The sequence below is a fragment of the Pseudomonas sp. NFIX10 genome, from assembly GCF_900111955.1.
GTDB lineage: Bacteria > Pseudomonadota > Gammaproteobacteria > Pseudomonadales > Pseudomonadaceae > Aquipseudomonas > Aquipseudomonas fluorescens_AA.
This window is the reverse complement of sequence record NZ_FOKH01000021.1, coordinates 1-112,389: the sequence shown is the minus strand read 5'-3', so window position 1 is coordinate 112,389 and position 112,389 is coordinate 1. Positions and strand designations below refer to the sequence as shown.

General features: G+C 62.3%; 106 protein-coding genes and 1 pseudogene (1 of these 107 only partly in view). 56 read left to right on the top strand and 51 right to left on the bottom strand.

Going from position 1 to position 112,389, the window contains the following annotated elements:
- Positions 1-494, bottom strand: a pseudogene (locus BM321_RS19415) (DNA/RNA helicase domain-containing protein); its annotated part reaches 724 nt to the left of the window's first position; the annotation flags it as partial.
- Between the two features lie 256 nt (positions 495-750).
- On the opposite strand from BM321_RS19415, the gene BM321_RS30705 reads away from it, so the two are divergent.
- Genes BM321_RS30705 through BM321_RS19405 form a run of 3 tightly spaced genes read left to right on the top strand, consistent with a single transcriptional unit; the run spans position 751 to position 3,167 of the window.
- Positions 751-1,689, top strand: coding sequence for a hypothetical protein (locus BM321_RS30705; RefSeq protein WP_218190458.1), 939 nt, complete (start codon positions 751-753; stop codon positions 1,687-1,689).
- A 35-nt stretch (positions 1,690-1,724) separates the two neighbouring features.
- Positions 1,725-2,312 carry an AAA family ATPase gene (locus BM321_RS30700; RefSeq protein ID WP_218190457.1) on the top strand — a complete coding sequence of 196 codons (588 nt, stop codon included), beginning with the start codon at positions 1,725-1,727 and terminating at the stop codon, positions 2,310-2,312.
- Positions 2,313-2,315: 3 nt separating this feature from the next.
- Positions 2,316-3,167 (top strand): HNH endonuclease, encoded by an 852-nt coding sequence (locus BM321_RS19405; RefSeq protein ID WP_092444078.1) that lies wholly within the window; start codon positions 2,316-2,318, stop codon positions 3,165-3,167.
- Positions 3,168-3,809: 642 nt separating this feature from the next.
- Here BM321_RS19405 and BM321_RS19400 read toward each other — a convergent pair.
- The 9 genes from BM321_RS19400 to BM321_RS19360 all read right to left on the bottom strand — a co-directional run bounded on the left by BM321_RS19400 (position 3,810) and on the right by BM321_RS19360 (position 13,358).
- On the bottom strand, positions 3,810-4,541 hold the full coding sequence (locus tag BM321_RS19400; protein WP_092444076.1) for a LexA family transcriptional regulator: 732 nt from the start codon (positions 4,539-4,541) through the stop codon (positions 3,810-3,812).
- A gap of 194 nt (positions 4,542-4,735) precedes the next feature.
- On the bottom strand, positions 4,736-5,263 hold the full coding sequence (gene ppa, locus BM321_RS19395; RefSeq protein ID WP_053151827.1) for an inorganic diphosphatase: 528 nt from the start codon (positions 5,261-5,263) through the stop codon (positions 4,736-4,738).
- Positions 5,264-5,375: 112 nt separating this feature from the next.
- Positions 5,376-6,188 (bottom strand): M90 family metallopeptidase, encoded by an 813-nt coding sequence (locus BM321_RS19390; RefSeq protein ID WP_092444074.1) that lies wholly within the window; start codon positions 6,186-6,188, stop codon positions 5,376-5,378.
- Between the two features lie 6 nt (positions 6,189-6,194).
- Positions 6,195-6,842, bottom strand: a complete 648-nt coding sequence (locus tag BM321_RS19385; protein WP_092444072.1) for a DedA family protein — start codon at positions 6,840-6,842, stop codon at positions 6,195-6,197.
- Between the two features lie 362 nt (positions 6,843-7,204).
- Positions 7,205-7,666, bottom strand: coding sequence for a GNAT family N-acetyltransferase (locus BM321_RS19380; RefSeq protein ID WP_092333802.1), 462 nt, complete (start codon positions 7,664-7,666; stop codon positions 7,205-7,207).
- A gap of 108 nt (positions 7,667-7,774) precedes the next feature.
- Positions 7,775-8,599, bottom strand: coding sequence for an ethanolamine ammonia-lyase subunit EutC (gene eutC, locus BM321_RS19375; RefSeq protein WP_092444070.1), 825 nt, complete (start codon positions 8,597-8,599; stop codon positions 7,775-7,777).
- Positions 8,600-8,610: 11 nt separating this feature from the next.
- Entirely contained in the window at positions 8,611-10,005 is a 1,395-nt protein-coding gene (locus tag BM321_RS19370; protein ID WP_092444068.1) for an ethanolamine ammonia-lyase subunit EutB, read from the bottom strand.
- Positions 10,006-10,208: 203 nt separating this feature from the next.
- Positions 10,209-11,579 (bottom strand): ethanolamine permease, encoded by a 1,371-nt coding sequence (gene eat, locus BM321_RS19365; RefSeq protein ID WP_092333794.1) that lies wholly within the window; start codon positions 11,577-11,579, stop codon positions 10,209-10,211.
- A gap of 258 nt (positions 11,580-11,837) precedes the next feature.
- The gene (locus BM321_RS19360) at positions 11,838-13,358 is read right to left on the bottom strand and encodes an acetaldehyde dehydrogenase ExaC (RefSeq protein WP_092333792.1); all 1,521 of its coding nucleotides are present in this window, start codon (positions 13,356-13,358) and stop codon (positions 11,838-11,840) included.
- 290 nt (positions 13,359-13,648) lie between these two features.
- Here BM321_RS19360 and BM321_RS19355 point away from each other — a divergent pair, with 290 nt between their 5' ends.
- The 4 genes from BM321_RS19355 (at position 13,649) to BM321_RS19340 (ending at position 18,035) form a co-directional block, all read left to right on the top strand.
- Complete coding sequence (locus BM321_RS19355; protein ID WP_092444066.1) at positions 13,649-15,556, top strand: sigma-54-dependent Fis family transcriptional regulator; 1,908 nt, start codon at positions 13,649-13,651, stop codon at positions 15,554-15,556.
- A gap of 223 nt (positions 15,557-15,779) precedes the next feature.
- A complete protein-coding gene (mpl, locus tag BM321_RS19350) occupies positions 15,780-17,129 on the top strand; it encodes a UDP-N-acetylmuramate:L-alanyl-gamma-D-glutamyl-meso-diaminopimelate ligase (protein WP_092333788.1) in 1,350 nt (449 codons plus the stop codon).
- Positions 17,126-17,758: a flavin prenyltransferase UbiX gene (gene ubiX, locus BM321_RS19345; RefSeq protein ID WP_092205237.1), complete on the top strand. Its 633-nt coding sequence runs from the start codon at positions 17,126-17,128 to the stop codon at positions 17,756-17,758. Before mpl ends, ubiX begins: the two co-directional genes overlap by 4 nt.
- On the top strand, positions 17,751-18,035 hold the full coding sequence (locus tag BM321_RS19340; protein WP_072411944.1) for a YceK/YidQ family lipoprotein: 285 nt from the start codon (positions 17,751-17,753) through the stop codon (positions 18,033-18,035). The genes ubiX and BM321_RS19340 overlap by 8 nt, the downstream gene beginning before the upstream one ends.
- A 151-nt stretch (positions 18,036-18,186) precedes the next feature.
- Here BM321_RS19340 and BM321_RS19335 read toward each other — a convergent pair whose 3' ends face one another.
- The 3 genes from BM321_RS19335 to BM321_RS19325 all read right to left on the bottom strand — a co-directional run bounded on the left by BM321_RS19335 (position 18,187) and on the right by BM321_RS19325 (position 21,132).
- Entirely contained in the window at positions 18,187-18,828 is a 642-nt protein-coding gene (locus tag BM321_RS19335) for an oxidoreductase (protein WP_092444064.1), read from the bottom strand.
- Positions 18,829-18,855: 27 nt separating this feature from the next.
- Positions 18,856-20,574 (bottom strand): C13 family peptidase, encoded by a 1,719-nt coding sequence (locus tag BM321_RS19330; protein WP_092444062.1) that lies wholly within the window; start codon positions 20,572-20,574, stop codon positions 18,856-18,858.
- Between the two features lie 102 nt (positions 20,575-20,676).
- The gene (locus BM321_RS19325) at positions 20,677-21,132 is read right to left on the bottom strand and encodes a MaoC family dehydratase (RefSeq protein ID WP_092333782.1); all 456 of its coding nucleotides are present in this window, start codon (positions 21,130-21,132) and stop codon (positions 20,677-20,679) included.
- A gap of 360 nt (positions 21,133-21,492) precedes the next feature.
- Here BM321_RS19325 and BM321_RS19320 point away from each other — a divergent pair, with 360 nt between their 5' ends.
- The 3 genes from BM321_RS19320 to BM321_RS19310 are packed head-to-tail and all read left to right on the top strand — an operon-like array spanning position 21,493 to position 23,172.
- The gene (locus tag BM321_RS19320; RefSeq protein WP_060740472.1) at positions 21,493-21,858 is read left to right on the top strand and encodes a CidA/LrgA family protein; all 366 of its coding nucleotides are present in this window, start codon (positions 21,493-21,495) and stop codon (positions 21,856-21,858) included.
- The gene (locus tag BM321_RS19315; protein WP_092444060.1) at positions 21,855-22,571 is read left to right on the top strand and encodes an LrgB family protein; all 717 of its coding nucleotides are present in this window, start codon (positions 21,855-21,857) and stop codon (positions 22,569-22,571) included. The genes BM321_RS19320 and BM321_RS19315 overlap by 4 nt, the downstream gene beginning before the upstream one ends.
- Before the next feature lie 10 nt (positions 22,572-22,581).
- Entirely contained in the window at positions 22,582-23,172 is a 591-nt protein-coding gene (locus BM321_RS19310; protein WP_092444058.1) for an LON peptidase substrate-binding domain-containing protein, read from the top strand.
- Between the two features lie 169 nt (positions 23,173-23,341).
- On the opposite strand, the gene BM321_RS19305 is transcribed toward BM321_RS19310, so the two are convergent.
- Together BM321_RS19305 and BM321_RS19300 are read right to left on the bottom strand one after the other, a co-directional pair.
- Entirely contained in the window at positions 23,342-24,658 is a 1,317-nt protein-coding gene (locus tag BM321_RS19305; protein WP_092333779.1) for a bifunctional DedA family/phosphatase PAP2 family protein, read from the bottom strand.
- A 185-nt stretch (positions 24,659-24,843) separates the two neighbouring features.
- The gene (locus BM321_RS19300) at positions 24,844-25,521 is read right to left on the bottom strand and encodes a DNA-3-methyladenine glycosylase (protein ID WP_092333777.1); all 678 of its coding nucleotides are present in this window, start codon (positions 25,519-25,521) and stop codon (positions 24,844-24,846) included.
- A gap of 196 nt (positions 25,522-25,717) precedes the next feature.
- Between BM321_RS19300 and BM321_RS19295 the strand changes: the two genes are divergently transcribed.
- The 12 genes from BM321_RS19295 to lipA all read left to right on the top strand — a co-directional run bounded on the left by BM321_RS19295 (position 25,718) and on the right by lipA (position 37,152).
- Positions 25,718-26,989: a glutamate-5-semialdehyde dehydrogenase gene (locus BM321_RS19295; protein WP_092444056.1), complete on the top strand. Its 1,272-nt coding sequence runs from the start codon at positions 25,718-25,720 to the stop codon at positions 26,987-26,989.
- A 1-nt stretch (position 26,990) separates the two neighbouring features.
- On the top strand, positions 26,991-27,677 hold the full coding sequence (nadD, locus tag BM321_RS19290) for a nicotinate-nucleotide adenylyltransferase (protein WP_092205230.1): 687 nt from the start codon (positions 26,991-26,993) through the stop codon (positions 27,675-27,677).
- Positions 27,678-27,748: 71 nt separating this feature from the next.
- Positions 27,749-28,243: a ribosome silencing factor gene (gene rsfS / locus BM321_RS19285; protein WP_092333771.1), complete on the top strand. Its 495-nt coding sequence runs from the start codon at positions 27,749-27,751 to the stop codon at positions 28,241-28,243.
- Positions 28,244-28,252: 9 nt separating this feature from the next.
- A complete protein-coding gene (rlmH, locus tag BM321_RS19280) occupies positions 28,253-28,720 on the top strand; it encodes a 23S rRNA (pseudouridine(1915)-N(3))-methyltransferase RlmH (RefSeq protein ID WP_047229490.1) in 468 nt (155 codons plus the stop codon).
- A gap of 9 nt (positions 28,721-28,729) precedes the next feature.
- Positions 28,730-30,625 carry a penicillin-binding protein 2 gene (gene mrdA, locus BM321_RS19275; protein WP_092444054.1) on the top strand — a complete coding sequence of 632 codons (1,896 nt, stop codon included), beginning with the start codon at positions 28,730-28,732 and terminating at the stop codon, positions 30,623-30,625.
- A gap of 31 nt (positions 30,626-30,656) precedes the next feature.
- Positions 30,657-31,760: a rod shape-determining protein RodA gene (gene rodA / locus BM321_RS19270; RefSeq protein ID WP_170847670.1), complete on the top strand. Its 1,104-nt coding sequence runs from the start codon at positions 30,657-30,659 to the stop codon at positions 31,758-31,760.
- A 17-nt stretch (positions 31,761-31,777) separates the two neighbouring features.
- Positions 31,778-32,788 (top strand): lytic murein transglycosylase B, encoded by a 1,011-nt coding sequence (gene mltB, locus BM321_RS19265; protein ID WP_092205227.1) that lies wholly within the window; start codon positions 31,778-31,780, stop codon positions 32,786-32,788.
- The gene (locus BM321_RS19260; protein ID WP_092333767.1) at positions 32,788-33,798 is read left to right on the top strand and encodes a septal ring lytic transglycosylase RlpA family protein; all 1,011 of its coding nucleotides are present in this window, start codon (positions 32,788-32,790) and stop codon (positions 33,796-33,798) included. Before mltB ends, BM321_RS19260 begins: the two co-directional genes overlap by 1 nt.
- Before the next feature lie 168 nt (positions 33,799-33,966).
- Entirely contained in the window at positions 33,967-35,124 is a 1,158-nt protein-coding gene (locus tag BM321_RS19255) for a D-alanyl-D-alanine carboxypeptidase family protein (protein WP_092444052.1), read from the top strand.
- Between the two features lie 81 nt (positions 35,125-35,205).
- Positions 35,206-35,481, top strand: coding sequence for a DUF493 domain-containing protein (locus BM321_RS19250; protein ID WP_053125656.1), 276 nt, complete (start codon positions 35,206-35,208; stop codon positions 35,479-35,481).
- The gene (gene lipB, locus BM321_RS19245) at positions 35,481-36,128 is read left to right on the top strand and encodes a lipoyl(octanoyl) transferase LipB (protein WP_072411918.1); all 648 of its coding nucleotides are present in this window, start codon (positions 35,481-35,483) and stop codon (positions 36,126-36,128) included. Before BM321_RS19250 ends, lipB begins: the two co-directional genes overlap by 1 nt.
- A gap of 1 nt (position 36,129) precedes the next feature.
- Positions 36,130-37,152, top strand: a complete 1,023-nt coding sequence (lipA, locus tag BM321_RS19240; protein ID WP_014340371.1) for a lipoyl synthase — start codon at positions 36,130-36,132, stop codon at positions 37,150-37,152.
- A 637-nt stretch (positions 37,153-37,789) separates the two neighbouring features.
- Here the strand turns inward: lipA and BM321_RS31025 are convergent.
- The gene (locus BM321_RS31025; protein ID WP_256572709.1) at positions 37,790-37,915 is read right to left on the bottom strand and encodes a hypothetical protein; all 126 of its coding nucleotides are present in this window, start codon (positions 37,913-37,915) and stop codon (positions 37,790-37,792) included.
- A gap of 150 nt (positions 37,916-38,065) precedes the next feature.
- Between BM321_RS31025 and BM321_RS19235 the strand changes: the two genes are divergently transcribed.
- Positions 38,066-38,998 carry a S66 peptidase family protein gene (locus tag BM321_RS19235; protein ID WP_092444050.1) on the top strand — a complete coding sequence of 311 codons (933 nt, stop codon included), beginning with the start codon at positions 38,066-38,068 and terminating at the stop codon, positions 38,996-38,998.
- Between the two features lie 112 nt (positions 38,999-39,110).
- Here the strand turns inward: BM321_RS19235 and BM321_RS19230 are convergent, their stop codons facing one another.
- The 5 genes from BM321_RS19230 to leuS all read right to left on the bottom strand — a co-directional run bounded on the left by BM321_RS19230 (position 39,111) and on the right by leuS (position 45,170).
- Positions 39,111-40,433, bottom strand: a complete 1,323-nt coding sequence (locus tag BM321_RS19230) for a lytic murein transglycosylase (RefSeq protein ID WP_092444048.1) — start codon at positions 40,431-40,433, stop codon at positions 39,111-39,113.
- A 72-nt stretch (positions 40,434-40,505) separates the two neighbouring features.
- Positions 40,506-40,670, bottom strand: a complete 165-nt coding sequence (gene arfA, locus BM321_RS19225) for an alternative ribosome rescue factor ArfA (RefSeq protein ID WP_030140368.1) — start codon at positions 40,668-40,670, stop codon at positions 40,506-40,508.
- 120 nt (positions 40,671-40,790) lie between these two features.
- Positions 40,791-41,828 carry a DNA polymerase III subunit delta gene (gene holA, locus BM321_RS19220; protein ID WP_092444046.1) on the bottom strand — a complete coding sequence of 346 codons (1,038 nt, stop codon included), beginning with the start codon at positions 41,826-41,828 and terminating at the stop codon, positions 40,791-40,793.
- A 39-nt stretch (positions 41,829-41,867) separates the two neighbouring features.
- Positions 41,868-42,473, bottom strand: a complete 606-nt coding sequence (gene lptE, locus BM321_RS19215; protein WP_092444044.1) for an LPS-assembly lipoprotein LptE — start codon at positions 42,471-42,473, stop codon at positions 41,868-41,870.
- Positions 42,474-42,563: 90 nt separating this feature from the next.
- Entirely contained in the window at positions 42,564-45,170 is a 2,607-nt protein-coding gene (leuS, locus tag BM321_RS19210; RefSeq protein WP_092444042.1) for a leucine--tRNA ligase, read from the bottom strand.
- 292 nt (positions 45,171-45,462) lie between these two features.
- On the opposite strand from leuS, the gene BM321_RS19205 reads away from it, so the two are divergent.
- Both BM321_RS19205 and BM321_RS19200 read left to right on the top strand, forming a co-directional pair.
- Entirely contained in the window at positions 45,463-45,783 is a 321-nt protein-coding gene (locus BM321_RS19205) for a hypothetical protein (RefSeq protein ID WP_092444040.1), read from the top strand.
- A 102-nt stretch (positions 45,784-45,885) separates the two neighbouring features.
- The gene (locus BM321_RS19200; RefSeq protein WP_092444038.1) at positions 45,886-46,647 is read left to right on the top strand and encodes a YdcF family protein; all 762 of its coding nucleotides are present in this window, start codon (positions 45,886-45,888) and stop codon (positions 46,645-46,647) included.
- Positions 46,648-46,820: 173 nt separating this feature from the next.
- Here BM321_RS19200 and lnt read toward each other — a convergent pair whose 3' ends face one another.
- From lnt to miaB, 5 genes are all read right to left on the bottom strand, one after another.
- On the bottom strand, positions 46,821-48,344 hold the full coding sequence (lnt, locus tag BM321_RS19195) for an apolipoprotein N-acyltransferase (protein ID WP_092444036.1): 1,524 nt from the start codon (positions 48,342-48,344) through the stop codon (positions 46,821-46,823).
- Between the two features lie 27 nt (positions 48,345-48,371).
- Positions 48,372-49,211, bottom strand: a complete 840-nt coding sequence (locus BM321_RS19190) for an HlyC/CorC family transporter (protein WP_003205870.1) — start codon at positions 49,209-49,211, stop codon at positions 48,372-48,374.
- Between the two features lie 39 nt (positions 49,212-49,250).
- Positions 49,251-49,709: an rRNA maturation RNase YbeY gene (gene ybeY / locus BM321_RS19185; RefSeq protein ID WP_092444034.1), complete on the bottom strand. Its 459-nt coding sequence runs from the start codon at positions 49,707-49,709 to the stop codon at positions 49,251-49,253.
- A complete protein-coding gene (locus tag BM321_RS19180; protein ID WP_092332904.1) occupies positions 49,702-50,712 on the bottom strand; it encodes a PhoH family protein in 1,011 nt (336 codons plus the stop codon). The genes ybeY and BM321_RS19180 overlap by 8 nt, the downstream gene beginning before the upstream one ends.
- A gap of 216 nt (positions 50,713-50,928) precedes the next feature.
- The gene (gene miaB, locus BM321_RS19175) at positions 50,929-52,257 is read right to left on the bottom strand and encodes a tRNA (N6-isopentenyl adenosine(37)-C2)-methylthiotransferase MiaB (RefSeq protein ID WP_060740492.1); all 1,329 of its coding nucleotides are present in this window, start codon (positions 52,255-52,257) and stop codon (positions 50,929-50,931) included.
- A 133-nt stretch (positions 52,258-52,390) separates the two neighbouring features.
- On the opposite strand from miaB, the gene BM321_RS19170 reads away from it, so the two are divergent.
- On the top strand, positions 52,391-52,720 hold the full coding sequence (locus BM321_RS19170) for a DUF1820 family protein (RefSeq protein ID WP_003185742.1): 330 nt from the start codon (positions 52,391-52,393) through the stop codon (positions 52,718-52,720).
- A gap of 139 nt (positions 52,721-52,859) precedes the next feature.
- Here the strand turns inward: BM321_RS19170 and BM321_RS19165 are convergent, their stop codons facing one another.
- The 4 genes from BM321_RS19165 to BM321_RS19150 all read right to left on the bottom strand — a co-directional run bounded on the left by BM321_RS19165 (position 52,860) and on the right by BM321_RS19150 (position 56,386).
- Complete coding sequence (locus tag BM321_RS19165) at positions 52,860-53,414, bottom strand: tetratricopeptide repeat protein (protein ID WP_092444032.1); 555 nt, start codon at positions 53,412-53,414, stop codon at positions 52,860-52,862.
- A gap of 217 nt (positions 53,415-53,631) precedes the next feature.
- Positions 53,632-54,915, bottom strand: coding sequence for a glutamate-1-semialdehyde 2,1-aminomutase (hemL, locus tag BM321_RS19160; RefSeq protein ID WP_092444030.1), 1,284 nt, complete (start codon positions 54,913-54,915; stop codon positions 53,632-53,634).
- Between the two features lie 29 nt (positions 54,916-54,944).
- On the bottom strand, positions 54,945-55,571 hold the full coding sequence (gene thiE, locus BM321_RS19155) for a thiamine phosphate synthase (RefSeq protein WP_092444028.1): 627 nt from the start codon (positions 55,569-55,571) through the stop codon (positions 54,945-54,947).
- Between the two features lie 17 nt (positions 55,572-55,588).
- Complete coding sequence (locus BM321_RS19150; RefSeq protein ID WP_092205544.1) at positions 55,589-56,386, bottom strand: hydroxymethylpyrimidine/phosphomethylpyrimidine kinase; 798 nt, start codon at positions 56,384-56,386, stop codon at positions 55,589-55,591.
- Between the two features lie 403 nt (positions 56,387-56,789).
- Between BM321_RS19150 and BM321_RS19145 the strand changes: the two genes are divergently transcribed.
- The 4 genes from BM321_RS19145 (at position 56,790) to BM321_RS19130 (ending at position 63,433) form a co-directional block, all read left to right on the top strand.
- Positions 56,790-59,174: a hybrid sensor histidine kinase/response regulator gene (locus BM321_RS19145; RefSeq protein WP_092444026.1), complete on the top strand. Its 2,385-nt coding sequence runs from the start codon at positions 56,790-56,792 to the stop codon at positions 59,172-59,174.
- Between the two features lie 71 nt (positions 59,175-59,245).
- Positions 59,246-60,895, top strand: coding sequence for an acyl-CoA dehydrogenase family protein (locus BM321_RS19140; RefSeq protein WP_092444024.1), 1,650 nt, complete (start codon positions 59,246-59,248; stop codon positions 60,893-60,895).
- 331 nt (positions 60,896-61,226) lie between these two features.
- Positions 61,227-62,726 (top strand): AMP nucleosidase, encoded by a 1,500-nt coding sequence (amn, locus tag BM321_RS19135; RefSeq protein WP_175534966.1) that lies wholly within the window; start codon positions 61,227-61,229, stop codon positions 62,724-62,726.
- Positions 62,727-62,866: 140 nt separating this feature from the next.
- Positions 62,867-63,433 carry a pseudouridine synthase gene (locus tag BM321_RS19130; RefSeq protein WP_175534965.1) on the top strand — a complete coding sequence of 189 codons (567 nt, stop codon included), beginning with the start codon at positions 62,867-62,869 and terminating at the stop codon, positions 63,431-63,433.
- Here the strand turns inward: BM321_RS19130 and BM321_RS19125 are convergent.
- Together BM321_RS19125 and BM321_RS19120 are read right to left on the bottom strand one after the other, a co-directional pair.
- Positions 63,428-63,637: a DUF2788 domain-containing protein gene (locus BM321_RS19125; RefSeq protein ID WP_003185724.1), complete on the bottom strand. Its 210-nt coding sequence runs from the start codon at positions 63,635-63,637 to the stop codon at positions 63,428-63,430. The two genes, BM321_RS19130 and BM321_RS19125, sit on opposite strands and share 6 nt — an antisense overlap.
- Before the next feature lie 241 nt (positions 63,638-63,878).
- Complete coding sequence (locus BM321_RS19120) at positions 63,879-64,358, bottom strand: Lrp/AsnC family transcriptional regulator (protein WP_003185723.1); 480 nt, start codon at positions 64,356-64,358, stop codon at positions 63,879-63,881.
- A 414-nt stretch (positions 64,359-64,772) separates the two neighbouring features.
- Here BM321_RS19120 and BM321_RS19110 point away from each other — a divergent pair, with 414 nt between their 5' ends.
- Complete coding sequence (locus BM321_RS19110; RefSeq protein ID WP_092444021.1) at positions 64,773-65,786, top strand: DUF6515 family protein; 1,014 nt, start codon at positions 64,773-64,775, stop codon at positions 65,784-65,786.
- Positions 65,787-65,866: 80 nt separating this feature from the next.
- Here BM321_RS19110 and BM321_RS19105 read toward each other — a convergent pair whose 3' ends face one another.
- Both BM321_RS19105 and BM321_RS19100 read right to left on the bottom strand, forming a co-directional pair.
- Positions 65,867-66,760 carry a cation diffusion facilitator family transporter gene (locus BM321_RS19105; RefSeq protein ID WP_092205257.1) on the bottom strand — a complete coding sequence of 298 codons (894 nt, stop codon included), beginning with the start codon at positions 66,758-66,760 and terminating at the stop codon, positions 65,867-65,869.
- A gap of 28 nt (positions 66,761-66,788) precedes the next feature.
- Positions 66,789-67,208 carry a hypothetical protein gene (locus BM321_RS19100; RefSeq protein WP_060740501.1) on the bottom strand — a complete coding sequence of 140 codons (420 nt, stop codon included), beginning with the start codon at positions 67,206-67,208 and terminating at the stop codon, positions 66,789-66,791.
- Positions 67,209-67,306: 98 nt separating this feature from the next.
- On the opposite strand from BM321_RS19100, the gene hrpB reads away from it, so the two are divergent.
- The gene (hrpB, locus tag BM321_RS19095; RefSeq protein ID WP_092444019.1) at positions 67,307-69,823 is read left to right on the top strand and encodes an ATP-dependent helicase HrpB; all 2,517 of its coding nucleotides are present in this window, start codon (positions 67,307-67,309) and stop codon (positions 69,821-69,823) included.
- Between the two features lie 135 nt (positions 69,824-69,958).
- On the opposite strand, the gene BM321_RS19090 is transcribed toward hrpB, so the two are convergent.
- Together BM321_RS19090 and BM321_RS19085 are read right to left on the bottom strand one after the other, a co-directional pair.
- Positions 69,959-71,038, bottom strand: coding sequence for an endonuclease/exonuclease/phosphatase family protein (locus BM321_RS19090; protein ID WP_092444017.1), 1,080 nt, complete (start codon positions 71,036-71,038; stop codon positions 69,959-69,961).
- Positions 71,039-71,128: 90 nt separating this feature from the next.
- A complete protein-coding gene (locus BM321_RS19085; protein ID WP_092173946.1) occupies positions 71,129-71,791 on the bottom strand; it encodes a YciC family protein in 663 nt (220 codons plus the stop codon).
- A 175-nt stretch (positions 71,792-71,966) separates the two neighbouring features.
- Here BM321_RS19085 and BM321_RS19080 point away from each other — a divergent pair, with 175 nt between their 5' ends.
- From BM321_RS19080 to BM321_RS19070, 3 genes are all read left to right on the top strand, one after another.
- Complete coding sequence (locus BM321_RS19080) at positions 71,967-72,716, top strand: DUF2076 domain-containing protein (RefSeq protein WP_092444015.1); 750 nt, start codon at positions 71,967-71,969, stop codon at positions 72,714-72,716.
- A 128-nt stretch (positions 72,717-72,844) separates the two neighbouring features.
- Positions 72,845-73,324: a LabA-like NYN domain-containing protein gene (locus BM321_RS19075; RefSeq protein ID WP_092173954.1), complete on the top strand. Its 480-nt coding sequence runs from the start codon at positions 72,845-72,847 to the stop codon at positions 73,322-73,324.
- Positions 73,325-73,345: 21 nt separating this feature from the next.
- Positions 73,346-73,957, top strand: coding sequence for a 3'-5' exonuclease (locus BM321_RS19070; protein WP_057451857.1), 612 nt, complete (start codon positions 73,346-73,348; stop codon positions 73,955-73,957).
- 117 nt (positions 73,958-74,074) lie between these two features.
- Here the strand turns inward: BM321_RS19070 and BM321_RS19065 are convergent, their stop codons facing one another.
- A complete protein-coding gene (locus tag BM321_RS19065; RefSeq protein ID WP_092444013.1) occupies positions 74,075-74,527 on the bottom strand; it encodes an Lrp/AsnC family transcriptional regulator in 453 nt (150 codons plus the stop codon).
- Between the two features lie 161 nt (positions 74,528-74,688).
- On the opposite strand from BM321_RS19065, the gene yedA reads away from it, so the two are divergent.
- Together yedA and BM321_RS19055 are read left to right on the top strand one after the other, a co-directional pair.
- On the top strand, positions 74,689-75,591 hold the full coding sequence (gene yedA, locus BM321_RS19060) for a drug/metabolite exporter YedA (protein ID WP_092444011.1): 903 nt from the start codon (positions 74,689-74,691) through the stop codon (positions 75,589-75,591).
- Positions 75,592-75,649: 58 nt separating this feature from the next.
- Complete coding sequence (locus BM321_RS19055) at positions 75,650-76,987, top strand: RNA helicase RhlE1 (protein ID WP_092258415.1); 1,338 nt, start codon at positions 75,650-75,652, stop codon at positions 76,985-76,987.
- Between the two features lie 124 nt (positions 76,988-77,111).
- On the opposite strand, the gene BM321_RS19050 is transcribed toward BM321_RS19055, so the two are convergent.
- Positions 77,112-78,353 carry a TIGR03862 family flavoprotein gene (locus BM321_RS19050; protein WP_092444009.1) on the bottom strand — a complete coding sequence of 414 codons (1,242 nt, stop codon included), beginning with the start codon at positions 78,351-78,353 and terminating at the stop codon, positions 77,112-77,114.
- 281 nt (positions 78,354-78,634) lie between these two features.
- Positions 78,635-79,555, bottom strand: coding sequence for a histone deacetylase family protein (locus BM321_RS19045; RefSeq protein WP_092444007.1), 921 nt, complete (start codon positions 79,553-79,555; stop codon positions 78,635-78,637).
- 73 nt (positions 79,556-79,628) lie between these two features.
- On the opposite strand from BM321_RS19045, the gene BM321_RS19040 reads away from it, so the two are divergent.
- The 3 genes from BM321_RS19040 (at position 79,629) to BM321_RS19030 (ending at position 81,763) form a co-directional block, all read left to right on the top strand.
- Positions 79,629-80,198, top strand: a complete 570-nt coding sequence (locus BM321_RS19040) for a GNAT family N-acetyltransferase (protein ID WP_092332940.1) — start codon at positions 79,629-79,631, stop codon at positions 80,196-80,198.
- A 105-nt stretch (positions 80,199-80,303) separates the two neighbouring features.
- The gene (tesB, locus tag BM321_RS19035) at positions 80,304-81,173 is read left to right on the top strand and encodes an acyl-CoA thioesterase II (protein ID WP_092444005.1); all 870 of its coding nucleotides are present in this window, start codon (positions 80,304-80,306) and stop codon (positions 81,171-81,173) included.
- A complete protein-coding gene (locus tag BM321_RS19030) occupies positions 81,170-81,763 on the top strand; it encodes an HAD family hydrolase (protein WP_092444003.1) in 594 nt (197 codons plus the stop codon). Before tesB ends, BM321_RS19030 begins: the two co-directional genes overlap by 4 nt.
- A 125-nt stretch (positions 81,764-81,888) precedes the next feature.
- On the opposite strand, the gene BM321_RS19025 is transcribed toward BM321_RS19030, so the two are convergent.
- Complete coding sequence (locus BM321_RS19025) at positions 81,889-82,836, bottom strand: alpha/beta hydrolase (RefSeq protein ID WP_092332944.1); 948 nt, start codon at positions 82,834-82,836, stop codon at positions 81,889-81,891.
- On the bottom strand, positions 82,837-83,721 hold the full coding sequence (locus BM321_RS19020) for a KPN_02809 family neutral zinc metallopeptidase (protein ID WP_092332946.1): 885 nt from the start codon (positions 83,719-83,721) through the stop codon (positions 82,837-82,839).
- A gap of 252 nt (positions 83,722-83,973) precedes the next feature.
- On the opposite strand from BM321_RS19020, the gene BM321_RS19015 reads away from it, so the two are divergent.
- A complete protein-coding gene (locus tag BM321_RS19015) occupies positions 83,974-84,852 on the top strand; it encodes a DMT family transporter (protein ID WP_092444001.1) in 879 nt (292 codons plus the stop codon).
- A 178-nt stretch (positions 84,853-85,030) separates the two neighbouring features.
- On the opposite strand, the gene BM321_RS19010 is transcribed toward BM321_RS19015, so the two are convergent.
- A complete protein-coding gene (locus BM321_RS19010; protein ID WP_092443999.1) occupies positions 85,031-86,368 on the bottom strand; it encodes an MFS transporter in 1,338 nt (445 codons plus the stop codon).
- A gap of 271 nt (positions 86,369-86,639) precedes the next feature.
- On the opposite strand from BM321_RS19010, the gene quiC reads away from it, so the two are divergent.
- Together quiC and BM321_RS19000 are read left to right on the top strand one after the other, a co-directional pair.
- A complete protein-coding gene (gene quiC, locus BM321_RS19005) occupies positions 86,640-88,541 on the top strand; it encodes a 3-dehydroshikimate dehydratase QuiC (protein ID WP_092443997.1) in 1,902 nt (633 codons plus the stop codon).
- Between the two features lie 103 nt (positions 88,542-88,644).
- A complete protein-coding gene (locus BM321_RS19000) occupies positions 88,645-89,322 on the top strand; it encodes a TetR/AcrR family transcriptional regulator (protein ID WP_092332952.1) in 678 nt (225 codons plus the stop codon).
- A 146-nt stretch (positions 89,323-89,468) separates the two neighbouring features.
- Here the strand turns inward: BM321_RS19000 and BM321_RS18995 are convergent, their stop codons facing one another.
- From BM321_RS18995 to BM321_RS18980, 4 genes are all read right to left on the bottom strand, one after another.
- On the bottom strand, positions 89,469-90,320 hold the full coding sequence (locus BM321_RS18995) for a shikimate dehydrogenase (protein WP_371856638.1): 852 nt from the start codon (positions 90,318-90,320) through the stop codon (positions 89,469-89,471).
- A 5-nt stretch (positions 90,321-90,325) separates the two neighbouring features.
- Positions 90,326-90,766 (bottom strand): type II 3-dehydroquinate dehydratase, encoded by a 441-nt coding sequence (aroQ, locus tag BM321_RS18990; RefSeq protein ID WP_092332956.1) that lies wholly within the window; start codon positions 90,764-90,766, stop codon positions 90,326-90,328.
- Positions 90,767-91,062: 296 nt separating this feature from the next.
- Positions 91,063-92,142: a tRNA (uridine(54)-C5)-methyltransferase TrmA gene (gene trmA, locus BM321_RS18985; protein WP_092443993.1), complete on the bottom strand. Its 1,080-nt coding sequence runs from the start codon at positions 92,140-92,142 to the stop codon at positions 91,063-91,065.
- The gene (locus BM321_RS18980; RefSeq protein ID WP_092443991.1) at positions 92,139-93,434 is read right to left on the bottom strand and encodes an NCS2 family permease; all 1,296 of its coding nucleotides are present in this window, start codon (positions 93,432-93,434) and stop codon (positions 92,139-92,141) included. The genes trmA and BM321_RS18980 overlap by 4 nt, the downstream gene beginning before the upstream one ends.
- Before the next feature lie 204 nt (positions 93,435-93,638).
- On the opposite strand from BM321_RS18980, the gene BM321_RS18975 reads away from it, so the two are divergent.
- The 5 genes from BM321_RS18975 (at position 93,639) to BM321_RS18955 (ending at position 98,695) form a co-directional block, all read left to right on the top strand.
- Positions 93,639-94,091, top strand: a complete 453-nt coding sequence (locus BM321_RS18975) for a DUF4879 domain-containing protein (protein ID WP_092443989.1) — start codon at positions 93,639-93,641, stop codon at positions 94,089-94,091.
- A 138-nt stretch (positions 94,092-94,229) separates the two neighbouring features.
- The gene (locus BM321_RS18970; protein WP_092443987.1) at positions 94,230-94,796 is read left to right on the top strand and encodes a DJ-1 family glyoxalase III; all 567 of its coding nucleotides are present in this window, start codon (positions 94,230-94,232) and stop codon (positions 94,794-94,796) included.
- Positions 94,797-94,974: 178 nt separating this feature from the next.
- On the top strand, positions 94,975-95,496 hold the full coding sequence (locus tag BM321_RS18965; protein WP_092443985.1) for a (2Fe-2S)-binding protein: 522 nt from the start codon (positions 94,975-94,977) through the stop codon (positions 95,494-95,496).
- A complete protein-coding gene (locus BM321_RS18960; RefSeq protein ID WP_092443983.1) occupies positions 95,493-96,494 on the top strand; it encodes an FAD binding domain-containing protein in 1,002 nt (333 codons plus the stop codon). The genes BM321_RS18965 and BM321_RS18960 overlap by 4 nt, the downstream gene beginning before the upstream one ends.
- A complete protein-coding gene (locus tag BM321_RS18955; RefSeq protein ID WP_092443982.1) occupies positions 96,494-98,695 on the top strand; it encodes a xanthine dehydrogenase family protein molybdopterin-binding subunit in 2,202 nt (733 codons plus the stop codon). The genes BM321_RS18960 and BM321_RS18955 overlap by 1 nt, the downstream gene beginning before the upstream one ends.
- 137 nt (positions 98,696-98,832) lie before the next feature.
- On the opposite strand, the gene BM321_RS18950 is transcribed toward BM321_RS18955, so the two are convergent.
- Positions 98,833-100,071, bottom strand: a complete 1,239-nt coding sequence (locus tag BM321_RS18950) for an MFS transporter (RefSeq protein ID WP_092443980.1) — start codon at positions 100,069-100,071, stop codon at positions 98,833-98,835.
- Positions 100,072-100,576: 505 nt separating this feature from the next.
- On the opposite strand from BM321_RS18950, the gene BM321_RS18945 reads away from it, so the two are divergent.
- The 3 genes from BM321_RS18945 to BM321_RS18935 are packed head-to-tail and all read left to right on the top strand — an operon-like array spanning position 100,577 to position 103,206.
- Positions 100,577-102,019 carry a cytochrome ubiquinol oxidase subunit I gene (locus tag BM321_RS18945; protein WP_092443978.1) on the top strand — a complete coding sequence of 481 codons (1,443 nt, stop codon included), beginning with the start codon at positions 100,577-100,579 and terminating at the stop codon, positions 102,017-102,019.
- A 3-nt stretch (positions 102,020-102,022) separates the two neighbouring features.
- A complete protein-coding gene (cydB, locus tag BM321_RS18940) occupies positions 102,023-103,030 on the top strand; it encodes a cytochrome d ubiquinol oxidase subunit II (RefSeq protein ID WP_053125566.1) in 1,008 nt (335 codons plus the stop codon).
- A gap of 11 nt (positions 103,031-103,041) precedes the next feature.
- Positions 103,042-103,206, top strand: a complete 165-nt coding sequence (locus BM321_RS18935) for a DUF2474 domain-containing protein (RefSeq protein ID WP_003205785.1) — start codon at positions 103,042-103,044, stop codon at positions 103,204-103,206.
- 41 nt (positions 103,207-103,247) lie between these two features.
- Here the strand turns inward: BM321_RS18935 and BM321_RS18930 are convergent, their stop codons facing one another.
- Entirely contained in the window at positions 103,248-104,387 is a 1,140-nt protein-coding gene (locus BM321_RS18930; protein WP_092443976.1) for a methyltransferase, read from the bottom strand.
- A gap of 181 nt (positions 104,388-104,568) precedes the next feature.
- Positions 104,569-105,282 carry an autoinducer binding domain-containing protein gene (locus tag BM321_RS18925; RefSeq protein ID WP_092443974.1) on the bottom strand — a complete coding sequence of 238 codons (714 nt, stop codon included), beginning with the start codon at positions 105,280-105,282 and terminating at the stop codon, positions 104,569-104,571.
- 289 nt (positions 105,283-105,571) lie between these two features.
- Between BM321_RS18925 and BM321_RS18920 the strand changes: the two genes are divergently transcribed.
- Positions 105,572-106,348: a ferredoxin--NADP reductase gene (locus BM321_RS18920; RefSeq protein WP_092443972.1), complete on the top strand. Its 777-nt coding sequence runs from the start codon at positions 105,572-105,574 to the stop codon at positions 106,346-106,348.
- A gap of 2 nt (positions 106,349-106,350) precedes the next feature.
- Here BM321_RS18920 and mscL read toward each other — a convergent pair whose 3' ends face one another.
- A complete protein-coding gene (mscL, locus tag BM321_RS18915; RefSeq protein WP_092443970.1) occupies positions 106,351-106,764 on the bottom strand; it encodes a large-conductance mechanosensitive channel protein MscL in 414 nt (137 codons plus the stop codon).
- Positions 106,765-107,047: 283 nt separating this feature from the next.
- Here mscL and katB point away from each other — a divergent pair, with 283 nt between their 5' ends.
- From katB to radA, 3 genes are all read left to right on the top strand, one after another.
- Positions 107,048-108,589 (top strand): catalase KatB, encoded by a 1,542-nt coding sequence (gene katB, locus BM321_RS18910; protein ID WP_092443968.1) that lies wholly within the window; start codon positions 107,048-107,050, stop codon positions 108,587-108,589.
- 118 nt (positions 108,590-108,707) lie between these two features.
- Positions 108,708-109,256, top strand: coding sequence for an ankyrin repeat domain-containing protein (locus BM321_RS18905; RefSeq protein ID WP_092444090.1), 549 nt, complete (start codon positions 108,708-108,710; stop codon positions 109,254-109,256).
- A gap of 43 nt (positions 109,257-109,299) precedes the next feature.
- The gene (radA, locus tag BM321_RS18900) at positions 109,300-110,667 is read left to right on the top strand and encodes a DNA repair protein RadA (RefSeq protein ID WP_060740535.1); all 1,368 of its coding nucleotides are present in this window, start codon (positions 109,300-109,302) and stop codon (positions 110,665-110,667) included.
- 255 nt (positions 110,668-110,922) lie between these two features.
- Here radA and BM321_RS18895 read toward each other — a convergent pair whose 3' ends face one another.
- Positions 110,923-111,279 (bottom strand): PilZ domain-containing protein, encoded by a 357-nt coding sequence (locus BM321_RS18895; RefSeq protein ID WP_092443966.1) that lies wholly within the window; start codon positions 111,277-111,279, stop codon positions 110,923-110,925.
- A gap of 157 nt (positions 111,280-111,436) precedes the next feature.
- Here BM321_RS18895 and BM321_RS18890 point away from each other — a divergent pair.
- Positions 111,437-112,389: carbon starvation CstA family protein (locus tag BM321_RS18890; protein WP_305882077.1), on the top strand; the 953-nt coding region annotated here is incomplete at its 3' end.

Sequence of the window (112,389 nt, the reverse complement as noted above, 5' to 3'; positions counted from 1 at the left end):
CGCTGATCTTCGTCGATGAAGAAAATCGAGCATTTCGCAGAGTTGATCAGTTCCTTGATCTGGTTCTCACCTAGGTTCCCATAAAGGCCGCTTTTCTCGTTGAGCCTGTGAGCCTCGTCAACGATGAGTGCGTCGAACGTGTTGGGCTCGGTTTCGATAAACGCACCCGAGCCAGAAAAGAAATTAGAAAAATGACTACGTTTGATCGTACCGACCAGTTTGCTTTCGTAGACCTTGCGTGGTGCGGCGTTTTTCGAGACGTATTTGCTCAGCAACTTTAACCCGGTGAGTCTTACCAGCAAGTTAATTGCCAAAACGGTTTTTCCGGTCCCCGGGCCGCCCTCAATGATTAGCACCTTTGGCGATGCTATGGACGCCTCACTCGCCGCAACAAGCGCTGACTCGAAGATTTCTTTTTGGTCGTCAATCAATACGAACTCAGGTTTGCCTTTCATGAGCCCGCCAAGCGCCTCGGCGTGCCCTCGCCACGGTCTGCGCCTATACTTCTCCTCCGGTAGCGCTTAATTTCTGGAGTATGAGAGCCAAGCTTAAGTTTTAAAAATGGCCGGTCACGTGGTCGGCTATTGGTGTGCTACAGCGAGTCTCAGATTCAGAATTTTCTGGATGTGAGCGGCGGAATGGAGGTTATTTTTCACTCGCAGCAAGCGCTCGATGGCGAAAATGAGGCTCAAGCATCACGTCATCAGGCAATCCGGAAGAGAAGTGCTTACATTCAAGGAAGCGGTTGCCATGAGGTTCGTCGTAAAATTTAGGTCTGGCGATTCGCCAAAAACCAATCACTACCCGCACGCAGTGCTAGCCCAAGATAACTGGGACGACTATGGCTATAAGACCACGTTCCACGTCACGCTGAATTTATCGGCGGATGAAAGCTTTGATCTTGGCAACATCAAAATAATTGAGGCCGGTCGAACAAGCGGCTACGCCGAGATGCCCCGAAAATCCTTTGAGGTATTGCCTGATGGTTACGCATCGCTAGGTGCAGATCTCGATTACTACGAGACGATTTTCAAGCTTGGACGGGACATCTTCGAGCCATATTTCAGAGGCCTTCGAGATGTCGCGTTCGATGACACAATTAAGGCCAGTGTCGAAGACAGCGAAGCCTATCGAGTCTCGCTTTTGCGTTTTGGCGGTGCTGAAAGGACCCTTGGCGACGCCACACGATTACTGCGTGGGCCAAACGTACCTACGAAACGGAGGAATGCTGGTTTTAAGGTCAAGTTTAAGACTCGGGTGGCTAATAGTGCGAACGCTTTTACAATCGACTTTGATTTTCGGCGGCGAAGCCGTCTGCCAAATCGTATCAACGCACTAATTGGCTACAACGGCACGGGTAAAACTCGGCTTCTATCGAACCTTGCAATTGTGGCGAGCGGATACGGCTACGTTAGCAAAGAGGACGTGCTGGATAATGCGGCTGGGCGATTTGTCGGAAACGCGCCGCCATTCAAGACGGTGGTTGTAGTGTCCTACAGTGCGTTCGACACCTTCGTCATTCCGGGGCGCACAGAGGTGGAAAAGGAAGGCTTCAAGAGCGCGGAGGCATCTTTGGATACGTTTATTGTGGTCTTCGCGAACGATCGGACGATGGCGCGCCGAACGGTGAGCAGGCATATCGGCTGCGCACACCAACGGAAATCGAATTGGAGTTTTTGGCGGCAATAGACCGCGTACGCGAAGCTGATCGGATGGAAAGTCTGTTGGAAGTACTTAAACCGCTTCTGCGTGATCCGTCGTTTCAGCGTATCGGACTTACCCAAATCTACGCTAACCGAGATAAGGTCGAACTTGGCGAGCTTTTTCGCAGTCTGAGCAGTGGTCACAAGGTTGTTCTTAAAATTGTTACTGAACTGACCGCTCACATCTCAGGTTCGGAACCGACGCTAGTACTCATCGACGAGCCCGAAACCCACCTCCATCCGCCGTTGCTCGCCGCGTTTCTGAAGAGTGTGCGAGCGTGTCTTGAAGCCTTTGATGGCTACGCGATCATCGCCACGCACTCGCCGGTGGTACTTCAGGAGACCCCTGCGAAATACGTTCAGGTACTGCGGCGAGTTGCCGACCAGAATCGGGTCGAGGCTCCAAGAGTAGAGACGTTTGCGGAGAGCATTGGTGTAATAACTCAGGATGTATTTAACCTTGGCGACGGCTCGACCGATTGGCACGAGACACTAAACTTGCTGGCGCGTCGAAACACGCTTGAGGAGATCGAGGAAACTTTTGGCCGCAAGCTGGGGTTTGGAGCAAGATCTTATGTTCTGAGCATACGTGACGAGATGGAGGGTTAGCAGATGCGCTCGATTCCATTGCTCGCCGTTGACGCGACGGACATATACGATGAGATTGCCTTAGCCAAGCATGAGCCACGGCGCGGAAGGATGCAGAGGGCTCGGGCAAAGGTCGTTGCTGCCTATCAGAGCTATGACGATGTTGCACCAGAAGTTGGCGACCTGGTCAACGCCCCGCTAACCCGGCAGGCAAAGGAGGCGATGCGGCACGCGTACGACGTGGATACTCAGCCTATGACCGCGCTCCGCGCTGATCTCTTGAAGAGAATATCCGTCGCTCGTTGCCCGTTCTGCGGGATTGGCGAGTCCTCGACGCTTGATCACTATCTACCCAAGGAACAATATCCTGAGTACTCGATATTTCCGAGGAATCTCGTTCCAAGCTGCGCGACCTGCAACACGCGGAAACGTGACCGCATCTTAGACGAAGAAACCCGCGTACGAATGTTCCTGCACCCCGGTTACGATTTAATCCCTAACCTAGAATTTCTCGCTGTACAAACTCGCATGGAAGCGGACGCACTGATCTTGTCCTATCGACTGATACGGCCGGTCGGGATGGCGCTTCGCACCTTCAGGCATTTACAGTCGCATTTTAGGGAGCTCAATCTTGCGGATCGTTACAGGCGCATGGGCCTTGAACATTTGGGTGGACAATATCCTGCCTTTCGCCGGGCCTACGGCTTGGGTGAAGACGCGGAGCGCGTCTCGGAGAAGCTGAATCAAGAAGCGCAGGACTATGAAGAAGCATCAGGTCCAAATTACTGGCTCGCCAAGCTTTATCGAGCACTGGCTAGTGATATCGATTTTTGCGACGGCGGATTCGATGCAGTTCGAGCTCAAGCTCTGCTGTAGTCTCATATGCGAACGAAAAGATTCTTGCTGTCGACGTGCTGGTGGGTGGCATCTCCAGGGCTCAATCTGACGAATTAATCGCTCGGTTTCCGTCGACCTGTTTCGGATTCAGCTTACCCATGTTCCTCTCCAGTTGACGCCCGTTGTTCCCCCACCTAATCATCGGATGCAGTATCGAATCTGATCGAGCAGCATCGGACAAAGGAATAGCGGAAACCCCCGACGTAGCTTAGCTATCAGAAGATTAAGAAGACAAGGTAGGATTTTTCGGACAATTAAAAAGCCGGCTTATGGCCGGCTTCTCGTTGACTAACTCAGTTCGTTTTTGACAAACCTCACCAGCCTTCAAAACGTACATCCGGCTCTTGCGGCCGGCTGTGGGACTTGGTCAGAAAGTGATCTGCCTTGTCGGTGCGAGGCGTGGGCTCGCAAATGTGGGGCGGAGGATACGCGGGTTTTCGGCAGAATCCCAGTGGTAAGTGGTGTGGAATCATTGGGTTAGAGTGATTCGGGTAAAAGCAGGGGCTGCTTCGCAGCCCAGCGGGAGCAAGCTCCCTCGCCACAAAAGCTCCTCATCACAAGCTCCTCAGTACAGAAGCTCCTCGCCACGAGGAGCTTTGCCTGTCTGCCCGTTCGGGTGGGTCAATCGCACACCGGCGGTCTCTGTTTGTTGAGAGTGGACCACCAGAACACCCAGCCGATCACCCGTATGTTCTGCGCGTCGATCTGTTCGGCGCTGAAGACTTCGTCCGGGTAGGCCGCGCTGTTGTGGCTGCGCAGGCGCAGTCGGTTGCCGGGGATGCGGTGCAGGTATTTGATGCGGAGCATGCCGTCGTGTTCGAGGGCGTAGATTTGGCCGTCGACGATTTGGGTCAGGCCGCGGTCGATGGCGAGGGTGGAGCCGTCTTCGATGCGTTCGGCCATGCTGTCGCCGACCATGGTGAGGCAGATGGCGTCGTTGGGGTTTATTTCCAGGGTTTCGAGGTGGCTGCGGGGCAGGCGGATGGATTGGTCGGGGATTTCGACGATGTGGGTTTTGGTTTCGCCTGGGGCGATGGGGACTTCCTTATAGAAAGGCAGTTCGATGTCCGTGGGTTCCAGCACGCTGTAGACGCCATCGTTTTCGGCCGCCTCGTAGGTGGTGCCGGGGCCGAGGCCCAATGGGGTTTGCGGGCCTTCGCCGTGGGCGAGCCATTCCGGGCTGACGGTCAGCAGGCTGGCGATGGAGTGGATGCGCCCTGGCGGGATGCCACGGTTGAACCAGTTGTTCACGTGTTGGGATTTCACGCCGTATAACTTCGCGAAGTCGGCGGATCGGATGTTCGCTTCTTTTAGAAGGGCTCGGAAGCGGTCGCCACTGGAAAGTATTTTCATAAACGGAAAGTTTAGGGGCGACTGTGTTTTCGGCAATAAACATGTCGTGCAAATATATAAGACGATCTTTCCGTTTTTGGGATTTGAAAGGCGCGGGCTAAACGTGGGTAAACGGTGTTAATACAGCCTCGTATTAGAAACCATTAGGGCATAAAAAAACCCCGGGGCAAACCGGGGTTCTTTTCAAGTTTGTTTCAGCCTTTGTAGGCGGCAACCGACTTGGTGATCGCTTCGCGGGCGGCGTCTGCGCCGGCCCAGCCTTCGATCTTGACCCACTTGCCTTTTTCGAGGTCTTTGTAGTTCTCGAAGAAGTGCTCGATCTGCTGGATCAGCAGTGGCGGCAGGTCAGTGTATTCCTTCACGTCGACGTACAGTTGCGACAGTTTGTCGTGTGGTACTGCGATGACTTTGGCATCGCCGCCGCCGTCGTCGGTCATGTTCAGGATGCCGACTGGACGGGCGCGGATGACCGAGCCTGGGGCCACTGGGTATGGGGTCACGACCAGCACGTCGAGGGGGTCGCCGTCGTCGGCCAGGGTGTTGGGGATGTAACCGTAGTTGGCCGGGTAGAACATGGGAGTGGCCATGAAACGGTCAACGAACAGGCAGTCGCTGTCTTTGTCGATTTCGTATTTGATCGGGGCGTGGTTGGCCGGGATTTCGATCGCGACGTAGATGTCGTTCGGCAGGTCTTTGCCAGCCGGAATCTTGCTGTAGCTCATTGGGCGGTGCCCCCGTTAGTTGACCAAATGACTTGGTCGGATTGACCAAAAAGTGGCGGCGATTATAGGCATATTCGGCCGCTGATGCCACGTTACCAGGGTCTTAGAGACCTTAGTATGACGCCTGATAGACCGGATCTTCGGCTTGAAGTTGCCGTAGCCGGGCCAACGGATCCTGGCGGTAGAAGGCCTTGAGCTGCTCATAGACCCGTGGATAGGCCTGGTGCAGCAGGTCCGGGGCGCTGAAGAAATATTCGCTGGTGACGGCGAAGAACTCGGCGGGGTTTTCGGCGGCGTAGGGATCGATGAGGGTTTCTGCGTCGGGGTTCTGGTCCAGTTGGCGGTCGAGGTCGTCGAAGGCTTGTTGCATGGCTTCGGCCCAGTCGCTGACGCGCATGTCGGCGTGCAGTGGTGGCAGGCCGTTGGCGTCGCCGTTGAGCATGTCGAGTTTGTGCGCCAGTTCGTGGATCACCAGGTTGTAGCCGTCCCAGCCGCCGCTGGCCATTACGCCGTCCCAGGCCAGGATGATCGGGCCCTGGGGCCAGGCTTCGCCGCTGTGTTCGCCGTCCCATTCGTGCTCGATGCCGCTGGCGTCGCGGTAGCGCTGGGGGCTGAGGAAGTCGTCGGGGTAGAGGACGATTTCGTGGAAGCCCTGATACCAGTTCAGTTCGCCGAGGTGCATCAACGGCAATTGGGCCTGGGCGGCGAGCAGCAGGCGTTGCTCCTGGTGCAGTTCGACGCCGGGCAGGGCGGTGAGGTGTTTGTCATGCAGGAACAGCACGCTGGCTTCCCGCAGCCACTGGTCCTCGGCGGCGCTGATGCCGTCGAGGAAGCTCAGTTGATGGCGCACGCGTTGCCAGGTTTCGTCGGGGACGGGGTGTTTGGCGAGGGTGCGTTGGCGGCGCCAGTTGCTCAGGGACCACATGGGCGATCAGGCTTTCGAGGCGCGTTGGCCCATTTTGCTGCGCACCAGGCTGATGATCATCGGCAGCAGCGACACCAGGATGATGCCCACCACCAGCAGCGACAGGTTTTGCTTGATGAACGGCACGTTGCCGAAGAAGTAGCCGAGGGTGACCAGGCCGCCGACCCAGAGGACGGTGCCGAGGACGCTGAAGCCGAAGAAGCGCAGGTAGTTCATTTTGCCCACGCCGGCGACGAAGGGGGCGAAGGTGCGGATGATCGGCAGGAAGCGCGCCAGGGTCACGGTTTTGCCGCCATGTTTGTCGTAGAAGTCGTGGGTTTGCTGCAGGTAGTCGCGGCGGAAGATTTTCGAGTTGGGGTTGCTGAACAGTTTTTCGCCGGCGGTGCGGCCGATGAGGTAGTTGGTGCTGTCGCCGAGGATGGCCGCAAGCATCAGCAGGCCGGCCAGCAGCACGGGGTCCATGGCGCCACCGGCGGCGACGGCGCCGGCGATGAACAGCAGGGAGTCGCCGGGCAGGAACGGCATGACCACCAGGCCGGTTTCACAGAAGATCACCAGGAACAGGATGGCGTAGACCCAGGTGCCGTAGTTGGTCACCAGCAGGTCGAGGTACACATCGAGGTGCAGTATGAGGTCGAGGGGATTGAAATCCATGCATAACACCTGTGGTGGTGGCCTGGCTCGGCAGGCTTTGGGTCGGGCTTGGAGTATGGCTACAGAGTGTGTAGCTTTTTCTTACAAGCCGGGAAGAGCGGCATTATACGGGGTGGAGGGTAGGGAGCGGGGTGAGTTTGTAGCTAGGGGTTTCGGTGGTGTTGTGGTTGGGGGCAGGGTGGGTGAAGGCTCTTGTGGCGAGGGAGCTTGCTCCCGCTGGGGCGCGAAGCGGCCCTGAAGCAGCCGACTCGGTCAATCTGATGCACCGCGTGCTCAGGTTTTGGGGCTGCTGCGCAGCCCAGCGGGAGCAAGCTCCCTCGCCACGGGGTTGGTGGTGTGTCAGGGGGACTCAGCCACAGGGATCAGATGCCTTCGCTGATCGGCAACACGTAGTTCTTGAACTCGGTGTCTTCCTTGAAGCCGATCGATTCGTAGGTTTTCTGCGCCACTTCGTTGTTGCTGCTGGTGGAGACGCGCATGCGCACGGCGTTGGTTTCCTTGGCCATTTTTTTCGCGGTGCGGATCAGGTTGTCGGCCACCAGTTGGCGGCGGGCGTCTTCGGCGACGTAGATGTCGTTGAGGATCCATACGCGCTTGAGGGACAGGGATGAGTAGCTCGGGTAGAGCTGGCAGAACCCCAGCAACCGGCTGTTATCGTCATCGGGCAGGGCCAGGTAGATCACCGATTCCTTGCGGCGCAGGCGCTTTTCGAGGAAGGCTCGGGACGAATCCGGGTAAGGCAATGAGCCGTAGAATTCCCGGTACTTGACGAACAATGGGGTCAGCAGGTCCAGGTGTTCCAGCGAGGCTTGGATAATCCGCATGGTAGGTCTCGTCTGCAAAGGTCGACAGATACTCTGACAACAACGTCGCGCTGCCGTGTTTTTTGATGCTGCCTGAAAGCGGATCAAAAACGCAATCGGATAAACGGATCAGTTTCGGGGCGGCGCCAGTAGGAAATTACCTTTCATATCGGCTCCGTTTTCCGCTTCTAGAGTATTCACCTGGGCTTCGTCCTTCAGATTGACTCCTGAAAGCTGCCGGCGGCAGGCCTCGCGCATCAGGTAGATCAAGCGATGGGCCGCCATGCCGTAGCTCAGGCCTTCGAGGCGGACATTGGAGATGCAGTTGCGATAGGCGTCGGTCAGGCCGACCTTGGGCGCGTAGGTGAAATACAGCCCCAGGCTGTCGGGGGAGCTGAGGCCGGGGCGTTCGCCGATCAGGATCACTGACATTTTCGCGCCGAGCCGCTGCGCCACTTCATCGGCCACGGCGACGCGGCCCTGTTCCACCAGGATCACCGGCGAGGTCGACCAGCCTTCAGCGCTGATCTGTTCTTCCAGCCGTGCCAGGAACGGCAAGGTATGGCGATGCACCGCCAGTGCCGACAGGCCGTCAGCCACGACGATGGCCAGGTCCACGCCGCCGGGATGGGCCGCGGCGTAGTCCTGCAGGACTTGCGCGGAGGCGTCGTCGAGCCGTCGGCCCAGGTCCGGGCGCTGTAGGTAACTGTGTCGGTCAGCCGCCGCGCTGTGGAGCAACAGGCTTTCACGGCCGCGCTCGGTCAACTGTGCGCGAATGCCCTGGTGATCGAAGGCCAGGTGCACGGCATCGCGGGCCTGGGCGTGGGCGTACTGGAAATCCAGTTGCGCCTGGGTCGGCAGGCTGGTGCCGGTGCGGCCCAGGGCGATGCGCGCCGGGGTGAGGTTGCGCAGATTCAGCCAAGGGTTTTGTGGGTCAACAGGTTTTTTATCCATGGGCAGTTCTCTCATCCCAAATGCGCGAGGGCGTGACGGAACGCCGGTGGCAGGTTGTCGCCGAACCGCACCCGGCCATCGGCCTGGGTGAAGATGCCCATGTTCGCCAGCCAGGTTTCGAACTCCGGCGCCGGCTTCAGGCCCAGGGTCTGGCGGGCGTAGAGGGCGTCGTGGAACGAGGTGGTCTGGTAGTTGAGCATGATGTCGTCGGAGCCGGGGATGCCCATGATGAAGTTGATCCCGGCCACGCCCAGCAGGGTCAGCAGGGTGTCCATGTCGTCCTGGTCGGCTTCGGCATGGTTGGTGTAGCAGATGTCACAGCCCATCGGCACGCCCAGCAACTTGCCGCAGAAGTGGTCTTCGAGGCCGGCGCGGATGATCTGTTTGCCGTTGTACAGGTATTCCGGGCCGATGAAGCCTACAACCGTGTTCACCAAAAACGGGTTGAAATGCCGTGCGACGGCGTAGGCCCGGGTCTCGCAGGTCTGTTGATCGACGCCGTGGTGGGCGTTGGCCGACAGCGCGCTGCCCTGGCCGGTTTCGAAATACATCAGGTTGTTGCCCAGGGTGCCGCGATTCAGGCTGAGCCCGGCGTCGTAGCCTTCCTTCAATATGCTCAGGCTGATGCCGAAACTGGCGTTGGCCGCTTCGGTGCCGGCGATGGACTGGAACACCAGGTCCAAGGGCACGCCGCGGTTCGCCGCTTCGATGGAGGTGGTGACGTGGGTCAGCACGCAGCCTTGAGTGGGAATGTCGTAGCGCTGGATGATGGCGTCGAGCATTTCCAGCATGGCGCAGATCGAGGCGGTGCTGTCGGTGGCCGGGTTGATGCCGATCATGGCGTCGCCGTTGCCGAAGAGCAGGCCGTCGAGGATGCTCGCGGCGATCCCGGCGGGTTCGTCGGTGGGGTGGTTGGGTTGCAGGCGGGTGGACAGGCGCCCGCGCAGGCCGAGGGTGCCGCGGAATTTGGTGACCACGCGGATTTTCTGCGCCACCAGCACCAAATCCTGTACGCGCATGATTTTCGACACGGCCGCGACCATCTCCGGCGTCAGGCCGGGGGCCAGTGCCCGCAGGCTGTCTTCATCGGCGGCGTCGCTGAGCAGCCAGTCCCGAAAACCGCCGACCGTGAGGTGGCTGACGGTGGCGAAAGCTTGTTTGTCGTGGGTGTCGACGATCAACCGGGTGACTTCGTCGGCCTCGTAAGGAATCAGCATTTCCTGCAGGAAATGGCTGAGGGGCAGGTCGGCCAAGGCCATTTGCGCGGCCACCCGCTCGCCATCGTTGAGCGCGGCGATTTCGGCGAGGAAATCCCCCGAGCGCGCCGGGCTGGCCTTGGCCATCAGGTCCTTGAGGCTGTCGAAACGATAGGTCTGGGCGCCGACGGAATGGGCGAATGCGGCCATGGGCGGTGTCCTCCTGATTCTCTAAAAAACTTTAATACACCCCATAACCCTGTGGGAGCGAGCTTGCTCGCGATAGCGGTGTGTCATTCAACACATGTGCCGGATGTTAGACCGCTATCGCGAGCAAGCTCGCTCCCACAGAGGGTTGGTGTGCACTTTTAAATGGCAGGCGCCAGGCCCTCGGCCCGGCGCCGGTGCAACGTTCAGATACCTGTGAGCATAGCGTCCGCCGGTGCATCGGAGCGTTGCTTGGCGGTCAGTTGGAAATACAGGTAGCCGACAATCATGAAGCCGAGGAACACCAAGCCAATCACCGTGTTGAACCACGCCATCGCCACCAGGCACACCACCGCCAGGAACAACGCAATGCCCGGCACGATCGGGTAGCCCGGGGCGCGGAAGGTGCGTTCCAGGTTCGGTTCGGTCTTACGCAGCCTGAACAGGCTGAGCATGCTGATGATGTACATCACGATGGCGCCGAATACCGACATGGTGATCATCGCCGCCGTCAGGCTCATGCCTTGCAGGTTCACCAGGCCATCGCTGTAGATCGCCGCGATGCCGATCACGCCGCCGGCCAGGATCGCCCGGTGCGGGGTCTGGAAGCGCGACAGTTTCGCCAAGCCTCGGGGCAGGTAGCCTGCCCGGGCCAGGGCGAAGAACTGCCGCGAGTAGCCGAGGATGATCCCGTGGAAGCTTGCCACCAGGCCGAACAGGCCGATCCACACCAGCATGTGCATCCACGTTGAATTGTTGCCGACCACCGCCTTCATGGCCTGGGGCAGCGGGTCGTTGATGTTCGACAGGGTGCGCCAGTCACCCACGCCGCCGGCCATGATCATCACGCCGATGGCGAGGAACACCAGGGTCAGGATGCCGCTGACATAGGCGCGAGGAATGGTGCGTTTCGGGTCCTTGGCTTCTTCGGCGGCCATGGCCGCGCCTTCGATGGCGAGGAAGAACCAAATGGCGAAGGGGATCGCCGCGAAAATGCCCGGGATCGAGGCGAGGCTGAACTCGTTGGAGCCGGCCCAGCCATTGAGCACGAAGTTACTGAAGCTGAAGCCCGGCGCGACCACGCCCATGAACACCAGCAACTCGGCGACCGCCAGCACGGTGACCACCAGTTCGAACGCGGCGGCGATGCTGACGCCGAGGATGTTCAGGGTCATGAACACGATGTACGCGCCGACCGCCGCGAGCTTGGGGTCCAGTTCCGGGAATTGCACGTTGAGGTAGGCGCCAATCGCCATGGCGATGGCCGGGGGCGCGAAGACGAATTCGATCAGGGTGGCGATCCCGGCGATCAGCCCGCCTTTCTCGCCAAAGGCCCGTCGGCTGTAGGCAAACGGCCCGCCGGCGTGAGGAATTGCGGTGGTCAGTTCGGTGAAACTGAAGATGAAGCAGGTGTACATCAGCGCCACCATGAGGGCGGTGACGAGAAAGCCCAGGGTCCCGGCGGTGCCCCAGCCGTAGCTCCAGCCGAAGTATTCGCCGGAAATCACCAGGCCGACGGCGATGCCCCATAAATGCAGGGTGCCGAGTGTGGGTTTGAGTTGGGTGGTAGAAGTCATAAGTCCTCTCTGTCTTTTTTATTGTTTGATCTGTTGGACTTTCGGGTTTGCTGTGGAGCGGGCACGCAAGGCTCGTGCCAGAGCGGTGGGGTGGTGTTTTGATGTTGTCAGTGAGGGCGTCATCGCGAGCAAGCTCGCTCCCACAGTGGATCTATGCCAACCCAGAAAAAGAGTTATCCACAGACCCCTGTGGGAGCGAGCTTGCTCGCGATGGCTATCTAAAGGGCAAAGCAGGAGGCCCTGCCTCGCCCCAATGGCTTAGAAGAACCCCAACGGATTGATGTCGTAGCTCACCAGCAGGTTCTTGGTCTGCTGGTAATGGTCGAGCATCATCTTGTGGGTTTCACGCCCCACGCCGGACTTCTTGTAGCCACCGAACGCGGCATGGGCCGGGTACAGGTGGTAGCAGTTGGTCCACACGCGACCGGCCTTGATCGCCCGGCCCATGCGGTAGGCGCGGTTGATGTCGCGGGTCCACAGGCCGGCGCCGAGGCCGAACTCGGTGTCGTTGGCGATCGCCAGGGCTTCGGCTTCGTCCTTGAAGGTGGTGATGCTCACCACTGGGCCGAAGATTTCTTCCTGGAACACACGCATTTTGTTGGTGCCCTTGAGCAGGGTCGGCTGGATGTAGTACCCGGTCGCCAGGTTGCCCTCGAGTTTTTCCACTTTGCCGCCGGTCAGCAGTTCGGCGCCTTCGCCCTTGGCGATTTCCAGGTACGAAAGAATCTTGTCGAATTGCTGCTCGGACGCCTGGGCGCCGACCATGGTGTCGGTGTCCAGCGGGTCGCCGCGTTTGATCTGCAGGACTTTTTTCATCACCACTTGCATGAATTCGTCGTAGATCGATTCCTGCACCAGGGCGCGGGATGGGCAGGTGCAGACTTCGCCCTGGTTGAAGAACGCCAGCACCAGGCCTTCAGCGGCTTTCTCGATGAAGCTCGGCTCAGCCTGCATGATGTCTTCGAAGAAGATGTTCGGCGACTTGCCACCTAGCTCCACGGTGGACGGGATGATGTTCTCGGCGGCGCATTTCATGATGTGCGAGCCCACCGGCGTGGAGCCGGTGAAGGCGATCTTGGCGATGCGCTTGCTGGTGGCCAGGGCTTCGCCGGCTTCCTTGCCGAAACCTTGCACCACGTTCAGCACGCCGGGCGGCAGCAGGTCGCCGATCAGCTCCATGAGCACGCAGATGCCCAGCGGGGTTTGCTCGGCCGGCTTGAGCACCACGCAGTTACCGGCGGCTAGGGCCGGGGCGAGTTTCCAGGCGGCCATCAGCAGCGGGAAGTTCCACGGGATGATCTGCCCGACCACGCCCAGGGGTTCATGGATGTGATAGGCCACGGTGTTGCCGTCGATCTCGGCGGCCGCGCCTTCCTGGGCCCGCAGGCAACCGGCGAAGTAGCGGAAGTGGTCGGCGGCCAGGGGAATGTCGGCGTTGAGGGTTTCGCGCACGGCCTTGCCGTTGTCCCAGGACTCGGTGATCGCCAGCAGTTCGAGGTTCTGCTCGATGCGGTCGGCGATTTTCAGCAGGACCAGCGAACGGGCCTGGGCCGAGGTGGCGCCCCAGGCATCGGCGGCGGCGTGGGCGGCGTCCAGGGCTTTTTCGATGTCTTCGGCCGTGGAGCGCGGGAATTCGGCAATGGGCTGGCCATTGACCGGGGAAGTATTGGTGAAGTACTGACCTTTGACCGGCGCGACGAACTCGCCGCCGATGTAGTTACCGTATTTGCTCTTGAACGAAACGATAGCGCCTTCAGTACCGGGGTGAGCGTAACGCATGATGAGTTCTCCTTGGCTTTTGTGCTTATACGGGAGGCCGCGCAAAATCGAGCGCTGGTAGTAAAGCCTAGAGCAAAGGTCGGGCCATTGCCTTGCAGGGCCCGGAAATCAAGACTTTAGGAGGAGTTGGTCGGACAAACGGAGGGGGTGTGTGACGCTTGCGATACAGCGGGTGTGACAGTTTGCGCCAGATGCGAGACAGTCTGTGACTGGCAGGTCGCGCCAGCATTGCAAAGGCGGTTGGGCTGGAGGATGCTGAGGGGCGCTACCCTCGGGGAGAATAATAAGAAATGCACAGCAACCATTTGAGTCGCCATGCCCAGCAAGTCCTGACGGTCACCCAGGGCAAGGCCCATTTGCAGGGCCCTGGCAGCGATCCGTCGATTGCCCGTTCCTGGCTGCGCTGCCTCGAGGACTATCACCTCGACCCGGCCCAGAACCTGGCGCCGACGGTGCTCGAGCATGGCCGGGTGCTGGAGAGCCGCGAGCGCTTGCAACAGGTGCTGCACATCGCCGGCAATGAAATGACCAGCCTGCACCAGCAACTCTCCGGCGCCGGCCACGCGGTGTTGCTGACCGACGCCCGGGGCGTGATTCTCAACTGCGTCACCGCCCCCAGCGAACGGAAGATTTTCGAACGGGCCGGCCTCTGGCTCGGCGCCGACTGGAGCGAAGCCTGCGAAGGCACCAACGGCATCGGCACCTGCCTGGTGGAACGCCAGGCCCTGACCATCCACCAGGAAGAACACTTTCGCGGCCGCCACACCGGCCTGACCTGTTCGGCCAGCCCGGTGTTCGATCCCCAGGGCGAATTGCTCGCGGTGCTCGACGTGTCCTCGGCGCGGCCGGACGTGTCGCGCCAGAGCCAGTTCCACACCATGGCCCTGGTCAATCTCTCGGCGAAGATGATCGAGAGCTGCTATTTCCTCCGTTGCTTCGACAATCAATGGCTGCTGCGCTTTCATTTGCAGGCCGAATCCGTAGGGCTGTTCAGCGAAGGCTTGCTGGCGTTCGACGGCGAAGGGCGGATCTGTGCGGTCAACCAGAGCGCCCTCAACCTGTTGGGGCATATTCGCGGCAGCTTGCTGGGCCAGCGGGTGGAAGACTTTTTCGACTGTTCACTGGACGAGCTGCTCGGCCGCGCCAGCCCCCAGGCCAGCGCCAGTTGGCCGTTGCGCACCCGTGATGGCCGGCATTTATTCGCGGTGTTGCGTGGGCAGCCGCGCAGTGTGCCGGTGCCGGTCGCGCCGGCGCTGCTCAAGGCCATCGAGCCCGCGCGGCTGCCGGGTATCTGCCTGGGGGATGCGGCGTTGCAGGAGCATTTTCGCAAGGCGCTGCGGGTGTTCGAGCGCGATGTGCCGTTGCTGATCCATGGCGAAACCGGCTCCGGCAAGGAGGCGTTCGCCAAGGCCGTGCACCACGCCAGCCAGCGCGCCGGCAAGCACTTCGTCGCCCTCAACTGCGCGGCCATCCCCGAAAGCCTGATCGAGAGCGAACTGTTCGGTTATCGCGGCGGCAGCTTCACCGGCGCACGCAAGGAAGGCATGCGCGGCAAGCTGCAACAGGCCGACGGCGGCACGCTGTTCCTCGATGAAATCGGCGACATGCCCCTGGCCTTGCAGACCCGTTTGCTGCGGGTGCTGGAAGATCGCCAGGTGGTGCCCATCGGCGGCGAGCCCGAGGCGGTGAACGTGCGCATCATCAGCGCCACCCACCGGCAGTTGCTCGACCGGGTGCGGGACGGCAGCTTCCGCGAGGATTTGTATTACCGCCTCAATGGCCTGGAAATCCCCCTCCCGCCGTTGCGCGAGCGCAGTGACAAGTCGCAGTTGCTGGACTTCCTGTTGGCAGAGGAGAGCGGGGCCGAGACGGTGCTCATCGACGAGCCGGCGCGCCAGGCGTTGCTAGGGTTCGACTGGCCGGGCAACGTGCGGCAACTGCGCAATGTACTGCGCACCCTCGCCGCGTTGTGCGAAGGCGGACGGATCGGGCTGGAGGACTTGCCGGCGATGATTCGCCAGCGCCCGGTGACTGTGGTTGAAACGGTGGCAGAACGGCCACTGGAAGATGCCGAGCGGCTGGCGTTGCTCGATGCACTGGAGCGCCAGCGCTGGCACATGACCCACACCGCCGAGCAACTGGGCATCAGCCGTAACACCCTCTATCGAAAGTTGCGTAAACACGCTATCGCCCGCTGAGCCACTGATAGTTGAACCGCCGGGTTGTACATTCAACTGTGGGAGCGAGCTTGCTCGCGATAACGGTGTGTCATTCAACACATGTGTTGGCGGTGAGACCGCTATCGCGAGCAAGCTCGCTCCCACAGGGTATTTGCGGTGTCTTGATGGCTGGCGTTCGAAACACAAGGTGCGATTTCCCCCTCCCTACGCTAACCTGCGGCCATGTTTTACGAGGTTGACTATGCACATCCATATTCTCGGTATTTGCGGCACTTTCATGGGTTCGATGGCGGTCCTGGCCAAGGAGCTGGGCCATCACGTGACCGGTTCCGACGCCAACGTCTATCCGCCGATGAGCACCCAGCTGGAAGCCCAGGGCATCGAACTGACCCAAGGCTACGACCCGGCGCAACTGGACCCGGCGCCGGACCTGGTGGTCATCGGCAACGCCATGTCCCGGGGCAACCCGGCGGTGGAGTACGTGCTCAACAAAGGCCTGCCGTACGTGTCCGGGCCGCAGTGGCTGGCCGATCATGTGTTGCAGGGCCGTTGGGTCCTGGCCGTGGCCGGCACCCACGGCAAGACCACCACCAGCAGCATGCTCGCCTGGGTCCTGGAACACGCGGGCATGAGCCCGGGTTTCCTGATCGGTGGCGTGCCGCAGAATTTCTCGGTGTCGGCGCGCCTGGGGGGCACGCCGTTCTTCGTGATTGAGGCGGATGAATACGACAGCGCGTTTTTCGACAAGCGCTCGAAATTCGTCCACTACCGTCCACGCACAGCGATCCTCAACAACCTTGAGTTCGATCACGCCGACATCTTCCCTGATCTTTCGGCCATCGAGCGGCAGTTCCACCATTTGGTGCGCATCATTCCGAGCGAAGGCCTGGTGATCCATCCGACCACCGAACCGGCCTTGCAGCGTGTCATTGAAATGGGCTGCTGGACCCCGGTGCAAACCACCGGTGCGGGCGGTCAATGGCAGGTGAAGTTGCTCAAGGATGACGGTTCGCAATTTGAAGTCATGTTCGAAGGCCAGTCCCAAGGCGTGGTCGAGTGGGATATGACCGGCCAGCACAACGTCGCCAACGCCCTGGCGACGTTGGCGGCGGCCCGGCATGTCGGCGTGGTGCCGTCCATGGGCATCGCCGCGTTGAGCGCATTCAAGAGCGTGAAGCGGCGGATGGAGAAAGTCGCCGAGGTCAACGGCATCACCATTTATGACGACTTCGCCCACCACCCGACCGCCATCGCCACCACCCTCGACGGTTTGCGCAAGCGCATCGGCGAGGCGCCGCTGATCGCGATCATCGAGCCGCGCTCCAACTCCATGAAGCTCGGCGCTCACCGCGATGGCCTGCCGGAAAGCGTGGTCGACGCCGACCAGGTGATCTGGTACGCACCGGCTAACCTGGGTTGGGACCTCGGCGCCACCGCCGCGCTGTGCACGGTGCCGTCGATTGTCAGCGATTCCCTGGAAGGCATCATCGAGCGCGTGAAGAGCCAGGCCCAGCCCGGTACCCACGTGGTGATCATGAGCAACGGCGGCTTCGGCGGCCTGCACGGCAAACTGGCCGAGGCGCTGCGATGAACAACAGTCCGGAACGCATCACCCTGGCGATGACCGGCGCTTCCGGCGCCCAGTACGGCTTGCGCCTGCTCGATTGCCTGGTGCGCGAAGACCGCGAGGTGCACTTCCTGATCTCCAAGGCCGCGCAACTGGTGATGGCCACCGAGACCGACGTGACCCTGCCGGCCAAGACCCAGATGATGCAAGCCTTCCTCACCGAATACACCGGTGCGGCGGCGGGGCAGATTCGCGTGTATGGCAAGGAAGACTGGATGTCACCGGTGGCCTCGGGCTCCGGCGCGCCGGCGGCCATGGTGGTGGTGCCGTGTTCCACCGGGACGCTGTCGGCGATTGCCACCGGGGCCTGCAACAACCTGATCGAACGGGCGGCGGACGTCACGCTCAAGGAGCGCCGCTCGTTGATCCTGGTGCCGCGGGAAGCGCCGTATTCGAGCATTCACCTGGAGCACATGCTCAAGCTGTCGAACATGGGCGTGACCATCCTGCCGGCCTCGCCGGGTTTCTATCACCAGCCGCAGACCATCGACGACCTGATCGATTTCGTCGTCGCGCGGATTCTCAACCTGCTGAACATCCCCCAGGACATGCTGCCGCGCTGGGGCGAGCATCATTTGAGCAGCGATGAATAAGCTGCTGATCGTGCTGCTGGCGCTGCAACTGACCGGCTGCGCCACCGCCCGCACCCTCGACGCGGCCAAGCCCGGTGCGCCGGTGGTGTACGCGGGCACGCGCCTGGATCTTTACGCGCTCAACGGCGGCTGCTGCGCCAAGGACCGCTTCGGGGCCGAGGCGCCGAGCTATCCTGGCGTCGATCTGCCGGGCAGTGCGCTGCTGGATACCTTGTTGTTGCCGTTGTCGTTGTTCACCGCAATCGGCGTGGGGTTCCGGGCGACTGGGGGGATGTAGCAAACACCGGAATGGGGGCTTGGCTTTGGGGCGGTGGTGCGCCCATCGCGAGCAAGCTCGCTCCCACATTCGACCTGATTCTTCCTGGCGAAACTCGGTCAACTGTGGGAGCGAGCTTGCTCACGATGAGGCCCAGTCAGGCGCTGCAGAATCATTTGCCGAGCTTACGCAACTCATCCGATTCCACCACCCGCACCCCATCCTGCTCTTCCAGCGCCAGGCGCCACATGGCCCAGGCCAGTTGGCAGGCTTCGATGCCGTGGTACTTGCCTGGGATCAGCTTCGACAACGGCCCGGCCAGTTGCTCGGCCAGGCGCGGTTCGACGCGGTCGCCCAGCAGCAGGGAAGGGCGGCAGAGGGTCAATTGCGGCCAGTCCTGGGCCCTGAGGGCCGCTTCCATCTCACCCTTGACCCGGTTGTAGAAGATCGATGACTTGGCGTCGGCCCCCAGGGCACTGATGACCAACAGGTGCCGCGCGCCCAGTTCCCGGGCGCGCTTGGCGAACGCCACCACCAGGTCCAGGTCCACCGCGCGAAAGGCCGCTTCGGAGCCGGCTTTCTTGATAGTGGTGCCGAGGCAGCAAAAGGCGATGTCGACCTGGCCGCTGAGTTGAGGCAACACCTGGGCCGGCTCCCCCACCGGGTTTTCCAGGCGCGTGTGTTCGGCCAGTGGCCGGCGGGTAGGGGCTAGGACCCGGGTGATGGTCGGCTCGTTGAGCAGCCGGTCCAGTAGATGTTCCCCGGTCAGCCCGGTAGCGCCGGCGAGCAAAACATGCTGAGGCGTCAAGTACATAGTGTTCCCCCCTTGATACGGTTCAGCTTAGTTGCTCTTTGTGGCCCCGTCGTTCAATGCAGTACTTTGCAATGCTTTGCGGGCCTGCTGTTTGCGCAGCAGTTGCCAGTGGGAAAGGACTGTCCTGGGCGCCCACATCTGCGGTTCGGAGGCTTCGAAATTGTCCGCCTGTTCCCGCTCGGCCACGGTGGCCTTGGCCCGCTTGAACGCCTGTTCCAGGTCGTCGGTCTGGTTCAAGGCCTGGGCGAACAGCGCATCGCCGAAGTAGGTGAAGTTGGCTTCCTCGGAGCAGCCGAAGGACACCCGGTCGGCCCGGGAGGCGGTCATGATCAAGGTGCGTTCATCCTTGAGCGCCGGGATGAAGCCGCCGGAGTAGCAGGCCGAGATCACCACGATCTTGTCGCGGTTCTTCAGCGGCGCCAGGACCACGGCCAGTTCGTCGGCGGGCAGGTCGGCCAGTTCCATGCGCGGCTGGTCGAGCACCAGTTCATGCTCGCTGGTACCGTGGCTGGTCAGGTAGATGAAAATCAGGTCTTCCGGGCCACTGCGCTCGGCCAGGGTCGCGGCGGCACGGCGCAGGCTTTCGCGGCTGGCCATGGGCCGGTCGCCGAGGTGATCGCGGTGGTTCACCAGGCGGATCTGCCCGAACGCGCCGAAACGGCTGGCGAGCATGTTGGCGACATAGTCGGATTCGCGCAGGAACACGCTTTGCTTGCCGTCGCCGCCCAGGGTCAGGCTGTACAGCTCCACCGCCGGGGTCGAGGCCGGGATGTTGGCCAGGGCCTCCTCCAGCAGGCGGCCCTGGGCCAGCAGGCCAAGTTCGAGCACATCCGGCAACAGCCTGCCGTCCGCGTCGCGCACCCGTTGGCCCTTGGCCCAGGTGCCGCTTTGCACGGTGCCATCGGTCAGCACCAGGGTGCCGCGTCCGTGGTAGCTGTCGTTTTCGAACTGGCCGATGTAGAAACTGCCGTCGGGCAGGTTCAGGCGGCCCTGGCCGGTAAAGCGCCAATCATTGAATTGACCGAGGTAGTGGCTGCCGTCGGCGCCGATCAGTTCGCCCTTGCCGGTCAGCGCGCCGTCCTTGAACCGGCCGATCCAGACATCGCCGTCGGCATTTTCGTAGCGACCGTGACCGTTGAGCTGGTTGTTCCTGAAACCGCCGATGTAGACATCGCCATCGGCGCTGTTGAAGGTGCCCTTGCCCTGCAGTTGCCCGTCGACGAAATGGCCGGTGAACTGGTTGCCGCTGGCGTCGAAGCGCTGGCCTTCACCGTTGGGCTTGCCGTTGACGAAGGGGCCCTGGTACTGGCTGCCGTCGTCGAGTTCCAGGCGCCCGAGGCCGGAATAGCGGTCGGCCTTGAACTCGCCCCGGTAGGTCATGCCGTTTTCCTTGAGCGTCCCTTCACCGTCCCGTCGCCCCAGCTTGAAGCCGCCGGTGTAGCTGCTGGTGGGGGTGGTCAGGCTGCCCTGGCCGTGGAACAGGCCCTGGTGGAACTGGCCGCGATAGACCTCGCCATTGCTGCCGTGCCATTCCCCGGTGCCGTGCCACTGGCCCTTGTCGAACTGCCCGGCATACCAGCTGCCGTTGGGGTAGTCGATGCGCCCCTGGCCTTGCAGCAGCCCGTCCACCAGGTCACCGCGATAGCGGCCGCCGTCGGGCAGGCGTGCGTCGGGAGGCAGCGGCGATTCGCCGCCGCCACAGGCGGTGAGCAACAGGGTCAGGGTCAGTGGGACGAATAAGCGCATAACGGGATCCAGGTCATCAGGCCACGAGTATGCCGCAGCTATGCGCATTGAATATAGGGAAGCGATGCGAAACTGCATGAGCGGTTTCGCGACCGCACAGGTTTACACGAAGCAGAGCGACAGCGGCTCGGCGATGTAGGCCGGTTTTTCCGAACCTTCGATTTCCAGCGTGGCGGTGGCCTTGAGCAGCCATTGGCCGGGTTTTTTCTCGGTGACGTCCACCAGGTCGACCTTGAGCCGGACCTTGGAATCGACCTTCACCGGTTGGATGAAACGCACGCTGTCCAGGCCGTAGTTGACGACCATCTTCACGCCTTCGGGCAGGATCAGGATGTCTTCCATCAGCTTGGGCATCAGCGACAGCGACAGGAAACCGTGGGCGATGGTGCTGCCAAACGGGGTCTGCGCGGCCTTGACCGGGTCGACGTGGATGAACTGAAAGTCGCCAGTGGCTTCGGCGAACAGGTTGATGCGCGCCTGATCGATGGTGAGCCACTCGGAACGTCCAAGTTCCTTGCCGACATAATCTTTGAGCGCTGCAACGGGGACGTAGGGCATTGAGACTCTCCTTGGGTTCATCGGTTTTACTTTTTCTGGAGCGGGGATTGGCGTCCCCGAAAAACCACTGTAGATCAACATGGCGTGCAAGTAAGGTCACTGAACATGCTTTTTACGAATGCCGACCCATAGCGCGGGCATGCTTATAATGCCGGCGCATTCTTTGCAATTCCGTTCATTTAACGTGTGCGTTTGATTCCGTGGCGAGGGAGCTTGCTCCCGCTTGAGTGCGAAGCGCTCATGAAATGGGGCCGCTGCGCAGCCCAGCGGGAGCAAATTCCCTCGCCACATAATCACGCCGCTCGCTTGAGTGAACCGAATTGGCGCGTTCATTGGGGCTGTTGCAGGGGGAGAGAGCGGATGTTGCTACGAGGCCTGACCTGGCTGGTGTTTTTTCAATTGCTGGGCACTGCGATCAATCATTTGTTCTTGCCGGTGCTGCCTGGGCCGATCATTGGCCTGCTGTTGCTGCTGGGCTATCTGGTGATGCGCGGTGAAGTCAGCGAACCGTTGAACCTGGCCGCCAGTAGCCTGCTGCGTTACCTGCCCTTGCTGCTGGTGCCGCCGGCGGTGGGGGTGATGGTCTATGCCGGGGCGATTGCCGCCGATTTCTGGGCCATCGTTGGCGCGTTGACCTTGTCCCTGGTGCTGTCCGTGGCGCTGACGGGCGTGCTGATGCAGCGCCTGGCCCGCCGTCACGTCGCCGCCCCGGAGGACAGCCAATGATGCTCGACTGGCAGGGCGCCTGGACGTCGGTGATCCATCATCCGCTGTTCGGCATCGGCATTACCCTGGGTGCCTATCAGTTGGTGTTGGCGGCGTTCGAAAAGACTCGCTGGGTGTTCCTGCAACCGGTGTTGATGTCGATGGTGCTGTTGATCGGCGTGTTGGTCGGCTGCGGCATCGGCTATGCCGAGTACCGCAAGAGCACCGAGATCCTCAGCATTCTGCTGGGCCCGGCCACGGTGGCCCTGGCGGTGCCGCTGTATTTGAACCTGCGACGGATCCGGCAGTTGTTCTGGCCGATTTTTACTACGCTGGTGATAGCCGGGGTGTTTGCCACGGGCTCTGCGGTGCTGTTGGGCTGGGCCTTTGGTGCCGAGCACATGATCCTGATGACCATGGCGCCCAAGTCCGTGACTTCGCCGATCGCCATGCTGGTGGCCGAGCAGATCGGCGGCGTGGCGGCCATGGCGGCGGTGTTCGTGTTGATCACCGGTGTACTCGGGGCGATCCTCGGTCCGAGTATTCTGACCCGGTTGGGTGTCCATAGCCCCGAGGCCCGGGGCATGGCCCTGGGGCTGGCGGCCCATGCGGTGGGCACGTCGGTGGCGTTGCAGGAAAGCGAGGAGTCGGGTGCCTTTGCGGCGCTGGCAATGAGTCTGATGGGCGTGGCCACGGCGGTGCTATTGCCGTTGGTGGTGTCGATGACCGTTTAAGGATCTGGTTATGAGCTTGCCGCTTTTCCCGTTGAACACCGTGCTGTTCCCCGGTTGCATCCTCGACTTGCAGATTTTCGAGGCGCGTTACCTCGACATGATTGGGCGCTGCATGAAAAAAGGCGAAGGCTTCGGGGTGGTGTGCATCCTCGATGGCGAAGAAGTCGGTCACGCGCCTGAAGGCTTCGCGCGGGTCGGTTGTGAAGCGCGCATTACTGATTTCTCCCAGCAGGACAATGGTCTGCTGGGCATTCGCGTGGAGGGTGGGCGGCGCTTTATCGTCCATGGCACCAGCGTCCAGGCGGATCAACTGATGCTCGCTGAAGCCGAGTGGCTGGAGGAGGAACCGGAGCAACCGCTGCAAGAGGAAGACGCCGACCTGATGGCGCTGCTCAGGGCCCTGGCCGAGCACCCGATGGTCGAGGCCCTGAACATGGGCACCGAAGCGACCAGCCAGCAATCGCTGGCCAATCAACTGGCCTACCTGCTGCCGTTCAATGAGCTGGACAAGATCGACCTGCTGCAACTCGACGACCCGCAACAGCGCCTGGATGCGATCCAGGCGTTGCTCGATGAGCTGCAGGGCGAACTCTTCGCCTGACACCACCAAACAGCACTGCTCCCCTGTGGGAGCGAGCTTGCTCGCGATAGCGGCGGGTCAGCTTGCATCAATATTGACTGTGCAGCCGTCATCGCGAGCAAGCTCGCTCCCACAGTGGTTTCGGGCTGCGCCATGAATCTCCCGTGGAAGCGAGCTTGCTCGCGATTGCCTAATAGGCATACCGCAACATCGCATGGGGCAAATGCCGCAGCGCGAAGAAGCTGAACACCGCTACCAGCGCCGGCAGAATCAGCCACCAGATTTTCGGCGGCATGGCCGGCAGCGGTGTCTGGCGCTGGCTCGACCACAGGACGGCGGCGCAGACGCAGGCGGCCAGCATGGCGCCGGCGACGATGTCGCTCGGCCAATGCGCGCCCAGGTAGACCCGCGACAGGGCGATGGCCAGGGCCGGCAGGCAGCCCAGCAATAGCCAGGTCAGGCGCAGGCGTGGCGGTTGGCCGCGGCCGGCGAGGATGGCGAGGCTCAGGAACAGCGCGAATGCCCCGGAGGCGTGGCCGCTGGGCATGCTGTAGCTGGTCAGCGGGTCGGTGAGGATTTCCGGGCGCACGCGGGCAAAGAAGTGTTTGCTGCCGGTGTTGGCCAAGGAGGTGAGCAGCATCGTGCCACCGGCGAAGATTGCCTGGCGCCATTGGCGCGCCAGCAACAGCAACCCAGTCACCAGTGCGCTGAAAATCAGCATGTTGCGGAATTCGCCGATCAGCGTGAAGGTCACGGCGATTTCGTCCAGCGTCGGGCTGCGATGCTCCTGGACCAGGGTCATCAAGCCCTGGTCGAACGCCGTCAGGTAACGAAAGCCGATGAACAGGCCGATCAGGATCACCAGGCCGATACCGGCGATCAGCGCCGAGGCATGGCGATGGCGACGCAGGCTGCTGTTGACGCTCAGCCCGATCATCACCGCGATGCTGCCGATGACCACGCCGGCCTGCGGCCAGAACCCTTCGGGCAGCGGCAGGCGAAACGCCGCCCCGGTGGCCCAGCCCGGCAACAGGTAGGCCACGGTCCAGCCCGCCGCGGCCAACACGCTGACGGCGGCGAAGCGCGGGAACGGCATGTCGCACATCCCGGCCACCATCGGCAACATGGGCCGTAGCGGGCCGATAAAACGACCCACCAGCAGGCTGGCGATGCCGTAGCGCTGGAAATAGTTTTCCGCGGCGCTCATCCACTCGGGGTGATGGCGCAGCCCGGGCAGGCGCCGGATGTTCTGGTGGAAATGCCGGCCGAGGAAATACGACATCAGGTCCCCCAGCAAGCCGCCGAGCAGGCCCAGCAGCAAGGTCTCGCCCAGGGACAACGCGCCGCTGCCGGCCAGCACGGCGATGGCAAACAACAGCACCGTACCCGGCACGATCAGGCCGGCAATGGCCAGGCATTCCACGCAGGCGACGATGAACACCGCCACCGCCAGCCATTGCGGGTTGACGGTCAGCCAGCCGGTGATGCTATCGAGCCATGGGCCCATGAGGACAACTCCATTGAATAGTGATTGGCGTGCAGTTTTTACTGTGTGAACGAAAATTCAAGATCACTGAAGATTCAAACTGTGGGAGCGAGCTTGCTCGCGATTGCGGTGTGTCAGTCAACCTCCATTCTGCTGACCCGACGCCATCGCGAGCAAGCTCGCTCCCACAGGGTTGTGCGGTGTGTTCATGAAAGCAAAAAATAATCACGCCCTTCGACCTGCCCCCGTCGCAACGGGTTGCGGGTACACCACGGGGCATAGGCGGCATCGACAAAGCGGTAGGGCAGGTGCTCGTCCCGTCCCAAGGGAATGCCCAGGCGGGTGGTCTGGATTACATTGACCGTTGGCACGCCCACGTCTTCCACCAGCAGGCGCTCGGGGTCGAAGCGTTTGGCGTCCCAGTCCGGCACTTTCAGCCCCAGCGCTTTGCACAGCAGGGTCTGACCGGCACAGAGTTTCTGCGGTGTGCGCGGCCGGCCTTGGGCGTCGGGGTTGTTCAACAGCATCTGCGCCAGGCTCGTCGGCCCGGAAAGGGCATCGACCCACGGGTAGGCCGATTTGATCAGCACCGCGTTGCCGGGACCCTGGGCGCTGAAGTTCAGCGAATCGCCGCCCCGGGCGTAGTACATATAGATGTGTCCGCCATCCAGAAACAAAGCCTTACGTTTTTCCGTGTAGCCCAGCGAGGCGTGGCTGCCTTTTTCGGCAAAGTAATACGCCTCGGTCTCGATGATCCGTGCGCTGAGCCACAGGTCGCCGACCTTGTGGCGAATGACTTTGCCCAGCAGGTCTTTGGCAAGGACCTGGGCGTCGCGGTCGAAAAAGGCGTGGGGCAGGGCGTTGGGCGATGGCAAATCGGTCATGTCGATAGACGAAGTGAGGCCAGAGGAAGCGCGATGATAGCAATGGAAAGCTTAATCACCGCTGAACACTCGCTTCAACCGGCTGTTTACGCCTGTTTTACTTCTCCGCCGGTCACCACTGCGAGTCCATGCTGTTAGTCGAGGGTTACGACAGCTATAATCTGCCGCTTTCCCCATCGCCAAGACCACACAGACCATGACTGAGTCCGTTCTTGACTACATGACCCGCCTGGGTCGCGCCGCTCGCGAAGCGTCGCGCATCATCGGCCGGGCCAGCACCGCGCAGAAAAACCGCGCCCTGCAGGCCGCCGCCAATGCGCTGGACGCTGCGCGCGCCGAGCTGTCCGCCGCCAACGAGCTGGACCTGGCCGCCGGCCGGGCCAATGGCCTCGAACCGGCCATGCTCGAGCGCCTGGCGCTGACCCCGGCCCGCATCGACGGCATGATCGTCGGTCTGCGCCAGGTCGCGGCCCTGCCGGACCCGGTCGGGGCGATCCGCGACATGAGCTACCGCCCGTCGGGCATCCAGGTCGGCAAGATGCGCGTGCCCCTGGGCGTGGTCGGGATCATTTACGAGTCGCGGCCGAACGTGACCATCGACGCCGCGAGCCTGTGCCTGAAGTCGGGTAACGCGACCATCCTGCGGGGCGGGTCCGAGGCCATCCATTCCAACCGTGCCATTGCCGCCTGCATCCAGCGCGGCCTGGCCGAGGCCGATCTGCCGGCGGCCGTGGTGCAAGTGGTGGAGACCACCGACCGCGCCGCAGTCGGCGCCCTGATCACCATGCCCGAATTCGTCGATGTCATCGTGCCACGTGGCGGCAAGGGCCTGATCGAACGGGTCAGCCGTGACGCCCGCGTGCCGGTGATCAAGCACCTGGACGGCATCTGCCACGTCTATGTCAGTGCCCACGCCGAATTGCCCAAGGCCCAGCGCATTGCCTTCAACGCCAAGACCTACCGCTACGGTATCTGCGGGGCGATGGAAACCCTGCTGGTGGACCAGGCCGTTGCCCGGGACTTCCTGCCGTCGATGGCCGCCCAGTTCCGCGAAAAAGGCGTCGAACTGCGCGGTTGCGAGCGTACCCGGGCTATCATCGAGGCCGTTGCGGCCACGCAAGAAGACTGGGACACCGAGTACCTGGCGCCGATCTTGTCGATCCGCGTGGTCGACGGGCTGGACCAGGCCATCGAGCACATCAACCGCCACGGCTCGCACCACACCGATTCCATCGTCAGTGAGCACCAGGGCGAAACCCGGCGTTTCGTGGCCGAAGTGGATTCGGCGTCGGTGATGATCAACACCCCGACCTGCTTCGCCGACGGCTTTGAATACGGATTGGGTGCCGAGATCGGCATTTCTACTGATAAGCTGCACGCCCGCGGCCCGGTGGGCCTCGAAGGCCTGACCTGCGAGAAGTACATTGTGGTCGGTGACGGCCAGTTGCGCGGACAGGAGCCGGTCTGACTTGGGCGACCTCGACCCGCCGACCGCTGTGACGACGACCACTGCGCCCCGGCGCATCGGTATCCTGGGAGGCACGTTCGACCCGGTGCACATCGGCCATTTGCGCGGTGCGCTGGAAGTCGCCGACGCCCTGGCCCTCGATGAGCTACGCCTGACGCCCAGCGCCAGGCCGCCTCACCGGGACACGCCGCAGGTGTCGGCGCAGGACCGTCTGGCGATGGTCGAGTGCGCGGTGGCCGGTGTGGCACCGCTGGTGGTGGACGCCCGCGAATTGCAGCGGGACAAACCGTCCTACACCATTGATACCCTGGAGCTGATACGCGCCGAACTGGCCGTTGATGCCCAGGTTTTTCTGCTTCTGGGCTGGGACGCTTTTTGCGGCCTGCCCACTTGGCATCGCTGGGAGGAGTTGCTCCAGCATTGCCACATCCTGGTGTTGCAACGCCCGGATGCCGACAGCGAGCCGCCGGATGCCTTGCGCAACCTGCTGGCGGCCCGCTCGGTGAGCGACCCGCTGGCCCTGAAAGGGCCGAGCGGACAGATTGCATTCGTCTGGCAGACGCCGCTCGCGGTATCCGCCACCCAGATCCGTCAACTGCTGGCCAGCGGTAAGTCGGTACGTTTCCTGGTGCCCGACGCGGTCCTGGCCTACATCGATGCGCACGGGCTTTACCGTGCGTCGAACTGAAAAAGGCGCGCTTCAAGGCACGTGAATGCGTGTAGCGAAGCGCCCGAACATACGAGCAAAACGAGTTTTATATGACTGACAAAGACGTAAGCAAAGTAAAGCGCAAGGGCACGTTCAAGAGCGCCCCGCTGCCTGTAGAGGCGCATACCGGCGTGGCGCTGGTCGGCGAAGAGCTGGTCAAGGTGGCCGTGGCGGCCCTGGAAGACGTCAAGGCCCAGGACATCCAGGTGATCGACGTTCGTGAAAAGCAAAGCATCACGGACTACATGATCATCGCCACCGGTACCTCCAACCGCCAGATTGGCGCGATGCTGGACAAGGTCCGCGAAGCGGTCAAGGCCCAGGGCGTCAAGCCGCTGGGTGAAGAAGGCAAGGGCGACAGCGACTGGGTGCTGTTGGACATGGACGATGTCATCGTGCACATGATGACCGCCTCGGCGCGTCAGTTCTATGACCTGGAGCGCCTGTGGGCCGGTGCCGAGCAGAGCCGTTCGGCCAGCGCCGCGCACCACAGCCCGGAAAACCCCCATGAGCACTTCACCAAGCTCAACAAAGACCAGCAATAAGGGACCGCTGTGCGACTGCGCCTGATCGCCGTCGGTTCTCGCATGCCCAAGTGGGTGGAAGAAGGCTGGCATGAATATGCCAAGCGTCTTCCCTCCGAGCTGGCCCTGGAACTGGTGGAAATTCCGCTCAACACCCGTGGCAAGAACGCTGACGTGGCGCGTTTCATCCGCCAGGAAGGCGAAGCCATGCTGGCCAAGGTCGGGCCGAACGAGCGCATCGTCACCCTCGAAGTCCATGGCAAGCCCTGGAGCACCGAGCAGTTGGCGGTGGAGCTCGATCGCTGGCGGCTGGACGCGCGCACGGTCAACTTCATGGTCGGCGGCCCGGAAGGGCTGGCGCCGGAAGTCTGTGCCCGGGCCGATCAGCGCTGGTCATTGTCGCCGTTGACGTTGCCGCACCCGCTGGTGCGGATCCTGATTGGCGAACAGTTGTATCGTGCCTGGACAGTCCTGTCCGGGCACCCTTACCACAAGTAATCCTGCCCCATGCCCCAGCCGATTCGCATCAAGGACCACGAAAAAGACGCCCGTCTGGTACGGGGCCGCGTCGTGTTCGGTGCTATCACGGTGGTGACGCTGATCGGCGTGCTGATTGCGCGCTTGTATTTCCTCCAGGTGATCCAGTACGAGTACCACTCCACCCTGTCGGAAAACAACCGGGTGCACGTGCAACCGATTCCGCCGACCCGCGGGCTGATCTTCGACCGCAATGGCGTGGTGGTGGCGGATAACCGGCCCAGCTTCAGCCTGAGCATGACCCGCGAACGTTCTGGCGATTGGCAGCATGTGCTCGACGTGATCGTTGAAGTGCTGCAGTTGACGCCCGAGGACCGGGCGATTTTCGAGAAACGCATGCGCCAGGGCCGACGGCCGTTCGAGCCGGTGCCGATCCTGTTCGAGCTGACCGAAGAGCAGATCGCCCTGATCGCCGTGAACCAGTTCCGCCTGCCCGGCGTCGAGGTGGTGGCGCAGTTGGTGCGGCATTATCCCCAGGGGGCGCACTTTGCCCACTCGGTCGGCTACATGGGGCGGATCAACGAGAAAGAGCTCAAGACCCTCGATCCGGTCAATTACAGCGGCACCCACCACATCGGCAAGACCGGCATCGAGCGCTTCTACGAGCCCGAGCTGCATGGCCAAGTGGGTTACGAAGAGGTCGAGACCAACGCCCGCGGCCGCGTATTGCGGGTGCTCAAGCGCACCGACCCGATCCCCGGCAAGGACATCGTCCTGAGCCTGGACATCAAGTTGCAGGAAGCCGCCGAAGCGGCGCTGGGCGGACGGCGTGGCGCCGTGGTGGCGCTGGACCCGAACACCGGCGAGGTCCTGGCGATGGTCAGCCAGCCGAGTTTCGACCCGAACCTGTTCGTCACCGGGATCAGTTTCAAGGCCTACTCCGAACTGCGCGATTCCATCGACCGGCCATTGTTCAACCGCGTGCTGCGCGGCCTGTATCCGCCGGGCTCGACCATCAAGCCCGCCGTGGCGATTGCCGGGCTGGACTCTGGCGTGGTGAACGCCTCGAGCCGGGTCTACGACCCCGGTTACTACACGCTGCCCAACTATGACCACAAGTACCGTAACTGGAACCGCACCGGTGACGGCTATGTGGACCTGGAAACGGCGATCATGCGCTCCAACGACACCTACTTCTATGACCTGGCCCATAAACTGGGGATCGATCGGCTGTCGTCCTACCTGGGCAAGTTCGGCATCGGTCAGAAAGTCTCCCTGGACATGTTCGAAGAGTCCCCGGGCCTGATGCCGTCCAGGGAGTGGAAGCGCGCGACCCGGCGCCAGGCCTGGTTCCCTGGCGAAACCCTGATCCTGGGGATCGGCCAGGGCTACATGCAGGCCACGCCCTTGCAATTGGCCCAGGCCACGGCCCTGGTGGCGAGCAAGGGCAAGTGGTATCGCCCGCACCTGGCCAAGACCATCGAAGGCCAGAAACCGGTGGACCCGAACCCGATGCCGGACATCATCCTGCACAATCCATCGGACTGGCAAAAGGTCAGCAACGGTATGCAGCTGGTGATGCACGGCGCCCGCGGCACCGCCCGCAAGGCGGCCATCGGCGCGCAGTACCGCATTGCCGGCAAGAGTGGTACGGCCCAGGTCGTCGCCATCAAGCAGGGCGAGAAGTACGACCGCTCCAAGGTCCAGGAACGCCACCGCGACCACGCCTTGTTCGTCGGTTTCGCGCCGGCCGACAACCCGAAAATCGTTGTGTCGGTGATGGTCGAAAACGGTGAGTCCGGTTCCGGTGTCGCCGCGCCGGTGGTGCGCCAGGTCATGGACGCCTGGCTGCTGGATGAGCACGGCCAGCTCAAGCCTGAATACGCGAGCCCCATCACTGCGGAGGCTACGGCCCGTGAAGAATAATTTCGACCGGATCCTCTCCAGCGAAGACGTGATGCGCCGTCGCGCCACGTTGTTGCAGCGCATGCACATCGATGGCCCGTTGCTGATCCTGCTGCTGACCCTGGCCGCCGGCAGCCTGTTCGTGCTGTATTCGGCCAGCGGCAAGAGCTGGGACTTGCTGGCCAAGCAAGCCACTTCGTTCGGCATCGGCCTGGTGTCGATGGTCGTCATTGCCCAGCTCGAGCCGCGATTCATGGCGCGCTGGGTGCCGCTGGCCTATGTGGTGGGCGTGAGCCTGCTGGTGGTGGTGGACGTGATGGGGCACAACGCCATGGGCGCCACCCGTTGGATCAACATCCCCGGGGTGATCCGCTTCCAGCCTTCGGAATTCCTCAAGATCATCATGCCGGCGACCATTGCCTGGTACCTGTCCAAGCGCACCTTGCCGCCGCAGCTCAAGCATGTCTGCATCAGCCTGTTGCTGATCGGTGTTCCATTCATTCTGATCGTACGCCAGCCAGACCTCGGCACCTCGCTGCTGATCCTGGCCGGCGGTGCCTTCGTGCTGTTCATGGGCGGGTTGCGCTGGCGCTGGATTCTCAGCGTGATCGCCACCGCCGTGCCGGTGTCGGTGGCGATGTGGTACTTCGTGATGCACGACTACCAGAAGCAGCGAATCCTGACGTTCCTCGATCCGGAGAGCGATCCGCTGGGCACCGGTTGGAACATCATCCAGTCCAAGGCCGCCATCGGTTCCGGCGGGGTGTTCGGCAAGGGCTGGTTGATGGGCACCCAGTCGCACCTGGACTTTTTGCCGGAAAGCCACACCGACTTCATCATCGCCGTCATGGGCGAGGAGTTCGGCCTGGTGGGCATCTGCGTGTTGTTGCTGATCTATCTGCTGCTGATCGGCCGGGGGCTGGTGATAACCGCCCAGGCCCAGACGCTGTTTGGAAAATTACTCGCGGGCAGCCTGACCATGACGTTTTTTGTTTATGTTTTCGTCAACATCGGTATGGTCAGTGGCCTGTTGCCGGTCGTGGGGGTGCCGTTGCCTTTCATTAGCTACGGAGGAACTTCGCTGGTGACCCTACTGTCAGCGTTTGGGGTTTTGATGTCGATTCATACGCATCGCAAGTGGATCGCGCAGGTTTGAATAAGGTGAAGAGTTCAATGCAAGCAATGCGTGGCTGGTCGACGCGATATGCGCCGTGGATCGGCCTGGTCGGCTTCCTGGGCAGTGCGTCGCAGGCCTTGGCCGGTGACTACGAAGGCTCGCCACAGGTGGCCGAATTCGTCGGTGAGATGACCCGCGACTACGGTTTTGCCGGTGAGCAGCTGATGGGGGTGTTTCGCGAGGCCGAACGCAAGCAGTCGATCCTCGATGCGATCTCCCGGCCCGCCGAGCGGGTCAAGCAGTGGAGCGAGTACCGGCCGATGTTCATCACCGAGGCGCGTATCGCCCGGGGCGTGGACTTCTGGCGCCAGCACGAAGCGGCCCTGGCCCGTGCCGAGCAGGAGTACGGCGTGCCGGCCCAGTTCATTGTGTCGATCATCGGCGTCGAGACCTTCTTTGGCCGCAACACCGGGAATTTCCGGGTGATCGACGCGTTGTCGACCCTGGGCTTCGATTACCCGCCGCGTGCCGAGTTCTTCCGCAAGGAGCTGCGCGAGTTCCTGCTGCTGGCCCGTGAAGAGCAGGTCGATCCGTTGACCCTCAAGGGCTCCTACGCCGGGGCCATGGGCCTGCCGCAATTCATGCCCAGCAGTTTCCGCGCCTACGCGGTGGACTTCGACGGCGACGGCCACATCAATATCTGGACCAACCCGACCGATGCCATCGGCAGTGTCGCCAGCTATTTCAAGCGCCACGGCTGGGAAGCCGGCCAACCGGTGGTCAGCCGTGCCGACGTGCGCGGCGAGCACGTGGACGAGGGCCTGACCGAGGGTATCGAGCCGACGAAAACCGTCGGGGAGTTGCGGGCGTTGGGCTGGTCGAGTCATGATGCGCTGCGTGACGACATGCCGGTCACCGCGATGCGGCTGGAAGGCGAACAAGGCCCCGAATATTGGATGGGCCTGAAGAATTTCTACGCGATTACGCGTTATAACCGCAGCGTGATGTACGCCATGGCCGTATATCAACTGTCTGAAGAGCTGGTCAAAGCACGGGGCGTCAAATAATGCGGGCATTGCCTACCTATCAACCCCTGAAGCTCGTGGCGTTGGCCGCGTTGTCGCTGTTGGTCGTCAGTTGTTCGACCAGCCGCGCGCCGGCCCAGAAAAACACCACCGCCGTACGCGCGATGCCGGGCCTGGACATCAACCGGGCCCACAAGGACGGCGCGCCGTGGTGGGACGTGGATGTCTCGCGCATCCCCGACGCCACGCCGACCCTGCACACCGGTCCCTACAAGGCCAACCCGTACACGGTTCTGGGCAAGACCTATTTCCCGCTGTCCGACTCCAAGCGCTACGTGGCCTCGGGCACGGCGTCCTGGTACGGCACCAAGTTCCATGGCCAGAACACCGCCAATGGCGAGGTCTATGACCTGTATGGCATGAGCGCGGCCCACAAGACCCTGCCGCTGCCCAGCTATGTGCGGGTGACCAACCTGGACAACAACAAGAGCGTGATCCTGCGGGTCAATGACCGTGGGCCGTTCTATTCCGACCGCATCATCGACCTGTCGTATGCGGCGGCGAAAAAACTCGGTTACGCTGAAATTGGCACCGCCCGGGTCAAGGTCGAAGGCATCGACCCCCAGGAATGGTGGGCCCAACGTGGCCGTCCGGCACCTTTGATGCTCAACGAGCCGAAAGTGGCGCAAAATGCCGCGCCAACCGTGACGGCGTCCACCGGCACGGTCGAGCAGTGGACACCACCGCCGCAGCAACACGCCGCGGCCGTGCTGCCCGTGCAGATCGATGCAAAAAAAAACGCTTCTGCACCAGCGTCTGGCCAGTTTCTGCAAGTGGGCGCGTTCGCCAACCCGGACGCTGCCGAGCTGCTGAGATCGAAGCTCAGTTCGATGGTGAGCGCCCCGGTGTTCATCAGCTCGATCGTGCGCAACCAGCAGACACTGCATCGGGTGCGCCTGGGGCCGATCGGTTCTCCGGGTGAAGTCCAGCAGGTACAGAACAGCGTGCGCCTGGCCAATCTCGGTTCGCCGAGCCTGGTTACCGCTGAGTGATTGAATGAGCCCCGCTTGCGGTTGGAGCGGGTCAGGTTGCTGGCTCCATGAATAATAAAAGCCCGGCATGGGCAGTGAGTGAGCAACTTAAATACGCGGCAGCTCGTTAGAAAGCTGCCTGTTTCAGTTTTGCCTTCGGGCAGTCCCATTAGCGATTTCGAGAGACGGATGAACATCACCACCTTTGCCAAACGCCTTTGCCTGCTAGTCCCGCTGCTTCTCTCACCGGCCGCATTCGCGGTCGAGATGATGCCGGCTCCTCCTCAATTGGCCGCCAAATCCTTTGTGCTCATGGATGCCAGCAGTGGCGAGGTGCTGGTAGAGAACAACGGTGACCAGCGCCTGCCACCGGCCAGCCTGACCAAGCTGATGACCGCCTACATCGCCACGCTGGAGATCCGTCGCGGCCAGATCGGTGAAAACGATCCGGTGACCGTCAGCGAAAACGCCTGGCGCACCGGCGGTTCGCGGATGTTCATCAAGGTCGGTTCGCAAGTGACCGTCAGCGACCTGCTGCACGGCATCATCATCCAGTCCGGCAACGACGCCAGCGTCGCCCTGGCCGAGCACATCGCCGGCAGCGAAGATGCGTTCGCCGACATGATGAACAAAACCGTGGCCGACCTGGGCATGACCAACAGCCACTTCATGAACCCCACCGGCCTGCCGAACCCTGAGCACTATTCGTCGGCTCATGACATGGCGCTGCTGGCCCGGGCAATCATTCATGAAGACCCGGCCCACTACGCCATCTACTCCCAGAAGGAATTTTTCTGGAACGGCATCAAGCAGCCTAACCGCAACCTGCTGCTGTGGCGCGACAAGACCGTCGATGGCCTGAAGACCGGTCACACCGAGGAAGCCGGCTACTGCATGGTGTCTTCGGCTGTGCGTGACGGCATGCGCCTGATCGCCGTCGTCTTCGGCACCAGCAGCGAAGTGGCCCGTGCCGCCGAGACCCAGAAACTGTTGACCTACGGCTTCCGCTTCTTCGAAACCCAGACCTTCTACCAGAAGGGCACCGAACTGGCCCAGGCCCAGGTCTGGAAAGGTTCGAGCAGCCAGGTCAAGGCTGGCCTGGCCCAGGACCTGACCATGACCCTGCCTAAAGGCCAGCTCAAGAAGCTCGCTGCCAGCATGACCATGAACCCGCAACTGACCGCTCCCATCGCCAAGGGCGACGTGATCGGTAAAGTCGAAGTCAAACTGGACGACAAAGTGGTGCACAGCGCTGACCTGATCGCTCTGGACGCGGTCGAGGAAGGTGGTATCTTCCGCCGCATCTGGGATAGCATCCGTCTATTCTTCTACGGCTTGTTCAACTGATCGAAGTGTTGACCTGCATGGCCTCGTTCCCATTCGGAGCGGGGCCATGTGCGTTACCACGGCTTACGAGGCCGTTACGCCATGACAGACTCTGAAGTAAAGGCGCCAAAAATCGAATTTCCCTGCGCGGATTACCCCATCAAGGTAATTGGCGACACCGGCGTGGGGTTCAAGGACAAGATCATCGCGATCCTTGAAAAACATGCCACCGTCGACCACAAGACCCTGGCCGAGCGCCAGAGTACCAACGGCAAGTACACGACGATCCAGTTGCACATCATTGCCACCGGTCAGGAACAGCTCTACGACATCAACAGCGAGCTGCGAGCGACCGGTTTCGTGCACATGGTGTTGTGATGCCGGGCACGCTGGGCTTTCGCGAGCTGGGCACGATGGCCTACGAGCCGGTCTGGCATGCCATGCAACGCTTCACGAACGAACGCGGTAGCACCGCCGACGATGAAGTCTGGCTGGTGGAACACCCACCGGTGTTCACCCAGGGCCAGGCCGGCAAGGCCGAGCACCTGTTGCTGCCGGGGGATATCCCGGTGGTGAAGGTCGACCGGGGCGGGCAGGTGACCTACCATGGCCCTGGCCAGTTGGTCGCCTACCTGTTGCTGGATGTGCGCAAGCTGGGGTTTGGCGTGCGCGAGCTGGTCACCCGCATGGAAACGTGCCTGATCGAGCTGCTGGCCAGCTATGGTGTGACGGCGGCGGCCAAGCCGGATGCGCCGGGTGTCTACGTCGATGGGGCGAAAATCGCCTCCCTCGGCTTGCGGATCCGCCATGGCTGTTCGTTTCATGGCCTGGCGCTGAACGTGGACATGGACCTGGCGCCATTCCGACGGATTAATCCCTGTGGCTACGCGGGACTGGCGATGACCCAGTTGAGCGAGCACGCAGGATCGATTGAATTTGCCGAGGTAAGTGCCCGGCTGCGCGCGCAGCTCGTCAAACACCTCGACTATGCTGAGCAGACGACCCTCACGGGCGGAATCGACTGATATGACTACTGATGCAGTGCAAACCATGATCCCGACGCTGGACGTCACCGAGCGTCCGGCCCCGCGTGCCAAGGTAGAGGCCGGCGTCAAGCTGCGCGGCGCCGAGAAGGTTGCACGCATCCCGGTCAAGATCATCCCCACCACCGAGCTGCCGAAGAAACCCGACTGGATCCGCGTGCGCATCCCGGTTTCCCCGGAAGTCGACCGCATCAAGGCCTTGCTGCGCAAGCACAAGCTGCACAGCGTTTGCGAGGAGGCGTCCTGCCCGAACCTGGGCGAGTGCTTCTCCGGCGGCACCGCGACGTTCATGATCATGGGCGACATCTGCACCCGTCGTTGTCCGTTCTGTGACGTCGGCCACGGCCGTCCGAAGCCCTTGGACACCAACGAACCGGAAAGCCTGGCCATCGCCATTGCCGACCTGAAGCTCAAGTACGTGGTCATCACCTCGGTGGACCGTGACGACCTGCGTGACGGCGGTGCCCAGCACTTTGCCGACTGCATCCGCGAGATCCGCAAGCTGTCGCCGAACGTACAGTTGGAAACCCTGGTGCCCGATTACCGTGGCCGCATGGACATCGCCCTGGAAATCACCGCCGCCGAGCCGCCGGATGTGTTCAACCACAACCTGGAAACCGTGCCGCGCCTGTACAAGGCCGCGCGTCCGGGGTCGGATTACCAGTGGTCGCTGACCTTGCTGCAGCGCTTCAAGCAGATGATGCCGCACATTCCGACCAAGTCCGGCTTGATGCTGGGCCTGGGTGAGACGGATGAGGAAGTTATCGAGGTCATGAAGCGCATGCGTGAGCATGACATCGATATGCTGACCTTGGGGCAGTACTTGCAGCCGTCCCGTAGTCACTTGCCGGTGCAGCGTTTTGTGCACCCCGATACCTTTGCCTGGTTTGCCGAGGAAGGGTACAAGATGGGGTTCAAGAACGTGGCTTCGGGGCCGTTGGTGCGGTCTTCGTATCATGCGGATGAGCAGGCTAAGTTGGTCAAGGCTGAGCTGCTGGGTTCCTGATTTGGTGTTGGGGTGGTGTGTTTATCCGTTTCTTCGGTAACGGCTACTTATGGTTCCGCCCTTACGGCGGGTCACTTTTGAAAAGCCTGCGCGGCCCGGCGAAAAGTAACCAAAACGCTCTTGCCCCACCACTCGGCACCTCGCTTAGGCTCGGTGTGCCCGAACGAAGGCATTGCTCCGTGGGCCGCCGCGAAGGGCCATCCATGGCCCAGCGCGGCTACCTCGGCATCCATGCCGAGGTGCCCACTGCGCAATACCTGCGTTCGGCCATCGTGGTTAACGGGGCGCCCCAGATCAAAAGCCAGCGCGAGGCGGCCTTATAGCCGGCCTGGCTTAGAGTGAACGCGTTCCTCCTGTGGGAGCGGGCTTGCTCGCGAAAGCGGAGGATCAGTTTGCGGTGATGGTGGCTGTGCTGACGTCATCGCGAGCAAGCTCGCTCCCACAAGGTTTTGGTGTTGTGTGCAGATGCTGCGATCACCCCCATCCCCATGTGGGAGCGGGCTTGCCCAGATATTGTGAACACCACCAGGCCCTGTGGGAGCGAGCTTGCTCGCGATAGCGGTGCTTCAGTTACACAGATGCTGGATGTGTCGCGCTTTGCTTTGCTTTGGATCTTGATCTTGATCTTGGCGCCCCGTTAAACCACGCTGGCCGAACGCAGGCATTGCGCAGTGGGCATCCCGGCATGGATGCCGGGATAGCCGCGCTGGGCCATGGATGGCCCTTCGCGGCGGCCCACGGAGCAATGCCTGCGTTCGGGCATGCCGAGCCTAGGCGAGGCACCGAGTGGTGGGGGCAAGAGCGTTTTGCTTACTTTTGCGCTTTTCAAAAGTGAGCCGCCGTAAGGGCGGAACCCTAAGTGGCCGTTACACAAAAAACGGATATACACACAAGCCGACAAAGCGGGAAACGCATGGACCTAACCCCACATCACCCCGTCCCAGCTCTCCCATCCGAAGGCCTGATCGCCGTGATCGCCCCCGCCGGTCCCGCCCCCCTGGACACGGAAAAAGCCGTCCAATGGATGCGCGCCCGCGGTCATGAGCTGCGGATATTCCCAGGTGTCTATGAAAAAAACGGCTACCTCGCCGGCAGCGACGAAATACGCCTCAACGACCTGCACACCGCCTTCGCCGACCCAGAAGTCACCGCGATCATCTGCCTACGCGGTGGCTACGGCACACCACGCCTGCTGGACCGCATCGACTTCGACCTCCTGCGGCGCAACCCCAAGCCATTCGTAGGCTACAGCGACATCACCGCCCTGCACCTGGCCATCAGCCGTTACGCAGGCTTCGTGACCTTCCACGGCCCACTGCTCAACGCCGATCTGCTGGGCGACAAGGAACCCCCAACCGTCACCTCGTTTTTCAGCCTGCTGCGTGGACAGTTGAAGGCCGGCAGCGAGCTGAACCACCCCGCAGCCTACCCGTTGACCACCGTCGAGCCAGGCATCGCCCACGGACGTCTGCTGGGCGGCAACCTGTCGATGATTGCCGCGACCATGGGCACGCCTTATCAGATCGACGCCGAAGGGGTGATCCTGTTCATCGAAGACGTCAACGAGCCGCTGTATCGCATCGACCGGCTGCTGACCCAACTGCGCCTGGCCGGCACGTTGGCACAGCTGCGTGGTGTGTTGGTGGGGGACGTGGCCGGGGTTGACGTCGAGGCGTTGAATCGATTGCTCAAGCAGACCTTCGCGCCGTTGCGCATCCCGGTGCTGTCCGGCTGGCGCAGTGGGCATTGCGATCCGAACCTGACCTTGCCCATGGGGGCGTTGGTGACGTTGGAAGCGGGGGAGAGGAGGTTGGTGCTGGAGCAGGATGTGGTGCTCAGTCGCTAGTCATGTGGCGCTTGGAAATCAGCCATCGCGAGCAAGCTCGCTCCCACAGGTTGATTGAGAACACCTGTGGGAGCGAGCTTGCTCGCGATAGCGGCAGTCGCCATAAGGCGAATCAGCGGCTACGCAACGCCTCCAGCAACTGCTGGGTCGGATACCCATCCGCCGGCCAGCCGAACGACTGCTGGGCGCTGCGGATGGCCTTGCGGGTGTTGGCGCCGATGATGCCGTCGGGGTTGCCCGCGTCGTAGTTGTGCTTGCCCAGCAGGGTTTGCAGTTCGATGCGTTCGCTGCGGCTCAGGGGCAGGTCTTCCTTGGGCCACTGGCCGTAGATCAGCCCGCCGTCGGTAAAGCGCTTTGACAACAGCCCGACCGCCAAGGCATAGGACGACGAGTTGTTGTACTTGAGGATGGCACGGAAATTATCGAAGATCAGGAACGCTGGGCCGCGATGGCCGGCCGGCAGGAGCAGGGACGCCGATAGCTGCCTGTCATCCGGGGCGATCGGCAAGCCGCCATATTCTGAAACCCCCAGCCGGATCCATTCGGAGACGGGCTTGCGGATCGTGCCATCGGCCAGCGTGTAGTCGAAGCCCTCGGCGAGATCGACCTCGAACCCCCACGGCTGGCCACGTTGCCAGCCGGAGCTTTGCAGGTAATGCGCAGTCGAGGCCAAGGCATCGGTGGAGCTGTCCCAGATGTCGCGGCGGCCGTCACCATCGAAATCCACCGCGTGGGTGTTGTAGGTGGTGGGGATGAATTGGGTCTGGCCCATGGCGCCGGCCCAGGAACCGAGCATTTTTTCCGGTGTGATATCGCCCTGTTGCAGGATTTGCAGCGCGGCGATCAATTGCGCATGGGCGAAGCCCGGGCGTCGTCCTTCGTAGGCCAGGGTCGCCAGGGAGTTGATCACCGACTTGCTGCCCTGGAACTGGCCAAAGTTGCTCTCCATGCCCCACACCGCCACCAGCGCTTCGCGATCGACGCCATAACGCTGCTCGATGCTTTGCAGGACTTGGGCGTTCTGCTGGATCAGACTCTTGCCTTTGTTGACCCGCAGTGGCGACAGCGCACCATCGAGGTATTCCCACACGGGGCGGGTGAATTCCGGCTGGCTGCGGTCGGCCTTGATCACGCTCATGTCCGGGCTGACGCCGACAAACGCACGATCGAACAAGTCGGGACGGATCCCGGCGGCCAGGGCTTCCTTGCGAAACCCGGCCTGCCATTCCGCGAAGGTCTGGGTGGGCGCAATGGCCAGGTCATCGCCGGTAGGCACCACGGGTGGCACGATGGCCGGAGCGGTCACGGCGGGAACGGTCTGGAGCGGTTGGGCGTCGGCGGCGGTAGGTTTTTCGGCGCAGGCGACAAGCAGGACAACGCTTGCGGCAACAATCATTTGGCGCAGTGGCCAACGATGGGAAAGACAGAAGGGCATGCACGGGTCCAGAAATACAAATCAGGTGCTGACCTTAACATGCGAAAGGGGCGTAGGGCTTGTCCGAGTGTTTCAAGCGGCCAGAAAGCAAGAAGCCTCCCAGTTGTCAGACTGGAAGGCTTCGCGGCGGTAGCTGCCTTTGCCCTTGGCGGGTCGTTCCTGGCGGCTGCGGAACAGGGGCTGGGCGACGATGGACTTGGCCTTGTTGGGGCCATGCCTGGATGGCTTTTTGCTCATGATGGGATCTCTCTTGGGGTGGTTTTGCGGGGCAAATCATGGGACAGAGTTGGGGGGCTGTCCAGTCCCTTCGTGCAAGAGAAAGTGTCGCCTGAAGTAACGCTTTTGTGGCGAGGGTGTTTACTCGGCAGGTAGGGGCAATCGCTGCCCGGCCATCAACAACGACAACCGACTCAGGCTCATCCACGGCGAGCCGGCGGCCTGGCCTTTGATCTGCGCATCGATGCGCTGGGCTTCGAGCAGCAATTGCGCCCAGCGCGATGCCGAATAGCGTTGCAGGGCCTTGCTCATCAGGGGTTTGCGCTTGTCCCAGACGGGGGGGCGGGCCTGGCTGAAGGCTTTGTCCAGCGGTACGCCCTGGCTGTACTGCAGGGACAGGTTGGCCAGCAGGCGCAACTCCCGGGCCAGGGCCCAGAGGATCACCGGCGGCTCGACGCCTTCGCCCCGCAGGCCTTCGAGCATGCGCAGGGCATGGGCGGCTTCACCGTTGAGGATCGCATCGGTCAGGCCGAAGACATCGAAGCGCGCACTGTCGGCCACGGCAGCCTGCACCGTTTCCACGGTGATCTGCCCGCCTTCGGCCATCAGCTTGAGTTTTTCGATTTCCTGGGCGGCGGCCAGCAGGTTGCCTTCGACCCGGGCGGCAATCAGCTCCACCGCGTCCTGGCTGGCCGAGAGTCCGGCCTGGGACAGGCGTTGGCGGATCCAGCTGGGCAACTGGCTGACATCCACCGGCCAGATCTGCACGAACTGGGTCTGCTGGCCTTCGACCAAGGCCTTGCCCCATTTGGTCTTCTGCGCGCTGCCGTCGAGTTTCGGCAAGCTGATGAGCAGCACCGTGTCCTCGGCCGGGCGTGAGCAATATTCGATCAGCGCAGCGGCGCCCTTGTCCCCGGGTTTGCCGGAGGGCAAGCGCAGTTCCAGCAGGCGTTTTTCGGCGAACAACGACATGCTCGCCCCGGCCTGCAGCAGCGTGCCCCAGTCGAAACTGGCGTCGGCGGCGAAGACCTGGCGCTCGTCGAAACCTTGCTGGCGTGCAGCCGTGCGGATGGCGTCGGCGGCTTCCTGGCACAGCAGCGGGTCATCGCCACTGATGACGTAGACCGGCGCGAGGGCGCCTTGCAGGTGTTTGCCGAGTTGGGCGGGAGCGAGCTTCATAAGAGAAAGCGAGCGGGGCGCTGGAGCGCCCCGCAAGGCTTATTCAGCCGGGATCTGCATCGGCGACTGTTGCGGGGTTTCCGCTTCAGCCTTGCGCGCCGCTTCCAGGGCTTCGGCCTCGGCCTTGGCCTTGGCGTTGGCGGTCTGTTGCAGCTGGTCCAGTTGGGCCGGGCTCAGCTGCTGCAGGCGCAGCATCATCCTTTGTACGAGCTCACGACGCATTTCGCCGCGCACTTCGATCGATTCCTGCTCGGAACCGGTGATGTTGTTGCCGTCGTGCAGGTAGACCTTTTGCACCTGGAGCTTGTCGTCCAGCAGTGTCAGGTCGTTCTGGCCGTGGATCTCATAGTTCAGCACGTTGGTCAGTTCGTACTCGGCCGAACGACCGGCGCCGGCGTAGCTCAGGCTGCGCTGGCTTTGCTGTTCACTGGCCAGCACCAGCTTGTACGGTGCGCCGTTGTAGACTTTCACACCGCTGTTTTCCAGGGTCTGGCGCAGCATTTTCACGGTTTCGCCATAGGCGTCCCGTGCTCTGAGGTCCAGTTCCTTGATCGCCAGCTCGGTGGTGCCGGTGCCGCGCAGTTGGAAGCCGCAGGCGCTCAACAGGACCGCCAGGCCCACTACCAGCAGATTACGTTTGATCATCTTGTTGCTCCCCTTGAACCCTATGGGGGTCGACCATGCGACCCCGCAGGTTGTATTCGGCGCCAGGCTTGAGCCTCGCGCCCGATCCAATTAGCTTGCGACGATGTTGACCAGCTTGCCGGGCACGACGATCACTTTGCGAATCGTCAGGCCATCGACAAAACGCAGCACGTTTTCATTGGCCCGCGCAGCGGCTTCGACTTCTTCACGTGTGGCGGCGGCCGGCATTTCGATCTGGCCGCGCAGCTTGCCGTTGACCTGGATGACCAGGGTCAGGCTGTCCTGCACCAGCGCGGTTTCGTCCACCACCGGCCAGCGAGCGTCGATCACTGGGTCGGCGTGACCCAGTCGATTCCATAGCTCGTGGCTGATGTGCGGGGTGATCGGCGCCAGCAGCAGCGTCACGGCTTCCAGGCCTTCGTGAATCAGCGCGCGATCCTGCTCGGTGCCTTGCGCGGCTTTTTCCAGCACGTTCATCAGCGTCATCACCTGGGCGATGGCGGTGTTGAATTTGTGGTTCTGACCGACGTCGTGGCTGGCCTGCTTGATGGCCAGGTGAATCGAGCGACGAACGGCTTTCTGCTCATCGTTCAGGCCGGCGACGTCCAGTTTGCCCGGCAGGCCCTGGGTGACGTGGGCTTGGGCCAGGCGCCAGACGCGCTTGAGGAAGCGGTGCGAGCCCTCGACGCCCGAGTCGGACCATTCCGCGCTCATGTCAGGTGGCGAGGCGAACATCATGAACAGGCGGCAGGTGTCCGCGCCGAACTGGTCGATCATCGACTGTGGGTCGACGCCGTTGTTCTTCGACTTGGCCATTTTCTCGGTGCCGCCGATTTCCACCGGCAGACCGTCGGCGATCAGCCTGGCGCTGATGACCTTGGCTTTGCTGTCGCGTTCGAGCTCGACGTCGCTCGGGTTGAACCAGGTGTAGGCACCGTTGGCTTCGCGACGATAGTAAGTCTCGGCGATTACCATGCCTTGGGTCAGCAGGTTCTTGAACGGCTCGTTGGAGCTCACCAGGCCTTCGTCACGCATCAGCTTGTGGAAGAAACGTGCATAGAGCAGGTGAAGAATGGCGTGTTCGATGCCGCCGATGTACTGGTCCACCGGCAACCAGTGGTCGGCCGCGGATTTTTCCACCAGGCCGTCTTCATAGTGCGGCGAGGCGTAGCGCGCGTAATACCAGGAGGACTCGACGAAGGTGTCCATGGTGTCGGTTTCACGCTTGGCCGGTGCGCCGCATTTCGGGCAGCTGCATTCGTAGAACTCGGGCATGCGTGCCAGGGGCGAGCCAGCGCCGTCGGGCACGACGTCTTCCGGCAGGACCACGGGCAGTTGGTCTTCCGGCACCGGTACGTCACCGCAGGTGGCGCAATGCACGATCGGGATCGGGCAGCCCCAGTAGCGCTGGCGGCTGATGCCCCAGTCCCGCAGGCGGAACTGGGTGCGCGAGGCACCGAGGTTCTTCTTGATCAGGGCGACTTCGATGGCATCGAATGCACCTGCGAAGTCCAGGCCGTTGAACTCGCCGGAGTTGATCAGTTCGCCGTGTTCGCCATAGGCATCCTGCCACGGTGCCGGAGTCTGGTCGCCGGCGCTGGTGAGCACCACCGGTTTGACCGGCAGGTTGTACTTGTGGGCGAATTCGAAATCACGCTCGTCGTGGGCCGGCACGGCCATCACCGCACCGTCGCCGTAGTGCATCAGCACGTAGTTGGCGACCCACACCGGCAGCTTCTCGCCGGTGAGCGGGTGCTCGACGAACAACGACGTCGCCAGGCCCTTCTTCTCTTGAGTGGCGACATCGGCTTCGGCGACGCTGCCGCCCTTGCATTCGGCGATGAACGCCTGCAGCTCGGGGTTGTTCTGTGCCGCCAGGGTGGCCAGCGGATGCTCGGCGGCCACGGCCACATAGGTGGCGCCCATCAGCGTGTCCGGACGGGTGGTGAAGACTTTCAGGGTACCGGCTTCGCCAATGGAGGCGACGTCATACGGGAACTGCACTTCCATGCCCCGGGACTTGCCGATCCAGTTGCGCTGCATGGTCTTGACCTGCTCGGGCCAACCGGTCAGTTCGTCGAGACTCTCCAGGAGTTCATCCGCGTAGGCGGTGATCTTGAAGTAGTACATCGGGATTTCGCGCTTTTCGATCAGCGCGCCGGAGCGCCAGCCGCGGCCGTCGATCACTTGTTCGTTGGCCAGTACGGTCTGGTCCACCGGGTCCCAGTTCACGGTGCCGTTCTTGCGGTAGATCACGCCTTTTTCGAACAGGCGGGTGAACAGCCATTGTTCCCAGCGATAGTAGTCCGGCTTGCAGGTGGTCACTTCGCGGGACCAGTCCACCGCCAGGCCCAGGCTGCGCAGCTGGGTCTTCATGTAGGCGATGTTTTCGTAGGTCCACTTGGCGGGGGCCACGTTGTTCTTCATCGCGGCGTTTTCCGCCGGCATGCCGAAGGCGTCCCAACCCATGGGTTGCAGGACGTTCTTGCCTTGCATGCGCTGGTAGCGGGAGATCACGTCGCCGATGGTGTAGTTGCGCACGTGCCCCATGTGCAGCTTGCCGCTGGGGTAAGGGAACATCGACAGGCAGTAGTAAGTCTCCTTGCCTGGCTGTTCACTGACTTCAAAGGACTTTTGCTCGTCCCAGAACGACTGGGCGGCGGCTTCGATTTCACGGGGCTGGTAGTGTTCGTGCATGGCTACTTTTGTACTGAATGGGGTGGCCCAATCCTCTTCGTGGCCATACTGGACGCAGACGACGCCGAATGCGGCGTTTTCGATGCCCAGCCAAGCTGGAAGTGGAGTTACAGGAAGCGCCGTAGCATACATGACCGCGCTCTACCGAGGGAAACCCTGATTGCGTGCTGGCCATCGACGATCGCTGGCGCGAACCCGTGTCCAGGGCCGTTGGTCGCGGCGTCCTGCCGGTTTGCCCAGCGAAGCTAAGCTTCTCAATGGGGAGTGAGTCTTATCTTCAATGAGGTGAGGGATGGTTGAATCACAACGAAAAGTCGCTACACCTGAGTTGTATGAAAAACTGATCGATCGTCTCGGGGTCGCCCTGGACGCTGCAAGAACCGCCGGCCGCTTGCGGGATGAGCGTCCGGTAGAGCTGGAGTTGCGTGGCTTGAGCCCCGCAGAGTTCGAACTGGTCGAGGCTTACCTTGAACAGGCCGGACATCAACCCCCCGCCAGTGGGGCCCAGGTAATCAAGCGTCTCGATGCGCCCCGTTTGGCCAAGGTTGTATGGCTCAAGGACCGGACGCCTGACAAGGATGCTGTAAAGGTCCGGTCACTGCAGTTCAAGTAACGCCGGATTCACGCGTGTGCTTTTTTCGATTCAAGGTTTTTTCGAATCTGTTGTCGCTTTGCGTCAACCCACCTAGGCTTCGGGCATCTATGGAGATGCCCGATGCCGTTTCGCTATTTCATCAAACAACTGTTATTGCCGCCCGGCATTCTCTTGCTGTTGTTGGCGCTTGCCTGGTGGTGGCGCCAGTCGCGGCCGCGCCTGGCTCGCCTGTGTTTCGCCGTGGGCCTGGGGGGCTTCTGGCTGATGAGTCTGCCGGTGGTGGTGCAGTGGGGCGCCAAGGCACTGGAGCGTGAAGCGCCGTTGCCGCGCAGCGAATGGGCGACTCTGGCCCAGCGTGCCGACGCCATCGTGGTGCTGGGTTCCGGTCGCGAGCGCGGTGACCTGGCCTGGGGTTCCGACCAGCCCACCGGTGTCGGCCTCGAACGCCAGCGTTATGCGGCGCGACTGGCCAAGGCTTCGGGCTTGCCCGTGCTGGCGACCGGCGGCTTGCACTATGGCACCCCACCCAGTGAAGCGAAGTTGATGGCCGATTCGATGCGGGACGACTTCGGCGTCACCGTCCGCTGGCAGGAAGAGCGCAGTCGTACGACCTGGGAAAACGCCCGGATGAGCGCCGAGATCCTGCTGCCGGCAGGCATCAAGCGGGTTGTGGTGGTGACCCAGGCGTGGCACATGCCGCGGGCGGTGATGAGTTTCGAGCGGTCGGGATTTGAAGTGGTGCCTGCGCCTGTCGGCTTCCTGGGCGCAGACAACGCCCGGCCACTGGGCGGCTGGATGCCGGAGTTCAAGTCGATCTGGCAGTCCGGGCAGTTGATGAATGAGGCGGCGGGGTTGTTGGGGTATACGGTGTTTTATCGCTGAGCATGCGAAATGTCCGGATCGTTCCCACGCTCCTGCGTGGGAACGCCTCAAGGGACGCTCCGCGTTCCAGGACGGGCGGATATTTCGCGTCGGGCGCCGATGTGACGCGGAGCGTCACGGGCTGCATTCCCACGCGGAGCGTGGGAACGATCGGCAGGGGGACCAAAGGGCCCTTAAACCGTCTTGGCCATCCGGCTCGCCACCAATGCCCAGCCCAGCAGCAACATGCACAAGATGATCAGCGGCCACGAGCGCCATTGCAGGTACGGGGTCAGGTCGTGCATCGGCACTACTTCGCCATACAGGATGCCGCGCTCGAATTGCGGGATCTGTGCGGTGATCTGGCCAAAGGGGTTGATCAGGCCGGTCACGCCGTTGTTGGTGGCGCGGATCATCCAGCGGCCGGCTTCCAGGGCGCGCATCTGGGCCATTTGCAGGTGTTGCAGCGGGCCGATCGAGGTGCCGAACCAGGTGTCGTTGCTGATGGTCAGCAGCAGGTCGCTGCGCGCCGAGAGGCTGGCGGCGAATTCCGGGTAGACCACTTCATAGCAGATGAACGGGGCGATCTGGTAACCCTTGGCTTGCAGCAACGGCTGGTCGGCCGGGCCCCGGGCGAAGTCCGACATGGGCAGGTCGAAGAAAGCGATCAGGCCGCGCAGGATGTCCTGTAGCGGCACGTATTCGCCAAACGGCACGAGTTTTTGCTTCAGGTAGGTACCGTCGCCTTCGCCGGTCACGGTGATGCCGTTGAAGTAACGCTTCTCGTGACGCACCCATTGGCGAATCGGCACACCGGTGATCAACGCTGAATGCCGCTCGGCGGCGAAACTGCCCATCATGTCCAGGTAGCCCTGGGCGGATTCCTTGAGCACCGGCACCGCGGTTTCCGGCCAGATCAGCAGGTCGACGCGCTTGGAGGCGAAGCTCATGTCGCGGTACAGCGCCAACTGCGCGTTGAGCTGCTCGGGGTCCCACTTCATGCTTTGTTCGATGTTGCCCTGGATCGCCGCGACGCTCAGCGGGTCGCCCGAGGGGCTGGTCCAGGCATGCCCCTTGAGAGCCATGCCGGCCACCCACGGGCCGATCAACAGCAGCACGCCCGCGGCAATAAAACCTTTGCGGGCGCCGCGGATCAGCCGGGGCGCGTTGTACAACAGCGCGGCGGTCAGGGCCAGGGTGAAGGAGATCAGCCACATCCCGCCCAGCGGCGCGAGGCCGGCCAGGGGGCCGTCGAGCTGGCTGTAACCGGAATACAGCCACGGGAACCCGGTGAGGAACCAGCCGCGGAAGGCTTCCTGGCCCAGCCACAGCGCGGCGAACGCCAGGGCATCGGCCAAGGGCGCCTCGTTGCGGCGCAGCCAGCGCGCCCACAGCCAGGCGGGCAGGGCGAAGAACCAGGCGATGGCGGCGATGAACAGCAGCATCAACAGCCCGGCGAGCAGCACCGAGGCACCGCCGAAGTTATGGATGCTGACGTAGATCCAACTGGTGCCGGCGCCAAACAGGCCAAAACCGAAACACCAGCCACGGCCCAGGGCCTGGCGTGGCGAAAGCTCGCGCAGCCCGGCATAGAACAAGCCGACCGCCAGCAAGGCCAGCGGCCAGAAGTCGAACGGCGCCAGGGCCAGGGTGGTGATCGCACCGGCCGCCACGGCCAGCAGGTTACCGGGCCAGCCGGGGCGGGTTATCCAGCGCATGTATATCCTTAGCGGGTCTCGCAGGGGTTATCGGCCAATGGGTGACAGGCGCAGCAAGTGAATCCGGCGGCTGTCGGCATTGAGGATGCGGAAGCGCCAGGAGCCGATTTCCGTGGTTTCGTTGCGCTTGGGCAGGTGCCCGAACGCACTCATCACCAGGCCGCCGACAGTGTCGAACTCATCGTCGGAGAATTGACTGTCGAAGAACTCGTTGAAGTTCTCGATCGGCGTCAGGGCCTTGATCAGGAAGTCGCCGCTGGGCAGCGGCTTGATGTAGCTGTCTTCCTCGACATCGTGCTCGTCCTCGATGTCGCCGACGATCTGCTCGAGTACGTCTTCGATGGTGACCAGGCCGGCCACGCCGCCGTATTCGTCGATGACGATGGCCATGTGGTTGTGGTTGGCGCGGAATTCACGCAGCAGCACGTTCAGGCGCTTGGACTCGGGCACGAAGGTGGCCGGGCGCAGCAGGTCCTTGATGTTGAAGCTGTCGCCGTTCTCCTGAAGGATCAGCGGTAGCAGGTCCTTGGCCAGCAGTACGCCCATGACGTCGTCATGGCTCTCGCCAACGACCGGGTAGCGCGAGTGAGCGGAGTCGACCACGGCGGGCAGGAATTCACGCGGGGTCTGGGTCGCCTTGATGCTGACCATTTGCGAGCGCGGGACCATGATGTCCCGCACTTGCAGGTCAGCGACCTGGATGGCGCCTTCGACGATGGCCAGCGCTTCGCTGTCCAGCAATTTGTTCTGGTGTGCATCGCGCAGCAGCTCCAGCAGCTCCTGGCGGTTTTTCGGCTCATGGGCAAAAGCCTGGGTGAGCTTGCCCAGCCATGACTTCTGCCCGTTGCTCGATCGATCTTCGCTCATAGCGATTACTCTGAATCCTTTGTCGTTACAGTTGATGTATCAGTGTTCGTCGCCGGCGTAGGGGTCGGGATGACCCAACTCTGCAAGCAACGTCCGTTCCAGTGTTTCCATTTCTTCGGCTTCGTCATCTTCTATATGGTCGTAACCCAGTAGATGCAAGCAGCCGTGAATCACCAGATGGGCCCAGTGGGCTTCAGGGGGCTTGTCTTGTTCCGCCGCTTCACGCTCCACCACCGGGACGCAGATCACCAGGTCGCCCAGCAGCGGGATGTCGAGCAGTTCGTCGGGCACATCGGCGGGGAACGACAGCACGTTGGTGGCGTAGTCCTTCTGCCGCCAGGTGTGGTTCAGCTCGCGGCCTTCGGGCTCGTCCACCAGGCGGATCGTCAGCTCCGAGTCGGCGCTGCGCTGGCGCAGGGCCAGTTCGCACCATTGGCGGAACTGGGCTTCGCTGGGGGCGGCGCGTTCGCTGGCCACCTGCAGGTCGAGTTCAAGCATTGTGGCGGTTGCCTTTGCCTTCGGGCGCTTCGTCGGCCTCGCGATGCTCGAAACGCTCGTAGGCTTCGACAATGCGCTGTACCAACGGATGGCGCACGACGTCCTTGGGCATGAAGTGCGTGAAGCTGATGCCTGGCACGTCCTTGAGGACCTGGATCACATGGTTCAGCCCGGACTTGGTGCCACGGGGCAGGTCGACCTGGGTGATGTCCCCGGTGATGACGGCGGTGGAGCCGAAGCCGATCCGGGTCAGGAACATTTTCATCTGCTCGACCGTGGTGTTCTGGCTTTCGTCGAGGATGATGAAGCTGTTGTTCAGGGTACGACCGCGCATGTAGGCCAGCGGCGCGACCTCGATGACCTGCCGCTCGATCAACTTGGCGACGTATTCGAAGCCGAGCATTTCATACAGCGCGTCATAGAGCGGGCGCAGGTACGGGTCGATCTTCTGGGCCAGGTCGCCAGGCAGGAAGCCGAGTTTTTCACCCGCTTCGACCGCCGGTCGCACCAACAGGATGCGCCGCACCTGTTCGCGCTCCAGCGCATCGACGGCGCAGGCCACGGCCAGGTAGGTCTTGCCGGTGCCGGCCGGGCCGATGCCGAAGTTGATGTCGTTGCCCAGGATTTCCTTCACGTAGCGTTGCTGATTCAAGCCGCGCGGGCGAATCATGCCTTTTTTCGTGCGCAGGGCCACGGCAGGTTCCGACGGGGCGTGGTTGTCGAGTTCTTCGACAGCCGATTCCTGCAGGAACAGGTGGACCGTATCCGGCGACAGCTCGCTCCCCTTGGTTTCCCGGTAGAGGCGGCGCAGCAGGTTTTCCGCGGAGGTGGTGTGCTTGGGTTCGCCGATCAGCTCGAACTGGTTTCCGCGATTGCGGATCTCGATGGCCAGGCGCTGTTCGATCAAGCGCAGGTGCTCGTCGAATTGCCCGCACAGATTGGCGAAGCGGCGAGCCTCGAAGGGCTCGAGAATAAAGCGATGTGGTTCGATGGGTGCGTTCAAGGTCGTTTTTAGCCGCCCAGGGGCAATTGAGATGAAACCAAGGATAGCGCCAGTAGGCTGGGTGCGAAAGCTCTTAAACAGGCGAATCCGATCACAAGGCTTGGCACGATTCACTGTGGGAGCGAGCTTGCTCGCGATGAGGGGCTCACATTCAACATGAGTATTGACTGTCACGCCGCTATCGCGAGCAAGCTCGCTCCCACAGGAAGTACGGGGTTACTGGATCAGCGAACCCCGCAGGGAGTGCGGTTGCGCGGCGTCGATGTGCACATCGGCGAACTGGCCGATCAGGGCCGGCGTGTCGCAACGGAAATTGACGATGCGGTTGTTTTCGGTACGTCCTTGCAGCTCGCCGGGGTCTTTTTTCGAATAATCGGTCACCAGAATCCGCTGGACGGAGCCGACCATTTGTCGGCTGATCTCGAAGCCTTGCTGGTTGAGGCGATGCTGCAAGGCGTTGAGCCGTTCTTTTTTCAGTTCTTCCGGGGTGTCGTCCGCCAGGTCGGCCGCCGGGGTTCCAGGGCGCTGGCTGTAGACGAAGGAATAGGAGAAGTCGAAGCCCACGTCTTCGATCAGCTTCATGGTCTGCTGGAAGTCTTTCTCGGTTTCGCCGGGGAAACCGACGATAAAGTCCGAGCTGATGCAGATGCCCGGCACTGCCGCGCGCAACTTGCGCAACTTGGATTTGTACTCCAGCGCCGTGTGGTTGCGCTTCATGGCGGCGAGGATCCGGTCGGAACCCGATTGCACCGGCAAATGCAGGTGCTTGACCAGCTCGGGAACCTCGGCGTGGGCCTGGATCAGGCTGTCGGAGAACTCCAGCGGATGGGACGTGGTGTAGCGGATGCGGTCGATACCGTCCACCGCCGCCACCACGCGGATCAGCTCGGCGAGGTCCGCCAGGCGCCCGTCATGGGTCAGGCCGCGATAGCCGTTGACGTTCTGTCCCAGCAGGGTCACTTCGCGCACGCCGTTTTCCGCCAGGTGGATGATCTCGGCGATCACGTCGTCGAACGGTCGGCTGACTTCCTCGCCGCGGGTGTAGGGCACCACGCAGAACGTGCAGTACTTGCTGCAGCCTTCCATCACCGACACGTAGGCGCTCGGGCCGTCGATGCGCGGTTCGGGCAGGTGGTCGAATTTTTCGATTTCCGGAAACGAGACATCCACTTGCGGCAGCTTGGTCGCGCGCGCGGCATCGATCATCTCCGGCAGGCGGTGCAAGGTCTGCGGGCCGAAGACCACGTCCACGTACGGGGCGCGATCACGAATGGCCGCGCCTTCCTGGCTGGCCACGCAACCGCCCACGGCGATGACCATTTCCGGGTTGGCCAGCTTCAGCTCGCGCCAGCGACCCAGTTGGGAATACACCCGGTCCTGGGCGCGCTCGCGGATCGAGCAAGTATTGAGCAGGATCACGTCCGCGTCTTCGGCGCGGGCGGTGACTTCCAGGGCCTGGTGTTCACCCAGCAGATCGACCATGCGCGAGCTGTCGTACTCGTTCATCTGGCAACCGTGGGTTTCGATGTAAAGCTTCTTGGCCATGGACGGAGTCATCACGTGATTCAAAGAACCGCGCATTATAGGGAACAAGTCCCCCGGTTCCTACCGCTGTGCGAGCAGTGGCTATGCTATAGTTCGCGCCCTCATTTTTACCCGCCGATGTGTTTCGCCAGCCATGACCAAACGTGAAGCTCCAATCTACAAGGTGATTTTCCTCAACCAGGGCCAGGTGTTCGAAATGTACGCCAAGCAGATCTATCAAAGTGATCTGTGGGGCTTCCTGGAAGTGGAAGAGTTCGTCTTTGGCGAGCGCACGCAAGTGGTCGTCGATCCGAGCGAAGAAAAGCTCAAGGCGCAGTTCGAAGGCGTGGTACGCAGTTTCGTGCCGATGCACTCGATCGTGCGCATCGACGAAGTCGAACGCCTGGGCACGCCGAAAATCAGCGAAGCCCGCGGCGCGGTTGGCAACGTGATGCCGTTTCCGATGCCGATGCCTGAGAAGTAAGACTCAAGACCGAGGTGCTCCCAATCGCGAGCAAGCTCGCTCCCACAGTGGATTGTCGATGCTCGCAAACTTGTGCGCACAGAGAACCCATGTGGGAGCGAGCTTGCTCGCGATGAGGCCATCAAGGCCGAAGCAATAGTCAGGGCAGCGGCGAAAAAGGCGTACGCCCATCGGCGTTCTGCAATTCCATCAGGTATTTGCGAAAGATCTGGCCCAGTACCTGGGTCGCCACTTCCAACTCGTCGCGGGGCATCTGTTCGGCGACTTCGTCGGCGGTGTCCAGGGCGTCTTCGGCGCCGTTGACCGCGGCCATCTTCAGGACGATATAGGCCTGGACATTGTTGGCGGGTACGCCTTCGCCATGGAAGAACATGCCGCCGAGCTTGAATTGCGCCTGGGCATGGCCTTGCAGCGAGGCTTTTTCGAAGTAGTCGAGGGCTTTCTTGAGGTCGCGGGGTGCAGCCTTGCCTTCGTAGTAGAACTCGCCCAACTCGTATTGCGCTTGTGCATCACCTGCGTCCGCCGCTTTCTGACAGGCGTCGAGTGCCGGTGCGAGATCTTGTGGCTGGGTATTGAGCGTGCAACGGCCCAGCGCCGGGATCAACAACGAGTTGCCGCCTGCCTGTGCATTCGCCAGTAGCGGCTGAAGGAGCAACAGGCAGCCCAAGGCAAGGGTGCGGCCGGTGCGGTTCATGGGAATCGACTTACCTCTGAGGGGCGCGCGGACCCTCCGGGGGATCCAATAAGCGCGCATTATGAAATAAGCGGGGCCATCCTTACAAAGTCTTTACTCGTTTTTCTGCTGCACGGGAATGCTAATAGCAGCTTCGGGCATAAATACGTAGGAAAAGGGCGGGGGGTTGTCAGCAATCACTGACGCCAGCTTCAGCCAGCGTCAGTTACCCACAGGCTTATTTCAATGCCGCGAAGGCCCGTTCGGCCGCATCGAGGGTGATCTTCAGCTCGGTCTCGCCATGGGCGATGGAGGTGAAGCCGGCTTCGAACGCACTCGGGGCCAGGTACACGCCGCCGTCGAGCATCAGGTGGAAGAAGCGCTTGAACCGGTCGGCATCGCTGGCCATGACGTCTTCGAACGTAACGATGTCATCGGCGCCACTGAAATACAGACCAAACATGCCGCCGGCCTGGGTGGTCACGAAGGGGATGCCCGCCGCATCGGCGCGGATCTGCAGGCCGTCGAGCAGGCGAGTGGTGTAGTCGGTGAGTTCGGCGTGGAAGCCCGGGCGGCTGATCAGGCGCAGAGTGGTCAGGCCGGCGGCCATGGCCAACGGGTTGCCCGACAGCGTGCCGGCCTGGTAAACCGGGCCCAGCGGTGCGATGCATTCCATGATGGCGCGCTTGCCGCCGAAACAGCCGACCGGCATGCCGCCGCCGATGATCTTGCCGAAGGTGCTCAGGTCCGGCGTGACGCCGTAATGGGCCTGGGCGCCGCCGAGGGCCACGCGGAAGCCGGTCATCACTTCATCGAAAATCAACACCACGCCATGCTGGTCGCACAGGCTGCGCAGGCCTTCGAGGAAGCCCGGCGCCGGCGGCACGCAGTTCATGTTGCCGGCCACCGGCTCGACAATGATGCACGCCACTTCCTGGCCGACTTCGCCGAGCATCTTCTCGACTTCTTCAAGGTCATTGAACGGCAGGGTCAGGGTGTGTTTGGCGAACGCCGCTGGCACACCGGCCGAGCTCGGTACGCCCTGGGTCAATGCGCCGGAGCCGGCCTTGACCAGCAGGCTGTCGGAGTGGCCGTGGTAGCAGCCTTCGAACTTGATGATGCTGTCGCGACCGGTGTAGCCCCGTGCCAGGCGGATCGCACTCATGGTCGCCTCGGTACCGGAGCTGACCATGCGCACCATTTCCATCGACGGCACGATCGAGCAGACCAGGTCGGCCATCTCGGTTTCCATCGCGGTCGGAGCGCCGTAGGACAGGCCGTGGGCCAATTGCTTGCGCACCGCATCCAGCACGTCCGGATGGCTGTGGCCAAGGATCATCGGGCCCCAGGAGCCGACGTAGTCCACATAACGCTTGTCGTCTTCGTCGGTGACGTACGCGCCTTCGGCGTGCTTGAAGAACAGCGGGGTGCCGCCGACGCTCTTGAACGCACGAACAGGCGAGTTCACGCCGCCGGGGATGTGTTTCTGGGCGTTGGCAAACAGGGTTTCGGAACGGGACATGGTTGGGCTCTCGAAAACGAAAAAATGGACTATTTGATCTGCAGCAGCTCGTTGAAGGCGCGGGCGCGGCGCGTCACTTCAGCGCTGCTGTCGGCGCCGAACAGGCCGTGGACCACCGCCAGCAGGTCGACCCCGTGGGCCACCAGCGGGGCGGCGTTCTCCAGGGTGATGCCGCCGATGGCGCACACCGGAATATGCAGTTTGATGCGCACCTGTTCGAGCAGTTCAAGGTTTGCGCTGGGGGCGCCGGGCTTGGTGTTGGAGTTGAAAAAGCGCCCGAACGCGACATAACTGGCGCCTTCGCTGGCGGCCTGTTCGGCCAGGGCCAGGCTGGCGTGGCAGGTGGCGCCGACGATCGCCTTGTGCCCGAGCAGTGCCCGCACCGGCGCCAGCGGGCCATCGGTCTGGCCCAGGTGCACACCCACGCCCAGGCGCGCGGCCAGTTCGGCGTCGTCATTGATGATCAATTGGGTTTTGTAGCGCTCGCACAGGTTGCGCAGGGCTTCGGCCTCCCGCAGGCGGCGGGCGTCGTCGCTGCTTTTGTCGCGGTATTGCAGCAGGGTCACGCCACCTTCCAGCGCCGCTTCGACATAAGCGAGGAACTTGCCGGCCAGCAGTTGGCTATCGGTGACGGCGTACAGGCCACGTAATTTCATTCCACAGGCCTCCGGTGCTACGAGCAGAAATCCAGCGGCAGCCGACGCGGCACGAACTGGCCTTTGCCCAGTTGTTCGGCATCGCGCAAGGTGCGCCAGGTGTAATCCAGCGCTGTCTTGACGGCGCTGGCGAGTTGTTCGCCCTGGGCCAGCCGACCGGCCAGGGCGCTGGCCAAGGTGCAGCCGGAGCCGTGGTAGCTGCCGGGCAAGCGCTGGCAGGTAAAGGTTTCACGGCGGCCATCGCGGCTGTACAGGCGATTATGGACTTCATGTTCGTCGCCGTGACCGCCGGTGATCAACAGGTGTTTGACGAAGGGCAGCAGTTTTTCCGCGCACGCGTCGGCGCTGCCCTCGGGCAGTTCGGCGAGGATGCGTGCTTCAGGCAGGTTGGGGGTGGCGATGATTGCCAGGGGCAGCAGGCGTTCGCGCATGGCGTAGCCGACTTCATCCTTGCCCAGGCGCCCGCCACCGCCGGCGCGCAGCACCGGGTCGCAGACCATCGGCAGATGCGGGTGGGCCTGGAGCAGTTCGACCACCGTGTCGACCATTTCCAGTGAGCCGAGCATCCCCAGCTTGACCGCCGCTACCGGCGAATCGTTGAGCACGGCATTGGCTTGCGCCAGCACCCACTCGCGATCGAGCACGCGGAAATCGCTGACGTTGACGGTGTCTTGCACGGTCAATGCGGTAACGGCCGGGGCGGCATGACAGCCCTGGGCGAGCAGGGCTTCGATATCTGCCTGCAAACCGGCGCCACCACTGGGATCGTGGCCGGAGAGACAGAGGACAACGGGGCGAGAGCTGTAGATATTCATGGTGCGCGAGCTTACCACCAAACCCATTATCGGGCGCACGATCCTTGTAGGCGCTGTCGAGCGGAGCGAGGCTGAGATCTTTCCATTGCCGATTAAATCGAGAGTGAAAGATCAAATCAAAAGACCGCAGACTGCGTCAGCTCCTACGTCCAGCGGGAGCAAGCGCCCTCGCCACATTGGCCCGCCAGTTGCCGACCTGACCAAAGCAACAGCTCTATCTCAATGCTTTGCTCTGAAACGCCCGTTCTAGAGCCTTCTGTAGGAAAAATTTCAATGGTGCAAATTGGCCATCAACGGCTATGCTAGAGATGGATCCAACACATAACAGGTAATGCCGGTTTTACGTCTACTCAGGGAATGGGGGGCTTCCTGACTCAACCGGACAGGCCACGCTGGGGCTTAAATGCGCTATTTGCTGATGTTACTGCTGTGCTTGTCCCCTCTGGCAAGTGCCCTGGAATTCGATGAATTCACCCAAAGCCTACCCTTGGGCCATGCCTTGCAAGTGTTCGAGGACGCGGGCGGCACGGCTACCCTGGATGAGGTCCTGACCCAGTCCGCGGCGGGTGCTTTCAAGCCCCACGACGAAGCTACGCTGAACGCCGGTTACTCGCGATCAGCCTTCTGGTTGAAAATCGACCTGCACTATCGCCCCGACAATCCGGGCGCCCAGCGCACCTGGCTGCTGGAGCTGGCATACCCGCCGCTGGACCACCTCGACTTGTACCTGCCCGACGCGGCGGGGACTTATCGCCTGGTTCGCCAGACCGGTGATGCGTTGCCGTTCGCCAGCCGCGAGATCCGCCAGAACAATTACCTGTTCAGCCTGGCGTTCAAACCCGAACAGCAACAGACCGTCTATTTGCGCCTGCAAAGCCAGGGTTCGATCCAGGCGCCGTTGACGCTGTGGTCGAGCACCGCGTACCTCGAGCAACAGCCGGTGCGCCTGTATGTGCTGGGCATCATCTATGGCGTACTGCTGGGGATGCTGGTGTACAACCTGTTCATCTACCTGAGCGTGCGCGATACCAGCTACCTCTACTACATCTTCTACATCGCCTCGTTCGGCCTGTACCAGTTGTCGGTCAACGGTGCCGCCGTGGAGTACTTCTGGCCGGACAACCCCTGGTGGGCCAACGCCGCGACGCCGTTCTTCATCGGCTGTGCGGGTCTGTTTGGCAGCCAGTTCGCCCGCAGCTTCCTGCAAACCGCCCGGCATGGCCGCTGGATGGACCGCATGCTGCTGGCACTGATCGGCTACAGCGCCGTGGTCATCAGCCTGTCGCTGATGACCAGCTATGCCCTGGCCCTGCGCCTGGCGACGGCGCTGGCGCTGGTGTTCACGGTGGCGATCTTCGCCGCGGGGCTGTTCGCCTGGTGGCGTGGCCTGCGGGTGGCGCGTTATTTCATCATTGCCTGGTCGGCGTTTCTGCTGGGGGGCATCATCAATACCTTGATGGTGCTGGGCTACCTGCCGAACGTCTTCCTGACCATGTACGCCAGCCAGATCGGTTCGGCCATCGAAGTGGCGCTGTTGTCCCTGGCCTTGGCCGACCGCATCAATGCCATGCGCGAACAGCAGGCCCAGACCCTGTTGGACGCCGGGCAGAAACTCGAAGTGCTCAACCAGCAACTGGCCCACGGCAACAAGCTCAAGGATGAATTCCTCGCCACCTTGACCCACGAACTGCGCACGCCGATGAATGGCGTGATCGGTTCCCTGGAGTTGATGGAAACCGTCGAGATGAACGAGGAACTGACCCAGTATCAACAGACCGCCGCCGGATCGGCGCGGGACATGATGCGCATGGTCAATGGCATCCTCACCCTCACCGAGTTGCAGGCCGGCAAGCTCAAGGTCTATCCGGCGCCGTTCAGCTTGCGTGGGGTGATCGATGCGCTGCAGGTGCAGTTCGGCGCCAATGCCGCGGCCAAGGGCCTGGATTTCAGGGTCGACGTGTCCCCGGGCCTGGCGGACCGGTTGATCGGCGACAGCGGCAAACTGGCTCAATGCCTGGAATGCTTGCTGGACAACGCGATCAAGTTCACCCGGTTGGGCGGCCTGGCGCTGCGCGTCAGCGGTCGGCCGACGGAGCTCGATCGGCTGGTGCTGTCGTTTGCCGTCATCGACACCGGGATCGGCTTTACCGACCTGGGGGAAGCGACCTTGTACCAGCGCTTCTTCCAGCTCGACGGCTCGATGACCCGCGAATATGGCGGTCTCGGCGTGGGCTTGGCCATCTGTCGGCAACTGGTGGAACTGCTGGGCGGGCGCCTGACCCACACGTCCGAGCCCGGTCGCGGCAGCCGGTTCCAGTTGGACGTGGAGTTTGACGTGGCCTTGCCGGCGGCGGTCCCGACGCCGTTTTCCTTCGGTGGCCGCCAGGGCTCGCGCCAGCCCCAGGATTGCACGGTGCTGCTGGCGGATGACAACAACATCGATCAGTTGGTCATGCGTGGCATGTTGCTCAAGTTGGGTTATCGGGTGCGCACCGCCGACAGTGGCCGCGCCGCGCTGGATTTGCTGCACGGCGAGCGCTTTGACGCGGTGCTGCTCGATTGCCAGTCGCCGCCGCTGGACGGTGTGTCGGTCTGCTGCCAGATCCGCGCGTTGTCTGGCTGCGAAGAGCTGCCGGTACTGGTGGTCAGCCCGAACCTGGGGCAGGAGCGCTGTCCCTCGGGTGCGTTGATCGACTACCTGAGCAAACCGGTGAAATTCGACGCATTGCAGGCCACGCTCCAACGCCGGGTGCTTTGCCCAAGGCAGGGTGAAAGCGCCGATATTTAGGCGTATATGACACTTTGTTCGGCCTGGAGGCGGTGCTTAACTGAATCCCTGGACGATCGAGGAGCCCTGTCATGAACCTGCACCAGTTCGCTGAAACCCACGATGTCACCAATCAACCGCCGTCCCTGGATGGCGCCAACCTGTACCGCATCGACCTGCCGTTGCAGCAGTGGTCGCAGCGCTTTGGGGCTGGCTGGGCGCAGGCGCGGATCGATGCGTATGGGGCACTGGCCGGCGGGCCGTTGATGGAAGCGGGCTTCCTGGCCAATCAGAACAAGCCGGTTTTTTCCAGCCATGACCGTTACGGCCATCGCATCGATCTGGTGGAATTCCATCCCGCTTATCATCAGTTGATGCGCACCGCCGTCGAGCATGGCCTGCCGAGCTTGCCTTGGGCCCATCCACAGCCCGGCGCCCATGTCGCCCGGGCGTCGATGACCTATCTGCACAGCCAGGCCGAAGCCGGTACGGGTTGCCCGTTGACCATGACCTTCGCCAGCGTGCCGGCGCTGCGCCTGCAACCGGATCTGGCCGAGCGCTGGCTGCCGAAGGTGCTGGCCACCGAGTACGACCCGCGCAACGTCGGCATGGCCCACAAGGCCGGGGTGACCCTGGGCATGGCGATGACCGAAAAACAGGGCGGCACCGATGTGCGGGCCAACACCACCAAGGCCTATCCGGTGGGTGCCAGCGGCCCGGGCCAGGCCTATGAGCTGGTGGGGCACAAATGGTTCTGTTCGGCACCGATGTGCGACGCTTTCCTCACCTTGGCCCAAACCGACAAGGGCCTGACCTGTTTCCTGCTGCCGCGCCATCGTCCCGACGACACGCGTAATCAGTTCTACATCCAGCGCTTGAAGAACAAGCTGGGTAACTGTTCCAACGCCTCCAGCGAAGTCGAGTTCCGTGGCGCCCTGGCCTGGATGGTCGGCGAAGAAGGCCGCGGCGTGCCGACGATCATCGAGATGGTGGCCATGACCCGCTTCGATTGCATGGTCGGTTCCAGCGCCCTGATGCGCCAGGCGCTGACCCAGGCCAGCCATCACTGCGCGCACCGCAAGGTCGGTGGCAAGCCGTTGAGCGAACAGCCGCTGATGCAGAACGTCCTGGCTGACCTGGCGTTGGAAAGCGAGGCCGCCCTGGCCTTGAGCCTGCGCATGGGCCGGGCGCTGGACCATTTGAATGACGAGCATGAGGCCAAGTTCGCCCGGCTGGTGACGGCGGTGGGCAAATACTGGATCTGCAAGCGCGCCCCCGGGATGATCAACGAAGCCGCCGAATGCATGGGCGGCGCCGGCTACGTCGAAGACAGCATCCTGCCGCGCCTGTACCGTGAAGCGCCGGTCAACTCGACGTGGGAAGGCTCCGGCAACGTGCAATGCCTGGATGTGTTGCGTGCCCTGTCCAAGGAACCAGGTGTGCTGGAGGTCTTGTTCAGCGAACTGGGCGACGGCCATGGCGACAAGCGCCTGGCCGGGCACATCCACCAATTGCACACAGCCTTCAAGGACACCGACGACATCCAGTACCGCGCCCGGCAATTGACCGAAGACATCGCCGTCGGCCTGCAAGCCAAGCTGTTGCTGGAGGCGGGGAACAGTGCAGTCAGCGATGCTTTTATCGCCAGTCGCCTGGGTTCGACCGGCCGGGTGTACGGTGCTCTGCCTCGGGGCTTGAATGTCGAGGCCATCGTTACCCGCTCGACCCCGCACGCCTTTTAGAAACACCACATACCCCTGTGGGAGCGAGCTTGCTCGCGATGGCGTCAGTACATCCAACCTCTATGGTGACTGACACACCGCTATCGCGAGCAAGCTCGCTCCCACAGTGGACCTGAGTTGTACACAACATCTAATTACGCCATCGAACTCTGTGGGAGCGAGCTTGCTCGCGAAGGCGTCAGTACATCCAACCTCTATGGTGACTGACATACCGCTATCGCGAGCAAGCTCGCTCCCACAGGGGCTGCGGTGAAATGAAAGTATTAATTGTGGGTGAATGATCAAGCGCGCCAATACGCCACTGTTCCCGTCGGGCGGCGATGCAGGCAAGATGAAGGCCTGCAAGTCAGAACACAGGAAGCTGATCGTGACCGAAGCGTTTATTGTCGTTCAAACCGCTGAACAAGCCGTGGATCGTCTAGCGGCCCTGCACGAGCGTGCGACCACCGCGCTGAACCAGGCGCTGATGCGTTATCTCAAGGACCGCATCGAGCCGGATGCCAAGCAGCGTGCATTGTTTCGCTATCCCGCCTTGCGCCTGACCTACCACTGCCACGGTGAAGTCCCGCAAACTACGCGGGCCTATGCCAAGGTCCAGTTGCCCGGCACCTACAGCGTCACCGTTACCCATCCCGCCGCGTTCCGTAAATACCTGCTGGAACAACTGGTCCCATTGATGCACGACTTTACCGTCACCGTGGAAGTGGGCGTCAGCGAGCAGAACATTCCGTACCCGTACGTGGTGGAGCAGGGCGACGAACTGGCCGGCTCCGGCGTGACCGCCGCCGTGCTGGCGCGGGTATTCCCCAGCACCGACCTGTCGGCCGCCAGCGATGGCATCGCCGACGGCCTCTACGACTGGGAAAACACCGACCCGCTGCCCCTGGCGCTGTTCGATGCCGCGCGGGTGGACTTTTCCCTGCGCCGGCTGGTGCACTACACCGGCAGCGACTGGCGCCATGTGCAGCCGTGGATCCTGCTGACCAACTACCACCGCTATGTCGACCAGTTCATCGTCCATGGCCTGGAGCAGTTGCGCAGCGACCCGCGCTTTGTGCGCATGGTCCTGCCGGGCAACGTGATCATCGACAAGAACATGGACCATGGCGAAGCGTCGGCCATCGCTGCCGGCGTGGTCTGGCACCGTTACCAGATGCCGGCTTATCACCTGCAGACCAACGACGGCCATGGCGTCACCCTGGTGAACATCGGCGTCGGCCCGTCCAACGCCAAGAACATCACCGACCACCTGGCCGTGCTGCGCCCGCATTGCTGGCTGATGATCGGCCACTGCGGCGGGCTGCGGCAGTCCCAGACCATCGGTGACTACGTGCTGGCCCACGCCTACATGCGTCGCGATGGCATCCTCGACCGGGTGGTGCCGCCGAACATTCCGATTCCAGCCCTGGCCGAAGTGCAGATGGCGCTTCAGCAGGCGGCGGCGAACATCACCGGCGAGAAGGGCGATGAGCTGAAAAAGCGTCTGCGCACCGGCACCGTGCTGACTTACGACGATCGCAACTGGGAACTGCGCTGGGCCCAGGAACGTCCGCTGATCAACCTGTCCCGCGCCGTGGCGGTGGACATGGAAAGCGGCACCATCGCCGCCCAGGGTTATCGTCTGCGAGTGCCCTATGGCACGTTGCTGTGTGTCTCGGACAAACCGCTGCACAGCGAGATCAAGCTGCCGGGCTCGGCCAACGCGTTCTATGAGCGAGCGGTCAACCAGCACCTGAAGATCGGCATCGAGGCGCTGGACCTGTTGCGCACCGAACTCAACTCGTTGCATTCGCGCAAACTGCGCAGCTTTGACGAGCCGCCGTTCCGCTGATCGGAGGGTGGTCATTTAACGGTCGGGCCACTAGCATGGTCGGCCCCGACCGTTAGATGTTTGTATTCGCCATGCCCCGTCCTCCACGCCCCGCTTCCCGTCGCCCTGGCGCGAAGCTTCCCGCCGCTGCGCCGCGCCGTGTGGCCAAGGCTCCGCCGGCCGAACCAAAGCTGATCCTGTTCAACAAACCCTTCGACGTGCTGACGCAATTCAGCGACGGTGAGGGGCGGGCGACGCTCAAGGATTTCATCGATGTACCGGGCATCTACCCGGCCGGGCGGCTGGATCGCGACAGCGAAGGTTTGCTGTTGCTGACCAACGATGGGCAATTGCAGGCGCGTATCGCCGATCCCAAGCACAAGCTGGCCAAGACCTATTGGGTGCAAGTAGAGGGTGAGCCGAGTGCCGAACAGCTGCAGCGTTTGCGCGAGGGCGTGGAGCTGAACGACGGCATGACGTTGCCGGCCGAGGCGCGCCCATTGGACGAACCGCAATTGTGGCCGCGCAACCCGCCGGTGCGTTTTCGTAAAAGCGTGCCCACGAGCTGGCTGGAGCTGGTGATTCGCGAAGGGCGCAACCGCCAGGTACGGCGCATGACCGCTGCGGTAGGCTTGCCGACACTGCGCCTGGTGCGGGTCAGGATCGGCGACTGGACCATTGAAGGCCTTGATCAAGGCCAATGGAAGGAAGTCCCGGCGCGCTTATAACGCCCCAGACTCGATCAGGCCGATTACCACGCTCTTGATGACGAATGCCGCCACGCCGAGGCCCAGCACGAAAAACAGGATGAACGAGCCAAAACGCCCGGCCTTGGACTTCTTTGCCAGGTCCCAGACGATGAAGCCCATGAAAATGATCAGGATGCTGACCAGGCCGGTCATCATCCACTCTTCGAAAACAGCAGGATCCATCAGGACACTCCGGCGTGGGCGGGATTGAAAAGGCGCGGCGAGTATAAGGCATGGTTGGCGGGCGAGGGATTGGCCTGCGGCGGTGTGTCGCAGCTATTCATCGCCCGGCAAGTACTCTGGATCGTTCCCACGCTCCGCGTGGGAATGCAGCCCCGGGACGCTCTGCGTCCCCAAGAGCCGAACGCGGAGCGTCCGTAGAGGCGTTACCACGCGGAGCGTGGGAACGATCTGAATGGCGTTCTCAGCTGCGCAGGTGAGTCAACGGCAACTCGGTGCTGTTGAGCACCTGGTTCAGCACAAAGCTGGAGCGCACGCTGGTGACGCCATCGATCCGGGTCAGGTGCCCCAACAGCAGTTTCTGGTAATGGTCCATGTCCGGCACCACGACCTTGAGCTGGTAGTCCGCGTCCATGCCGGTGACCAAGCTGCATTCCAGTACCTGCGGCAGGTTGCGGATGGCGGCTTCGAAATTCTCGAAGCGCTCGGGTGTGTGGCGGTCCATGCCGATCAGCACATAAGCCGTCAGGCTCAGGCCCAGTAGCTTGCGGTCGAGCAGGGCGACCTGGCGGGTGATGTAGCCGTCATCCTCCAACTGCTTGACCCGCCGCGAGCAGGGGGAGGGCGACAGGCCGATGCGTTCGGCCAGTTCCTGGTTGGAGATGCGCGCATCGCGCTGCAATTCCGCCAGAATGCTCAGGTCGTAGCGGTCGAGTTTGCTCATCGGTCAGGCCTTAATCTTGATAATTGCGGAGGATTATCTATCCGGGGTTAAAAATTGCGCAAGTGATGTTTATTTCCGCAATCTTCGCAATCATCTGTCGGCACCCCAGCCTTATGCTTACCACCAAGATCACTGCTCGGACAAACAGTCCAGTGCGGCCCGCCCAATCAGGCCGGCTGCGGTCGCAGTACCCACCGGTACTGGCAGACCCCCGAGCTGCACACCGTCCAGAAGACGGCGTGAGGTGAGCCGACGTCATAAGCGTCGAGCACGGACGAAATTCTCAAGGGGAGGCCGACGGGTCTCCCTTTTTTAATGTCTGCGAAATAAACCCCGTGGCTGATAATCTGTCGCAGAACCGGCCTGGGCTTTCCCAGTCTTATCATCAGGCCCTGAACCGTTGTGAGGAATTTCATGAAGTCGCGCATCTGGCGTTTGGCAGGTGTTGGTCTGTTGTGGGCAAGTGTCAGTGCGCAAGGAATGGCCGACGATCAGCAAAACCGTGGCGGCCCGGATGGCAATCGCGGCCCGGACGGGCGCGGCGGCAACGGCCAGGGTTACCCGGCGCAGCAACGGTCGCAAAACAACGAAATCATTCGGGGCGACAACAGTCGCCAGTTCGAGGTCACGCCGCAGAACCCGGGCGGACAACGCTACGATCGTCCACCGCAGGACCCTAACGCTCACGGTCGTCCGCCGCAGCCACCGCCCGGCAACAACTTGCCCATCCAGGGCCGGCCCGACAGCGTGACCCAGACCCGCGACCCGCAACCGGGGTATTACCGCGATATCCCTCGGCGCAACGATGGCTATCCGAACGCAGGTCCAGGTCCGCGACCAGACCATGACGGTCGTCCCGGCCAGCATTGGCCCGGTCGGCCGGATGGGCATGGCAACGGTTGGGGCCCTGGGCCGCAATACCGTCCGGGTTATGTGATCGACCGTTTCCCGGATCGCAACTACCGCGTGCCCTATCGCGGCCAGGACTATTTCTATTCCGGCGGCTACTGGTATCGCCCGCAAGGACCGCGTTACGTGGTGGTCGCGCCACCGCGGGGCATCCGCACCCGTTACCTGCCCGATTACGCCCGGGAAGTGTGGATCGGCAGTTCGCTGTTCTTCCTCGCGGCCGGCGCCTATTACATCTACGAAGCCAACACCCAGGATTATGTCGTGGTCGATGCGCCGGTCGCCAACCCGCAGCCGCAACCCCAGGGCAACAGTTTCGATGTGGTGGCCTATCCGGCCAACGGCCAGTCGCCCGAGCAGGTCAATCAGGATGGCTACGACTGCTATCGCTGGGCGGTGCAGCAGAGCGGGTTCGATCCGCGCAACTACACCTACCCGCCGGCACCGGAAGTGGTGCAGACCTATCGCCAGGCCCAGGGCAGTTGCTTGAGCAGCCGTGGGTATCAGGTGACGTACTGAGTATTCGTCGCTGAATCAGAGTCGGACACCTGCTTCTGTGGTGAGGGGATAAATCCCCTCACCACATTCTGTGTTCGGCATCAAGCGCTGGCGCGCTTCACCACGTCCGACGGATCGGCATGCACCAGCACTTCGGCCTTCGGATAAGCGCGGTGGATGGCATCGGCGGCCTGGTCGCTGATGCCATGGGCCACTGACAGGGTCAGGTCCCCCGGCAACTCCAGGTGCAGTTGCACGAACCAGTGGTTGCCCGAGACCCGCGTACGCAGGTCATGGGCGCCAAGCACGCCGGGCACGGCGCAGGCCAGTTCCAGCATGCGCTGGCTGACGTCGGGCGGCAGTTCTTCATCCATCAGCACCGCGAAGCTTTCCCGGGCGATCTGGATGGCGCTCCACAAGATGTACGCGGCAATCCCCAGGCCGAACCAGGCGTCGAGTTGATACCAACCGAACCCGGCCAATACCAGCGCGACCAGGATGCTGCCGTTGAGCAACAGGTCGGAGCGATAGTGCAGCGAGTCGGCGCGCACGGCGTTGGAGCCGGTGGCGCGGATGACCCGATGTTGCAACGCCAGCAGCGCCAGGGTCAGCCCCAGGGAAAACACGATCACCCCGACGCTGAGCCAGGGCGCCTCCACCGGCACCGGGTTCTTCAGGCGTTCGAAGGCCTGCAAGGCAATCAATGTGGCACTGCCACCGATGAACAGTGCCTGGGCCATGCCGGCCAGGGATTCGGCCTTGCCATGACCGTAGCGATGGTCATCGTCGGCGGGGCGCAATGCGTAGTGCACCGCCAGCAGGTTGAGCAGCGAGGTGACGCCGTCCAGGGCCGAGTCGGTCAGGCCGGCGAGCATGCTCACCGAACCGCTGAGCCACCAGGCCAGGGCCTTGGCGATCACCAGTGTGAGCGCCACGGCCACCGAGGCGCGGGTGGCCAGGCGCAGCAGGCGAGCGTGTTCGGTGCTGGTGGTCATGGCGCGGTCGTTCCTTCAGTGGCGCCGGTCATGCGGCCGGTTTGAGGCCGAGGGTGGCCAGTTGCTGCGCGCTGCCTTTGTGCTGGATCAGTCGAGGATCGTCCAGCGGGAAGCTGCGGCCCAGTTCGCGTTCCAGGATCGCCTGCAGTTTTTGGTTATTGACCGTGCCGTCGGGGTTGATGGCCGGCTTGAGTTTCTCTGGCTCGATCTGGACGCTGCGGCCCGGTTCGAAATAGATGGCGCCGGTGGCAAAGTCCACGGCGAACGCGATCAGGCCGGGGATGATGTAGAACAGCAGGCCGACGGCATCGAGGGCGGCGATGGCCGGGTCGATCTTGCCGTCGATCTGGCCGCGACGGTCCGGGTAGAAGATCGAGCCACAGGCGCTGATTTGAGTCAGCAGGGAGGCGACCAGCACGCCACCGATCACGCGAAAGGGAATACGCATAGCAATCTCCTGAACAGGTAGTAGAGGCGTTGCTGGTTGGAGTCCAGACCACGCTAAACAGTTCGCCGTTATACTCGGCCCTCTGTTTTGGAGCCAGCATGATTTCTTTGCCGATCGATGAAGTTTTACCCGCCCTGCGCCAAGCCCTGGCATCGCGCCACGAAGCCGTGCTCGAAGCACCGCCCGGTGCCGGTAAAACCACCCGTGTTCCCCTGTCCTTGCTGAACGAGCCCTGGCTGGCCGGACAGACCATCCTGATGCTCGAACCCCGGCGCCTGGCGGCACGGGCGGCGGCCGAGCGGCTGGCCAGCGAACTGGGGGAGAAGGTCGGTGAAACCGTCGGCTACCGGATTCGTCTCGACAGCAAGGTCGGGCCCAGGACCCGCATTGAAGTGGTCACCGAAGGCATCCTCACCCGCCGCTTGCAGGACGATCCGGCGCTGGAAGGGGTGGGGCTGCTGATTTTCGATGAGTTCCACGAACGCAGCCTCGATGCCGACCTGGCCCTGGCCTTGAGCCTCAACGGCCGCGAACTGTTTCGCGAAGAGCAGCCGCTCAAGATCCTGCTGATGTCCGCGACCCTGGAAGGCGAACGCCTGGCCGGGTTGTTGAACAACGCGCCGATCCTGCGCAGCGAAGGCCGCATGTTTCCGGTGACGGTACGCTGGGGGCGGCCGTTCCAGCCCGGCGAATTCATCGAGCCGCGACTGGTGCAGACCGTGCTCGAAGCGCTGCACGATGAAACCGGCAGCGTCCTGGTGTTCTTGCCCGGGCAGGCGGAGATCCGCCGGGTCCATCAGCAACTGGCCGAGGCCTTGGGCGAGGGCGGCAACGTCTTGCTCTGCCCGCTGCACGGCGAACTGGACCTCGCCGCTCAACGCGCCGCCATCGACCCCGCGCCACCCGGTCAGCGCAAAGTGGTGCTGGCCACCAACATTGCCGAAACCAGTCTGACCATCAATGGCGTACGGGTGGTGATCGACGCCGGACTGGCGCGGGTGCCGCGTTTCGATCCGGGCAGCGGCATGACCCGGCTCGACACCCAGCGCGTTTCCCGGGCCAGCGCCACCCAGCGGGCTGGTCGCGCCGGGCGCCTGGAGCCGGGGGTGTGCTACCGGTTGTGGTCCGAAGACCAGCATGAACAATTGGCCGCTTACGGTAGCGCGGAGATTCTGTCGGCGGACCTGGCCGGGTTGGCCCTGCAACTGGGGCGCTGGGGCGTGACGCCGCAGCAATTGGTCTGGCTCGACGTCCCGCCCGCCGCCGCGTATGCCCAGGCCCAGGACCTGCTGCAACGCCTGGGCGCGCTGGAGGGCGAGCAACTGACCCGCCACGGCCAGGCCATGGCCGAACTGCCGGCCCATCCGCGTATCGCGCATCTGCTGTTACGTGGCCAGGCGCTGGGGCTGGCGGACATGGCCTGCAACGTCGCTGCGCTGCTGGGCGAACGGGACATTCTGCGCGGTGCCGGCGCCGACCTGCACAGTCGCCTGGCCTTGCTGTCCGGCGAAGAACGGGCGGCGCGCGGCGCTCAGGGCGGGGTGCAGCGGGCGCGGCAACTGGCCCGGCAATATCGCGGCTATCTGCGGGGCAAGGCCGAAGAGGCCGTGGCCGATCCCGACCATCCGCGCTGGCTCGGCGCGTTGCTCGCGTTGGCCTACCCCGACCGCGTCGCCCAGCAGCGTCGGCCCGGCGGCGCGGAATATCGCCTGGCCAATGGCCGGGCGGCGCTGTTCGCCGAGGTTGACAGCCTGATGAAACAGGCGTGGCTGGTGATCGCCGACCTGGGCAGCCGCCAGGGCCAGCGGGAAGAGCGGATCTACCTGGCGACGGATTTCGACCCGGCACTGTTCGACTCGGTATTGGCCGAGCAAGTGCACACGGTGGATCAGTTGGATTGGGATGAGCGCGAAGGTGTGCTGCGGGCCGAGCGCCAGCGCAAGGTCGGCGAATTGGTGCTCAGCCGCGAACCGTTGACCGGCCTGGACGAGTCGGCCCGTAGCCAGGCCCTGGTGAACCTGGTGCGGCGCAAGGGCCTGGAATTGCTGCCCTGGACTCCGGAGTTGCGGCAATGGCAGGCGCGGGTGGCGTTGTTGCGTCGACTTGAATGGGAGGCCAAGGGCGAGAGTGAATGGCCAGACGTCAGCGATGCAGCGCTGCTGAACACCCTCGAACACTGGTTGATGCCGTATCTGGGACGGGTCTCGCGCCTCAGTCATTTCGCCAACCTGGACCTGTCGAGCATCGTCCACAACCTGTTGCCCTGGCCGTTGCCGCAACGCCTGGATGAACTGGCGCCGCACCATCTGAGCGTGCCCTCGGGCTCGTCGATCCGCCTGGACTACAGCGAACATCCACCGATCCTGGCGGTGCGCCTGCAGGAACTCTTCGGCCTGGCCGACACCCCGCGCATTGCCGGCGGACGCCAGGTGGTCAAGCTGCACCTGCTGTCACCGGCACGCCGGCCGGTGCAGGTGACCCAGGACCTGGCGAACTTCTGGCGCAGCACCTACGCCGAGGTGAAGAAGGATTTGAAGGGGCGCTACCCCAAGCATTACTGGCCGGATGATCCGCTGGTGGCGGAGGCGACGGCGCGGGTCAAGCCGCGCAAGTGAAGTGATTGCGACACAGATCCATTGTGGGAGCGAGCTTGCCCGCGATGGCGTCGGCACATCCCGACATCTGTGCTGGTTGAAAGATCGTTATCGCGAGCAAGCTCGCTCCCACATCTGTCCGGTGGTGGCTTCAAATCAAGGCGCAGCCGGCAGCAAAAAACGCGCAATCACCGGCAAGTGATCGGAGATACGCAAGGTATCGTCCTGGCGCACCTGGGCTTCGACCCGTTTGATTCGCGGGCTGTAGAACAGGTAGTCGACGGTGCGGTCGGGGCCGTTGAGGCCGGGGTCGTTCGGGTAATGGGTCAGCCAGTGCTCGCGGTCGATGCCGCTGGCTTCGTTGTTGGTGGGAATCATCGGGTATTTGTCCCACAGCAGGTGCAGCGGGCTGTCGGCGGAGTAGGGCGTGCGTTGCTCGGACGGCAGGCGTCGGTACTGGCCCAGGGGCAGCAGGTTGAAGTCGCCACCGATCAGCCAGGGCGTGCCTGCGGATTCGAATTTGTCCAGTGCCTTGGTCATGGCGGTGATTTGTCTGGGCAGGGTTTCGTCCGGTTCTGTGGCCCGTTCCAGGTGCGTGTTGAGCACCGCCAACTGGCTGCCGTCGCTCAGTGACAGGTAGCTCACCAACAAGGCATTTTTGGGCTGGAACTGACGGCTGATGAAGTTGGCATCGGCCACCGGCAGTTGCACCCGTTCGGCATGGTCGATGCGGTAGCGACTCAGGGTCGCCAGTTGCCGGCCGACGCTGCCGAAAATGTGCGGGTCGGGGATGAAGTCGGCTTTCCAGTCGAAGGCGCTGGTGCCGCACGGGTAGAGGTCGGCGAGTCGCTCCTGCAACAGCTTGAGCTGGTCCTGGTAATCGCTGGCCTTGGCGCCCTTGTCCAGTTCCTGGAGCAACACGATGTCCGGTTGTTCGTCGCGGATGACCCGGGCCACTTCGTCGAGGCTGAAGGCCATGTCTTCCAGGGTCGGGCTTTCATCGTCGCCTTGGGCCAGGTCGTTCCAGAACACGTAGCGCTTGCCCGCGAGGAACTGGACGTTCCAGGTCATCACCTTCAAGGCTTGGCCGGGTGCCAGCGCTGCTGCATTGGCGGTGCAGCTGACCGGCACGGTTTCCCGGGGCTGTGGCCGCCAGGTCAGGCCGTAGATCGACAGGGCGGCCAGGCTGAGGATCAACAGCAGGCCCAGCAAGGTGTAGCGCAGTAGACGGATCATGGCTCGGCTTATGGGCGAAACGCAAAAGTGCTCCCGAGCATAACCGAGAGCGGTTCTCAAGCCCAAGCCCAGGGCTGTCGTCGAGTGCGATCAGCGGCGCTCGGGCTTGGCTTCGATCAGCATGAACAGGCGAAACAGCACCACGGTGGTGAACAGTTGCAGGAAGCTGTGGACGCTTTCGATCAGCAAGCTGAGCGCGGGGTTTTGGGGTGACGGATACACCGAGACGCTGGCGCCCTTGAGCAGCCACAGTGGGCCCATCACCGCGAGAATGCACAGCAGGATCCGCCAGAAGTTGCCGCGGGACAGGTTCAGGCTTTCCTTCATCGCCGCCAGGGGGGCCAGGCCCCTGAGGACCAGCAGGTATTCGCCGAAGGCCAGGGTCACCATCAGCCACAGGCCCGGCAGGAAGTACAACGACAGCCCCACCAGGATCAACAATGTGTTGAGGGCCGTCAGCAAGGCAAAGCGTGGCCACAGCGTGAGGGCCGTTGCGAGCAGGTCCCGCGTGCGTGGTGCTTCGCCGCGGCTGCGGGCGTCGAGAAACAGGATCAGCGCGGCGGTGTACAAGGGGTACACCAGCAGCCCGACGATCACGCTGTAACCGGGAAAACCGTCGGGGCCGAGGGCGCTGTCCACGCCTTGCTGCAGCAAGGCCTCGAGTATGACCAGCGGCAGGCACAACTGGGCGATCCGGCCCAAATGGCGCTTGAAGAAATACAAAGAGTCGCGCAGCACGTCAAACGGATTCATGAGTCGGTATCGCAGTTGAAAAAGCGGTCCGACACTTTAACCGATCAGGCGCCCGCACAAGCAAACGTAAACATCAGGTAAAGACCATTGAAAGCTTTCCGGCGAACCCCATTACTGATGGGCACCGGTCTTCGGGATCGGAATGGTTTCTACCCGGCAATCGAATGAGGTCGCCATGAACAGCGAAGAACAAACCCTGATCGATGGACTGTTTTCACGGCTGCAACAGGCCGAAAAGGATTCAGCCCCGCGCGACGCCCAGGCCGAGGCGCGGATCAAGGAACACCTGGCGAGCCAGCCAGCGGCGGGCTATTTCATGGCCCAGGCGATCCTGGTGCAGGAGGCTGCGATCAAGCGCCTCGATGAGCAGAACAGGCAACTGGCCCAGCAGGTCGAGCAATTGCAGGCTGATCTGCAACAAGCGCGCAAGCAAGCGCCGGCACCCAGCGGTGGCGGCGGTTTCCTCTCGAGTATCTTCGGCGGCAGCCCGAAGGATTCACGCCCGGCGAGCGCGCCGGCCTCCAGCGGTGGTGGCTGGCGCGAACCGGCGCAACCGTCCTTCAATGCCCCGCCCCAACAGGGCTTCGGCGCGCCGCCCAGCAATTATGGCGCACCGCAGCAACAAGCCCCGGCAGCGGGCAGCTTCCTCGGCGGCGCCCTGAAAACCGCGGCGGGCGTGGCGGGCGGCGTGATGCTGGCCCAAGGCATCAGCAGCCTGTTCCACAGCAATCAGCAACCGCAGGAGATCGTCGAGGTCATCAAGGAAGAACCGGCGCAACCGGTCAACGACACCGCAGGCAACGGCTGGGGCGATGACCCGCGCGTGGCCGATAACGACGCCTACGGCAACGACCAGGGCGGGTTCAGCGACGCGGACTACAGCGACGATTCATCTTCCTTCGGCGACGACGACTCCTTCGTCTGACCTGCCATTCGTCCGGGGCGCCCTGGCGCCTCGGGCCGATTATTCGCGGAACAATCCTTCGGGCTGGCATACTGGGCGACTTTTCGGCCCTGGTGGGCTGCGTACGTGTGCATCCAAGAGGAAACGCGGTGAAAAAAATTGCAGTGTTCGCCGATGTCCAGAACCTGTACTACACCGTGCGCCAGGCTTACGGTTGCCATTTCAACTACGCCGCGCTGTGGGCCGATGTCAGCAAACAGGGGCAGATCGTCGAGGCCTATGCCTATGCGATCGATCGCGGTGACAGCAAGCAGCAACAATTCCAGCAGATCCTGCGCAACCTGGGTTTCGTCGTGAAGCTCAAGCCCTACATCCAGCGCAGCGACGGCTCGGCCAAGGGCGACTGGGACGTGGGCATCACGCTGGACATCATGGACGCCGCCGACCACGTCGATGAAGTGGTGCTGGCCTCCGGCGATGGCGATTTCGACATGTTGCTCGAACGCATCATCCACAAGCACGGCGTGCAAGCCGTGGCCTACGGCGTGCCGGGGTTGACCGCCAACTCGCTGATCCGCGCCGCCAGTCGCTATGTGCCCATCGAGGGCGCGTTGTTGCTCAAGAATTGATTTTCACGGAGTTAAAAAGGTTTGGAACGCATCGCAGTCATCGACTTTGAAACCACCGGGATCACTCCGAGCAGCAGTTGCCGGGCCACTGAGATCGCGGTGGTGATGCTCGAGCAAGGCCGGATCGTCGACCGCTACCAGAGCCTGATGAATGCCGGTGTGCGCGTCCCTGCGTTTATCGAGCAACTGACCGGGATCAGCAACGCCATGCTGCGCAGCGCACCCTCGGCGGAAAAGGTCATGAACGAGGTCAACGAGTTCGTCGGCATCACGCCACTGCTGGCCCACAACGCCGCGTTCGACCAGAAGTTCTGGGATTTCGAGCTGGGACGTATCAAACGCACCCGCTTGCAGAATTTTGCCTGCTCACTGTTGCTGGCCCGGCGCCTGATGCCGGCGGCGCCGAACCACAAGCTCGGCACGCTCAATGCGTTCGCCGGCTTGCCCCACACTGGCCAGGCCCACCGGGCCATGGCCGACGCCGAAATGGCCGCCAACCTCACCGCGCACCTGGCTTCGCAGCTGCGGCAAAAGCATGGGTTGCGGGAGTTGTCCCATGATTTGCTATGCAGTTTGCAGAAAGTGCCGGCGGCGAAGATCAACGAGCATCTCAAGCGTCATCGCGGTTTCTGAACACACCGCCGGACAACTGTGGGAGCGAGCTTGCTCGCGATAGCGTCGGATCAGCCAGCCTCTCGGTGACTGACACTCCGCCATCGCGAGCAAGCTCGCTCCCACAGTTGATCAGTGTCATTTCCCATTGCCTTCCAACTGCCCCAACGGCACGCGCTTTTCAATGGCGCTGGACAGCACGATCGACGTCTTGCTGAAGCCGAACTTGGCAATGCGGTTGATCAGCTCTTCCAGCTCGGGCATCGAGCCAACCGCCGCTTGCATGATCACGCACGGATCCCCGGTGACCCGGTGGCATTCGGTCAGTTGTGGGATCTTGTACAGTTCGTCGTAGGTCTTCTGGTTGCCGTGCTGGTTCATTCGCAGTTCGATGACGCACTGCACCGGCAGGCCGATCTTCGCCATGTCGACTTTGGCTTGATAACCGGTGATGACACCGCTGGCTTCCAGTTTGCTGACCCGTTCGGCCACGGCGGGGGCTGACAGGTTCACTTTGCGGGCCAGTTCGGCGTAGGACGCACGACCGTTTTCCAACAGCGCGCTGAGCAACATGCGGTCGTATTTATCCACGGTTTGGCTTCCTGTCGGCGCGACTTTCGAAAGCGCGCTTTATAGCGCTGATCGCCGTGTTTTGAAAAGTGTATGGCCTGGATAAACAGGTTTTGTAGCTTAATTTCCGCCTGTCGCCTTTCTAGAATAGCGTCTCTCATTGTCCTGACTTCGAGCTGAACATGCCTGGCCCACGCCGTTTTCCCCTGCCATTGATCGCTGCTTTCTTTGCCTTGTACGTCATCTGGGGTTCGACCTACCTGGTGATTCGTATCGGTGTGGAGCATTGGCCGCCGCTGTTGCTGGCCGGGATTCGTTTTGTGTTGGCCGGTTCGCTGATGTACGGCTTCCTGCGCTGGCGCGGGGCGCCGGCGCCGACCTGGGCGCAGTGGAAGGCCGGGGCCATCATTGGCGTGCTGTTGCTCAGTTTCGGTAACGGTGCGGTCAGTGTGGCCGAGCACACCGGAGTGGCGTCCGGGGTCGCGGCGTTGGCGGTGGCGACGGTGCCTTTGTTTACCCTGCTGTGCGGATATTTCTGGGGTGCGCGTAATACCCGTCTGGAATGGGCGGGGATTGTGCTGGGGTTGATCGGCATCGCCATGCTCAACCTCGGTTCCAATCTGCAATCCAGCCCGTTGGGGGCGACGTTGCTGGTGTTCGCGGCGGCCTCCTGGGCCTTCGGCTCGGTGCTGAGCAAACACCTGCCGTTGCCGGCCGGGGCGATGGCCAGTGCCGTGGAAATGCTGGTGGGCGGTGTGGTGCTGTTGATCGGCAGCGTGGCCAGCGGTGAACACCTGGACAGCATGCCGCCGCTGGAGGGTTGGTTCGCGCTGGTGTACCTGACCTTGTTCGGTTCGATCATCGCCTTCAACGCCTACATGTACCTGCTCAAGCATGTGCGTCCGGCGGCGGCCACCAGCTATGCCTACGTCAACCCGGCCGTGGCGGTGTTGCTGGGCATCGTATTCGCCGGTGAAACCATCGGCATCGAGGAGGCCTTGGCGATGCTGGTGATCATCAGTGCGGTGGTGTTGATCGGCTTGCCGCAGTGGCGCAAACCCAAGCCTGCGCCGGCCGTCTCCTGATTTAGGGTAAACTGCCGCGCATTGCACACCATGCGCTGATTTTTCCTACGGTATTTCCATGACTTTCGCCACCCTTGGCCTGATCGAACCCTTGCTGCGCGCCCTCGAGACGCTCGGCTACCAGACCCCGACTCCGGTTCAGGCCCAAGCCATGCCGGCAGTGCTCGCCGGTCGCGACCTGATGGCCGCGGCCCAGACCGGCACCGGCAAGACCGCCGGCTTTGCGGTGCCGCTGTTGCAGTTGCTGACCACCGAAGGGCCGAAGGTCGCGGCCAACTCGGTGCGGGCGTTGATCCTGGTGCCGACCCGCGAGCTGGCTGAGCAGGTCCATGAAAGCGTGCGTCAGTACGCGCAAAACCTGCCGCTGAGCACCTACGCGGTGTACGGCGGTGTCAGCATCAACCCGCAGATGATGAAGCTGCGCAAAGGCGTCGACCTGCTGGTCGCCACGCCGGGTCGCTTGCTCGATCTGTTCCGCCAGAATGCGCTGAAGTTCAATCAGCTGCAGACGTTGGTGCTGGACGAAGCCGACCGCATGCTCGACTTGGGTTTCTCCGAGGAGCTGGCGAATATCTACAAGGCCCTGCCAAAGAAACGCCAGACCCTGCTGTTCTCGGCGACCTTTTCCGATGCGATCCGCCTGCTGGCCGGGCAGATGCTCAATGATCCGCTGAGCATTGAAGTCAGCCCGCGCAACGTGGCTGCCAACACCGTCAAGCAATGGGTGGTGACGGTGGACAAGAAGCGCAAGGCGGAATTGTTCGTGCACCTGATGCGCAAGCACAAGTGGAAGCAGGTGCTGGTATTCGCCAAGACCCGCAACGGCGTCGATGCGCTGGTGGAAAAACTCCAGGGCCTGGGGGTCAACGCCGACGGTATCCACGGTGACAAACCCCAGGCCACCCGCCAACGTGCGCTGGACCGCTTCAAGGCCAGCGAAGTGCAGATCCTGGTCGCCACCGACGTCGCCGCCCGTGGCTTGGACATCGAGGATTTGCCGTTGGTGGTGAACTTCGACCTGCCGATCGTGGCCGAGGACTACATCCACCGCATCGGCCGTACCGGCCGGGCGGGCGCTACCGGGCAGGCGATTTCCCTGGTCTGCGCCGATGAAGTGAATTTGCTGTCAGCCATCGAGATGTTGACCCGTCAGACATTGCCTCGCCAGATGGAACAAGACTTCGAGCCTGAGCACCGCGTGCCGGACACCGATGCCAGCGGCCAGGTGATCAAGAAGCCGAAAAAGCCGAAGAAACCGAAAGCCTCCGGGGGGGGCGGCAAGCGCAACCTGGGCAAGTGGGTGGACAGCGGCGATGCGGCGCCGGTGGAGCCTTCGGTCAAGCCGGTGCGCAAGGTGCCGGTGTTCAATACCGGGCCGCGTAAGCGTAAGCCTTGATGACCTGCCAGGTCTGATAAATCGCTATCGCGAGCAAGCTCGCTCCCACAGTTGATCGGGTTCTGTCAGAAGAATTGCGTTAAATGTGGGAGCGAGCTTGCTCGCGATGGGTGCGCCTCGGTCTTCAACCCTTGCGCTGTAGCCACTCCACCATTCCCAATCCCGCTGCTCGGCCGCTGGCAAAACAGGCCGTGAGCAGGTAGCCGCCGGTCGGCGCTTCCCAGTCGAGCATTTCACCGGCGCAGAAAACCCCGGGCACTTGCTTGAGCATCAGGCGTTCATCCAGGGCTTGGAACGTCACGCCACCGGCGCTGCTGATGGCTTCGTCCAAGGGGCGGGGCTTCACCAGGGTGACCGGCAAGGCCTTGATGGCCTGGGCCAGCCGCGCCGGGTCAGCGAAACACTCGGCCGGCGTGAGCTCGCGCAACAGCGCCGCCTTGACGCCGTCGAGCCCCAACTGGCTGTGCAAGTGCTTGGCCATCGAGCGTGAGCCGCGTGGTTTGCTCAGGGCCTGGAGGATTTTATCCACAGGCCGGCCCGGCAACAGGTCCAGGTGAATGGTCGCGCTGCCATGTTGGTTGATCGCTTCGCGAATCGTTGCCGACAGCGCATAGACCAGGCTACCTTCGAGGCCGGTGGCGGTGAGCACGCATTCGCCGAGGCGCGGTACATCGTCGTTCAGGCCCATGGCGATGTTCTTGAGCGGGGCCCCGGCGAATTTGCTGATCATCAGGTCGCTCCAGGCCTCTACCTCGAACCCACAGTTGCTGGGTTGCAGTGGCGCCAGGGCTACGCCGCGCTGTTCCAGCGCTAGCATCCAGGCGCCGTCGGAGCCCAGGCGCGACCAACTGCCGCCGCCCAACGCCAGCAAGGTGACCTTGGGGTGCAGGGTTTTGTCGCCTTCCGGGGAGGCGATGCGCAAGCTGCCATCCGGGTTCCAGCCGAGCCAGCGATGACGCGTGTGGATCACCACGCCAGCATCGCGCAGGCGCTTGAGCCAGGCGCGTAACAGCGGGGCGGCCTTCATGTCGGTAGGAAATACCCGCCCGGAGCTGCCGACAAAGGTGTCGATGCCCAGCCCGTGGATCCATGTGCATAACTCATCCGCCCCGAATGCCCGCAACAGCGGCGCGAGGTTTGGCGCGCGTTCGGCGTAGCGGGCCAGAAAAGCCGGAAAGGCTTCGGAGTGGGTGATGTTCATGCCGCCCACGCCGGCCAGCAGGAATTTCCTGCCCACCGATGGCATGCCTTCGTACAGGTCGACTCGCAGGCCGGCCTGGCTCAACACCTCGGCGGCCATCAGGCCGGCGGGGCCGCCGCCGATGATGGCGATGTTTGAGGAGGATGGTTTGGCGGTCGAGGTCATGATTTGAACTGTGGGGGCAGGGGTAGGCGGGGCATTCTACCAGCACAGATCCGTGTGGGAGGGAGCTTGCTCGCGATAGCGGTGTGTCAGCGGCATTGATGTAGCTGACCCTTCGCTATCGCGAGCAAGCTCGCTCCCACAATTGGGCCGGTAGGCGTTGTTGAGAACTCTGATCAAAAAACAGCCAAGCTCCTGCAAGCTATAGGCAACATAGCCTGTAGGCCGTTTCGCTCAGGTTATCCACAGGCCGCTCCACAGGCATTGTGGGTAACGCCCAGGTTTCAGTGACAACCTGATGACGTCCAGACCCTTTGTGCGCTGTGGTGCAGGATCCCGTGGCGGCGAGCCAGGGCCTGGCGGTCCTTGCTGTAGCCACCGCCGATCACGCCGACCACCGGGATGTCGCGGCTCAGGCAATGGCGCATGACGCTCTCGTCCCGGGCGGCGAGGCCTTCGTCGGTCAGTTTCAGGTAGCCGAGGGCGTCGTCCTTGTGTACGTCGACGCCGGCGTCATACAGCACCAGGTCCGGCTGGTAGAGCGGCAGCAGGTAGTTGAGGGCGTCGTCCACCACCTTCAGGTAGGCGGCGTCCTCCATGCCCATCGGCAGGGGAATGTCCCAATCGCTGTGCGCCTTGCGTGCGGGAAAATTCTTTTCGCAGTGCAAGGAAACTGTCACGGCGTCCGGGGTGTCATGGAGTATTCGGGCAGTGCCGTCGCCCTGATGCACATCGCAATCGAAAATCAGCACCCGCGAGACCCGACCGCTGGCCAGGAAATAGCGGCTGATCACCGCCAGGTCATTGAAAATGCAGAACCCGGCCGGGTGGTCGTAGTGGGCGTGATGGGTGCCGCCGGCCAAGTGACAGGCCAGTCCGTGTTCAAGGGCTTGTTCGGCCGCCAACAGCGAACCGCCCACGGCACGCACCGTTCGGCGGGCCAGGGCCTCGCTCCAGGGCAGGCCAAGTCGCCGTTGGTCTTCGCGGGACAACTCGCCGCCCATGTAGCGTTCGATATAGGCACGGTCGTGGGCCAGGGCGAGGATGTCCGGCGGACACAGCGCCGGGCGCAACAGGTCCGCGTCGCGGGTCAGGCCGCTGTCCACCAGGTGATCGCGCAGCAGGCGAAACTTGTCCATGGGGAAACGGTGTTCCGCCGGGAATTCGGGGCTGTAGTCTTCGTGATAGATCAGCGGCAGCGGCATGGTGTTTTCAGCGGTGATTGAGTGACGGATCCTACCAGCGATGTAGACTCTGGGGCATGGAAAGGGAGTGAATATGGAGCCGATACTGGAACTGGAAAGCGCACGGTTGCTCTTGCGGCAGTGGCGCGATGATGACTTGCCGGAATTTGCCGCCATGTGCGCCGACCCGCAGGTGATGCGTTATTTCCCGGAGCGCCTGAGCCGCCTGGAAAGCGCCGCCCTGATCGGTCGCGTGCGGGGGCATTTCGCCGAGCATGGTTTTGGTCTGTGGGCGCTGGAGCGCAAGGACACAGGGGACTTCATCGGCTTTACCGGGCTCGGTGTGGTCGGGTTCGACGCGCCGTTCACGCCGGCCATCGAAATCGGCTGGCGCCTGGCCCGGGAGCACTGGGGCCTGGGGTATGCCAGCGAAGCGGCGTGGACCGCCCTGCGTTGTGCCTTCGACCAGTTGACGCTGGACGAAGTGGTGGCGTTCACCGCCGTCGATAACCTGCCCTCGCAAAAGGTCATGCAGGCCATTGGCATGCATCACGACCCGGCGGACGACTTCGAGCACCCGACACTCGCCGTCGGTCATCCATTGCGTCACCATGTGCTTTATCGCATCAATCGTGAGCAGTGGTTGCAGACTCTGCACGGTTAGCCGACACGGACGTTTACAATGCCTACCAAATGGCCCCGGGCCAACAATCGATCCACCGCCGCAGCGTAGACTGCGCGGTCATTGCGCTGTGTGAGGAAAGTCTGAATGAGCCACGTTTTGGAAGATCTGGTCGACCTGCTGACCCTGGAACCGATCGAAGAGAACCTGTTTCGCGGTCGCAGCCAGGATCTGGGGTTTCGCCAGTTGTTCGGCGGCCAGGTGCTGGGCCAGTCGTTGTCGGCGGCCAGCCAGACCGTGGAAGAGGCGCGCCATGTGCATTCGATGCACGGTTATTTCCTGCGTCCGGGGGATGCCGCGCTGCCGGTGGTGTACCAGGTGGACCGGGTGCGTGACGGTGGCAGCTTCAGCACCCGCCGGGTGACGGCGATCCAGAAGGGCAACCCGATTTTCACCTGCAGTGCGTCGTTCCAGTATGACGAACAGGGCTTTGAGCACCAGAGCACCATGCCGCAAGTGGTCGGGCCGGAAAACCTGCCGTCCGAGCTGGAACTGACCCAGCAGCGCGCGCACCTGCTGCCCGAGCACATGCGCGAAAAACTGCTGTGCCCCAAGCCGATCGAGGTGCGCCCGGTCACTGAAAAAGACCCTTACAACCCACAGCTGGCCGACCCGGTGAAATACGTGTGGTTTCGTGCCGATGGCGCCCTGGCGGATTCGCCGGCCTTGCATAAATACCTGCTGGCCTACGCCTCGGACTTCGGCCTGCTGACCACTTCGCTGCTGCCCCATGGCAAATCGGTGTGGCACAAGGATATGCAGGTCGCCAGCCTTGATCACGCCTTGTGGTTCCATGCCGACTTGCGCGCCGATGACTGGTTGCTCTACGCCATGGACAGCCCGTGGGCCGGCAATTCCCGTGGATTCTCCCGGGGCAGCGTGTTCAACCGCGCCGGGCAACTGGTGGCTTCGGTCACCCAGGAAGGCCTGATTCGCCACCGCAAGGACTGGGCATGAGCCTGTCCGAGGTTCGTCACTGGGTATTCGACATGGATGGCACGCTGACCATCGCCGTGCATGACTTCGCGGCAATCCGCGTGGCCCTGGCGATTCCGGCCGAAGACGACATCCTCACCCATCTGGCAGGGTTGCCCGCTGAGGAAGCGGCGGCCAAACATGCCTGGTTGCTGGAACACGAACGGGACCTGGCGCTGGGCTCCAAGCCTGCGCCTGGCGCGGTCGAGTTGGTGCGAGAGCTGGCCGGGCGCGGCTATCGCCTGGGGATCCTGACCCGCAACGCCCGCGAACTGGCCCACGTGACCCTGGAGGCCATTGGCCTGGCGGACTGTTTCGCCGTGGAGGATGTGCTGGGCCGCGACGAGGCACCGCCCAAGCCACATCCTGGTGGCCTGTTGAAACTGGCCGAGGCCTGGAACGTGGCGCCGGACACGCTGGTGATGGTGGGGGACTACCGCTTCGACCTGGACTGCGGGCGGGCGGCGGGGGCGCGGACGGTGTTGGTGAACCTGCCGGACAATCCATGGCCGGAGCTGACGGACTGGCATGCGCGCGATTGTGTTGAGTTGCGGCGGATGCTTTGGGCTTGAGATGAGTATTGGCTGGCTAGCCGCTATCGCGAGCAAGCTCGCTCCCACAGTGGATATGCGGCAATGCGGAAAACTTTGTGGGAGCGGGCTTGCTCGCGAAAGGGCCTTCCTAGTCGACACAAAGCTTACTGCCCAAACAACACCTTCAACCCCTCAGGCGAAGTCAGCATCCCATTGCCGTTATGCCCAACCCCCGGCACTTCGATCAGCCGCTGGTTCAGCCCCACGGGATGACGCCGGGTCAGGTAGTCGAAAAAGAAATGCCCACGCAATAGCCGGTAGGGTCCTTGGGTTTGCGCTTCACAGCCCTTGTCCAGCGCCGGATGCTCCGGGTCGACGTCCTGCTGCCCAAGCAGATAAACGATGTCGCGTTTGACGTAGTTCTCCTCCAGGCGGGCGGGCGTCTGTCCGGCGGCATAGGCGGGCAGGTCCTGCAGACCGTATTTCCAGCGATTGAAACCAGGGCAACTGGCGGGGTCGAAGGCCATGGGCCGTTGGGCATCGAAGTAGGCATAGGACGACGGGTTGGCGATGACAAACCGCGGATTGATCCGGTACTGGCCTTGGGCGAGCAGGGCATAGCGCTGCACAACCTGGGCGCCGCCGGAATGGCCGGCGATGACGATCTCCTTCACTTCCGGAAACTGCTGCCGGTCACTGACCCGCGCGACGATGTCGTCGAGGACCTGGAAGGAACTGACTGGATGGGGCCCTGTGGACAAGCCACCGGCCATCCAGTCGTTGCCCTTCCAGCGCAGTAGCTCATTGGGCAATGTGTGGCGAGCCACGTCCTGCTCGTTGAGGAATTGCGGGGCGATGATCAGGGTCGTGCCTTGTTGCCCGGCCTGTTCGGCAGCCTTTTCGGCGCTGTGCAGGTAGGTCTCGGCATTGCGCAGCCGACCATGGAGGATGATCAGCACGCGCTGGATGGACGCCGGGGGCGGGCTGACGGCGACGGCCATGGCGCCGCCCTTGAGTTGCAGGCGCCCTTGGGCGACCACGTTGACGCCGTGTTCCTCGGCCTGGGCGACGGCGCAGCACAGCACCAGCCCGATCAATGTTCCCCACTTCATCTACAGGTTTCTCGCCGCGAATGTGTCGCACTGACTGACCTGGCCCTGGGCGAAGCCGGTCTTGAACCAGCGCACCCGCTGCGCCGAAGTGCCGTGGGTGAAGGAGTCCGGCACTACGCGGCCCTGGCCTTGTTGCTGCAAGCGGTCATCGCCGATGGCGTTGGCGGCGGTCAAGGCCTCCTCGATGTCCCCCGGCTCCAGCCAGTTCAGGCGTTTTTGCGCATGGTTGGCCCAGACGCCGGCCAGGCAATCGGCCTGCAATTCCTGGCGCACCAACAAGCCGCCGTCGCCTTCCATCTGCCGGCCTTGCTGGCGGGCTTCCTGGATCTTCGCCGATACACCCAGCAGCGTCTGCACGTGGTGGCCGACTTCGTGGGCAATGACGTAGGCCTGGGCGAAATCGCCCGCAGCGGCGAAGCGTTGGGACATTTCCTTGAAGAAGCTCATGTCCAGGTAGACCTGGCGGTCCGCCGGGCAATAGAACGGACCGGTCGCCGAGGAGGCCAGGCCGCAGGCCGAGTTGACTCGACCGCTGAACAACACCAGTTTGGGTTGTTGGTACTGGCGTCCGGCCTGTTGGAAAACCTGGCCCCAGGTGTCTTCGGTATCGCCGAGGATCGAGCGCACGAACTCGGCCTGTTCATCGTTGGCCGGTGGCGCCTGGCGGGTTTGTGAAGTGGCAGGCGCGGACTGGTCCATCTGCCCGGCCAGTTGCCCGAGAATCTGCATCGGGTCCTGGCCAGTGATCCAGCCAATGCCGACGATCAGGATAATGGCGGTCAGGCTCAGTCCCTTGCCGCCACCGAAGCGCATTCCGCCACCGCCCCCACCGTCACCACGGGCGTCCACCACGTTGTCACTGCGGCGACCTTTTCTCCATAACATGTGGGAATTCCTCTGAATGACCCTGCTAAAAATGACTGCTGTGGCGGTGAGTCTAGCTTTTAGGCGCCCAAGGTGCGCGTCGCGCTTGAGCTGTCAGGCAACGGACACGGGTTTTGGTTCAGCGGTGAGTCAATCCTGCCTGGCGCCGGAATTTTCATTACACTTCGGATTCAGAACTTATCGGCATGCTCGCGGGCTCAATAACTGCAACGTGCGTCACGGCCCCTACATCAAGCAACGCAGGTTTCCCTCATGACCGTCAGCACACCGCTCTCCGGCGTCAATCAGGCTTTCAAGGGCATCGTGCTTATTCTGGTCGCAACGTTCCTGTTCTCCAGTCATGACGCATTGTCCAAATATCTGTCGGGTTTTTATCCGATCATCATGGTGGTCTGGGCCCGTTACGTGGTGCACACCTTGTTGATGGCGGGTATCTTCCTGCCGCGTTCGGGGCTGCGGGTGCTACGTACCAAGCGCCCGTTGTGGCAGTTGGCCCGGGCGTTGTGCCTGCTGGGCACCAGTCTGTTTTTTACCACGGCATTGATGTTCATCCCACTGGCGGAGGCGACGGCGGTCAACTTCCTCGCGCCCGTGCTGGTGACCGCGTTGTCGGTGCCGTTGCTGGGCGAACACGTGACGCGCGGTCAATGGATCGCGGTGATCTTCGGTTTTATCGGGGTGTTGATCATCGTCCATCCCGGTGGCGATCTGTTCACCCCGGCGGTGTTGTTGCCTTTCTGTTCGGCGTTGTTTTTCTGTTTCTACCAACTGCTCACGCGCAAGCTCAGCGAGATCGACAGCCCGACCACCAGCAATTTCTTCGCCGGCCTGTGTAACACGTTGGTGATGAGCGCGCTGGTGCCGTTCTTCTGGCAAGTGCCGAGCCTGATGCACGGGGTGATGATGTTGGCGCTGGGGGCCTGCGGGATGACGGCGCACCTGATGCTGACCCAGGCCTTTCGCTTTGCCGCCCCGGCGCTGCTCGCGCCGTTCGGGTATTGCCAGATCGTGTTTGCCGGCCTGCTGGGCTGGTTGTTCTTCAGCCATACGCCGACGCTGACCACCGTGGTGGGCATCGCCCTGATCTGCTTGAGTGGGTTGGCGGCGGCGTGGCAGCAGCGGCGGGTTTAGCACGGAATTGTGGAGGGATCGATTGTGGGAGCAAGGCTTGCCCGCGATGAGGGCGATGCGGTCCTTGATGAACCGAGGCGCCTGTATCGCGGGCAAGCCTTGCTCCCACAGTAGAGAGTCATTTCCACAGCAGTGGTTTTGCTCCCACCGTTGGATGAATGATCCGGGCTGACTGGAATCAGTTTTCCAGGGTCGGCACCTTGCGCGGCGCCATGAAGTACAGCCAGGTCAGGGCAATGAAGTACATCGCCGGAATCAGGGTGAACAGTACGGTGTAGTTGTTGTTGGTGATCGTGAGGATGTGGCCTACCAACTGGGTCATGAACATCCCGCCGATGGCCGCGCACATGCCACCAAAGCCGAACACCGTACTCATCATGTGCTTGGGCGTGTAGTCCATCACCAGGCTCCAGATGTTGGCGGTCCAGGCCTGGTGCGCGCCGATGGCCAGGGAAATGGCGAACACCGCCATCCACAGGTTGCTCGCGCCGGCGGCCATGATCACGCCGATGATGCAGCAGGCGAACAGCAGCATGGACACCAGTCGCGCCTTGATCGGATTGAGGCCGCGACCGATCAGGAACGAAGACAGGATCCCGCCGCCCACGCTGCCGAAGTCGGCGGTGAGGTAGATGATGATCAGCGGGATGCCCATCTGGGTCACGTTGATGCCCAGGTTGTATTGCTGGTTCAGGAACGGCGGCAACCAATAGAGATAGAACCAGAACACCGGCGCGGTGATCGAGTAGGCCAGGGCGAACGCCCAGGTGCCGCGCATGCGCAGGATGCGTGAGAACGGTACGCGGACCTGGTCCGGTTCGTCCTGGGCCTGGATGTAGTCCAGCTCCGACTGTTTGACGCTGGGGTGGTCTTCGGGGTTGAAGTATTTCAGGCCCCAGAACAGCAGCCAGACCCCGCCCAGGGCGGCCATGCACAGGAACGCGGCCTGCCAGCCCCACGCGTGCAGGACCAGCGGCAGCAGCATCGGGGTGAACATCGCGCCAACGTTGGTCCCGGCATTGAAAATACCGGTGGCCACGGCCCGTTCGCCCGCCGGGAACCACAGCCGGGTGGTCTTGACGCAGGCCGGGTAATTGGCGGCTTCGGTGAGGCCGAGGATGAAGCGGCAGATCATGAAGCCCACCGCCGAGGTCGCCAGGCCATGGGCGCCGGTCGCCAGGCTCCAGAGCAGCACGGCGCAGAAGAACACGCGCTTGACGCCGATCCGGTCGATCAACCGCCCCTGCAACACGAAGCCGACGGCATAACCGACCTGGAACCAGAAGTTGATGTTGGCGTAATCCATCGCCGTCCAGCTCATTTCCTTGGCCAGGATCGGCTGCATGACGCCCAGGGCGGCGCGGTCGATGTAGTTCAGGGTGGTGGCGAAAAACACCAGGGCGAGCATGCCCCAACGGGTCTTGCCCACGGCCATGGCGCCGCGGATCTTGTCTCCGACGCCGCCGGTGGAGGCACTCAGGCCAGGGGCCAGGCGGGAACTTTGGGAAGGAATCATAGCGTGTACCCGTTTTTGAAATTCTTATGGTTGGTCTGGGTCTGTCCATCGAGGTTGGCGAGCAGCGCCTGCGTCGATGTGGGGAGCGATGGTGCGCAGTGAGCAAAAAATCGTCAATTCGGCAATCGGCATTTTGTTCGATAATCGCCCAAAAAACTAACCGGATGGTACATATTAAATTGCTGAAAGAAACCGGCAGCACAATAATCGACTGACTCTTTCAAAAGCGGCGCACCTTTTGTAGCCGATGCCTGTCCCGGGAGCCGACGTCATGCAGCGTTCCATTGCCACCGTATCCTTGAGCGGTACCTTGCCGGAAAAACTCGAAGCCATTGCCGCCGCCGGTTTTGACGGGGTGGAAATCTTCGAGAACGACCTCCTCTATTACGATGGCAGCCCGCGGGAAATCAGGCAGATGTGCGCCGACCTGGGCATTGCCATCACCTTGTTCCAACCGTTTCGTGACTTCGAAGGCTGCCGTCGCGATCGCCTGTCGCGCAACCTGGAGCGGGCCGAGCGCAAGTTCGACTTGATGCAGGAACTGGGCACCGATCTGGTGCTGGTGTGCAGCAACGCCTCGGCCGACAGCGTCGGCGATGAACGGATCCTGATCGATGACCTGCGCCTGCTGGCCGAGCGGGCCGGTGCGCGGGGCTTGCGTATCGGTTACGAAGCGCTGGCCTGGGGCCGCCACGTCAATACGTATCAACAGGTCTGGAACATTGTGCGCCAGGCCGATCACCCCAGCCTTGGCGTGTTGCTCGACAGCTTCCATACCTTGTCCCTCAAGGGCGATCCGAGTGCGATCGCCGAGATCCCTGGCGAGAAGATTTTTTTCGTGCAAATGGCCGATGCGCCAATCCTGGCCATGGATGTCCTGGAGTGGAGCCGACATTTCCGTTGTTTCCCGGGGCAGGGCGAATTCGATTTGCCGGGGTTCCTGGCGCCGATCATCAAGAGTGGTTATACCGGGCCGCTGTCGCTGGAGATCTTCAACGATGGCTTCCGCGCCGCGCCGCCACGGGCCAATGCCGCCGACGGCCTGCGTTCGCTGCTGTACCTGGAAGAAAAGACCCGCCAGCGCCTGGCCGAAGAAGCGAGCGTCGTTGGCAATGCCGACATTCTGTTCGCCACCCCGCCGGCCAGCGAATATGACGGCATCGAATTCCTCGAGTTCGCCGTGGACGATAGCCTCGGTGCCAAGCTCTCCCATTGGCTGGAGCGGCTGGGGTTCGTCAAGGCCGGCCAGCACCGTTCGAAGAATGTCAGCCTGCTGCGCCAGGGCGATATCAACCTGATCCTCAACAGCGAACCGTACTCCTTCGCCCACAGTTTTTTCGAAGCCCACGGGCCTTCGTTGTGCGCCACCGCCGTGCGCGTGAAAAACAGTGCCAGCGCCTTGGCGCGGGCCGTTGCCTACAAGGGCCAACCCTACCGCGGGCTGGTGGGGCCCAACGAGCTGGAGCTGGCGGCGGTGCGCGCACCGGACGGCAGCCTGATCTACCTGGTGGACCAGGAAGCCGACGTCTACGGCACCGATTTCAACCTGCAGCCGGGGGCTGTCATCGGGGCCGGGCTCAAGCGCATCGACCACATGGCAATGGCGCTGCCGGCCGACAGCCTCGACAGTTGGGTGCTGTTCTACAAGAGTCTGCTGGATTTCGAGGCCGACGACGAAGTCGTCTTGCCCGACCCCTATGGCCTGGTGAAAAGCCGTGCGCTGCGCAGCCGCTGCAGTTCGATCCGCTTGCCGCTGAACATTTCCGAGAACCGCAACACCGCGATCTCACACGCGCTGTCGAGTTATCGCGGCTCCGGCGTGCATCACATCGCCTTTGATTGCGATGACATCTTCGCCCAGGTCAGTCGTGCCAAAGAGGCGGGCGTGCCGTTGCTGGACATCCCGCTCAATTACTACGACGACCTGGCGGCGCGTTTCGATTTCGATGACGAGTTCCTAAGCGAACTGGCCTATTTCAACGTACTGTACGACCGCGACGCCCAGGGCGGCGAGCTGTTCCACGTTTACACCGAGCCGTTCGAGGGGCGGTTTTTCTTTGAGATCATCCAGCGCAAGAACGGTTACGCCGGTTATGGCGCCGCCAACGTCGCGGTGCGCCTGGCGGCCATGGCCAAGTCCCGCAGCGGTGGCTTGCGGCACGCCAAGTTGTAGGGAAATCGTAAACGCGGTGGTAATGGGCCGTGTCGTGGCTTCCTTCAGTGCACGGTGCGGCCCATAATCGCCAGCCTGTGCAGTGATGGCCGTGAGCCCCGCAATGACTATGAATCCAGAGCTTTCCGCAGCGCTTGACGAACCCGTCGCCACGCCGCGCAAGAGTCGCAAGAACAACCCGGAAAAGACCCGGGAAAACATTCTTCAGGAAGCCATCGTCGAGTTCGTCCAGCAAGGCCTGGCCGGCGCCCGGGTCGATGCCATCGCCGAGCGCATCCATACTTCCAAGCGCATGATCTACTACTACTTCGGCAGCAAGGAGCAGTTGTACGTCGAGGTGCTGGAAAAACTCTACGGGGATATCCGCACCACCGAGAGCCGCTTGCACCTGGCGGAACTGGCGCCGGTCGACGCGATCCGGCGCCTCGTGGAGTTCACCTTCGACCACCACGACCGCAACGTAGGTTTCGTGCGCATCGTCTGCATCGAGAACATCCACAACGCCGAGTACGTGAAGCAGTCAGGCACGATCAAGGCGATGACCAGCACCATCCTCGATTCCCTGGGTGTGATCCTGCGTCGCGGCGCCGAAGAGGGCGTGTTCCGTGCCGGCCTCGAGCCGCTGGATATACACCTGCTGATCAGCTCGTTCTGTTTCTACCGGGTGTCCAACCGCCAGACGTTCGGTGAGATCTTTCAGATCGACCTGTCGGACGAAGCGGTCAAGCAGCGGCATCGGCGGATGGTTTGTGAGTCGGTGTTGCGCTACCTCCAGCCCTGACCCGGACCCTTGTGGGAGCGAGCTGGTGTGGGAGCGAGCTTGCTCGCGATAGCGGTCGATCAGCCACACCGATTGCGACCGACACACCGTCATCGCGAGCAAGCTCGCTCCTACAAGTCATTCCCACAAGGGATTATCACCAGGCTTTAGTGGTTCATGCTCTGGAAGTGTTCCAGCATCCGTTGCGCATCCGGCGCCACGCCACTGAACAGTTCGAACGCCTTCACCGCCTGGAACACCGCCATATTGCCGCCATCCAGGGTGCGGCAGCCGATGGCGCGGGCGTTGCGCAGCAGTTCGGTTTCCAGTGGGAAGTAGACGATTTCCGCGACCCACAGGTTGCCCCGCAACAGCTCGACCGGCACCGGCATGCCCGGTAGTTTCGCCATGCCCATGGGCGTGGTGTTCACCAGGCCGTCGGCCTCGGCCAGGGCGGTGGGCAGGTCATGGCCGGCGCGAGCGCGGCCTGGGCCGAAGTGTTGGTTCAAGTTGTTGGCCAGCGCCTCGGCACGGCTGACCTCGACATCAAAAATGCTCAGGATTTGCACGCCCTCCAGCAGCAGCGCATGGGCCACCGCCGCGCCAGCGCCACCAGCGCCCATCTGGACCACGCGCTGGCGCGCCACATCCCCCAGGCCACGGCGAAAACCTTCGGCGAACCCCAGGCAGTCGGTGTTGTGGCCGATGCGCTTGCCGTCCTTGAGCACCACGGTATTGACCGCGCCGATGCCGCGGGCCTCGGGCGACAACTCATCCAGCAGCGGGATGATCGCCTGCTTGCAGGGGAAGGTGATGTTCAGGCCGGTGAAGTCCATGCGTTCGGCGGCCACCAGCAAGTCAGCCAGGGCGCCGCTGTCGAGTTTCAGCGCGTCGAGGTCGATCAGCCGATAGAGGTAACGCATGCCTTGGGCATCGCCTTCCTGCTCATGCAGTGCAGGCGTGCGAGACGCTTGGATGCCCGCACCGATCAGGCCGGCCAGTACAGTGATATTCGACATGGACATCAACCCTTCAACCGCTGACTGAAATGTTCAAGGGCCAGGCGATAACCGTGGCTGCCAAACCCGCACATCACGCCAATGGCGACGGATGAGACGAAGGAGTGATGGCGGAATGTTTCGCGGGCGTGGACATTGGACAGGTGGACTTCGATGACCGGTACTTCGCTGGCCACCAGGGCGTCGCGGATCGCCACGGAGGTGTGGGTCCAGGCCGCCGGGTTGATGACGATACCGGCGCACCGGCCCCGGGCGCCGTGAATCCAGTCCAGCAGCTCGCTTTCCTGATTGGTCTGGCGAAACTCCACCGCCAAGCCGAATTCTTCAGCGGCGTGGCCACACAGTGCCGAGATGTCGGCCAGGGTTTCATGGCCGTAGGTTGCCGGCTCGCGGGTGCCGAGCAGGTTCAGGTTCGGGCCGTTGAGCACCAGAACGATCGGAGGCATCGCAATTTCTCCACATTTTTATTGTTGGTGTCGGCGGGGTTTCAGCCGGTGGAGATAAATTGTACTAGATGGTTAATTTGGTCAAATAAAGCCGGCGCCCATAGCGATTAAGTGTTCGATGATCGAACAAGGGTCATTGCCGATGTGAGGGGCAATTGTGGCGAGGGGATTTATCCCCGCTCGAGTGCGCAGCGCTCGCAGCTTTTGCAAGACTGAAGAGCTTGGGGGCTGCTTCGCAGCCCAGCGGGGATAAATCCCCTCGCCACAGGGTAATCCTTCATCTCAAAAGGAAGGACTTACCGCCGAGTCAACAACACCCCGGATTCCATATGATGGGTCCAAGGAAATTGATCGAACAACGCGCAGCGCGTGATGCGGTGGGTGTCGTTCAGTTGCGTGATGTTCGCGGCGAGGGTGTCAGGGTTGCAGGAGATGTACAGGATATTGTCGAAGCGCCGGGTCAGCTCGCAGGTATCCGGGTCCATGCCGGCGCGAGGCGGGTCGACGAAGACGCTGCCGAATTCGTAGCTTTTCAGGTCGACGCCCTGCAGGCGGCGGAACGGCCGGACTTCGTTCAGGGCTTCGGTCAGCTCTTCGGCTGACAGGCGCACCAGCGTGACGTTATCCACAGCGTTTTCACTGAGGTTGCTCAGGGCGGCGTTCACCGAGGTCTTGCTGATTTCGGTGGCCAGCACTTTGCGCACGCGGGTGGCCAGGGGCAGGGTGAAGTTGCCGTTGCCGCAGTACAACTCCAGCAGGTCGTCGGTGCGCTCCCCCAATGCCTCGTAGGCCCAGTTGAGCATCTTCTGGTTCACCGTGCCGTTGGGCTGGGTGAAGGCACCTTCGGGCTGGCGATAGCTGAACGTGCGGCCGCCCACTTCGAGTTTCTCCACCACATAGTCATGGCCGATCACTTCCCGCTTGCCCTTGGAGCGGCCAATGATGCTCACGCCCAGGTCGGTTGCCAGTTTCGAGGCGGCAGCGTGCCAGTGCTCGTCCAGCGGACGGTGATAACACAGGGTGATCATCGCGTCCCCCGCCAGGGTGGTCAGGAACTCCACCTGGAACAGCTTATGGCTCAGGGGCGCGCTGGCCTGCCAGGCGGCCTTGAGTTGTGGCATCAACTGGTTGATGCGCAGGCTGGCGATGGGAAATTCCTCGATGAGGATCGGCGTGTGCTTGTCGTCCTGGGAGAACATCGCGTAATGCCGTTCACCGGCCTCGCGCCACAGGCGGAACTCGGCCCGCAGGCGAAAGTTTTTCAGGGGCGAATCGAACACCGCGGGTTCCGGTGCCTCGAACGGGGCCAACAGGTCACGCAAGCGGGTGACCTTGTCCTGCAACTGAGCGGCGTAGGCCTGGGAATCAAAAGTCATGCGTTGAACCAACCCAACTTGATCACGAACAGGATCGACAGAATGACCAGCGCCGGGTTCAGCTCACGGCCACGACCAGACACCAGTTTGATGGCGGTCCAGGCAATGAAACCGAAGGCGATGCCGTTGGCGATGGAGTAGGTGAATGGCATCGCCAGGGCGGTGACCACCACCGGGGCGGCGACGGTGATGTCGTCCCAGTCGATTTCCGCCAGGCCCGAGGTCATCAGCACGGCGACGAACAGCAAGGCCGGCGCGGTGGCGAAAGGCGGGACGCTGGCGGCCAGTGGCGAGAAGAACAGCGCCAGCATGAACAGGATCGCCACCACGATGGCGGTCAGGCCGGTGCGCCCGCCGGCGCTGACGCCCGCAGCCGATTCGATGTAACTGGTGGTGGTGGAGGTCCCCAGCAGCGAACCGGCCATGGCGGCGGTGCTGTCGGCGATCAGCGCACGGCCCATCTTCGGCATGTGGCCGTCCTTGCCCATCAGCCCGGCGCGCTTGGCGACGCCGATCAGGGTGCCGGAGTTGTCGAACAGATCGACGAACAGGAAAGCGAAGATCACGCTCACCAGGCCGATGTCCAGGGCGCCCTTGATGTCCAGTTGCAGGAAGGTCGGAGCAAGGGAAGGTGGCATGGACATCACGCCGCCGAACGGAGTGAAACCCATCAGGATCGAGACAAGGGTGACCGCCAGGATGCCGATCAGCACCGCGCCGCGCACTTTCAGGGCTTCGAGGGCGACGATCAGGACAAAACCCAGGGTCGCGAGGATCGGCGCCGGTTGCTTCAAGTCGCCGAGGCCGACCATGGTCGCCGGGTTTTTCACCACGATGCCGGCATTGTTCAGGGCGATCAGCGCCAGAAACAGGCCGATACCCGCGGCGATGGCCGAGCGCAGCGGCAGCGGGATGCTGTTGATGATCCACTCGCGGATGCGAAAGATCGACAGCAGGAAGAACAGCACGGCGGAGATGAACACCGCGCCCAGCGCCACTTGCCAGGTATGGCCCATGTGCAGGACCACGGTGTAGGTGAAGAAGGCATTCAGGCCCATGCCCGGTGCGAGGGCGATCGGGTAGTTGGCGATCAGGCCCATGACCGTGGAGCCAATGGCCGCCGCCAGGCAGGTGGCGACGAACACCGCCCCTTTGTCCATGCCGGTTTCGCCAAGGATGCTCGGGTTGACGAATAGGATGTAGGCCATGGCCAGGAACGTCGTGACGCCCGCCAGGATCTCGGTCCGCACGTTGGTGTTGTGTGCCTTGAGTTGAAACAGCCTTTCCAGCATGTCTGCTCCCCGTGGCGCGCCCGGCGCCGTGAATGTATCGACCTCAACAGCAAAGCACAGGTCGCCAGCGGCGCCCGGGAATTTTCTGCGGGTCGGAAAAAGCCGCGCATCATACCAGCAGCGTAGCGTTGTGGCTGCGATCGTCGTCGATGTTTTGCCAACGCGCCAAGTGGGCCATACTGCGCGCGGTTCCGGGAGGTCTCTATGCTTCAGATGAATAAAAAGCTGCTAGCGGTCGTGGGGTGCGCACTGGGCCTGTGGTTGCCCGGCCAGGCCGCCCATGCCGCGTCGGCGCCGCCCTTGAGCGAGGTCAAGGTGCTCAAGGTCGAGTCGCCGGCCTGCGGCTTCGAGGACATCGTCCCGGGGCAGGCGCAGACGCGTTGCGATCACGGCCCGACGATCAAGGTCTATGTGCTGGAGGTCGGCTATGGCCGTCAACCCCATGTCACCCTGGACGGCTTTGAAGTCGACGGCACCCGCTCGCCGGTGTGCGCGTACAGCAATGGCAATCTCAATGACTGCTCCGTGCGGACCAAGGTCGTCGGCTATGTGTATATCTTCGACCTGAAGGGCAAGCAAGAGGGCACTTTCAGCTTCAGCAACCAGTCGATCAACGCACCGGGCAACCGGATGTCGACCCAGCTGTACATCAAATAGCCGCAGGCCCTTGTAGGCGCTGCCGAGCGCAGCGAGGCTGCGATCTTTCCCCCCGACGCTTGAATCCCAAGCGCATATCAAAGGATCGCAGCCTTCGGCAGCTCCTACACTACAAGCATCACCCAGCGGAGAGCGCCCATGATTCCTGGAACCAAGATCCCCCGAGCCCTGATAGCTGTCGCCGAGGGTGTCGACGACTTGCAGACGGTCACCTTGATCGACGTGCTGCGTCGAGCGCAGATCGAAACCGTGGTGGCGAGCATCGAAGGACGGCGCATGCTCACCTGCGCCCGCGGCACGCGCCTGACCGCCGACGGCATGTTGGTGGACATGCTTGTGCAGGATTTCGACCTGATCGTTCTGCCCGGTGGCATCATCGGTGCCCAACACCTGGCAAACCATCAGCCGCTGCAACAACTGATCAAGGACCAGGCCGCCACCGGACGTTTCTTCGCCGCCATCGCCGAAGCCCCGGCCCTGGCGCTACAGGCGTCCGGCGTCCTGCGCCAGCGCCGCATGACCTGCCTGCCCGCAGTGAGCCAGCAGTTGTCCGGTTGCAGCTTCGTCGATCAACCCGTGGTGGTGGACGGCAACTGCATCACCGCCCAAGGCTCGGCCGCCGCCCTGGCGTTTGCCTTGACGCTGGCGGAGCAACTCTGTGGCAAGGGCGTGAGGAACGTAGTGGCGGCGGAGCTGCTGGCCTGACACGCTTGATCCACATCGGCCTGTGGCGAGGGAGCTTGCTCCCGCTCGGCTGCGAAGCAGACGCTGGCATTCTTTCATCGCGCATTTGCCTTGAACGCTCACCCCTACCCTGAAGTCGTACCCCTTATGACGGCGGTTTTCCAAAACGCCGCGAGTACGACTAACCGTGAGGTGTTCCATGAGCGCGACCCTGTCCGAAGCGACGCAGGCGTCCTTCGTCCGTCATCCGATCCGTCTGACCCTCAATGGCCAGGTGCGAGAGTTGCAAGTGCTGGCCTGGACCACGCTGCTGGACCTGCTGCGCGAGCAACTGGACCTGGTGGGCAGCAAGAAAGGCTGCGACCACGGCCAGTGCGGTGCCTGCACGGTGCTGCGCGACGGCAAGCGGATCAACGCCTGTCTTACGCTGGCCGTCATGTGTGACGGCGCCGAACTGATCACTGTCGAAGGCCTGGCCAGTGACGACCACTTGCATCCCATGCAGCAGGCTTTCATCAAGCATGACGCGTTCCAGTGCGGTTATTGCACGCCAGGGCAGATCTGCTCGGCGGTGGGCTTGGCCAACGAGGGCCGGGCGCAGACCCCTGGGCAGATCAGCGAACTGATGAGCGGCAATCTGTGCCGCTGCGGCGCCTACACCAACATTCGCGATGCCATCGAAGAAGCGCTGCCACTTTGCCAGCAGGGAGGTGATCAATGAATCCCTTCCAATACAGCAAGCCCGACACCGTGCAGGCCGCTGTCGATTTGTCGAGCCCGGTTTCCCGCTTCATCGCCGGCGGTACCAACCTGCTGGACCTGATGAAGGAAAATATCACCCGTCCCGAGCACCTGATCGACATCACCGGATTGCCCCTGGCGGACCTCAGTGAAACCCCTTCCGGCGGGGTGATGATCGGGGCCCTGGTGAGCAATGCCGACCTGGCCTGGCACCCGTGGATCGAGCGCCGTTATCCACTGCTGGCCCAGGCCATCCTGGCGGGTGCCTCACCCCAACTGCGCAACATGGCCAGCACCGGCGGCAACCTGCTGCAGCGCACTCGCTGTTACTACTTCTATGACGCGAGCGTACCGTGCAACAAGCGTCGACCTGGCAGCGGTTGCCCGGCCCGGAACGGTTTGAACCGGATCCACGCGATTTTCGGTGCCAGCGATCAATGCGTGGCCACCCATCCCTCCGACATGTGCGTGGCCTTGGCGGCCCTGGAAGCGGTGGTCCATGTCCTGGGCCGGGGTGGGGCGCGGACCATCGAGTTCGCCGACTTCCATCGCCTGCCCGGCGACGCCCCGGAGCGGGATAACCAACTGGCCGACGATGAGCTGATCACCGCTATCGAATTGCCTGCCGCCGGTTTTGCCGACCATAGCCACTACCTGAAGATCCGCGATCGCGCTTCCTACGCCTTTGCGCTGGTGTCAGTGGCGGCGGCGCTGGAGCTGGACGGGCCGGTGATTCGCCAGGCGCGCCTGGCCCTGGGGGGCGTGGCGCACAAACCCTGGCGCGACCACGCCGTGGAGAGCTGGCTGACCGGGCAGACCGTCAGCCGCGAAACCTTCACCGCCGCTGCCGACGCGCTGCTGCAAAACGCCGAGCCGTTGGAGCACAACGGCTTCAAAGTCAGACTGGCGCGCCGGGCGATTGTCCGTGCCTTGAGTGACGCCGCATTGGGTTGCGCACCCCAGGGAGGACACGCCTGATGAACGCTCCGAGCAAATCCATAGGGCAACCCCTGGACCGGGTCGACGGTCTGCTCAAGGTGACGGGCCAGGCCCGTTACGCCGCTGAATACCCCGAGGACGGCTTGCTGCACGGCAGCGTCGTCTCCGGTACGGTCGCCCGTGGTCGCGTAGTGCGCATCGATGCGTCCCGAGCCCTGGCACTGCCCGGCGTGGTCGCGGTCATTGACCATACCAACCGGCCAAGGATTGCCAGCTACGACGAGCCCTACCAGGATGCCGATGCGGCGGACGGCTCGCCGTTCCGGCCGTTGTACAACGACCGGGTGCTCTACAGCGGCCAGCCGCTGGCCCTGGTGGTGGCGGAAAACCTTGAGCTGGCCCGGTATGCCGGTTCGCTGGTGGAAATCGAATACGACGCCGAGGCGCATCAGACCGATCTGATCACCTTGCAATATGATGCCCATCCGGCACCGGCCGAACTGCCCAAGCCCCGTGGGAATTTTCAGGGTGAATACGCCAGCTCCGCGCTCAGCGTGGATGTGTCCTACAGCACGCCGGTCGAACACCACAACCCGATGGAGCCACACGCCTCCACCGTGTTGTATCAGCCTGATGGCAGCCTGCACATCCACGACAAGACCCAAGGCACGCAGAACTGCCAAGCCTATGTGCAAAAGGTCTTCGGCCTGGAGAAAGAACAGGTGCGAGTGTTTGCCGCGTTTATCGGCGGCGCCTTCGGTTCCGGGCTGCGCCCGCAGTATCAATTGCCGTTGGCCGTGATGGCGGCACTGGCCCTCAAGCGCTCGGTGCGGGTCAGCCTGACGCGCCAGCAGATGTTCACCTTTGGCTATCGGCCGCGAACCCTCCAGCGCGTGCAACTGGGGGCGGCGGCCAACGGTCGCTTGCTGGCTGTGGCGCACACCGCTATCGGCCAGACCTCGCGTTTCGAGGACTTCACCGAACACGTGGTGGAGTGGAGCGGCATGCTTTATCACTGCGACAACGTGGCGTTGACCTATAAGTTGGTGCCGCTGGACGTCTACACGCCCTTGGACATGCGCGCGCCCGGTGCCGCCCTCGGGCTGATTGGACTGGAATGCGCCATGGATGAACTGGCCTGTGCCCTGGCGATCGATCCGATCCAACTGCGCTTGATCAACTACGCCGAACGCAACGAGAACGAAGGCAAGCCGTATTCCAGCAAGGAACTGCGTGAGTGTTATGCCCAAGGTGCCCGTCGTTTCGGCTGGGACAAGCGCAACCCGGAACCACGCAGCATGCGTGAAGGCCGGCAACTGGTCGGCTGGGGCATGGCCGGTGGCGTGTGGGAAGCCATGCAGCAGAAGGCCAGCGCCCAAGCCTCTCTGGATACGCATGGCAAGCTGACCGTCAGCAGCGCCACCACAGACATCGGCACCGGGACCTACACAGTCATGACCCAGATTGCCGCCGAGGCGTCAGGCGTTCCCCTTGAGGACGTCACGTTTGTCCTGGGGGATTCGTCGCTGCCCACTGCGCCGCTGCAGGGTGGTTCGTTCACCGTCTCGTCGGTGGGTAGCGCCGTGCAGCAGGCCTGTGAAGCGCTGAAGGAAAAACTCCTGGCCGTGGCCCGCCAGGCCTGTCCGGCCTTCGGTGGCGCGACCCTTGAGCAAGTGACGTTTGCCGATGGCCAACTGCGGCTGGGCGAAGCGAGCGTGGCGTTAGCGGAGCTGGCGCAAAAAAGTGGCGAGACGCCGTTGCAGGCTCAGGTCACCGCCGAGCCGGATGCAAAACGCCAGGCCTACGCCACGGCCACTCACTCGGCGGTGTTTGTCGAAGTGTGGGTGGATGAGGACTTGGGAACGGTGAGGGTCAACCGAGTGGTCAGCGCCATCGCCGCCGGCCGGGTCGTCAACCCGAAAACTGCCCGCAGTCAGATTCTCGGTGGCGTGGTGTGGGGCGTCGGCATGGCCCTGCACGAAGAAACCCTGACCGATCACGCCCTGGGGCGTCACATGAACCACAACCTGGCGGAGTATCACGTGCCGGTCAGCGCCGACATCGGTGACATCGAGGTGATTTTCGTCGAGGAACAGGACGAAATCGTCAATGCGCTCGGGTCCAAGGGCGTCGGCGAAATCGGTGTCGTCGGGGTGGCCGCGGCGGTGGCCAATGCGATTTACCACGCCACTGGCAAGCGAGTGCGGGACTTCCCCATTACCCTCGACAAGCTGCTCTAGGCTTTGTACGAAAAGTGCCTGCGCGGCGATCATGCTGCGTTGAAACAGGCTCGGAATGCTCATTGACAGCCAGTCAACTCCGCTTCCTCGCCTGTTTTCGCCTTGCCTGATCGCCGCTCGGCGACTTTCGTCCAAACCTAGGCTTTCGCTTCGTCCACCGGCTCGTGCATCCGATCGCGGTTGGCCAGGGTCGGGAACAGCTTGATCCAGGTCCCGGTCACCAACAGCGTGCCGACACCGCCCATGACCACCGCCGGCACCGTGCCGAACCAGTGGGCGGTGAGGCCGGATTCGAACTCGCCCAGCTGGTTCGACGCGCCGATGAACAGCCCGTTTACCGCGCTGACCCGGCCGCGCATGTCATCCGGAGTTTCCAGTTGCACGAACGAGGCACGGATCACCATGCTGATCATGTCTGCCGCACCCAGCACCACCAGCACTGCCAGGGAAAACCAGAACGAGGTGGAAAGGCCGAAGGCAATGGTAGCGACGCCGAACACGCCCACGGCGGTGAACATCACCCGGCCGACCTTGCGCTCCACGGCAAACCGCGCCAGCCACAACGACATCAGCAAGGCCCCGACCGCCGGTGCCGAACGCAACAGGCCCAGGCCCCAGGGACCGGTGAGCAGGATGTCCTTGGCGAACACCGGCAGCAGCGCCGTCGCGCCGCCGAGCAACACCGCGAACAGGTCCAGGGAGATCGCCCCGAGAATGTCCGGGCGGCTGCGAATGAAGCGAATCCCGGCCAGCAAAGAATCCAGAGTCGCCTTGCCTTTGTTCAGTGGCGTCTGCCGGGCGGGCAGGTTGAGCATCAGGCAGCAGGCGATGATGTAGAGCAGCACCGTCGGCCCATAGACCCAGACGCTGCCGAAGGCGTAGAGCAAGCCGCCGAGTGCCGGAGCGACGATGGTGGCCGATTGCTGGGCCGATTGCGCGGCGGCCACGGCGCGGGGAAACAGGCTCGCCGGCACGATGCTTGGCAGCAACGCCTGGGTGGTCGGCATTTCGAAAGAGCGAGCGGCGCCCAGCAGGAAGGCGAGGATGAAGATCATCTCCCGCGTGACGTTGTCGGTGGCGCTGCCAATCGCCAGCGCCAGGGCAATCATGGCCTGCAATGACTGGCAAATGGCCGCGACCCTGCGCCGGTCATAGCGGTCCGCCACGTGCCCGGTGTGGAGCATGAACAGCACGCGCGGGGCAAACTCCACCAACCCCACCAGGCCCAGGTCCAGGACGTTGCCGGTCAGTTGATAGAGGTTCCAGCCGATGGCCACGGTGAGCATCTGGAAGCCGCTGGCGGTGAATATCCGGGCCAGCCAGAAGGCGATGAAGGGACGATGGTGACGGAGCAGCAGCGGCGCTTGGCTGGGCATCTATGACGGGTCCGATGAGGAAGGCCACGAGATTATCGCCGAGGTGTAACTGGAAATTACGTCCGCTGGAAAAAATAGTTAGCCAAACATCGATTTTGTGCGATGCGCGATTCCTGTGAAGAGGGGATTTATTGTGGCGAGGGGATTTATCCCCGTTCGAGTGCGTAGCGCTCGCCAATTGGATTCTGGCTGAAATGGGTGGGTCTGCTTCAGCCCAGCGGGGATAAATCCCCTCGCCACAAAAGATTTCCATTGGCGTCAACTCCTGAGACAACCTGTCACGCGACAAAAGACCACGCCGTCCATCGGCAATATTGCGACTACTCTTTGAGCATTGCTTGATCCAGATCAATACCCTTCGGGGCGTTGGGCTGGCGGCCGTCCGGCCAGAGTCCTGCGATGTGACGGTTATAAAAAGAACGATTTGAAAAGCATCGCACTCCATATCCCTGGGGGCTGGTGCTACCCCCGCCCGCAGCCGGTTTTACCTGACAGAGGAAGACTTATGTTCGGTTTGGAGGCGCTCGATCTCGCCCGAATCCAGTTCGCGTTCACGATCTCGTTCCACATCCTGTTCCCGGCCATCACCATCGGCCTGGCGAGTTACCTGGCGGTGCTCGAGGGGCTGTGGCTCAAGACCCGCGATGACACCTACCGCGACCTGTACCACTTCTGGTCGAAAATCTTTGCCGTCAACTTCGGCATGGGGGTGGTGTCCGGGTTGGTCATGGCCTATCAGTTCGGGACCAACTGGAGCCGCTTTTCGGACTTCGCCGGCGCGGTGACCGGCCCCTTGCTGACCTACGAGGTGCTCACGGCGTTCTTCCTCGAAGCGGGTTTCCTGGGCGTGATGTTGTTTGGCTGGAACCGCGTCGGCCGTGGCCTGCACTTCTTTTCCACGGTCATGGTGGCGATCGGCACCCTGATCTCGACCTTCTGGATCCTGTCCTCCAATAGCTGGATGCAGACCCCCCAGGGCTACGAAATCATCGACGGCCGGGTGATCCCGGTGGACTGGCTGGCGGTGGTGTTCAACCCCTCGTTTCCTTATCGATTGCTGCACATGTCCACCGCGGCGTTTGTCGCCACGGCGTTCTTCGTCGGCTCGTCGGCGGCCTGGCATTTGTTGCGCGGCCGCGATAACCCGGCCATCCGCCGGATGCTGTCGATGGCGATGTGGATGGCCTTGCTGGTGGCGCCGATACAAGCGGTCATCGGCGACTTCCATGGCCTGAACACCCTCAAGCATCAACCGGCGAAAATCGCCGCCATCGAGGGCCACTGGGAAAACGTCGGCAATGAACCGACCCCGCTGATCCTGTTCGGCCTGCCGGACATGAAGGAGGAACGGACCAAGTTCGCGGTGGAGATTCCCTACCTGGGCAGCCTGATCCTGACCCACAGCCTGGACAAACAGGTGCCGGCCCTCAAGGAGTTTCCACCTGAAGACCGGCCCAATTCGACCATCGTATTCTGGTCGTTCCGGGTCATGGTCGGCCTGGGCCTGCTGATGATCTTCACCGGCCTGTGCAGCCTGGTGCTGCGGCGCAAGGATCGGATCTATCAATCCCGACCGTTCCTCTACATGGTGCTGTGGATGGGACCGTCCGGCCTGATCGCGATCCTGGCCGGCTGGTTTACCACGGAAATCGGCCGCCAGCCCTGGGTAGTCTATGGCTTGATGCGCACGGCCGATGCTTCGTCCGGCCACAGCTTCGCGCAGATGAGCATCACCCTGGTGCTGTTCGTCGTGGTGTATGTCGCGCTGTTCGGCGCAGGTTTGAGCTACATGATGCGCCTGGTGCGCAAGGGGCCGGAGGCCCACGAAGCCGAGCCGAGCGATGGTGGCCCGGGCCAGAAACGCACGCCGGCCCGGCCATTGTCGGCCGCCGACGACGGCGACGGCGACGATATGGACCACAACGACCGCTCGAACAAGGGGAATTGAGTCATGGGTATTGATCTTCCGCTGATCTGGGCCGTGGTCATCATCTTCGGCATCATGATGTACGTGATCATGGACGGCTTCGACCTGGGGATTGGCATCCTCTTCCCCTTCGTCAAGGGCGAGCGCGACCGTGATGTCATGATGAACACCGTGGCACCGGTCTGGGACGGCAATGAAACCTGGCTGGTGCTGGGCGGTGCCGGACTGTTCGGGGCGTTTCCGCTGGCCTACTCGGTGGTGCTGTCGGCGCTGTACCTGCCGTTGATCCTGATGCTCATCGGCCTGATCTTCCGCGGCGTGGCCTTCGAGTTCCGCTTCAAGGCCAAGGCCGAGAAGCGCCACCTCTGGGACAAGGCGTTCATTGGCGGTTCGCTGACGGCCACCTTCTTCCAGGGCGTGGCGCTGGGGGCGTTCATTGACGGCTTTGAAGTGGTCAATCGCCAGTTCGCTGGCGGTTCCCTGGACTGGTTCACGCCATTCACGGTGTTCTGTGGCCTGGCGTTGATCGCGGCCTACGCGTTGCTCGGCTGCACCTGGCTGATCATGAAGACCGAAGGCAAGTTGCAAGAGCAGATGCATGACCTGGCCCGGCCGCTGGCGTTCGTGGTGCTGGCCGTGATCGGTATCGTCAGCATCTGGACGCCGCTGGCCCACGCGGACATCGCGGCCCGCTGGTTCACCTTGCCGAACCTGTTCTGGTTCCTGCCGGTGCCGATCCTGGTGCTGGTGACCATGTACGGCTTGTTCCGCGCGGTGGCCCGCAATGCCAACTACACGCCCTTCATCCTGACCCTGGTACTGATCTTCCTCGGCTACAGCGGCTTGGGCATCAGCCTGTGGCCGAACATCGTGCCGCCGTCCATCTCGATCTGGGACGCCTCGTCACCGCCCCAGAGCCAAGGTTTCATGCTGGTGGGCACGCTGTTCATCATTCCGTTGATCCTGGTGTACACCTTCTGGAGCTACTACGTGTTCCGCGGCAAGGTGACCCACGACGACGGCTACCATTGAGGGCTTCGAGCATGGCCAAACCGGACTTGAAAGACATCGAGGCCGCCGAGCGCAAGCCGCTCTGGCAGCGGCTCGGCTGGCTGGCGTTGATCTGGGCTGGCAGTGTGCTGGCGTTGTTCATCGTCGCCAGCCTGATGCGGATGTTCATGAATGCCGCGGGGCTGACCACCCACTGATTTCCGCTGCGGGAGCGAGCTTCGCTCCCGCAGCGGACGGTCTATTTGCGGGCTTTGAGAATGACGAATTTCGGCGTGGCGGCCACTTGCTCGACGCCTCGGAACAACCGCGCCAGTTTGCTGTGGTAACCCAGGTGCCGGTTGCCGACGATGTACAGCGCGCCGCCCACCACCAACGCTTCGCGAGCCTGCTGAAACATCCGCCAGGCGAGGAAGTCGCCCACCACTTGTTGCTGGTGGAAGGGCGGGTTGCACAGCACCACATCCAGTGACTGCGCTTCTTGTCCGGCCAGGCCATCGCCGGCCCGGATCGTCACTTCGCGTTCGCCGAGGGCCGCACGCCAGTTCTCTGCTGCCGATTGCACGGCCATATACGACTCGTCCACCAGGGTGTAGCGGGCCTCGGGGTTTTGCAGGGCACTGGCGATGGCCAGCACGCCATTGCCGCAGCCCAGATCCGCGACCAGGGCCGTGCCGAGATTTTTCGGCAAATGTGGCAGGAACGCCCGCGTGCCGATGTCCAGGCCTTCGCGGCAGAACACGTTGGCGTGGTTGAGCAGTTCGATTTTCGGCTCGTCCAGCCAGTAGCGCGTGGGGTAGGGCGACACGACCGGCGTACTGCCGGGTGCAGAGGCGGTGGACGGTGTGGCGATCAACAGCCGCGCTTTCTTCACCGCCAGGGAGGCTTGCACCGGGCCGATGTAACGCTCCAGCAAATCGCCGGCGGCCCGGGGCAGGTGCTTGATCATGGCCCCGGCGATCACCTGGGCGCCCGGCGACAGTTGGCCTTGCAGGCGAATCAGTTGTTCCTCCAGCAGGGCCAGGGTTTTCGGTACTTTGATCAGGACACGATCGAACGGGCCGGTCAACGGTTCGCTGGCGGGCAGCGTTGGCACGGCATCGAAGGGCCGGCCATTGCGCACCAGGTTTTTCTCCAGTGCCTGCAATGCCAGGAAAGAATCACCGCTGCTGGTCACCAGGACGTTGCCGGCCAGGCTGGCGGCCAGGGCGCCGAAGCCGTCATTGAGCACCAGGACCCGAGTCTGCGCGGCCGGTTGTTGCTCGGCCAGATACGTGAGCAGGTATTCATCGGCCGCATCGAAGGCTTGCAGCGGTTCGTTCTGCTGTTCGGGTTGGCGGATCAGGTCGAGTTGGGCGAAAGGGCTGTCAAACAGGGGCATGGCTGGGGACTCTGGAAATCAACGAATGTCCCGCTGCCTGGAGGTGGTGTCTGTGCGGGACCGCCTGAATGAACTGCGTCGCGTGTAAAAAGCGGCATCATTCAAGAGGGACCGTAAATGGTACGTTTTTTTGTTGCACATTACTCGCAGGTTTTTCAGCTCGGCAGTGCCGCGCCACGGGTCAGATCACATGAATCTGGGCAGCCTTGGCCACCGCCGAAATTTTATTGCTGACGTTCAGTTTTCGCATGCAACTGCACACATGGAAATTCACGGTTCGTTCGGAAAGACAGAGAATTCTGCCCACTTCCGAAGCCGTCTTGCCTTCGGCTGACCACCTCAGTACTTCGATTTCTCTCGGCGACAAGTGATAGTTCTGCTTGACTACGACGGTGTCGGACAGTTTTTTGCTGGCGAGCGCATGCAGCTTTTGACTGGCGAAGATGGCGTAGCCGAGATTGCCATAGTGTTCCTCGATATCAATGGGGCAATGGGTTCGTGCGAGGCTGAACAGGCTGCACTGTGCCCCTTGGTCGTCATGAACGGCCTGGGTCCAGCCGTACTTGAGTCCCTGTCGATTAAGTTCTCGCCATAACCTGGGGGACTGAGCGAAAACAGTCTCGTCCCACAAGATCGGGAGCGGTGATTGATTGCAATGTGCTACTAATGGATCGCTCGACGCATAACCGTTTTGTTCATAAAACCGGTCCCATCCATAAGGGTAGTTATTCAGGTTCACCTTGCTGGTGTGTTTATCGGGGCTTCCGAGATAGGCTGCAAATGCGCAATATTCAAATCCCTGATTGTTAAAGAAATTCAACACCAGACGATAGGCCGTCTGCAGGTCTTTTTCACAGGATAACTTCCTCAGTAACAAGTCCTTCCACCTGTCCATCGCTCTCTCCTGGGTTTGATTCGTCCATGCGGATCCAATCCATGATGCGAAATTTTAGTGTAGGACTATTCCTAACTGGTAGTGGGTTTTTTTTAGCCAGCTTACATTTTGTAATATTTAAGGAATCAATTTTTATTTGGTTGGTTTTACGTGGCTGTAACTTTGTATAAGTTTAGTAAAAGATTGGCGATGAAGGCGGTGACTGTAGCTAAAATGCCATTACTTGTTGTCGGTGGTGAAGACGCTCGCTTTGCGGGACACTGCACGTCTTGTCCCCTAGGAGTGGCTCATGACCGACAGCGCAGAGAAGTTCACCCGCCAAACCTTGCTCGATGTCCAGCCAGTGACGTCTCATTTGTTTACGTTACGCACGACCCGGGATCGCGGCTTTCGCTTCCGGGCGGGCCAGTTCGCCCGGCTGGGCGTCGCCAAGGCGGACGGCACCACCGTCTGGCGGGCGTACTCCATGGTGTCGTCGCCCTTCGACGAGTTTCTCGAATTCTTTTCCATCGTGGTTCCCGAGGGCGAGTTCACCAGCGAACTCAGCCGCTTGCAACCGGGTGACGAGCTGTTGGTGGATCGCCAGGCTTTTGGCTACCTGACGCTGGACCGCTTCGTCGATGGCCGGGATTTATGGTTGCTGTCCACGGGGACGGGCGTGGCGCCGTTTCTTTCGATCCTCCAGGATTTCGAGGCCTGGGAAAAATTCGAGCGGATCATCCTGGTGTACAGCGTGCGCGAGGCGCGGGAGTTGGCGTATCAGGACTTGATCAACGAACTGCACCAGCGCGACTACCTGGCCGAGTACGCTCACAAGTTTCGTTTCATTGCGACCGTCACCCGTGAGCAGCACCCGGGGGCGCTCAGTGGGCGCATTACCACGTTGATCGACAACGGCGAGCTGGAGCGCGCGGCCGGTGTAGCACTGACACCGGAGCATTCGCGGGTGATGCTGTGTGGCAACCCGCAAATGATCGACGACACGCGCAAGCTGCTCAAGGCCAGGGGCCTGCAACTGAGCCTGACCCGTCGTCCGGGCCAGGTGGCGGTGGAAAACTACTGGTAGGCTCAGGACCGCTCGTTCTGAGCCTTGAGCAGGTCGCGAATCTCACTCAGCAGCAGCTCTTCCTTGGTCGGAACCGGGGGCGCGCTGGGGGCTACGGCTTCCTCACGCTTGAGGCGGTTGATGGCCTTGACGCCCATGAAAATGGCGAACGCCACGATGATGAAGTCTATGGTGCTCTGGATGAATTTACCGTAGGCCAGCACCACGGCAGGCGCATCACCCTGGGCGGCCTTGAGGGTGATGGCCAGGTCACTGAAATCCACGCCACCGATCAGCAGGCCGATCGGCGGCATGACCACATCGCCGACGAATGACGAAACGATTTTGCCGAAAGCGGCGCCGATGATGATCCCGACGGCCATGTCGACGACATTGCCTTTGACCGCGAAGGCCTTGAACTCGCTTAGCACGCCCATGAGTTATTCCTTGTAACAGATGAAAGATGAGTGGCAGTGTAAATCAGCCCAACGAGTCCTGCTCGAAACGCCTGCTTACAAAGCTTCAGTTATCGACCGGGGCTCGGATGAAAAGTTTACAAAGTGCCATCAATCGCGCGTGATACGCGGTTTCGGCCTGGGGGCCCTATAACGTTTTTTCTATCGGTACGGTACGGCATTTCTATTTAGGTTTTTCTTTCCCCGGCACTAGCCTCTGGATGGCGCACATGGATGCGCTCTATAACATCAGAGGAACATGCCTATGAACACTTCCCTTGGCCACGGGGCTTATTCCCATCGCCGCGCTCTTTTTGTGCTGACCGCGAGCCTTCTATCCTTGTCTGTCAACGCGGCCACCCTCACGCGGGACAACGGTGCGGCGGTCGGTGATAACCAGAATTCGCAGACGGCAGGTCCCAACGGTCCGACCCTGCTGCAAGACGTGCAGTTGATCCAGAAGCTCCAGCGCTTCGATCGTGAGCGCATCCCCGAGCGCGTGGTGCATGCCCGTGGTACCGGCGCCCACGGCACATTCACGGTGTCCGACGATCTCAGCGACCTGACCAAGGCCAAGGTCTTTGCCGCAGGTCAGGTCACTCCGGTGTTCGTGCGTTTTTCTGCCGTGGTGCACGGTAATCATTCGCCGGAAACCCTGCGTGACCCCCGTGGCTTCGCTACGAAGTTCTACACCGCCGACGGTAACTGGGACTTGGTGGGCAACAACTTCCCGACTTTCTTCATTCGCGATGCCATCAAGTTTCCGGACATGGTCCATGCGTTCAAACCCGATCCGCGGACCAACCTGGACGATGATTCACGGCGTTTCGATTTCTTCTCCCATGTTCCAGAATCGACCCGTACCCTGACCGAGTTGTATTCCAACTCCGGCACACCGGCCAGTTACCGTGAAATGGACGGTAACGGTGTACATGCCTACAAGCTGATTAACGCCAAGGGTGATGTTCATTACGTGAAGTTTCATTGGAAAAGTTTGCAGGGCTTGAAAAATCTCGATCCGAAAGAAGTTGTGAAAGTTCAAGGACAGGATTACAGCCATATGACCAATGATCTGGTGAGTCATATTAATAAGGGCGACTTCCCGAAGTGGGACTTGTATGTCCAAGTGCTCAATCCGCAAGACCTTGCCAAGTTTGACTTCGACCCATTGGACGCGACCAAGATCTGGCCGGGCGTGCCTGAGCGCAAGGTCGGGCAAATGGTCTTGAACCGCAATCCGGCGAATGTCTTCCAGGAAACCGAGCAGGTGGCGATGGCGCCAGCGAATCTGGTGCCAGGTATCGAGCCTTCCGAGGACCGTCTGCTCCAGGGGCGGGTGTTTTCCTATGCCGATACGCAGATGTACCGCCTAGGCGCCAATGCCCTGCAATTGCCGATCAACGCCCCCAAGGTGGCGGTGAACAACGGTAACCAGGACGGTGCGATGAACCCAGGCAGCACCAGCACCGGCGTGAATTACCAGCCGAGCCGCCTGACGCCTCGTGAAGAACCGCAGGCGGCACGCTACAGCCAGACCGCGCTGAGTGGCAGCACCCAGCAGGCGAAAATCCAGCGCGAGCAGAACTTCAAGCAGGCCGGTGATTTGTATCGTTCGTTCAGCAAGAAAGAACGTGATGACCTGATCGAAAGCTTTGGTGGCTCTTTGGCGACCACTGATGACGAGAGCAAGCACATCATCCTGTCGTTCCTCTACAAGGCCGATCCTGAATACGGCACTGGCGTGGCACGTGTCGCCAAAGGTGACTTGGCCCGGGTCAAGGCTCTGGCGGAAAAACTGAGCGACTGATCCACCTGTGGGAGCGAGCTTGCTCGCGATTCAGGCGACTCGGCCTGGCTGCGCACCGCAGCGTCTGCATCGCGAGCAAGCTCGCTCCCACAGCCTTGAGTCATGGGGAGACGTCATGATGGGTAAATTCTTCTTGTCGATGCTTGCGACCTGGTCACTGACCGTACTGGCCGATCAACCAATACCCACCGAACCGGCTGCGGTCCAGGAACAGTTGCAAAACTATTATTTCGACGCCGCTCGCCGGGGCGATATGCCGATGCTCGATACGTTTATCGAGGCCGGTTATTCGCTCGATACCCGGGATGAGAAGGGCTACACCGCGCTGATTCTGGCGGCTTATCACGGCCACGCTCCGGCGGTGGAGCGATTGCTGGCCGCGGGGGCCGATGCCTGTGCCCAGGACAAACGTGGCAATACGGCGCTGATGGGCGCCATTTTCAAGGGCGAAGTGCAGATTGCCCGTCGCTTGCTGTCCACCGATTGCAGCCCGGACCAACGCAACGGTGCCGGACAGACCGCCGCGATGTATGCCGGGCTGTTCAAGCGCACCGAATTGCTCGACGCCTTGAAGGCCAAGGGGGCGGATCTGCAGGCCCAGGACCCATTGGGTAATACCGCAATGGATCTGTCCAAGGGCGAAATCAGAATGCCGGCCCCGCGCTAGCCACTGCCTGGGCTATCATCGCGGTTTTTACCCCGGAGTTCAGATGGCCAAGGCAAAGCGCATGTACGGCTGCACCGAGTGCGGTTCGACCTTTCCCAAATGGGCCGGCCAATGCAGCGAATGCGGGGCCTGGAACACCCTGACCGAAACCATGGTGGAAAGCGGCGGCGCGGCGGCCCCCACCGGGCGCACGGGCTGGGCCGGTCAGCAGGCGCAGATCAAGACCCTGGCTGAAGTCAGCGTTGAAGAAATCCCGCGATTTTCCACCGCGTCCGGTGAACTGGACCGGGTGCTGGGCGGCGGCCTGGTGGACGGTTCGGTGGTGCTGATCGGTGGGGACCCGGGCATCGGCAAATCCACCATCCTGCTGCAAACCTTGTGCAACCTCGCCACCCGCATGCCGGCGCTGTACGTCACTGGCGAAGAGTCCCAGCAGCAGGTCGCCATGCGCGCACGGCGCCTGGGCTTGCCCCAGGACCAGTTGCGGGTCATGACCGAGACCTGCATCGAAACCATCATCGCCACGGCGCGCGTGGAAAAGCCCAAGGTGATGGTGATCGACTCGATCCAGACCATTTTCACCGAACAGCTGCAATCGGCCCCGGGCGGCGTGTCCCAGGTGCGAGAAAGCGCGGCGTTGCTGGTGCGCTACGCCAAGCAGAGCGGCACGGCGATTTTCCTGGTGGGCCACGTCACCAAGGAAGGTGCGTTGGCGGGACCGCGGGTGTTGGAGCACATGGTCGATACCGTGTTGTATTTCGAAGGCGAGTCGGATGGGCGCCTGCGTTTATTGCGTGCCGTGAAGAACCGCTTTGGCGCCGTCAACGAACTGGGTGTGTTCGGCATGACCGACAGGGGCCTGAAAGAAGTCTCGAACCCTTCGGCGATCTTTCTGACGCGTGCCCAGGAAGAAGTCCCGGGCAGTGTGGTCATGGCAACGTGGGAAGGGACCCGGCCGATGTTGGTGGAAGTGCAGGCGCTGGTGGATGACAGCCACTTGGCGAACCCACGGCGGGTCACCCTGGGCCTGGATCAGAATCGGCTGGCCATGCTGTTGGCGGTGTTGCACCGACACGGCGGGATTCCGACTCACGACCAGGACGTGTTTCTCAACGTCGTGGGTGGGGTCAAGGTACTGGAGACCGCCTCCGACCTGGCATTGATGGCGGCGGTCATGTCCAGTCTGCGCAATCGACCGCTGCCCCATGATCTGCTGGTGTTCGGCGAAGTAGGGCTGTCGGGGGAAGTCCGGCCGGTGCCCAGTGGCCAGGAGCGGCTCAAGGAAGCGGCCAAGCATGGCTTCAAGCGCGCCATCGTGCCCAAGGGCAATGCACCGAAGGAAGCGCCGCCGGGGTTGCAGATCATTGCGGTGACACGCCTGGAGCAGGCGTTGGATGCGTTGTTCGAATAACCCTAAGGCTGTACAAGGCCCTTTGTGGAGAATGGACTTATCTGTGGCGAGGGGATTTATCCCCGTTGGGCTGCGCAGCAGCCCTAAAACCCAACAACTCGGTGTGTCAGGTACCGATCGTTCCCACGCTCTGCGTGGGAATGCCGCCAGGGACGCTCCGCGTTCCGATTCTGGAGGGTGACGCAGAGTGTCACGGGATGCATTCCCACGCAGAGCGTGGGAACGATCGAATACTGGGGGCTGGAGCAGGGCTGCTCAGATATGGATCAACGCCGCCAACTCCCGCTCCAACTCGTCCTGGTCGCCCACGTTCAGCGCTACCAGCCGGCGTAGGTGGGCGATGGAGTCCAGGTCAATGTGCTCGCAGGCGAAGCCCAGGTGACCATGGTCATCATGGGCCAAGCGAACTTCCATTTTGATCTCAGCATCAGGGCTCAAATGAATATCGGCCATGAAGGATCGCTCGATATTGCCAAGCCAGGGTTCGGGTTTCTTGATCAGCAACCCCTTGAGGGACAGATCCAGCAACTCTACCGGCCAGATGAACGGGCCTTGGCTCAGCTCGGTCCTGGCATGGAAGTCAACTCGTACGAAGCGGCGACGTTCACTCATGACGCATCCCTCTGAAGATTCATTGACTATAGACCCAACTGACAGGGCATCGTCACCGTTCGGCAACAGACAGACGAATGTCGAGTATGGCCTTTGCCCGGGTTAGCGCTAAACTCCAATGGCTATCTTTCTTGTCCACCCTGGCTGGAATATAAAAATGAAAAACAATAATAGCCTGCTGCGCCATCTGCCCTGGCTACTGCTGGCCGTCGTAGGCGCGTGCGCCCTGGGCGTCGTGGCATTACGCCGAGGTGAGGCGATCAACGCTTTGTGGATCGTCGTCGCCGCCGTGGCCATTTACCTGGTCGCTTACCGTTACTACAGCCTCTTCATCGCCAACAACGTGATGCAACTCGACGCGCGCCGGGCCACCCCCGCTGTGCTCAACAACGATGGCCTGGACTACGTCCCGACCAACAAGCACATCCTCTTCGGCCACCACTTCGCGGCCATTGCCGGCGCGGGGCCGCTGGTCGGGCCGGTGCTGGCGGCGCAGATGGGCTACCTGCCCGGCACGCTCTGGCTGATCGCCGGCGTGGTGCTGGCCGGTGCCGTGCAGGACTTCATGGTCCTGTTCCTGTCCACCCGCCGCAACGGTCGCTCCCTGGGCGACATGGTGCGCGAGGAAATGGGCCGCATCCCCGGCACCATCGCGCTGTTCGGCTGCTTCCTGATCATGATCATCATCCTCGCGGTGCTGGCGCTGATCGTGGTCAAGGCCCTGGCCGAGAGCCCGTGGGGCATCTTCACGGTGATGGCGACCATCCCGATCGCGATGTTCATGGGCCTCTACATGCGCTACATCCGCCCGGGCCGCATCGGTGAGATCTCGCTCATCGGCGTGCTGTTGCTGCTGGGTTCGATCTGGCTGGGCGGGCAAATCGCCGCCGATCCGGTCTGGGCCAAGGCCTTCACCTTCACCGGGATCCAGATCACCTGGATGCTGATCGGCTACGGTTTCGTCGCGGCGGTGCTGCCGGTGTGGCTGATCCTGGCGCCGCGGGACTACCTGTCGACCTTCCTCAAGATCGGCACCATCGTCGCCCTGGCCATCGGCATCCTGGTCACCATGCCCGAGCTGAAAATGCCGGCGCTGACCCAGTTCACCGA

What these genes read in the sequence shown, in the direction of transcription:
- BM321_RS30705 (WP_218190458.1), top strand. Translation starts at nt 751, where the DNA reads ATGAGGTTCGTCGTAAAATTTAGGTCTGGCGATTCGCCAAAAACCAAT.
- BM321_RS19405 (WP_092444078.1), top strand. Translation starts at nt 2,316, where the DNA reads ATGCGCTCGATTCCATTGCTCGCCGTTGACGCGACGGACATATACGAT.
- BM321_RS19400 (WP_092444076.1), bottom strand. Translation starts at nt 4,541, where the DNA reads ATGAAAATACTTTCCAGTGGCGACCGCTTCCGAGCCCTTCTAAAAGAA.
- ppa (WP_053151827.1), bottom strand. Translation starts at nt 5,263, where the DNA reads ATGAGCTACAGCAAGATTCCGGCTGGCAAAGACCTGCCGAACGACATC.
- BM321_RS19390 (WP_092444074.1), bottom strand. Translation starts at nt 6,188, where the DNA reads ATGTGGTCCCTGAGCAACTGGCGCCGCCAACGCACCCTCGCCAAACAC.
- BM321_RS19385 (WP_092444072.1), bottom strand. Translation starts at nt 6,842, where the DNA reads ATGGATTTCAATCCCCTCGACCTCATACTGCACCTCGATGTGTACCTC.
- BM321_RS19380 (WP_092333802.1), bottom strand. Translation starts at nt 7,666, where the DNA reads ATGCGGATTATCCAAGCCTCGCTGGAACACCTGGACCTGCTGACCCCA.
- eutC (WP_092444070.1), bottom strand. Translation starts at nt 8,599, where the DNA reads ATGGATAAAAAACCTGTTGACCCACAAAACCCTTGGCTGAATCTGCGC.
- BM321_RS19370 (WP_092444068.1), bottom strand. Translation starts at nt 10,005, where the DNA reads ATGGCCGCATTCGCCCATTCCGTCGGCGCCCAGACCTATCGTTTCGAC.
- eat (WP_092333794.1), bottom strand. Translation starts at nt 11,579, where the DNA reads ATGACTTCTACCACCCAACTCAAACCCACACTCGGCACCCTGCATTTA.
- BM321_RS19360 (WP_092333792.1), bottom strand. Translation starts at nt 13,358, where the DNA reads ATGCGTTACGCTCACCCCGGTACTGAAGGCGCTATCGTTTCGTTCAAG.
- BM321_RS19355 (WP_092444066.1), top strand. Translation starts at nt 13,649, where the DNA reads ATGCACAGCAACCATTTGAGTCGCCATGCCCAGCAAGTCCTGACGGTC.
- mpl (WP_092333788.1), top strand. Translation starts at nt 15,780, where the DNA reads ATGCACATCCATATTCTCGGTATTTGCGGCACTTTCATGGGTTCGATG.
- ubiX (WP_092205237.1), top strand. Translation starts at nt 17,126, where the DNA reads ATGAACAACAGTCCGGAACGCATCACCCTGGCGATGACCGGCGCTTCC.
- BM321_RS19340 (WP_072411944.1), top strand. Translation starts at nt 17,751, where the DNA reads ATGAATAAGCTGCTGATCGTGCTGCTGGCGCTGCAACTGACCGGCTGC.
- BM321_RS19335 (WP_092444064.1), bottom strand. Translation starts at nt 18,828, where the DNA reads ATGTACTTGACGCCTCAGCATGTTTTGCTCGCCGGCGCTACCGGGCTG.
- BM321_RS19330 (WP_092444062.1), bottom strand. Translation starts at nt 20,574, where the DNA reads ATGCGCTTATTCGTCCCACTGACCCTGACCCTGTTGCTCACCGCCTGT.
- BM321_RS19325 (WP_092333782.1), bottom strand. Translation starts at nt 21,132, where the DNA reads ATGCCCTACGTCCCCGTTGCAGCGCTCAAAGATTATGTCGGCAAGGAA.
- BM321_RS19320 (WP_060740472.1), top strand. Translation starts at nt 21,493, where the DNA reads ATGTTGCTACGAGGCCTGACCTGGCTGGTGTTTTTTCAATTGCTGGGC.
- BM321_RS19315 (WP_092444060.1), top strand. Translation starts at nt 21,855, where the DNA reads ATGATGCTCGACTGGCAGGGCGCCTGGACGTCGGTGATCCATCATCCG.
- BM321_RS19310 (WP_092444058.1), top strand. Translation starts at nt 22,582, where the DNA reads ATGAGCTTGCCGCTTTTCCCGTTGAACACCGTGCTGTTCCCCGGTTGC.
- BM321_RS19305 (WP_092333779.1), bottom strand. Translation starts at nt 24,658, where the DNA reads ATGGGCCCATGGCTCGATAGCATCACCGGCTGGCTGACCGTCAACCCG.
- BM321_RS19300 (WP_092333777.1), bottom strand. Translation starts at nt 25,521, where the DNA reads ATGACCGATTTGCCATCGCCCAACGCCCTGCCCCACGCCTTTTTCGAC.
- BM321_RS19295 (WP_092444056.1), top strand. Translation starts at nt 25,718, where the DNA reads ATGACTGAGTCCGTTCTTGACTACATGACCCGCCTGGGTCGCGCCGCT.
- rsfS (WP_092333771.1), top strand. Translation starts at nt 27,749, where the DNA reads ATGACTGACAAAGACGTAAGCAAAGTAAAGCGCAAGGGCACGTTCAAG.
- mrdA (WP_092444054.1), top strand. Translation starts at nt 28,730, where the DNA reads ATGCCCCAGCCGATTCGCATCAAGGACCACGAAAAAGACGCCCGTCTG.
- rodA (WP_170847670.1), top strand. Translation starts at nt 30,657, where the DNA reads ATGCGCCGTCGCGCCACGTTGTTGCAGCGCATGCACATCGATGGCCCG.
- mltB (WP_092205227.1), top strand. Translation starts at nt 31,778, where the DNA reads ATGCAAGCAATGCGTGGCTGGTCGACGCGATATGCGCCGTGGATCGGC.
- BM321_RS19260 (WP_092333767.1), top strand. Translation starts at nt 32,788, where the DNA reads ATGCGGGCATTGCCTACCTATCAACCCCTGAAGCTCGTGGCGTTGGCC.
- BM321_RS19255 (WP_092444052.1), top strand. Translation starts at nt 33,967, where the DNA reads ATGAACATCACCACCTTTGCCAAACGCCTTTGCCTGCTAGTCCCGCTG.
- BM321_RS19250 (WP_053125656.1), top strand. Translation starts at nt 35,206, where the DNA reads ATGACAGACTCTGAAGTAAAGGCGCCAAAAATCGAATTTCCCTGCGCG.
- lipB (WP_072411918.1), top strand. Translation starts at nt 35,481, where the DNA reads ATGCCGGGCACGCTGGGCTTTCGCGAGCTGGGCACGATGGCCTACGAG.
- lipA (WP_014340371.1), top strand. Translation starts at nt 36,130, where the DNA reads ATGACTACTGATGCAGTGCAAACCATGATCCCGACGCTGGACGTCACC.
- BM321_RS31025 (WP_256572709.1), bottom strand. Translation starts at nt 37,915, where the DNA reads ATGCCCGAACGCAGGCATTGCTCCGTGGGCCGCCGCGAAGGGCCATCC.
- BM321_RS19235 (WP_092444050.1), top strand. Translation starts at nt 38,066, where the DNA reads ATGGACCTAACCCCACATCACCCCGTCCCAGCTCTCCCATCCGAAGGC.
- BM321_RS19230 (WP_092444048.1), bottom strand. Translation starts at nt 40,433, where the DNA reads ATGCCCTTCTGTCTTTCCCATCGTTGGCCACTGCGCCAAATGATTGTT.
- arfA (WP_030140368.1), bottom strand. Translation starts at nt 40,670, where the DNA reads ATGAGCAAAAAGCCATCCAGGCATGGCCCCAACAAGGCCAAGTCCATC.
- holA (WP_092444046.1), bottom strand. Translation starts at nt 41,828, where the DNA reads ATGAAGCTCGCTCCCGCCCAACTCGGCAAACACCTGCAAGGCGCCCTC.
- lptE (WP_092444044.1), bottom strand. Translation starts at nt 42,473, where the DNA reads ATGATCAAACGTAATCTGCTGGTAGTGGGCCTGGCGGTCCTGTTGAGC.
- leuS (WP_092444042.1), bottom strand. Translation starts at nt 45,170, where the DNA reads ATGCACGAACACTACCAGCCCCGTGAAATCGAAGCCGCCGCCCAGTCG.
- BM321_RS19205 (WP_092444040.1), top strand. Translation starts at nt 45,463, where the DNA reads ATGGTTGAATCACAACGAAAAGTCGCTACACCTGAGTTGTATGAAAAA.
- BM321_RS19200 (WP_092444038.1), top strand. Translation starts at nt 45,886, where the DNA reads ATGCCGTTTCGCTATTTCATCAAACAACTGTTATTGCCGCCCGGCATT.
- lnt (WP_092444036.1), bottom strand. Translation starts at nt 48,344, where the DNA reads ATGCGCTGGATAACCCGCCCCGGCTGGCCCGGTAACCTGCTGGCCGTG.
- BM321_RS19190 (WP_003205870.1), bottom strand. Translation starts at nt 49,211, where the DNA reads ATGAGCGAAGATCGATCGAGCAACGGGCAGAAGTCATGGCTGGGCAAG.
- ybeY (WP_092444034.1), bottom strand. Translation starts at nt 49,709, where the DNA reads ATGCTTGAACTCGACCTGCAGGTGGCCAGCGAACGCGCCGCCCCCAGC.
- miaB (WP_060740492.1), bottom strand. Translation starts at nt 52,257, where the DNA reads ATGGCCAAGAAGCTTTACATCGAAACCCACGGTTGCCAGATGAACGAG.
- BM321_RS19170 (WP_003185742.1), top strand. Translation starts at nt 52,391, where the DNA reads ATGACCAAACGTGAAGCTCCAATCTACAAGGTGATTTTCCTCAACCAG.
- BM321_RS19165 (WP_092444032.1), bottom strand. Translation starts at nt 53,414, where the DNA reads ATGAACCGCACCGGCCGCACCCTTGCCTTGGGCTGCCTGTTGCTCCTT.
- hemL (WP_092444030.1), bottom strand. Translation starts at nt 54,915, where the DNA reads ATGTCCCGTTCCGAAACCCTGTTTGCCAACGCCCAGAAACACATCCCC.
- thiE (WP_092444028.1), bottom strand. Translation starts at nt 55,571, where the DNA reads ATGAAATTACGTGGCCTGTACGCCGTCACCGATAGCCAACTGCTGGCC.
- BM321_RS19150 (WP_092205544.1), bottom strand. Translation starts at nt 56,386, where the DNA reads ATGAATATCTACAGCTCTCGCCCCGTTGTCCTCTGTCTCTCCGGCCAC.
- BM321_RS19145 (WP_092444026.1), top strand. Translation starts at nt 56,790, where the DNA reads ATGCGCTATTTGCTGATGTTACTGCTGTGCTTGTCCCCTCTGGCAAGT.
- BM321_RS19140 (WP_092444024.1), top strand. Translation starts at nt 59,246, where the DNA reads ATGAACCTGCACCAGTTCGCTGAAACCCACGATGTCACCAATCAACCG.
- amn (WP_175534966.1), top strand. Translation starts at nt 61,227, where the DNA reads ATGAAGGCCTGCAAGTCAGAACACAGGAAGCTGATCGTGACCGAAGCG.
- BM321_RS19125 (WP_003185724.1), bottom strand. Translation starts at nt 63,637, where the DNA reads ATGGATCCTGCTGTTTTCGAAGAGTGGATGATGACCGGCCTGGTCAGC.
- BM321_RS19120 (WP_003185723.1), bottom strand. Translation starts at nt 64,358, where the DNA reads ATGAGCAAACTCGACCGCTACGACCTGAGCATTCTGGCGGAATTGCAG.
- BM321_RS19110 (WP_092444021.1), top strand. Translation starts at nt 64,773, where the DNA reads ATGAAGTCGCGCATCTGGCGTTTGGCAGGTGTTGGTCTGTTGTGGGCA.
- BM321_RS19105 (WP_092205257.1), bottom strand. Translation starts at nt 66,760, where the DNA reads ATGACCACCAGCACCGAACACGCTCGCCTGCTGCGCCTGGCCACCCGC.
- BM321_RS19100 (WP_060740501.1), bottom strand. Translation starts at nt 67,208, where the DNA reads ATGCGTATTCCCTTTCGCGTGATCGGTGGCGTGCTGGTCGCCTCCCTG.
- hrpB (WP_092444019.1), top strand. Translation starts at nt 67,307, where the DNA reads ATGATTTCTTTGCCGATCGATGAAGTTTTACCCGCCCTGCGCCAAGCC.
- BM321_RS19090 (WP_092444017.1), bottom strand. Translation starts at nt 71,038, where the DNA reads ATGATCCGTCTACTGCGCTACACCTTGCTGGGCCTGCTGTTGATCCTC.
- BM321_RS19085 (WP_092173946.1), bottom strand. Translation starts at nt 71,791, where the DNA reads ATGAATCCGTTTGACGTGCTGCGCGACTCTTTGTATTTCTTCAAGCGC.
- BM321_RS19080 (WP_092444015.1), top strand. Translation starts at nt 71,967, where the DNA reads ATGAACAGCGAAGAACAAACCCTGATCGATGGACTGTTTTCACGGCTG.
- yedA (WP_092444011.1), top strand. Translation starts at nt 74,689, where the DNA reads ATGCCTGGCCCACGCCGTTTTCCCCTGCCATTGATCGCTGCTTTCTTT.
- BM321_RS19055 (WP_092258415.1), top strand. Translation starts at nt 75,650, where the DNA reads ATGACTTTCGCCACCCTTGGCCTGATCGAACCCTTGCTGCGCGCCCTC.
- BM321_RS19050 (WP_092444009.1), bottom strand. Translation starts at nt 78,353, where the DNA reads ATGACCTCGACCGCCAAACCATCCTCCTCAAACATCGCCATCATCGGC.
- BM321_RS19045 (WP_092444007.1), bottom strand. Translation starts at nt 79,555, where the DNA reads ATGCCGCTGCCGCTGATCTATCACGAAGACTACAGCCCCGAATTCCCG.
- BM321_RS19040 (WP_092332940.1), top strand. Translation starts at nt 79,629, where the DNA reads ATGGAGCCGATACTGGAACTGGAAAGCGCACGGTTGCTCTTGCGGCAG.
- tesB (WP_092444005.1), top strand. Translation starts at nt 80,304, where the DNA reads ATGAGCCACGTTTTGGAAGATCTGGTCGACCTGCTGACCCTGGAACCG.
- BM321_RS19030 (WP_092444003.1), top strand. Translation starts at nt 81,170, where the DNA reads ATGAGCCTGTCCGAGGTTCGTCACTGGGTATTCGACATGGATGGCACG.
- BM321_RS19025 (WP_092332944.1), bottom strand. Translation starts at nt 82,836, where the DNA reads ATGAAGTGGGGAACATTGATCGGGCTGGTGCTGTGCTGCGCCGTCGCC.
- BM321_RS19020 (WP_092332946.1), bottom strand. Translation starts at nt 83,721, where the DNA reads ATGTTATGGAGAAAAGGTCGCCGCAGTGACAACGTGGTGGACGCCCGT.
- BM321_RS19015 (WP_092444001.1), top strand. Translation starts at nt 83,974, where the DNA reads ATGACCGTCAGCACACCGCTCTCCGGCGTCAATCAGGCTTTCAAGGGC.
- BM321_RS19010 (WP_092443999.1), bottom strand. Translation starts at nt 86,368, where the DNA reads ATGATTCCTTCCCAAAGTTCCCGCCTGGCCCCTGGCCTGAGTGCCTCC.
- quiC (WP_092443997.1), top strand. Translation starts at nt 86,640, where the DNA reads ATGCAGCGTTCCATTGCCACCGTATCCTTGAGCGGTACCTTGCCGGAA.
- BM321_RS19000 (WP_092332952.1), top strand. Translation starts at nt 88,645, where the DNA reads ATGACTATGAATCCAGAGCTTTCCGCAGCGCTTGACGAACCCGTCGCC.
- BM321_RS18995 (WP_371856638.1), bottom strand. Translation starts at nt 90,320, where the DNA reads ATGTCGAATATCACTGTACTGGCCGGCCTGATCGGTGCGGGCATCCAA.
- aroQ (WP_092332956.1), bottom strand. Translation starts at nt 90,766, where the DNA reads ATGCCTCCGATCGTTCTGGTGCTCAACGGCCCGAACCTGAACCTGCTC.
- trmA (WP_092443993.1), bottom strand. Translation starts at nt 92,142, where the DNA reads ATGACTTTTGATTCCCAGGCCTACGCCGCTCAGTTGCAGGACAAGGTC.
- BM321_RS18980 (WP_092443991.1), bottom strand. Translation starts at nt 93,434, where the DNA reads ATGCTGGAAAGGCTGTTTCAACTCAAGGCACACAACACCAACGTGCGG.
- BM321_RS18975 (WP_092443989.1), top strand. Translation starts at nt 93,639, where the DNA reads ATGCTTCAGATGAATAAAAAGCTGCTAGCGGTCGTGGGGTGCGCACTG.
- BM321_RS18970 (WP_092443987.1), top strand. Translation starts at nt 94,230, where the DNA reads ATGATTCCTGGAACCAAGATCCCCCGAGCCCTGATAGCTGTCGCCGAG.
- BM321_RS18965 (WP_092443985.1), top strand. Translation starts at nt 94,975, where the DNA reads ATGAGCGCGACCCTGTCCGAAGCGACGCAGGCGTCCTTCGTCCGTCAT.
- BM321_RS18960 (WP_092443983.1), top strand. Translation starts at nt 95,493, where the DNA reads ATGAATCCCTTCCAATACAGCAAGCCCGACACCGTGCAGGCCGCTGTC.
- BM321_RS18955 (WP_092443982.1), top strand. Translation starts at nt 96,494, where the DNA reads ATGAACGCTCCGAGCAAATCCATAGGGCAACCCCTGGACCGGGTCGAC.
- BM321_RS18950 (WP_092443980.1), bottom strand. Translation starts at nt 100,071, where the DNA reads ATGCCCAGCCAAGCGCCGCTGCTGCTCCGTCACCATCGTCCCTTCATC.
- BM321_RS18945 (WP_092443978.1), top strand. Translation starts at nt 100,577, where the DNA reads ATGTTCGGTTTGGAGGCGCTCGATCTCGCCCGAATCCAGTTCGCGTTC.
- cydB (WP_053125566.1), top strand. Translation starts at nt 102,023, where the DNA reads ATGGGTATTGATCTTCCGCTGATCTGGGCCGTGGTCATCATCTTCGGC.
- BM321_RS18935 (WP_003205785.1), top strand. Translation starts at nt 103,042, where the DNA reads ATGGCCAAACCGGACTTGAAAGACATCGAGGCCGCCGAGCGCAAGCCG.
- BM321_RS18930 (WP_092443976.1), bottom strand. Translation starts at nt 104,387, where the DNA reads ATGCCCCTGTTTGACAGCCCTTTCGCCCAACTCGACCTGATCCGCCAA.
- BM321_RS18925 (WP_092443974.1), bottom strand. Translation starts at nt 105,282, where the DNA reads ATGGACAGGTGGAAGGACTTGTTACTGAGGAAGTTATCCTGTGAAAAA.
- BM321_RS18920 (WP_092443972.1), top strand. Translation starts at nt 105,572, where the DNA reads ATGACCGACAGCGCAGAGAAGTTCACCCGCCAAACCTTGCTCGATGTC.
- mscL (WP_092443970.1), bottom strand. Translation starts at nt 106,764, where the DNA reads ATGGGCGTGCTAAGCGAGTTCAAGGCCTTCGCGGTCAAAGGCAATGTC.
- katB (WP_092443968.1), top strand. Translation starts at nt 107,048, where the DNA reads ATGAACACTTCCCTTGGCCACGGGGCTTATTCCCATCGCCGCGCTCTT.
- BM321_RS18905 (WP_092444090.1), top strand. Translation starts at nt 108,708, where the DNA reads ATGGGTAAATTCTTCTTGTCGATGCTTGCGACCTGGTCACTGACCGTA.
- radA (WP_060740535.1), top strand. Translation starts at nt 109,300, where the DNA reads ATGGCCAAGGCAAAGCGCATGTACGGCTGCACCGAGTGCGGTTCGACC.
- BM321_RS18895 (WP_092443966.1), bottom strand. Translation starts at nt 111,279, where the DNA reads ATGAGTGAACGTCGCCGCTTCGTACGAGTTGACTTCCATGCCAGGACC.